Origin of the sequence: Pseudomonas sp. fls2-241-R2A-110 (genome assembly GCF_030209165.1) — a bacterium.
GTDB lineage: Bacteria > Pseudomonadota > Gammaproteobacteria > Pseudomonadales > Pseudomonadaceae > Aquipseudomonas.
Genome location: NZ_JARVSN010000011.1, coordinates 57,672 through 173,014, shown reverse-complemented (window position 1 = coordinate 173,014; position 115,343 = coordinate 57,672). Strand labels below are relative to the sequence as shown.

Genomic DNA, 115,343 nt, shown 5'->3' with positions numbered 1-115,343 from the left:
GTCCACCACGAGGATTTTTACAGCCGATGTAAACTTGTTCACGAGCAACTCCTTGCGGGGTCAGGTCAAGGCTGACCGTTCCTGTACTTGCATCAACAGGCTGTACAACAACTGATTTGAAAGTAGACGCACTTTCCAACTCTGTACATAGACGTACCGGCGCCTGGCGACTAGTGAATCCAGGCGAGCGCGAACAAAAATCCGACCAGCACAAACGGAGCAAACGGCGGCTTTTTTGACGATTCTGGCCCTAGATATCGAAGAATATCCCTAACCCTTTGACTCATATGAAGCCAGACTTTTGGCGCGAGCAGCAGCCAAAGGACGCTGGCCAATCCGGCACCGATGAACACGCCCAGCAGCACCCTACCGTCTGTCGCCAAACCCAAGGCTGTCATTAATTTCACATCGCCGGCCCCCAGGCGTCGCAACGCATAGCCGGGCAAGGTGAAGGCCAGCGCCAGCAAAAAAGCCCAGCCACCCTGCGCCGCCTCGGCGCCCAGCCAAGTGGTGTCAGTCCAAAGCAGATAGGCGAGTGCCAGTAAGCCGCCCCCCAGGGTCAGGCCATTGGCAATGTGTTTTTCTCGAGCATCCTGGGCGGCGCATAACGCCAGCCAGGTCAGTAGGACAAGGCTCTGCATTCGGTAAAAAACATCCGTTATGGCTGAATGATTCTATGCTGATATTACGCAGTGACAGTCAGGGTAGACGCGCGCATGAAAACAGGCCTCCCCCGCAAGCAAAAAGGCGCCGTGGCGATTGAGTTTGCCTTGGTGTTCGTGATCTTTTTCGCCGTGTTTTATGGAATCGTGAGTTACAGCCTGCCGCTGTTACTGATGCAATCGTTCAATCAGTCGACCGCCGAAGCGGTGCGTCGCAGCGTGGCGCTCGACCCGAGCACACCTGGCTACGCCACCGCCGTGCGAACCGTTGCTACCACGGAGTTGAGCCGGCAGCTGGCGTGGATTCCCGCCGCGCTGAACTTCAATGTCGCCACCGATGCCAGTGCCACTTATGTGGGCGGAGTCTTGAAGGTCACCATCAACTACCCCACCAGCAAATTGAACCGGGTGATCCCGTTTCTGGTGCTGCCGGGAATCGGCCCGGTGCCCAACCTGCCGGCCAACCTCACCGCCAGTTCGAGCCTGCAATTTTGAGTTCCGGGGACAAACTCTTCGGGCGTCTGCTTAACCGCCAACCGCCGCTGCCACTGGCGCCGCCCGACACCCCGAACGTGCCAACTGTCGGCCTGCAATTGCACCTGGACGCCGAAGGTCGGGTGCTGCACCTGACCGGTCCGCTACGCCATGCCCTGGCTCAGCAAATACCCGCCGCGCAGGCATCGCCCTTGCTCGATTACCTCATGCCCCACAGCAGCCTCGCCGTCGAAGGCACACCGTCGGACTGGCAAGGACAAATGCTGGACCTGGACTTTTACAGCCTCAGCGGACACCCGCTGCACTTGCGTGGCTGGGTTCAGCCCTTGGCGAACGGCTGGCTATTGCAGCTGCTGGACATCGGCGACTTGTTGCTTGAGCGTCGACAATCACGCAGTCGCGAACACAATCATTTGCTCGCGGCCAAAATCAGCGAACAGCTACGCCTGTGCAGCCTGACGCGACTGGCTGACGTATTGGCGGATCAACTCCAAAGTCTGGCTCAGCGCTTTCATATTCCCTGCTTCGCAGTGGCATTGCTCGATGAGCAGGGACAGGGCTGGCAAATTCATCAGCATTACGTCGCCTGCGACGCCCCTCAGCTCTGGAAAAACAACCAACGACTGGGCACCGGGCTCGACAGTTTGAGCGGCACCGCGGTGCATCACCTGACGTTCGGCGAGCACCCTCGCCTGCACGATATCTTCGGCCATGCCGAAGGGCTGGCGGTGCCGTATTACGATGCGCACGGCGTGGTCGCCTGGTTGCTGTGTGGTTGTTATGCGGCGCAGCGCGGCGCCCCCGACCTGAACGACAGCGACTGGTTGCTACTCACCGCCGCCCTCGCCAGCCCCTTGCTGGAACGGTTGCGCGAGCATCGGCATCACCTGCAACTGGAACGTCTGGACTCGTTGCAAGCGTTACTCGGCACCGGATGGCTCGAGGTTTTCAGCACCAGCGCCGAAGTGCAATTGGCGCCATCGCTCGCCGACACGCTGAGCTTGCCCGCGACCCGGGTGCCGCTGAGCGAATGGCTTGATCGCGTGCACCCTGCCGACCGCGAGGAACTGCGCAGTCGTCTGCAAGACTGGCAGGACGATGTCGCTCCGTTGCTTCTGTGTGTGCGCTTGCATTGCCCTGACGGGACTCAAGCACCGCGTTGGTATCGCTTGCAAGGCCAGGCACTGGGTGCCGGAATCAACCGCCGACTGGTCGGCTTCATGCTCGACATCAGCGACATCAAGATCCAAGAGCAGAACGCTTCGACGGCCCATGCCCGACTGGACAATCTGATCGCCAGTTCGCCGGCGGTGATCTATGTGCAGCGTTACGTCGAAGGTGCGCTGCTACCGACATTTTTCAGCGCCAGCCTGCAACCCTTGCTCGGCCTGGAGCTGGCCGATTGCAATGCCGGCGCACTGACGGAACGGGTTCATCCCGAGGACCGCGACCGCTATTTTGAGCGCACCCGACTGTTGTTGCGCGAAGGCTCGGTGCGCAGTCGCTATCGACTGCGCGACGGCAGCGGCAATTACCACTGGCTGCTCGACGAAGCCAAACTGCTGCGCAACGACCTGGGCCTGCCGGTGGAAGCCGTTGGCTTGTGGCTGGATGTCACTGAAGCGACCCTCGCCACCGAGCAGGTCAAACAGAGCGAAGAGCGCTACCGAATACTGGTGGAGGATTCCCCGGCGATGATCTGTCGGTATCGCCCGGACCTGAGCCTGATCTTTGGTAACCGGCCACTGGCGAGGTATCTGGAATGTCAGCCTGAGCAACTGCCGGGGGTGGATCTGGGCAGCTGGATGTCAGACGAACAACGCGCAGCGTTCCTCCAGCGGCTCAGCCGACTGAGCCCGGACGCACCGGTCAGCACCGCGGAAATCAGTCTGCAATTGCCAGGACGGGAACATGCGTGGTGGGTCTGGTCGGATCGCGGGGTGTTCGATGATCAGGGCCGCCTGCTCGAGATCCAGGCCGTGGGCCGCGACAACACCAAAGTCCGGCGCTCCCAGCAACAACTCATGCAAAGCGCGAAAATGGCCACCCTCGGCGAAATGGCCACCGGGCTGGCCCATGAAATCAATCAGCCGCTGAACGTGATGCGCATGGCCATCGTCAATGTGCTCAAGCGCCTGAACAGCGGTGACGTGCAGCTCGATTATCTGACCGACAAGCTCAACCGCATCGACGCGCAGGTCCAGCGTGCTGCGCGGGTGGTGGATCACATGCGAGTGTTCGGCCGCCGCTCGGAGATCGAGCAGCAGCCCTTCAATCCGGCCGAGGCGATCCAGGGCACGCTGTCACTGCTGGCCGAAGGCATGCGTGGCAAAGGCGTCGAGCTGCGGATCAGTCAGACCGATTTTGAGGTGCAGGTGCGCGGCTATATCGATCAACTGGAACAGGTGCTGATCAACCTGATGGTCAATGCCCGGGACGCATTGCTGAGCAAACGCGAGTCCGATCGTGAATTCAAACCGTGGATTTCGCTGTACGCCGAAACGGATAAGCAATCGGTGCGATTGTGGGTCGAAGACAACGGCGGCGGTATCGATCCACGGTTGCTGGACAAGATTTTCGAACCGTTCTTCACCACCAAACCGGCGGGCATCGGCACCGGGCTGGGGCTGTCGGTGAGCTATGGCATCGTCGAAAATATGGGCGGCCGCTTGAGCGTGAGAAATACGGTCGAGGGCGCCCGGTTCTGCATTGAGCTGCCAATCGCCAACGGCGATCAGATCACCAGTGACGCACGCCCGGATTGACAGCTGAGGTTGGCGCCGACATCGACCTTGTTCAGGTCGATGCCCAGACTGACCAGCAGCGTATTGATCAAGGTATCGAGCAATGGGCTGAGCACTCCGTTGATAGTGTCGACCAGGACACTGGTGACGCCGCTGAGAATTGTCCCCAGACCACTCACCAGACTGCCCGTCGGGCCATACATGTTGACCTTGATATTGGTCAGCGTGTCGGACAGGCTGCTGACGATATTGCTGGTGGAAAAGGAATAGTAAAACGGTGGCTGGTTGATCTCCGGCAGGCTGGTTGCCGGTGGCGCGGAATAGACGTGCGGGATATTGGCGTTCTGCGCCACGGTGGTGTCGACCATGATATCGATCCCGCCGCCGACGCCGGGAACCCGTGGGTCGCAACTGACGGGAAAGATCAGGAAGCGGCGACAGGTTTTCACCCCGATATCGATCACCTTCAACGGCTGCACCACCACGGCTGGCGGCGCGGTGTTGCTGCCGAACGTCGTGTTCGGGTCAATCTTGCCGACTTTCAGATTCACCAAGGACGTGCTGGTATTAGTGGTCAATGTTTTGCTGGTCGGACTAAGGCAGCTGTAGGCGGTGACGTAACTGTTGGCGCTTGCCACGTCCACTGCGACGTCGAGGCCCACGACATTGGAAAGCGGCACGATCGACGGGGTCTGACAGTCAGCCCCCAGCGCGCAGGTCAGTGAATCGATGACACCGACCAGATCAAGATGCAGCAAGGCCTTCAAGGTATTGGTCAGGGGGCCGGCCAGATCGGCCGCGGCTTCGAGCAACGGTTGGATGGCGCTCAGAATGGGCAGGTTGATCGACAGCAGCGTGCGCACCTGAGCCGTTTTCACATAGATCCGATTGGGCCCCAAAGGCGCGAGTGCGGCGTGTTTCGGATTGCCGATGGCGGAGAGTTGGGGCGGCTCCAGGACTTGTACCCGAGCGGTGATTTGCGCCAGCCCCGAAAGGCTGATCGGCAGGGTCGCCACCAGGCCGTTTTTCTTGTTGGCCAGTTGCACGACGGCCTCGATCAGGTCGAACACTTTCAGGTTGGTCGCCAGTGCTGTCACGTTGCTGCCGGTTTCAATGTGCAGCATGTTGCCCAGTACAACGGTGGTCGCGCCGGCCGCGACTTTCAGCGCTTGAAGGCTGCCGATGGTGGCCGTCGCGCCGAGTGTGCCGCTGGGGTCCAGCACGTTGACGGCGGTCTGGATCAACTGGCTGACGGCAATCGTATTGCCCAGCACCTGGTCATACCCGGCGGCACTGAGGTTGAGGTCGACTTTCAGCCGGTCGAGGTAGCCGAGCAGGCTGATGTTGGTGTTCACCAGTCCGTTCCAGCCGACGGCATTGATGTTCAGGTTACCGCCGAGCAACCCACCGAATAACGCATTGAGCATGACCGACTTGCTGGTATCGACACTCAGCGCTGTACTGCGAATGGTCAGCGAAGCCAGGGGTGGCGGTAAGGCGGCGACCGCCGTGGCTGACAGGTTGATCGTCGCCCCGCGTGGCGCGCCACCGAACAGTGCGCCGATGCCGCCGGCGAAACTCTGCGGGACCACATGGCTGGCGATCACTCGAATGGCTTCGCTTTTGCTTGGGTCGCCGGCAAAGACTCGAAGATTATTGGCGTCCAGGGTCAAGACGCCGCAAGCCACCTGCAGGTTGCGGTTGGGGCCGGGAAAGCTGAAGCCATTGCGGTTGGCGCTGGCGTTGGCATATACCGTGGCCGTGGCCCCCGCGGCGCAATCACCGCCTCGGGTCGAGGCTTCAAGTGCGGCCATGTCCGCCACGCGCTGCAGGTCGCGCTTTTCCAGGTACAACCGACCGCTGTCGACCACCACCAGCACAAACACCAGGGCCATGCCCAGCGTCAGCGCCGCCATCATGCCGATAGCCCCGCGTTGTCGGGTCGGGCCGTAGAACTGCTGTCGGGAAGACATCGCGCACTCCTTTGCCGGTGCACAACCGAGGGCTACCTCCTTGGGTCAAAAGCAGTGTAGACAAGGCGCGGCAAGACTGCTGGCAAGACGCCACTTCACACGCAAAAACTAATGTGGGAGCGAGCCTGCTCGCGATAGCGGTGAGTCAGTCGACATTAATGTCGAGTGGACCGACGCCATCGCGAGCAGGCTCGCTCCCACAGGGGGGCATGGTGTTTGGGGTTCGGTGGTTAGCGTGGTGGATAGTTAGCGAGGATGCGTCCAACGGTTTCACGTATCGCATTGCTGCGATCAGAGGGGTTGGTTGTGCGGCTGAGCATTTGCTCATCGCTGCCGCGCCACACCAGTTTTCCGTCCTGGCCATCGAGCAGATCGATCTGGATGGTCGCCACCTTGTAACTGATGTTACGGGTTTCGTTGTACATCGGTGCGCCCCAGTAGCCATTCCAGGGATTACCCCAACCGCCGCCATAGTTGGTGGTCACCTGCTGCTGGCGTTCCTCGATGATCAAGTAGGTCTGGACGTCCAGATTACCCTTGCTGCCGGTAGCCGCAGGACGCAAGCCGCGCTGATCCAACTGGTCGGCAACCGATTCGCGAATGCGCTGTTCGGTCAGGTCGCTCTTGATCCGTGGGTCATCTGGGCGATATTGCAAAGCGGGCTCTTTCCAGCTCCAGCTGCGATAGGCAGCGAAGTCGCGGCTGGCATCGAAGTCACTGTTGACCTGGTTGGCGGCGCAGGCGCTGAGTAACGCGGCCACCGCCAGTAAAGCAAAACGGCGGATCATGATGGTTCTCCGGGTTGAAGACATGAACCTGTGAAACGCTTCCAAACAACAGAAGCTAACTAGGAGGATACGCCGACATCGCCTTTTCTACAGCCTCCCGGATCGCGTCCGCCCGCTCGCCTTGACTGCCCCGATTGCCGGTTTCAGCGCTTGAACTCCACACCGGTTGTCCGGTGCTCGCGTCGAACAAATCCACCCGCACGACCACGACCTGTTCCTGATAAGTGCGCACGATCGGCACCGTGTTGTACAGGCCATAACCGCTGCCGTAATGGTTGTAACCGCCGCCGTAATAACCGTAGTCGTCCTGCACTTGGCGCAAGCGGGTCTCCAGGTGCAGATCGGCGCTGACAAACAGGTCGGCCGGGTGGCCGTTATCGTGCAACGGCCGCAAGCCGCGCTGGTCGAGGGCGTTGCTGACCGCTTCCGCAACCTGGGCCGAGTCCGCCCAGACGCTGCCCGGCGGCAGTTGCCCGTTGAGCCAGGCCCAGCTGCGGTAATGCCCGTAGTCACGCGGCGCTGCCGGGTAGGCGCTGCGGTCGAAGGTGCTGGCTGCTTGAGGCGGTGCCGGCGGCAACGGGTTGGACGTCGCCACGTAAGGGTTGCTGCCCTGACATGCCGACAACCCGAGACAGATCATCAGTAACCCCGCACGACTTTTCATTTCGAGCTCCGATCAGACCGGCCGACAGATCCAGTGCAAATAGCGTCCAAGCCCGGCAAAGCTTGGGTGGCGTCGATGAGCCAGCTCCATTTCGAGCAGGTCCACCAGTTCGGCGCGGGCCTGGAATTCCACCGGCATGTAATCGTGAAAAACCCGCACTCCACTCTGAGTTTCGACCCGCCACAGCCCTTCAAGTTGCTCCGCCAATTCACGCGGATCAAGGGGCTGCTGCGGGGTCAGGCTCTGCTTCTCGCCGGCCATGTCGTTCTTGCGCATTTTGCGAAAGTGACCCTTGAGCAGGTTGCGGTAGATCAATGCATCGCGGTTGTAGAAGGCCAATGACAGCCAACCGTCAGGCTTCGTCAACTGATGCAGCACCGGCAGGATCGCGTGCGGTTCGGCGAGCCATTCCAGAACGGCATGGCACAGCACCAGGTCATAAGGTTCGGTGAGCTGACCGAGCAATTCCTGCCACGGCGCCTGAATGAACGTAGCACTCTGCCCGGCCTCGGCGAAGCGCTGGCGGGCGCCTTCGAGCATCGGTTCGGCGGGTTCGGCCAGCGTGACATCATGCCCGCGCTGGGCCAGCCACAGCGACATGTGCCCCAGGCCGGCGCCGATATCCAGGACGCGCAACGGCCGCTCCGGCAAGGTTTCCGCCAGGTCGGCCTGAAGCACGGCCAGGCGGATCGCCCCTTTGGCTCCCCCATAGATCTTTTCCGCGAAGCGGGTCGCCAACTGGTCGAAATGACGGTCGCTCATGAGCCAAACCTCCTTTCACTGTCCGCGAGTTTGCTGCGCACCACTTCATCCATGTCCAGCCCCAATTCACTGCACAGCAGCAGCAAGTAGAGCACGATGTCGCCGACTTCCTGCCCGGCATGGGCGAGTTTGTCCGCCGGCAACTGGCGCGACTGGTCTTCGGTCAGCCACTGGAAGATTTCCACCAGCTCGGACATTTCCACGCTCGCGGCCATGGCCAGGTTTTTCGGGCTGTGAAATTGCCGCCAGTCATTGCGGTCACGGATGGCGTGCAGGCGTTCGGTCAGTTCAACAAGGTTCATCGGGCTCTCCTGAAGGCGTATAGCTTCGGGGGGATGCTGCATGAAGGCAAGCGGCACGCACCGTAAAACCACTATGCTTGCAGGGAACTCGCCATCGCGATCAATGGCCCAAGCCTCAACCCCTTACATCAGGACGTTCACGACATGCAGGTAGAAAGTTTTTTTGAATGGCTCGGTCAGGCACTCGGTTCGGTCATCCGCTTTATCGTTGATGGCCTCAGTGGCTTGTTCAACCTGCTGAGCCATGCCAGCAGCAATTTTGTCGAAGGCTTATCCCGTGCCTTGGGCATGGAAACGTCGATTATCACTATCATCGCGTTGATTCTGGGGTTGATGCTGTTGTGGTCAGCTATTCGGGCGTTCATGAACGCCTCGATCATCATGGGGATCATCTGGTTGATGCTGGGGCTCTGGTTGCTGAGCTGGATCATCCACTGACACCAAAGATCTCCTGTGGGAGCGAGCTTGCTCGCGATAGCGTCGGGACATCCGGCATTAACGTGACTGACACACCGCTATCGCGAGCAAGCTCGCTCCCACAATAAATCCGATGTATCGCTACAATGCTGGCTCCCCAAGGAGCCTGCATGTCCAACCTGATTGCCGACTGGCGCGACCGCCCTACCCATCGCCGGGTCTGGGCGCTCGCAGCGCCCATGATTCTGTCGAACATTTCCGTACCGCTGGTGGCACTGGTCGACAGCACGGTCATCGGCCACCTGCCCCATGCCCATCAGTTGGGGGCCGTCGCGGTCGGTGCCAGCCTGTACACCTTTCTCGCCTGGGCCATGGGTTTTCTGCGCATGGGCTCCACCGGTTTTGCCGCCCAGGCGGCCGGTCGAGGGGATGGCGCAGCGTTGCGACAGATCCTGTTGCAGGGCTTGTTGCTGGCGATGGGCCTGTCGATTCTCCTCGGGGCACTGGGTGTGCCGTTGAGCGGCGTCGCGCTGCACTTCATGCAACCCTCGGCGGAACTGGATCAACTGACCCGCGAATTCTTCCACACCCGATTGTTCGGCCTGCCGGCGGCGCTGGCCAGTTATGCGCTGGTCGGCTGGTTTCTCGGCACCCAGAACGCCCGGGCACCGCTGGCGATTTTGCTGAGCACCAACCTGGTGAACATCGCGCTGAACCTGTGGTTCGTTCTCGGACTGGAATGGGGCGTGGTCGGTGCGGCCAGGGCCTCGGTCATTGCCGAATGGACTGGCGCCTTGATCGGCCTGTACATGACGCGCCACGCTCTGCGCGGTTATCCCGGCCATATCGCCTGGGCTGCGCTGGCGCTGTGGAAGAGTTGGCGTCCGCTGCTGGCGGTCAATCGCGACATCTTCATCCGTAGCCTGGCGCTGCAATCGGTGTTTTTCCTGATCACCGTGCAAGGCGCGCGGCTGGGTGATGCCACGGTCGCCGCCAACGCGCTGCTGCTCAACGGTTTGCTGCTGACCGCCCACGCGCTCGATGGTTTGGCCCATGCCGTGGAAGCGCTGTGCGGACATGCCATCGGTGCGCGTGATCGAGAGGCGTTGCGCCGCTCATTGGTGGTCGCTTGTGGTTGGTCATTGCTGGCGAGCCTGGGGTTTGCGGTGCTGTTCGCGCTGGCCGGGCATCTGTTCATCGAGATGCAGACCGATATCCAGAGCGTGCGCGACACCGCGTTCGTCTACCTGCCCTACCTCGCCGTGCTGCCGTTGATTGCCGTCTGGAGTTACCTGCTCGATGGCCTGTTCATCGGCGCCACTCGCGCCCGGGAAATGCGCAACGGCATGCTGCTGACGGTGCTCTTGTTGCTGCCCTTTGCCTGGGCGCTCCACCGTTTTGGCAATCATGGGCTGTGGATAACGTTCTTGCTGTTCATGTTGCTGCGCAGCCTGACCCTCGGCGCGTTTGCCTGGTACCTGCGCCGGAACGACGGCTGGTTTGCCGGCAACGTTCACTGAATCGGGCCGGCCTGCCAAACCTCCAGCGCCAGGCCCCAAGCCTCATGGGTCTGACTGCCCGGAGGAATCGTCCTGCCACAGGTTACGCAGGTTATCCAGCCGTTCCTGCTGAGTGCTTCCCGGCAACGGCTGCACAGGCAACGCGTCGGGATACTGCAAACGCAGCCATAGCCAGCCATCCAGTACCGCACGCTCACTGAAACCCAGCGCCAGCCCTTCCTGCACATGCGACCAGAGGCGGTTGTAGTCAGTCCCGGTGGATCGGCTCCAATGCCAGGCATGTTGTTCCAGCATGCAGGTTTGCAAGGTGTCCTGCTGGCGCGGCGTCAGGGTTTCTTCGATAGCCAGCGCACTGACGGCAAGCCCTGGATTGAACAGTTGCTGCCAGCCCTGACTGCCGATTGCGCGGTCCGCCCATGTTCCGCCAAACCAGCGCAACTGGCTGATCGGGCCGAGCCAGCGACTCAGTTCCTGGGCATCGCAGGCATCGAAAAAATAACTGGCGGTGTGCGGGTTGTAATAGCTCAACAAGGCACGGTGATGCAGGCCGAAGGATACCGTCAGCATGCGTCGCAAATGGTCGAGCAACTGCGACGGCGACGCCTCGCTGGTCAGCAACAATCCGCTCCAGACGTGAGGCTCACGGTGGCACAGCCCGGCGAGCAGCGGGCATTGTTCAAGATCGACCAACACCGGGCCGTACTCGCGCAACGGCTGGAACTCGGTGCCATCGAACAGCAGGAACTGTCGAGCCTGCGCAAACTGCTGGCGCAGCGCCGCACCGGCCCGTGGTTCGCCCGGGACATCAAGCAATAACCATTGCGCCGTCAAGTCAGCTACCTGGACGGTGATCATGCCGCACCGCTCTGGCCAGGCTGCGTCGCCAGTCGGCAGGTGCAAAAAGGCTGGGAGCAATGAACAAAACTGCCGCCTGCGGGCAACAGACACAGAAGCGCCAGCGGCTCGCTGGATTGCAACTGTCCCAGCAAACCGCTGAACACCAGGCTCTCATTGGGCGCCGCAGCGGGTGGCACGCTGGATGCTTTGATCGGTACAGGTCCAGGAAGGAATCCAGTGATCAACGGCTGGTCCGGATCGCCCTCGATAAAACTCACGAGCACCTGCACCCCTTCGCGCAATGGCAGGTCCTCTGCGTCTGCCAACTCCGGCGCCATCGGCAACCAGCAATGACTCGGCGCCGCGCCTTCCCCCTGGTAAACCCAGTCAAACTGCACGGCAACCGGCCTGGACGAGTCCGGTTGCGGCTCATCGATCTTAACCACCCACGCCCGCTGCTGACTGTGCATCCGCGGCTTGCCGAGTGTATGAGTCGCCAGGATAGAACGCTCCCCCGCCACCGCATGAATCCGGTTTCGATACCCCGATTCCGAAGCCTGATGCTCGACGCGGGTCAGCAGCCAGCGACGATTGCATTCAATGATCGGATGGCCGGACAGCGACATCCACTGACCGCTGCGCAGTGTTGGCCGGTGGGTATGGCCCTCCAGCCGATGATCGCGCCCCTGCAGCGTGAACGGGAGCACACCCGGTCGTTCGCCTTCGCCATTGAAGACGACTGCTTCACCGCCAACAAACTGGCCCGGATCATCACCGAAAACCAGGCAGTGTCCCCCTGCGCGATGCGCGAACCAGTAATGAAGCCCCTCCTGGGCGCAAAGACGCTGGAGAAACTGCAGGTCCGATTCCCGGTACTGCGTGCAGAAATCTTGCGGCGTGTAGTCGCCACTCACATCGAAACGGCAACCTTTGCCGGTAATGCCATGCTCCTTGAGCACCTGACGAAGGATGTCCGGCACCGAGCGATTGCAGAAGATTCGTTGGCTGACGCGCAGTCCCAGGCATGCCAGTTTTGGCCCCATGCGCACGCGGCAAAGCCTCGAACCGACGCCTTGACCAGGCTGGACGAGCTCAAGCAAATGGCCGTGGATACCGTTTCCTTGCGGTCCGAAGTGCAAGAAGGCCGGGCGGTACAGCAGGCTTGCCAGGTCCAGTGTCGGATCATCGATCAGCAGATCCACCTCGAACACGAAAGGTTCGCTGATCGCTTCACTACCGGTAAAGGCCAAGACCTCAACGGGGTCGGACAGACCCTCTACATCGAGACGACAGGACGGCTCGTTGACTGGATCGAACATCGGCGATTCTCTACAGGAGGGGCGGCCGGGGATTCTCTCCGAGAGAGTTGACCGAGTAGAGAGCCGAAGTACAAATTAGGAAATGGCCTACGCGAAAAGAAGACCACATCGCTTGGATAACCAATGATGTAAGTCATTTCGGTAGAAAACAGGGAAGCGTCCCACCGGGTCATCTGAAATTTCCGTAGCGCACGGAACATTTTCAGACAATCCGATGAGAGCGAGCCTTACCTCAGGAAGACAGGTAAGACGAACGGGTCAGCCCCAGACGCAAAGCGTCGAGGAACTGGGTGCGCTCGGCGGCGGTGATGCGGGCACTGGCGCACTTGTCGCGGTAGTGGGTCATCAGCTCTTCCGGCGACAAGTGCACGTAACGCAGCATGTCTTCGATGGTGTCGTGGGTTTCGATACCGGCGTGGTACACGCTGCCGTCGGCGTTCTGGTAGATGTTCACCGAGTCGGTGTCACCGAACAGGTTGTGCATGTCACCAAGAATTTCCTGGTAAGCGCCGACCAGGAAGATACCCAGCAGGTAATCTTCGCCTTCGTTCAAACCGTGAACCGGCAGGCTGGTCTCGATGCTCTGCTCGTCGACGTATTGCTTGATCTTGCCGTCGGAGTCGCAGGTCAAGTCTTGCAGCACGGCACGGCGCAGCGGCTCTTCGTCGAGACGGTGCAGCGGCAGGATCGGCAAGACCTGGCCGATGGCCCAGGTGTCCGGCAGGCTCTGGAACACCGAGAAGTTGCAGATGTACTTGTCGGCCAGCTTGTCGTTGAGTTCATCGAGCACCTGACGGTGTGAACGCTGACGCGCCTTCAACGAGTTGTGCAGGCGACGGCACACGGCAAAGTAGCATTGCTCGGCCAGGGCTTTTTCAGCCAGGGTCAGCTTGCCATCGGCGTACTGGGTCGCGATGTCGCTCATGTAGTGCGTGGCGCGCCAGTAGGTTTCGGTGACCATTTCGATGTCGGTCGGACCCAGCAGGTCAACCAGCCATTGCACGGTTTCCGGCAGCTCTTCCTTGTTGTCGATCTGCGGCACGTCATCGTTGTGCTTCTCGACGTCGGTCACTTGCACCACCAGCATCGCGTGGTGAGCGGTCAGCGAGCGGCCGCTTTCAGAGAAGATGTTCGGGTGCGGCAGGCTCTGCGCGTCGCAGAACTCCTTGAGCATCCCGACCACGACACCGGCGTAATCGTCCATGTCGTAGTTGATCGAACTGGCGTTACGCGAATGCGTGCCGTCGTAGTCCACGCCCAAGCCGCCACCCACATCGATGTGGTCCACCGGCAGGCCGAGGTTGCGCAGTTCGCCGTAGTAACGAATCGCTTCCTTGAAACCGTGCTGGTAGTCCGCCAGGTTGGCGATCTGCGAGCCCATGTGGAAGTGCAGCAGGCGAATGCCCTGATCCAGGCCAGCGGCGCGGAAACGCTCAACCACCGACAGCAGCTGCGCCGCCGACAGACCGAATTTGGATTTCTCGCCGCCGGTGTCCGCCCATTTGGACGAGGCCAGGGAAGACAGACGTACGCGCAGGCCGACCTGAGGCTTGACCTTCAGCGAAGCCGCTTCTTCGATCACCAGGCCGACTTCGGATTCTTTCTCGATCACGATGAACACGTTGTGGCCCAGCTTCTGGCCCATCAGCGCCAGACGGATGAACTCGCGGTCCTTGTAACCGTTGCAGACGATGGTGCCGCCCTTCGGCGCCAGGGCCAGCACGGCCAACAGCTCAGGCTTGGAGCCGGCTTCCAGGCCGATGGACACGTTCTGGGTGGCGATGATGTTTTCGATCACCGCTTCTTGCTGGTTCACCTTGATCGGGTACAGCGCGGTGTACTTGCTCTGGTATTCCAGACGCTCGATGTTGGCATCGAACGCGCCGGTCAGCTGACGAACGCGGTCTTGCAGGATGTCGGGGAAGCGCACCAGCAACGGCAAGGACAGGCCGCTTTTGCGCAGCTGGTCGACTTGTTCGAAGAGGTCGATAGGCGAACTGGTCGGACCGTTCGGACGAACTTCGACGCGACCGGCGTCATTGATCGCGAAATACCCGGCCCCCCAATGGCGAATCCCGTAAACACTGCGGCTGTCCGCAACTGTCCATTGGCTGCCATCGTCTTTGCGTGTGCGTCGTACGGACATTGAAGTCCCCTATAAAGAAGTCATAGAGCGTCGCCTGGGATCAGGCCGGCGCATTCTAAAGAATGAAAATGACGGTTCGTCAACGAGGGGATAGACCTCGCTGACCGCAGTGAGTTTAGAAACCGGTCAGAACAGGCTCTGTGAAAACCATGTAGGCGACGCCAGACCTGAATCGGATCAGGGCTGGATCAAGCCGAGGGTGGTTTTCACAGAGGCTGCTAGCCGCCGGACTTCTTCGCCTTGAAACCAAGCTTGATCAGTTCGGCCAAGAGTAGCTCGACATGATCGCCCTGGATTTCAATGATCCCGTCTTTCAACGCCCCGCCGGTCCCGCAACGTTTCTTCAACGTAGTCGCCAGGTCCTTGAGCGCGTCTTCGGCCAACGGCACGCCGGTGATGGTGGTCACCGTCTTGCCGCCACGGCCCTTGCTTTCGCGACGCACGCGAGCAATGCCGTCGCCAGCCGGGATAACGGTCTGTTTGCAGATACAGGCGTCCACCGGTTTACTGCAATCCGGGCAATGACGACCTGCGTCGGTGGAAAATACCAGGCCACCAAGGGCGGCGAAGGATGCGGCTTTTTTGGCCACCGGCAATCCTCTTGGGAGGACAAAGACTGGTCGCAGCACTTGGGCAAGGCTATCGACCGCGAAGCCCCACTCAGGCAGGGGCAGCGCTACTGAACCGGAATCCCTATAAAGGAGTGCCGGTTCAGCTTGAAAAGGTCGCGCAGTGTAACGGCAAAAAGCCGACTTGCTAAGAGCCAATCGGCGCCAATTTATAGCTCTTTTGCGACGTCTTTCCCTTGAGCCCGCAGATAGCGCATCAACGCGGCCAAGGAGTCCGGGCAATAGGGCTTTTGCTGGATTTCCAGCATGACCTGATCAATGGGGATGAAGCGCGCTTCAAGCACCTCCTCCGGTTGCAGGATCAACGGGCCATCCCACACCGCCGAAAACGCCGAACACCACAGGCGATTGCCGGTGTCTTCAAAGAAGAAGTGATCATGGGCGCTCAACTCCACGCCGCTCACGCCCAGTTCTTCTTCAAGTTCACGCGCTGCCGACTCGGCGTAGGTTTCACTGGCGAGCACCATGCCCCCCGCCGCCACGTCCCAGTACCCCGGATAAATGGCTTTGCTCAGGGTTCGGCGATGCACACAGAGTTCACCGGCCGAATTGAACAGCATGATGTAGGTGCCGCGCCCGATCAGCCCGCGCTCGCGCAAATCGGAACGGACCAGGGCGCCGAGCAGGTTGTCGTGCTCGTCGACCCAGGCGATCTGTTCGGCATCCGAGGCCGCGCGGTGGGCGGCCTCTTTGGCGTTATCGACCATGACTCAGCCCTGATTGAGCAATTGACGCAAATCGATCACGGCAGCGTTGGCCCGGGAAATGTAATTGGCCATGACCAGCGAGTGGTTGGCCAGCACCCCGAAACCGCTGCCGTTAAGGATCATCGGGCTCCAGACCGGCTCTTGCGAAGCCTCCAGCTCACGAATGATCTGGCGCACGCTGACCGTGGCGTTCTTCTTGGCCAGTACATCGGCGAAGTCGACTTCGATGGCGCGCAGCAAGTGCGACAGCGCCCAGGCCTGACCGCGCGCTTCGTAGAACACGTTGTCGATCTGCATCCACGGGGTCTCGACGATTTCTTCATCGACCTGCGGCACCTGGCCCGGGGCCAGGACTTCGGTTTTCAGCGCGGTGTTGAGCTTGACCCGACCGACGCTGGCCGACAGACGTTGCGACAGCGAACCCAAACGGGTGCCGACATCGCCCAGCCAGTTGTTCAGGTTGTCGGCGCGGGCATAGAACAGCGCGCTTTTCTGGTTCGGATCGGACAGGCGTGCCTGATAACGGCTCAGGGAATTGATGCCTTCCTGGTATTCGGACTCACTGGAAGGCAGCACCCAGCTCTTGTTGTCGAAGTTGAAACGCGGCTCGGCCTTGGCCAGGTCGGCGTCTTCGGTGGACTGCGACTGGGAACGGGCGAAGTCTTTACGCATTGCACGGCTCAGGTCGCGGACCTGGACCAGCACGCCATATTCCCAGCTCGGGGTGTTGTCCATCCACAGGCCTGGCGGGAAACGGTCGTTGGAAATATAGCCGCCCGGTTTATTCAGCAATGTGCCGGCGACGGTCTTGAGGGTTTCCACCGTGGTGTACCCGATGACCATCTGCTTGCCTTCTTTCTCGGCAGCCGCCTGGGCATTTTGTTGAACCGGAAACAGCGCAGGCTCCTCGCTCCAATACCAACCCAGCCCAATCGTCACGAGCAGGTAAAGGCCGATCAGCGTGGCCAGCGCCCGGCTGAACAACAGGCCGCCGACGTAACTGCGGGTGGCCGATTTCGGTTCAGCGGCACGTTCAGGCGCGCTGCCCGCGCGGTTCTTCCAGTCCAGCATGGCGATATCCTTTCAATCACTTGAGTTCATCGGTTCGACCACAACCCTACGCCATCGTGCCTCGTTTGCCGCGCATTAATCCTGCGCGAAACGGCGAGCCACCCAACGAGGCGATCCAGGCGCCACTATAAATGAAGCACAGCGCTGAGCCTATGCGACCAGTCGGTCAGAAACTGAATGATGTCGCTTTGCAGATTATTGACACACAACACTCATGGGATTCAAAAGAGGTGCTAGCATAGAGCCACCAGTCGATCTCAGCATGCACCCTAACTAGTAGTCAGGATATGACCGAGCCAGAAGACCCCAGCCGTGAGCGCCTCAAGCACCACTTTGCCCAGCGGGTAATTCATCAGGCACGTCAGATTCTTGAGATATGGCAGCGCCTGCAACGCAGCGAGTGGTCCACTACCGATTTGTCCGAACTGAGCGAGGCCAACCTGCGCCTGCTGCGGTTCGCCGAGCGTTTCGAACAACCGGAACACTCTCAACTGGCGCGCCACATCGGCCAGTCGCTGGAGGCGGTCGACGCCAATCGCGGACGCCTTAGCAGCGGGCTGATCACCGACCTCAATCGCTTGATGCAACGCCTGTCACGCACCGGCCTGCGTCACGGCGATCAGCTTGAACAAACTTTCCTGCCGCCGCTGCGCAAGCCGATCTACGTGATGTTGCAGGATCACGATCGTGCCGAGCGTCTGGCCAAGCAACTTGAATTTTTCGGACTCAGCGCGCAGTCCCTGGACAGCGTGTCGGCGTTTCGCTCCTCGATGGTCGAGCGCTTGCCCGCGGCGATCGTCATGGACGTTGACTTCAGCGGCGCCGGCATCGGCCTGACGCTGGCCGCCGAAGCCCAGGTCGGCCTGGACGAACCTTTGCCCCTGCTGTTCTTCAGCCTGCACGAAACCGACACCCCGACCCGCCTGGCCGCCGTGCGCGCCGGCGGCCAGGAATTCCTAACCGGCACCCTCGAAGCCTCGAGCCTGCTGGAGAAGATAGAAGTCCTGACCTGCGTCGCCCAGTACGAACCCTATAAAGTGCTGATCATCGACGACTCCCGCGCCCAGGCGTTGCACACCGAACGCCTGCTCAACAGCGCCGGCATCGTCACGCGCACGTTGATCGACCCGATCCAGGCGATGGCCGAGCTGGCGGACTTTCAGCCGGACCTGATCATCCTCGACATGTACATGCCGACCTGCACAGGAACCGAACTGGCCAAGGTGATCCGTCACAACGACCGCTACGTCAGCGTGCCGATCATTTACCTGTCGGCCGAAGATGATCTGGACAAGCAGCTCGACGCCATGAGCGAAGGTGGCGACGACTTCCTGACCAAGCCGATCAAACCACGACACCTGATCACCACCGTGCGCAACCGCGCGGCCCGGGCGCGCAATTTGAAGGCGCGAATGGTCCGCGACAGCCTGACCGGTTTGTATAACCACACGCACATCCTGCAATTGCTCGAAGACTGCAGCTTCCGCGCCCGTCGCGAAAACAAGCCGCTGAGTTTTGCGATGCTCGACATCGACCACTTCAAACGCGTTAACGACAGCCATGGCCACCCCATGGGCGACCGGGTAATCAAGAGCCTGGCGCTGTTCTTGAAGCAGCGCTTGCGCAAGACCGATTTCATCGGCCGTTACGGCGGTGAAGAATTCGCCATCGTCATGCCGGACACCGATCTCGAATCGGCGCACCGGGTGCTCGATGAAATCCGTCAACGCTTTGCCGAGATTCACTACCCGGCCCAACCCCAGGATTTGTGGTGCACGTTCAGCGCCGGGGTGGTTGAGCTCTGTGAATACTCCGACAGCTTGATGATGGCCAGCCAGGCCGACGAGGCGCTGTACCGCGCCAAGGACGGTGGACGCAACCGCGTGCAGGCCGCGCGGACGTCAAAGCAAAGTGCCACTTTTTCATCGGAATGGACCCATTCAGTCATAACCCTGTAACAGAAACGCAATAACTTCAGGCGCTTACCATTCTGCCGTTGGTAGACCCGCGATGCGCCTGAAGCTGCTGACCAATCTCAATACCCTCCTTTTAGTCGCCGTGTGCGTGGCCCTTGGCGCGACGCTCTGGTGGTCGCAAAAAGCCCTGGAACGTCCCTATCAGCTGATGGAACGTTATCTGGGTCTGTCCCAGCAATTCCAGAATGAAGTGGCGCGCAATATCGAGGATTACCTCTCCAGCGGTGATGCCCTGCGCTTGAGCAGCGCCAGCCAGGCCATCGACGACCTGCAAAAGGAACTCGGTGATTTGCCGCCAGCACTGGCCGAAACCCTGCGCCCGAGCCTGTCGACCCTTGAAGAATTCAGCAAAACCGACCTGCTGGCCGCTGGCAAACTGGCGGGCGATCCGCAGGCCTTACTGCTGCAAGCCGAACGGGAACTTGGCGCCAGCCTCGAACAACTCAGCCAGTACGCCAGCGGTAACGCGGCTTATATGGCGCCCTTGCTCGCCGCCTCTCAGCACGTGAGCAAACTGTCTCTGGCCCGAGACAAACTGGTCAGCAGCGGCCGCAGCGAGTTGGCCGCCGATGTCGAGCGCGAAGTCGTCAGCATCCGCACGCAGGCCGAGCTGCTTGGTGCGTTGCCGTTACTCGGTGTCGCCAGCAGCAACGAATCCGGCAGTGATGATTTCACGGCGATGATGGGCCTGGAGAACACTGAAAAAACCGCCGCCGAAGACGCAGGCGTTGGCCTGAAACGGGAACTCAATAGCCTGCTGACGCGTTACCCCGCCGAACTCTCACGCACGCGCGACCAGATTCAGAAACGCGCCGACCTCAGCACCGCGACGCACCTGAAGATTGCCGCCGTGCAACAGGCCATTGCCGGGCTGGAACCGGTGGTCCGCGCTCAGCACGGGCAGATTCAGGGCGAAGTGCGGTTGATGCAGGGCGTGATGATCGGCCTGATTCTACTGATCGCCCTGCTGATCGACACCTTGCAACGCAAACTGGCCAGGACACTGACCAACCTGGCGCCGGCGCTCTCGACCTGGGCCGAAGGCGACTTCAGCCAAGACATTCAACTGGGCAAGACCAACCGCGAACTGCATGACATTGAAGCGTCGCTCAACCGCCTGCGCGCCTATCTGGTGGACCTGGTGGGGACCATTCGCCTGAACGCCGAACAGGTCGCCGGCAGCAGCCGCACCCTGGCCGAATTGAGTAATGACTTGCACAGCGGCGCCGAGCATCAAGCCGGCGACACGGCGCTGATCCGTGATTCCCTCGGAGAACTGGAAGCGACGATTCAACAAGTCGCCGGCGATGCCAGCCAAGCAGCCGACGCCAGCCGTCATGCCGGACTGGCGGTCGAACATGGACAAAAAGTCATCGGCCTGAGCCTCACTGGGCTGCATGCGCTGGTAGGCGAAGTGCAGGGCAACGCACAGATGATTGAACACTTGGCCGAAGAGTCAGCGACCATCGGCGGCGTACTCACAGTGATTCGCTCGATTGCCGACCAGACCAACCTGCTGGCCCTGAACGCCGCCATCGAAGCGGCCCGCGCCGGGGAAATGGGTCGCGGATTTGCGGTAGTTGCGGAAGAGGTTCGCTCACTGGCACAACGCACCGCGGGCGCCACGGCCGAGATCCAGACCTTGATCGCTGGCCTGCAAACCGCCGCACGGCAATCGGTGGAAGGCATGCGCGCCCAGGTCGAACACGCCGAAGCCACGGCCAATCAGGCCCAGGCGGCCGACGGTGCCTTGGATAAAATCGTCGGCGCGATCCAGACCATTTCCGACACCGCCGTGCGCATCGCCGATGTCACCGCCCAGCAGAGCGGCGCCGTCAGTGAGATACGCGATCACAGTGAGCGGATTCACCAATTGGGTGGGGATAACTTGCTGCGCATCGGCGAGGGGCGCGTGCAAGGGGAGAATTTATTGGTGTTGGGTGGACGACTTCACACCGCCGTCCAGGCCTTCCGCGTCTAAAGGATCGCCGCATGATCGTTCCCACGCTCTGCGTGGGAACGATCAAGGTAAAGCTCCCAGCCTGCACGCCCTGCGACTGTCCGCTATCATGCCCTCACTTTCGATACGCGAGATTGTCATGCGCCGTTTGCTCTGCCTGCTGCTTTTAATGATCGCCCTGCCGGCCACCGCCGCCGGGTTGCTGGAGAGTCGGCCCAGTACCACCCTGGGCTCGATCAACAACAGTGCCGACTTCCTGCCGGTGCGCGAGGCGTTTCAGCTGAGCCTGGTAGACAGCACACCGCAATCGATCAAGCTGCGTTTCGTCGCGACAGAGGGCTACTACCTCTACCGCCATCGTTTTCAATTTCGCGCCGACCCGGCCGATGTCCGCCTCGGCGCGGCGCAACTGCCCAAAGGCGAACAGAAACACGATGAGTACTTCGGCGATGTCGAGGTCTACCACGGAATTCTCGACGTAGAGCTGCCGCGCACCGACCAACGAGCCTTCACGCTGGCGGTGACTTATCAGGGCTGCGCCGATAAAGGCCTGTGCTATCCACCCGAAACCGAGCGCCTCAGCATTGATGGCATCGGCGCCCCGACGGTCGCGCACATCTGGAACTGGCGCGAACTCGCCTTGTTCTTTCTCGCAGGCTTGGGGCTGACCTTCACCCCATGTGTGCTGCCCATGCTGCCGATCCTTTCAGGGGTCGTGCTTCGCGGCCAGGTCGGTGGCTTGCGCGGTTTCAACCTGTCTCTGGCTTACGTGTTGCCAATGGCGGCCTGCTTCGCCTTGCTGGGTGCGTTGATGGGAATGTTCGGCGCGCAACTCAACCTTCAGGCGCGCCTGCAATCGGCCTGGGTGCTGGTGCCGTTCGCGATGTTTTTTGCCGTGTTTGCCCTGGCGATGTTCGGCGTGTTCGAACTGAAGTTGCCGCACGCCATCAGCAGTCGGCTGGATCGTATCGCCGGTCGCACCGAAGGCGGCTCGCTGTGGGGCGCGGCGGTGTTGGGTGTGGTGTCGAGCCTGCTGGTCTCGCCTTGCGTGTCGGCGCCGCTGGCCGGCGCGCTGCTGTATATCAGCGCCAGCGGAGATGCTCTCGGCGGCGGTTTGAAACTGTTCATGCTTGGCCTTGGCATGGGCGCGCCCCTGTTGCTCGTGGCCACAGGAGGCGCGGCCTGGCTGCCCAAAAGCGGGCCGTGGCTGATCCAAGTGAAAAATGCGATCGGCGTGTTGCTGCTGGGGCTGGCGATCGGGCTGCTCAGTCGCGTATTGCCGGGGCAGATCACCTTGTTGCTGATCGGCTTGCTGGCCGGTGGCGTCGGGTTGTTCATGGGCGCGCTGGAGTTCGTCTACAAACCGCCGCGAAAACGCCTCGGACAATTACTGGGGATGTTCCTGCTGTTTTACGCGCTGGCCTGTTGGTACGGGGCGTTCAGCGGCCAGACGGACCCGTTCAATCCGATTGGCCAGCCGCACGTCATTGCCGGCAACCCGCAACCGCAAGGCACCGGAGTCTGGCAAACCGTCACGACCCCGGCCGAGCTTGATCGCGTTCTCGCCGATGCCCGATCCACAGCCACCCCGCTGCTGCTGGACTGGTACGCCGACTGGTGCATCAGTTGCAAAGTCATCGAACACGAAGTGCTCAACGACGCCAATGTCGTCGAACGCCTCAAGGGCTATCGACTGATCCGCTTCGACATCACCGCCAGCAACGCCGAGCAACGTACCCTGCTCGATCGCTACAAATTGTTCGGTCCTCCGGCGCTGATGTTTTTCGGCAAGGACGGCGTCGAACGCACCGATGTGCGGGTGATCGGCGAGATCGGCGCAAAGGACTTCGCTGAACGCGTCGCCAAAGCAAATGACCGGATTTAATCACTCGGTCACATATTTCGCGCAAACATCGGCCATCGTGCTGGCTATTGCATAGAACTGGACAGTCACAAAGGCTTTGCGGCATAGTCGCCGGGTTCTGACAACTGCACACAGATAACAAGGATCAGCAGATGGCGACCTTATTGGTTTTGCATGGCCCCAACCTGAACTTGCTCGGCACCCGTGAACCGGGCACCTATGGCGCTACGACACTGGCGCAGATCAACCAGGACCTGGAACGCCGTGCTCGTGAAGCCGGTCACCATTTACTGCACCTGCAAAGCAACGCCGAATATGAATTGATCGACCGCATCCACGCCGCTCGCAGCGAAGGTGTGGATTTCATTCTGATCAATCCAGCAGCTTTTACGCACACAAGTGTCGCATTACGTGACGCGCTGCTGGCGGTGAGCATCCCATTCATCGAAGTGCATTTGTCTAACGTGCACAAACGCGAACCTTTCCGCCATCACTCTTACTTCTCCGACGTAGCGGTGGGAGTGATCTGCGGCCTTGGCGCCAGCGGTTATCGACTGGCCCTGGAGGCTGCCCTAGAACAGCTTGAAAGACCGGCAACAGCTTGAACAACAAGCGTAACGCCCCTGACCGACCCTTGGGAGTTGATGATTCATGGATATCCGTAAAGTTAAGAAACTGATCGAACTGCTGGAAGAGTCCGGCATCGACGAGCTCGAGATCAAGGAAGGCGAAGAGTCTGTACGCATCAGCCGTCATAGCAAAACCCCGGCTCAGCAGTACTACGCACCTGCTCCAATGCACGCTCCGGCTCCAGCGCCTGTCGCTGCTGCCCCGGTTGCCGCAGCCGCTCCTGCTGCTCCAGCCGCCCCCGCGCTGAACGGCGCCGTTGCCCGTTCGCCGATGGTCGGTACGTTCTATCGCAAGTCTTCGCCATCCTCGCCGTCCTTCGTTGAAGTCGGCCAGACCGTGAAGAAAGGCGACACCCTGTGCATCGTCGAAGCCATGAAGATGATGAACCACATCGAAGCTGAAACCAGCGGTGTGATCGAATCCATCCTCGTCGAAGACGGCCAGCCGGTTGAGTACGACCAACCGCTGTTCACCATCGTTTGAACCGCGGAGAAACTTTGATGACTGCGAAGTTGGAAAAAGTTCTGATCGCCAACCGCGGTGAGATTGCCCTGCGGATCCTGCGTGCCTGCAAAGAGATGGGCATCAAGACTGTCGCCGTTTACTCCAAGGCCGACAAAGAGCTGATGCACCTGGGCCTGGCGGACGAGTCCGTCTGCATCGGTCCGGCCTCGGCCGCGCACTCTTACCTGCACATTCCGGCAATCATCGCCGCTGCTGAAGTGACTGGCGCTACCGCCATTCACCCTGGCTACGGTTTCCTTGCGGAAAACGCTGATTTCGCTGAACAGGTCGAGAACTCCGGCTTTGCTTTCATTGGCCCCAAAGCCGACACCATTCGCCTGATGGGCGACAAGGTATCGGCCAAGCACGCCATGATCGCTGCAGGCGTTCCAACCGTTCCGGGTTCCGACGGCCCACTGCCTGAAGACGAAGAAACCGCTCTGCGCATCGGTCGCGAAGTCGGTTACCCGGTGATCATCAAGGCCGCTGGCGGCGGCGGTGGTCGCGGCATGCGCGTTGTGCATAAAGAAGAAGACCTGATCTCCTCGGCGAAACTGACCCGCTCCGAAGCAGGCGCGGCGTTCGGCAACCCGATGGTCTATCTGGAAAAATTCCTGACCAACCCACGTCACGTGGAAGTTCAGGTGCTTTCCGATGGCCAGGGTCACGCCATCCATCTGGGCGACCGCGATTGCTCGCTGCAACGTCGTCACCAGAAGGTACTCGAAGAAGCACCGGCACCGGGCATCGACGAGAAAGCACGCGCTGAAGTCCTCGCTCGCTGCGTCAAGGCGTGCATCGACATCGGCTACCGTGGCGCCGGCACCTTCGAGTTCCTTTACGAAAACGGCCACTTCTACTTCATCGAGATGAACACTCGTGTCCAGGTAGAGCACCCGGTTTCGGAAATGGTCACTGGCATCGACATCGTCAAGGAGATGCTCAGCATCGCCGCTGGCAACAAGTTGTCGTACACCCAGGAAGACGTGGTCATCCGTGGTCATGCGCTGGAATGCCGGATCAACGCCGAAGACCCGAAAACCTTCATGCCAAGCCCAGGCACGGTCAAGCATTTCCACGCCCCAGGCGGCAACGGCGTTCGCGTCGATTCGCACCTGTACAGCGGTTATGCCGTTCCGCCGAACTACGATTCGTTGATCGGCAAGCTGATCACCTACGGCGCAACCCGTGAAGAAGCCATGGCGCGCATGCGCAATGCGCTGGACGAAATCGTTGTCGACGGGATCAAGACCAACATCCCGCTGCACCGCGACCTGGTCCGTGATGAAGGCTTCTGCAAAGGGGGCGTGAACATTCACTACCTCGAGCACAAGCTGGCAGGCGAGAAGCACTAAGCTTCGACCCCATCAACAAAGCCGCCCTCGGGCGGCTTTGTTGTTTCTGGGTATTTCATCCGAGCATCACACCTCCCCTGCGGGAGCGAGCTTGCTCGCGATGACGGCATGTCAGTCGACATAGATACCGGATGTGAGGCCCTCATCGCGAGCAAGCTCGCTCCCACAGGGTATGGCGCTCATCAGAACTGTGCGGTGAGCACAGGCGACTCCCACAAATGCCCCGCGCTCGCGTAAACTTGCGCGCTTCTCGCAGCCCGCTAGGCTGCAATCAATATTTTTCAAAGGTGCCCGCCATGCCTTGGCTGCAAGTCCGTCTCGCCATCAGCCCAGAACAAGCCGAAACCTACGAAGACGCGTTCCTTGAAGTGGGCGCCGTGTCGGTGACCTTCATGGATGCCGAAGATCAGCCGATCTTCGAACCGGAACTCAATACCACGCCGCTGTGGTCGCACACGCACCTGCTGGCACTGTTCGAAGGCGGCACCGAAGCCGCCTCCGTACTGGCCCATCTTGAATTGCTGACCGGCAGCCCGCTGCCCGAGCACCACAGCGAAGTCATCGAAGACCAGGACTGGGAACGCAGCTGGATGGACGGTTTCCAGCCGATGCGTTTCGGCCAGCGCCTGTGGATCGTGCCAAGCTGGCACGCCGCGCCGGAACCGGACGCCGTGAACCTGCTGCTGGACCCGGGCCTGGCATTCGGCACCGGCACCCACCCGACCACCGCCCTGTGCCTGGAATGGCTCGACGGGCAGGACCTCAAGGACTGCAACGTGCTCGACTTCGGCTGCGGCTCGGGGATCCTGGCGATTGCCGCACTGTTGCTGGGCGCCAAGCAAGCCGTCGGCACCGACATCGACGTCCAGGCACTGGAAGCTTCCCGCGACAACGCCGGGCGCAACAACATCGCCGAAGCGCTCTTCCCGCTGTATCTGCCCGAAGATCTGCCCCAGGTTCAGGCTGACGTGCTGGTCGCCAACATCCTGGCCGGCCCACTGGTTTCCCTGGCGCCGCAGCTGTCCAGCCTGGTCAAGCCTGGCGGCCGACTGGCACTGTCGGGCATCCTCGCCGAGCAAGGTGAAGACGTTGCCAAAGCCTATGCCCAGGACTTCGATCTGGACCCGATCGCCAATCGCGATGGCTGGGTGCGCATCACTGGCCGTCGGCGCTAGAATGAGCGCCTGCCTAAACCGGATCGCCGCATGACCGACAGCTTCGTCACTCAGTGCCCGCATTGCCAAACCAGTTTCCGCGTGAGCCACGCTCAATTGAGCGTGGCCCGTGGGGTGGTTCGTTGCGGCTCGTGCCTGCAGGTGTTCAACGCCGCCAAGCAGCTGCTTGACCAGCGGGCTGGCATGGAGGCGGTCAAACCGGTCGCCCCGGCCATCGTCGAACCACCGGCACAGCGCGCCATCAGCCAAAAGCAATGGTCCGCCACCGAGCTGGATCTGGACAGCCTGGACCTGGACGAAGAACTTGCCCGCCTCGAACAGCGGGAAATCCAGCCGACCACCGAATTCGGCCGGCACCGCGAAGACAGCTTGAGCGCTCGCCGGGATAACGCCGAACACGACGTTCCGTGGTCCGACAGTCTGTTCAGCGAATCGGCCGCCGATCGCGCACAGGCGGTCGAAGCCGACCAAAAGGAAACGCGGACCGAACCGGGCAAACCCTCGCGCACTGAACCTTCGTTCTCGCTGGAACCGGTTGATCTGGACGACGAACCCCAGGTGCCACAACTGCGCCTGAATGACCCGCTCGACATGCCCTTGCACCATGATCGCCTGTCGGCAACCGATGCACCTGACGACGACCTGCCCCCGATCGTCCCCCTGCGCAAGCGACACGAGCGCAGTGAGTCGACCGAACGCGCCGAGGCCTTGCAAGACCTGAGCGACGATCCGCTGCAACTGGATTGGCAAAAACGCCGCTCCCCCTGGGGCCGACGGCTGTTCTGGTCGGTCCTGGTCCTGCTCGGCTTAGCCGCGCTGGCGGGCCAATACGTCGCCTACCATTTCGACGAACTGGCACGCCAGGACCAGTACCGCCCATGGTTCCAGCAACTGTGTCCGCAAATCGGCTGCACGGTACCGTCCAAGGTCGACATCGCAAAAATCAAGAGCAGCAATCTGGTTGTACGCAGCCACCCCGAGTTCAATGGTGCATTGGTGGTCGATGCGATCATCTACAACCGTGCGCCCTTCTCTCAGCCATTCCCGCTGCTGGAACTGCGTTTCGCCGACCTTAACGGACACCTGATCGCCAGCCGTCGCTTCAAGCCCGGCGAATACCTCAACGGCGACCTCGAAGGGATGGCGGAGATGCCACCGCAGACGCCGATCCACATCGCACTGGATATTCTCGATCCAGGCTCCAAAGCGGTGAACTACAGCCTGAGCTTCCACTCGCCCGAGTGAAACGGTTCACCGTTACAGGCTTGACGGCATATTTCTGACTTTGACCGCTCATACCAAACCGCTGGCGATAACAGAATTACTGTTCAGATTTTGTTCAATTCAGCCTTTATCCAGTCATCGAGAGCGGGTATCATGCCAACCCTTTTTCGAACTCTCATGATCCGGCCCCACAACAGGGAAGTCCTATGTCGGCGGTACGCATCGGTCCATATACATTGCACAACGGCTTGATTCTCGCCCCGATGGCGGGCGTCACAGACCAGCCCTTTCGTCAGCTGTGCAAGCGACTGGGCGCAGGACTTGTAGTCTCGGAAATGGTCACCAGCGACATGAGTTTGTGGAACACCCGCAAATCGCGGATGCGCATGATTCACGAAGGTGATCCCGAGCCTCGCTCGGTACAGATCGCCGGTGGCGATGCGCAGATGCTTGCGGATGCGGCCCGAGCGAATGTCGAACTGGGCGCACAGATTATTGACATCAATATGGGCTGTCCGGCGAAGAAGGTCTGCAACAAGGCCGCCGGTTCCGCACTGTTGAAGGATGAAGCATTGGTCACCGAGATCCTGCAAGCCGTAGTGGCTGCGGTCGATGTGCCGGTCACTTTGAAGATCCGCACCGGCTGGGACCGGGACAACAAGAATGGTTTGACGGTGGCGAAGATCGCCGAGCAGGCAGGCATCACGGCGTTGGCGGTCCATGGCCGCACCCGTGCCGACCTGTACACCGGTGAAGCCGAGTACGACACCATTGCCGCGATCAAGCAGGCGGTGTCGATTCCGGTCTTCGCCAACGGCGATATCGACTCACCCGAGAAGGCCCGGTACGTACTCGATGCGACCGGTGCCGATGGCCTGTTGGTAGGCCGGGCAGCCCAGGGGCGGCCATGGATTTTTCGTGAGATCGACCACTTCCTGCGTACCGGCGAGAAACTCCCGGCGCTGGAACTGATCGAGGTGGAACGCATTCTGCTAGAGCATCTGGCTGCACTGCACGTCTTCTATGGAGGCGTCATGGGTGTCCGTATCGCTCGAAAGCATGTGGGCTGGTATCTCGCAACCTTGCCGGGCGCCAGGGAGTTTCGCGCCCACTTCAATAGTTTGGAAGATACGGAAGCACAATGCGCCAACGTTCAGGGCTTCTTCGCCGAACGTTATAAGAGCCTGACAGGGGACGGAGAAGGGGTGGCCGCATGACGATGATGACCGAGACTTTAGTGAGTGGAACAACACCCGTGAGCGACAACGTGAATTTGAAACAGCACCTCAATACGCCTAGCGAAGAAGGTCAGACCCTTCGCGGGAGTGTCGAGAAGGCGCTGCACAATTATTTCGCCCACCTTGAGGGCGCTGCCGTCACGGATGTGTACAACCTGGTGCTCTCCGAAGTCGAGGCTCCCCTGCTCGAGTGCGTGATGAACTACGTCAAGGGCAACCAGACCAAGGCCAGCGAGCTGCTCGGACTCAACCGGGGCACGCTGCGCAAGAAACTCAAGCAGTACGATTTGCTGTAAGCATTCAATCAAACCAGAAAGGCGCCCGCGTAAAACCGGTCGCCTTTTTTGCTGACTCCTTTGCTTTTGATGGAAATTGAAATGACCGACCAGACTACCCGCCTGCCGATCCGCCGCGCCTTGATCAGCGTTTCCGACAAGACCGGGATCCTTGAATTCGCCAAGGAGCTTGAAGCCCTGGGCGTCGAGATCCTCTCCACCGGCGGAACGTTCAAGCTGCTGCGCGACAACGGTGTTGCCGCAGTGGAAGTCGCCGATTACACCGGTTTCGCAGAAATGATGGACGGTCGGGTCAAGACCCTGCACCCGAAAATCCATGGCGGGATCCTCGGTCGTCGCGGTATTGACGACGCCATCATGAACGAACACGGCATCAAGCCGATCGATCTGGTAGCGGTCAACCTGTACCCGTTCGAAGCCACCATCAACAAGCCAGGTTGCGACCTGCCGACCGCCATCGAAAACATCGACATCGGCGGCCCGACCATGGTCCGTTCGGCAGCAAAAAACCATAAAGACGTGGCCATCGTGGTCAACGCCAGCGACTACGCCAGCGTCCTCGAAAACCTCAAGGCCGGCGGCCTGACCTACGCTCAGCGTTTCGACCTGATGCTCAAGGCCTTTGAACACACCGCCGCCTATGACGGCATGATCGCCAACTACATGGGCACTGTGAACCAGGCCGCTGAAACCCTCAGCACCCAAGGTCGCAGCGAGTTCCCGCGCACCTTCAACAGCCAGTTCGTCAAGGCCCAGGAAATGCGCTACGGCGAGAACCCGCACCAGAGCGCGGCGTTCTACGTGGAAGCCAAGCCTGCCGAAGTCGGCATCGCCACCGCGACCCAACTGCAAGGCAAAGAGCTGTCGTACAACAACGTGGCCGACACCGACGCCGCGCTGGAATGCGTCAAGAGCTTCGTCAAGCCGGCCTGCGTGATCGTCAAGCACGCCAACCCGTGCGGCGTGGCCGTGAGCCCGGACGCCGAAGGCGGCATCCGCCAGGCCTACGAACTGGCTTATGCCACCGACACCGAATCGGCGTTCGGCGGCATTATCGCGTTCAACCGCGAGCTAGATGCTGAAACGGCCAAGGCCATCGTCGAGCGTCAGTTCGTCGAAGTGATCATCGCGCCGTCCGTCAGCGAAGAAGCCCGCGCCATCGTGGCTGCCAAAGCCAACGTGCGCCTGCTGGCCTGTGGCGAGTGGTCGGCTGACCGCGCCCCTGCGTGGGACTACAAACGTGTCAACGGTGGTCTGCTGGTACAGAGCCGCGACATCGGCATGATCAGCGCCGATGACCTGAAAGTCGTGACCAAGCGTGCACCGACCGAGCAAGAGATCCACGACCTGATCTTCGCCTGGAAAGTGGCCAAGTACGTCAAATCCAATGCCATCGTCTACGCCAAGAACCGTCAGACCATCGGTGTCGGCGCCGGCCAGATGAGCCGCGTGAACTCGGCCCGTATCGCTGCGATCAAGGCTGAACATGCCGGCTTGCAGGTCGCCGGTTCGGTGATGGCATCGGATGCGTTCTTCCCATTCCGCGATGGTCTGGACAACGCGGCCAAGGTCGGTATCACTGCGGTGATCCAGCCAGGCGGCTCGATGCGTGATGCGGAAGTGATTGCTGCCGCTGACGAGGCCGGCATCGCCATGGTATTCACCGGCATGCGTCACTTCCGTCACTAAGCACAACGATCAACTGTGGGAGCTGGCCTGCCAGCGATAGCATCCCCTCGGTTTAGCTGATAAACCGAGTTGCTTGCATCGCCGGCAGGCCAGCTCCCACAGAAAAGCGTCCCTGCGGCGCTCAACAGAATTAGCGTCATCCGAGGTTTTTGAAATGAATGTTTTGATCATTGGCAGCGGTGGCCGTGAACACGCCCTGGCCTGGAAAGTGGCTCAGGATCCGCGCGTGCAGAAAGTGTTTGTTGCCCCGGGCAACGCCGGTACGGCCACTGAAGCCAAGTGCGAGAACGTCGCCATCGACGTGCTGGCCCTTGAGCAACTGGCTGACTTTGCCGAGAAAAACGTTTCCCTGACCATCGTCGGCCCGGAAGTGCCACTGGTCGCAGGCGTGGTCGATCTGTTCCGTTCCCGTGGCCTGGATTGCTTCGGTCCGACCGCTGGCGCCGCTCAGCTGGAAGGTTCGAAAGCGTTCACCAAGGATTTCCTCGCACGCCACAAGATCCCGACCGCCGACTACCAGAACTTCACCGAGATCGAGCCGGCACTGGCTTATCTGCGTGAAAAAGGCGCACCGATCGTGATCAAGGCCGACGGCCTGGCTGCCGGTAAAGGCGTCATCGTTGCGATGACCCTGGCCGAAGCCGAAGACGCCGTACGCGACATGCTCGCGGGCAACGCCTTTGGCGAGGCCGGTTCGCGTGTTGTGATCGAAGAATTTCTGGACGGCGAAGAAGCCAGCTTCATCGTCATGGTCGACGGCAAGAATGTGCTGCCGATGGCCACCAGCCAGGACCACAAACGCGTCGGCGACGGCGACACCGGCCCGAACACTGGCGGCATGGGTGCTTACTCCCCTGCCCCGGTGGTGACTGCCGACGTTCATCAGCGGGTCATGGACCTGGTGATCTGGCCGACGGTGCGCGGCATGGCCGCGGAAGGCAACGTCTACACTGGTTTCCTGTACGCGGGCTTGATGATCGACAAGGCTGGTAACCCAAAAGTTATCGAGTTCAACTGCCGTTTCGGTGATCCTGAGACCCAACCGGTGATGCTGCGCTTGCAGTCGAGCCTGGTGCTATTGGTCGAAGCCGCCCTGGCGCAAGCCCTGGACAAGGTCGAAGCACAATGGGATCCACGTCCGAGCGTCGGGATTGTGCTGGCCGCTGGCGGTTACCCGGGCGACTACACTAAAGGCGTCGCCATCAACGGTCTGGAAGCCGCCGCCGCTCTGGAAGGCAAAGTCTTCCACGCCGGCACTGCGCTCAAGGACGGTCAAGTGGTGACGGCCGGTGGTCGGGTGCTCTGCGCTACCGCCATGGGCGCCAGCGTCGATGCTGCCCAGCAGCAGGCTTACAAGCTGGCGGCCAAGATTGATTGGGAAGGCTGTTTCTATCGCAAGGACATTGGCTATCGTGCCATTGCCCGCGAGCGTGGCGAAAATCAGGAATAATCGATCCATTCAGCCGGGCAAGGGCCTCAGGCCCTTGTCGGACTATTCCGGCGCCGCGCATAGTAATAATCTGGCATCAACCTACGAAGGGATTTCGCCGTGCGCTGGCTCAGGATTGCCATAGGTTTCACTGTCACATTGCTGACCTTGCTCTGCATGCTGCCGGCGCTCGCCGCGCAAGGCAGTGGCTGGGCAGTATTGCTTGATGAACAGGGCGACCTGCAGCTGAGCGACATCCGTTCCGCTCGCTACACCAATCAATTCAGCCCCACCGAACTGGACCGCCTGACCGCGGCCGAGCCCGGAGGGGCGTTGTGGCTGCGCTTCAGGCTGGCGCCCGGCAAACACGAGCAATTGCTGCGAGTGTTCGCCCCCGACCTGTCGCACCTCAACCTGTATGTGCTCGACGGCGACACGCTGATCGATCAATTGAACACCGGCACCTCGCAACCCCAGACTGAGCGTCCCCTGCCCAGCAGCGACTTCATGTTGCCGCTGCCACAAAGCGACAAACCCCTCGAGGTCTACCTGCGACTCGTGTCCGAACACCAGTTGCGGCCCTTCATCACCCTGCAATCGGCGATCATGACCGCCGCCAACCAGAAGCAGACGTTGATTTACGGCCTGCTGTTCGGTTGCATCGGGATGCTGATCCTGCACAACCTCGTGCGCTACGCGTATACGCGATCACGCAGCAGTGTGTGGCTCGCCGGATGCGAGGCGCTGCTGATGCTCAGCCTGCTGTTGCTACTGAATCTGGCCGGCCCCTGGTTACCCGACTGGCATGCCGTGCAAACGCCCGGCGCCTACCTTGCCTTGCTGCTGACGGCGCCCTGCGGCCTGATGTTTGCCTATCGTTTCTTCGCCCCACTCGGCCCGCATCCGCTGAACAAGCTGTTGCTGGGAGATATCCTGTTCATCGTGGTCTGCGGCTTGTTGCTGTTATTCGTTAACACGCTGCCGCTCAATATCATGACCTACGCCCTGGTGGCGCTCGCCGGTCTGAGCATGTTGTTCGTCGGCGCCCATCACTGGCAAAAAGGCTATCGTCCGGCTCGCCTTTTCGTTGCGGCGATGGTGGTGTTCAACATCGGCACGTTGATCATTTTGCCGGCCCTGTTGGGGCTGACACAGGTTGCCCCACAAGGCCTGATCATCACGCTGCTCACGTTCATCTGCGTCAGTGGCCTGCTGATGAGCATTGCCCTGAGTGAACGCCAGCGCAGCATCACTGAGGATCGCTTCAGCATCAGTCGAGACCTGGCGGCCAGCAATGCCGAGATCAACGCCAAGGCCGAATTCCTCGCCAAGATCAGCCATGAAATCCGCACCCCGATGAATGGCGTGCTGGGCATGACCGAGTTACTGCTGGGTACGCCTCTGTCGGTCAAACAGCGCGACTATGTGCAGACCATCCACAGTGCCGGCAACGAACTGCTGACGCTGATCAACGAGATTCTTGACATCTCCAAGCTCGAGTCCGGGCAAATCGAACTGGACGATGTGCAGTTCGACCTCAATGCCCTGATCGAAGACTGCCTGAGCATCTTCCGCGCCAAGGCCGAACAGCAGAACGTCGAGCTGATCAGCTTCATCCAGCCGCAAGTGCCACGCGTCATCAGCGGTGACCCGACGCGCCTGCGCCAGACCTTGCTGAGCCTGCTGGAAAACGCACTCAAGAAAACCGACGAAGGCGAGATTCTGATCGTCGTCGCCCTCGATGATCGCAGCGCCAAACCGCGCCTGCGCATCGCCGTGCAGGACAGCGGCGTGCCGATGGAGCCCGAAGAGCGTGATGCCCTGATGCACGCCGAGCTGCACAGCAAGCACTTCCTCTCGGCGACCAGCCTGGGCGGTAATCTGGGACTGGTGATTGCCCGTCAGTTGATTCGCCTGATGCAGGGTGAGTTCGGCATCAAGAGCGGCGCCAACCAGGGCAGCACCTTGTGGCTGACCCTGCCATTGGACCCTGATCGACTCGAGCATCCGACCTCAGACCTCGATGGTCCGCTGCAAGGTGCACGCGTGCTGGTGGTCGATGACAACGACACCTGCCGCAAGGTGCTGGTGCAGCAATGCAGCGCCTGGGGCCTGAACGTCAGTGCCGTTCCGTCGGGTAAAGAGGCGTTGGCATTACTGCGCACCAAAGCGCACTTGCGCGACTACTTCGATGTGGTTCTGCTCGACCAGAACATGCCCGGCATGACCGGTATGCAACTGGCGGCCAAGATCAAGGAAGACCCGAGCCTGAACCACGATATTCTGCTGATCATGCTCACCGGCATCAGCAATGCACCGAGCAAGATCATCGCGCGTAACTCCGGAGTCAAACGCATTCTGGCCAAACCGGTGGCCGGCTACACCCTCAAGACCACCCTGGCCGACGAGCTGAACCAGCGCAACAAAGGCCAGGCCATGTCGCAGCACTTGCCAACCGGCCCGATGCTTCCGGTCAAGGTCCCAAGCGATTTCCGCATCCTGGTGGCAGAAGACAACAGCATCTCGACCAAAGTGATTCGCGGCATGCTCGGCAAGCTCAACCTGCAACCGGATACCGCCAGCAATGGCGAAGAAGCCTTGCAGGCGATGAAAGCCCAGCGCTATGACCTGGTGTTGATGGACTGTGAAATGCCGATCCTCGACGGGTTCTCCGCGACCCAACAATTGCGTGCCTGGGAGGTCGGCAACCAGCGAGTTCGCACCCCCGTGGTGGCATTGACCGCGCACATTCTCGCCGAGCACAAAGAGCGCGCGCGCCAGGCCGGCATGGACGGGCACATGGCAAAACCGGTCGAGCTGTCGCAGTTGCGCGACTTGATTGAGCACTGGGTGGCGGAACGGGATCAGCAAAACCGGGCGACGGCTCAAACCTCCTGAGCCGACAGACCTCGTAACGCCTGATAGACTCCCCCTCGACTTTCCCAGACTGTGAGCCTGCATCATGCTCCATGTGTTATTCAGCGTTTACCTGAAGATGCTGGTGCTCTATAGCCCGTTCTTCGTGTTGTCCTGCTTCATCAGTCTGACCCGCGGCTATTCGCGCAAGGAACAACGGCGCCTGGCCTGGAAAGTAGCCGTTGCCACACTGGTCTCCAGCGTCTTGCTGTACCTCTTCGGACGCGTGATTTTCAGCGTCTTCGGCATCACCGTCGATGCGTTCCGCATCGGAGCCGGCAGCGTGTTGTTCATCTCCGCATTGGGCATGGCCCAAGGCAAGTCAGCGGTACAGACCGACAATGTGCAGCAGGATGTGACGATCGTCCCGCTGACCATCCCCCTCACGGTCGGTCCCGGCACCATCGGTGCCTTGCTGGTGATGGGCATCAGCCAGCCGCATTGGGACGACAAGCTCACGGCGATTCTCAGTATTGCCTTGGCCAGTTTTACGGTTGGCGTGGTGCTTTACCTGTCGAACCGGATCGAGCGGATTCTCGGTGACCAGGGTCTGCAGATCGTCAGCCGGTTGATGGGTTTGTTTGTCTGTGCGCTCGCGGCGCAGATCATCTTTACCGGGGTCAAGGGTTATCTGGTTCCCTGAACACACACAGGCCGCTGGTTACAACCTTTGGCCTCGGCTTGGGCAAGATGGGTCCGGTCAATTGCCGTTCCTCCGATGGGAGGAAGCGGCCATAAAACGCGAGAAAGCGCTGTTGTCCTCCATCAACAAAAACGCCCCGAAAGGGGCGTTTTTGCGTCTTGGCCGAGAGAAACCGACCTGCGCGCCTTCAAGCCAGCGCTAAACGCTCCGGCATCGACGACGCACGGCTCAACGACAAGAGCTGTTTGAGACCGATACTTTGCGAGTGAGCCTTTTGCGCCACCAGCGCGGCGACCAAGGTCGAAACAGCGCACGACACATACCCTTCCATCGAAAGAAACACATCGCCACGCCCGCTCACGTCGCTGCCATGCACGCCCCGGAATATCAAACTGTGCCCGTTGTCCGCATCGACAATCACCAAGTGCTCATCCACCAGGCTCGCCCATAACTGATCGGCAACCTTGATATCCCAGATCAACTTGCCTGGAATCAAAGGCGGCTGGCCCAGTGCATAGCGGCAATCGACAATCACCGATTCAAGTTTCAACCAGATCGCGTGGGTGAGCCTGCTCGTGACGGCGCCTTGTCCCATCTTGAGGACCAGGATGCTGACATCATCGGCGAGCAATGGCAGCAGGTCCTGACTCCTCGCCGGAGCGTCGATCACCTGCACTTCGGCTGTTCGCTGGACATAGTCGAGCGGCCCGGCATGGACCTTTTGCGGATAGGTGCTCAGGCGCCCTTCTGGCCGTTCATGCAGCAGCACGCTGGTTTGCTTCTGAGTGCCGATCAGCTCGTAGGCGAACCTTATGTCGGCATTCGCGACGCGGATCAATCGCCCGGTTTTAACCACAAACCATTGGTGACTGTCGGGCGCTGCAACGGTTAGAAAAGGTGCGCATCGATGCTCGTTAGCGAGCGCCAGCAAGGCCTCGCTCAAGTCACCGTCATGGCTGGCAACCCAATGACCGTCGACGCCGGTAATCAATGCCGGCTCCCGGTAATCCAACGCCAGCTGGATGCCTTCAGGGGTTGTTGCCCGAAGGCCTGCACCGTCGACCGTGACCTCGGCAAAGCGCCACGAATCCCACTCCCGCTGCGGTGCCGGCACTGCCGTCGCGGACACCTGTCGCGAACCCTCGGCGAACGCCTTATCCAGAACCGCGACGTCGGTGAAGTCCTGCCGATACACGCCGCCCGTTGAAAGATCAAACAACCAGACGGCCTGTCCATCCGGGGAGACATTGAGCAAGCGCACCGGTTTTCCATGGCCAAGGCTCGAGAGCAGGAGCCGATCGCCCACGTACCAGGCGCACAGCTTCGTATCGCCTGGGGTGCTGGTCAAACCCAGCAAGGCAAAGCTTGAGACCGGGTACTGCGTCGCAATGCCGGGCAGTGCCGACCACCACTGCGGCCGATCCCGGAACCAGGCGTCAGCCAGCCCGCCAAATTGCAGATGACCCTGTTCGCTCAGATTGTAAAAAAGCCCGGTATCGGTGAGGGCGACATAACCCGAATCAAGGGCAATCACCTCCTTCAACCCCGTTGGCGCGATGTGCGTGTTGACCCATTGCCCGCGATCGCCGGCCACTGACCATTGCTGGCGCACCAGGGTGCGGTGGGTCTTATCAAAGGTGACCATCACATCGGCATCGGCGCCGGCCGGGGCAATCAGCACCAGGTCGTTCAGCGTCTTGATCGAATCCGGCCACCCTCGTGCGCGGTGCCCACGGGCAGGTGCGCGAATGATCCTGCGATCCCTGTCGCGAACCCACACCAGATCCCGCACATCGGCCTCAATCAGCCAGCAGACAGAGATCAACGCCGCAAACTGCCAATCGACTGTATGGCTGGCCTTGGGCGGCACAAAGTCGCCCAGGATCGGCGTCCAGTCAGCCAGCGTGTCTCCCGCCAATAATGTCGCTAACGCTGGGTCGAGGTTGCGGGTGATGGAGCACAGCAACGCCCTCTGCTCGTGAACCAGGAAGACGAGCTCATCATGAGCGCCGTCCTGGCGCGACACCTTCTGGACGATCTGAATGGCACCGCTGGCCAGGAGAGTAACGCCGGTGATCTGGGTGTCGGCATTGGTCACCCATAAGCGATAGCGCTGGATGAGCGTGCCGGTGGTCGCGTCGACCTGCCAGATTTCATACCCCTGGGGATGATAAAAGTAGGCGCAGCCCTGCACGACGGCTCCCAGCATGACCTCGTCGGCCAGCAACACGTCGTGGTTACGGATGTACAGGAAACGATCCTGAGCCACGTCGTAAAAGGCCACGACGGTCCTGGGCTCGTCCGGCTTTTCGAAGGGAACGACAAACCCGTGGACCGGGGTGTAAGGCATCGCCAGCCTGTGCGCTTGAGCCAGCGTCTTGAAGTGATCGAGCAATGCCTGCTCGCCAAGCGTGACGCCGGCCGCTTCTTCGACCAGCACTAATTGCAGGGTGTTCTGGTCCAGACGCAGGACTTTGTTGCCTGCCAGATTGAACAGCACCTCGCGCCGGGCGGTCCCCGTCAGCTTGACGCCAACCATGCCGGCCGAGAATTGATCGGCGCGTGTTATCTGGATCGCCTCTTCGCTAAGCCAGCGGGCCTCAATCACCCAGCGCATGACGCCATTACCCGGCGCATCGAGCTCCAGGCTGACGCCGGGGTTGAGCAGGACCGAGCACTGGCTGCCGGCACCTTCGATACGGTAGGTAATCAGGTCGTGCCACACCTTGGGCAGCACGGGCACCACCAACGAGCGTTCGATGCGGTCGAGGCGGACGTTGAATACGGTGGGTTTGTAGACAGGGTTCAGCCGACTGATCACGTATTCGCCGGGAAACGAATAAAACGAGAACAGAAACTGCAATCGACCGTCGCTGTCTTTCTGCTCCAGGCGACGCGCCGTATCGAACCCGGCGTCATGGCGGGTCGTGGCAAAGGGCAACAACGTGTAATCGTAGCCGTACCAGGTTTTGGGCGTGCAGGGCAGCACGATCGTCTGGCCGGCCAGTGGCTTGAACGCAGCCGTGTCGGGCAGTCCAAGCCCCTGACGGATATTGACGGCGCGCTCATAATCGACATCGAAATCCGGGACGCCCAGGTGGTCATGTAACGGGAATAATCTCGGGCTGTCGAAGCGCACGATCGATGCGCGCAGGTCCAGCTCGGCGAAACCCGGCAGTGGATGAGCGATCCAGGTATTGGAGGCTTCATCCAGGTGATACCCGCCCTGCCGATAAGCACTTTCGAGGCGGCCAAAAAACTGTCCAACCTGTTTGGCTTCTTCTGCAATGGCGGCAAACCCTTCGGCCAGCGCGGCAACCCCCACGACCAGACCGCCCAGAATGACACTCGCGCCACCCAACACCGCGGCAGCCGTGCCGGCCCCGACCAGGGCGGCACCAATGCCCGCGGCAGCCAGCGCCGCGCTGGCAGAATCGAAAGCCAACTGACTGCCAAACTGCGCCTTTTCAATGTCATTGGCCGCGTGGTTCAACTGATAGATATCGAACCCGACATTCACCAACCCCAGCACGGTCCCCACGCCTTCATTACCGATATGCCCCAGCGCCCCGCGCACCAACGGAGCACTGGTGCGAGCAATCACCTTCTCGTCGTTCAGCGCCTGCCGGACCAGTTGGATGACGCCCACCACATCCACCACATTGCCATGCACCAACTGGGCATGATTCACATAGGCATGCAGGCGAATGGCAGTGGTCAGGGCATTGTTCTCTTCGCTGGCGGCCTTTTCGTGATGACGCAACGCGTTCATCAAGGCTTGTACGGTAAAACCGGCGTTGAGGGTGTGGACGCTGCCGGCCTCCGTGGGGTCGACCTCATTGACGGGCTGGCGGCCGCCCAGGGTTTCGAAGACCCGGGACAGGTATTGCTTGATCCCGATGAATCGATGATCGCCGCTGGTGACAGACATCATGGCCTGTCCGGCTTTGGGATTGACCAGGCTCAGCGTGTACTCGCCGGTCGGCGTGACGTGCAGCGTTTCAAACAACGGTACGGTATCCGGTGACAGTTGATGCTGCGCCTGTAACTGGCGGGTCGCCTGCGCAATCTGCTCTCCCCACCCCTGCGCATCAAGCTCCAGCAACGAACGGCCCAGCGTGGCGTTGTTCACCAGGGATTGGCCGCGACCGCTGGCCAACCGTTGCCGCAGCGGGGGTGTCATCTGCTCCGGCAGCGGCCCGGGCTCAAACAGAGTGGAAAGCGGTAGGCCGGAGCGGAACACCTGCCGGTTCAGTGCGTCGCCATCCAGTGCGATCAGGTCAAACTGCGGGCGCCCCCCGACGAAGGACGCGGCGTAGTTCCTGGCCATTTCGTGCTGGATGAAAAACGCGTTCAGCGCCTTGCTGAACGAGTCCGCTTGATCGAATTCGAAGACGCCAAAATTCGGATCGAAAAAATGCCAGGTGCTCTGCCCGGCGTTGATTGTTTTGGCGACCAACATGGCATGACTGTCAGTGTTGAGCATCAAGGTGCAGGTTGAGGGTTGCGCCGCCAGTCGTGCCACGACACCCGCCAGATCGGCGCGAGGCAACGTCATGCCGATTTCGCTGAGTTGAATGCCGCGAAGCTCCTCGAGCATGCTCAAGAAGGTTTGGGAATCGCTGTCCCTGGCGGCGATGACGCCCAGATAAAACCGCTCACGCAACGTGTTGGCCGCCTGACCGCCCTTGGTGATCGCACCGGCCATGCTCAAGGCCAGAGGCAGGCAACGTCCAGCCACGCGGTCGCCGGTTCCTTCGAGCAACAAGTCCTGCGGCACCAGTTTGAAATAGCCCTCGTCGAAACTGCCCAGCACCTCCTCCGCGCGTTCGACAATCCGGGTCCGGTATTCAAGCTTCGCCACTTGCTGAATCCGGGCAACAGATTGGCCCCATTGATACAGCGTCAGGTCCTGCGCAAGCGCCCGCTGCCTGAGTTGAGTGGCCGTTTCGGCGAAGCTCGGCGAATGCTCGGAACCACTGCTCAATCCGTCTTCGAAAGCGGGGCTGTGGACGTTGAAAAATGCATGCTCTATCGCCGAGTAAGCGAGGGACGGCCCCAGCTCTGCCACCGTGTTGGCGAGGTTTTCCAGCTTTGCACTGACGGCGTCGAAGCTTCGGTTATCCAGCATCGTGGCCCCCGACAATGCCCCCAGCATCAGGCGTTGCAACGGATTCACCTGGCCGATGGGCAGCGATTCCCTGGCGATCCGGTTGAGCAATTCACCCACCGCCAGGTCTCGCGTGTAGGGGTCGGGGAGCGAAGCCGGCGGCCGCACACTGGCCGGCTGCGCGATGATCAGTTGCCGGTCATCGAAGCTCAGGGACACCCACTGATCAAACGTCACGCTGCCGGTATGGCGTTCACGCATGGCTTGAAGGAACGGCTTGCCGAGATGATCAGCCAGGCGTTGCAACACATCGGTGATCAGCACGTGGCGACCTTCGATAACCGGCCAGCCTTCCTCGAAATCAATGCGTTGATAGTCAAGCAGCTGCGTCAGATCACCGGCGTAGCGCGCCTTGAACGCCCCTGCCTTCCAGCGTTTTTTTTCCTCGGCGAGCCATCGGTGAGCATTGCCCTCGGCCTCTTTCCAGGAGTGGTCCAGCTCCTCTTCGGTAAAGCGGTTGACGCTATCGGCGAGTATCGCCTCTGCGTTCCATTGCTCAACAAGTTCAGTGGTGTAAGGCATCTGCAAGGCATCAGCCATTGCGTGGCGTACCGCTGCAGGTCCAGTGAGATAGATGGTGCCGTCACTGCCCGGCAGCAGGCCATCACCAAAATAGCCGACGACGCCCCGCATCAAGAATTCGGCAGCCATTTCTTCAAGCTCGGGCAACCTGTCCAAGGGGCCGAAGGTTTGCTGCGCAACTTCCTTCGCTATCTTGCTCAGCGCCTGAACATCGGACAAAGGGACGCCGTCCTGGACGGCCCGCTGCGTCACTGCGTCGAGAACGTCGTAGTTGATCCTGAAGCGCTTGAGCACGGCACCCAGCATTTGCGACTTCGCGTGCGCCATCAACCATGCATTGCTGAGGCTGTTGGAGTCGATGACAGCGCGCAGACCATCGAGTCGGACACGTTGGTCTTGTGGCAGAAGAAAAACATCGGTCAACGCGGGTGTGTTCTTGGCAAAACGCTCAAGGGTTTCGCGATGTTGCAGAGGAATTCTCTCCAGAAAACTTGCGTACTTGTTTGCCTCACGGCCCGGCATCCACTGCGGGTTGTGATTGAGCAGCAACTGCACAACGCCCAACCGCGCATTGGGATCGAAGTGACTGACATCCACTGTGCCAACGGAGTCGGCCAGTGGCGGCAGATTATCGACATCGGAATAAATACCGCCTTCGGCAAATAACACTTCGACCCGCACCACATCAGAGGCCGCTGCCAGGTTTCCCCGTAGTCGGATTTCACGCTGATAAATATCGTTCACTTGAAACGAAGACTGTTCTGTTTTTACATCCCGTCGTTCCAGCCCCTCGAGGGCGACGCTGCGCAGGTTTTTATCGCGCAACGCCTTGAGCGCCACTTCATCCTGAGCATAAGCGCGCACGAGAAGATCAACTCTCGCGTCGTCGGCGCTTCCGCCTTTTTTTACCACCTCGTTGATATGCTCAAACATCTGCGTCTTGAGCACGATCGCCCGTTCTTCGTAGCGTCGCTCCAGTTCTCCGGGGTTATCGAGCGTGTCTCCTCCTTGGGTCATGGCGTGCGCTTTCGCCGCCTGGATAATGATCCGGTTGGTTTCGTGGGCGAGCAGCGCGTCACTGTCATACCAGAGTTTCAATGTATAACCCCGATGCGCCAGCACCTGCTTCCAGACATTGATGTAGTCGCGCTGAATAGCCCCCAGACCGCCCCCCAGCCAGACAAAGTGCAGAGTCTTCGGTACGTCGACGGGTATCGATTGAAGGAGCATGACGTGGCTGTTCAAGCGGTCCTGAAAGGCTTCAACCCTGTCGTGGATCTCCATCAGGTCCGGTGCCTGTGTCCCTTTCGGCTGAGGTGGGTGTTCCAGCTTAGAGGCTCGACGACGTCGCCCTTGCGGTGTCTGCAAGTACGCCAGGGCTTCCTTGAGCAACGCGACCGGCTCACGTTGTCGCTCGGGGGCCAAGACACGGGTACACGCAAGGTAATACCGCACGATCGCCTCGTATTCGGGCGTTCCCTTGAAGTCTTTGAGTGCCGTTTCAAGTTCAGCACGTTGAAACAAAGCGGCAAACTCCTTGAACCCGTCCGCCACCCGGTTATCGATATTCATAACGCATCACATCCTGTCATCGTTGAGAACGCTGGATAAGAAACAGTGGGCGGCGCAGCGCAATGCCTCGATATGTAATCGGAGCGCGACCCATCGTGAATGATTGAAACAAGTCGAAAAAGAGAACAATGATTAATAAAGCAAGCGACTGTACTTAACCAGCGTAACTTGCAAACCGCTCAATCAGTGCCAACTTCGAAAAACACTAAACGACGACCACAACAACTTCAACCAACTCGCGAACTCATTAATTAATTACACTTAATCCCGATATATAAGTGTAACTTTTGATCTTTACCTGACATGTTTATTAACGACTGGCGCATGGCCGCAAACAGCATGGGCTGTGTCGGTTGTTTCACAACATGACGGTCAAAGTAACGAAGAGTCCTGAACGGATTTGGGCATTTTCCAGCCGCGTTATGGCGATGTACGACGGGTTTGCGAGCGAGTTTCCAGGGAGGCGCGGTGAAAAATCCTACGCACTGAAAGGGAAGTTGCGGCCAGCCGGGCTGGCCGCGATGGCTTAACCAGCTGGCTTGTCGCCGTACCAGCGTGGCGTATACACCCACTGGCCACCCTCGGCACGAGGGAAGGTGCAGGTTGTCGAGGAACCGATCAGCACCATGGTGCGCATGTCCACTTGATCCGGGGTCAGCTGCCCCAACGTGATTACACGCAGGGTCTGCCCCGGACGGCCGATGTCCCGCCCCAATACCACCGGCGTTTCAGCGGTGCGGTGCTGCGCGACAATCTCCAGCGCACGGCCCAATTGCCACGGGCGGGAACGGGATATCGGGTTATAGAACGCCAGCGCCAAATCGGCCTGAGACGCCAGGTCCAGGCGTTTTTCGATGATTGCCCATGGCTTGAGGTTGTCCGACAGCGACATGACGCAGAAGTCATGCCCCAACGGCGCACCGGCCTGGGCCGCCGTCGCCAGCGACGCAGAGACGCCCGGAAGGATTTCCAGATCAACGCTATGCCAGTTCGGCTCACTCGATTCATGCAACGCTTCAAGCACAGCAGCGGCCATCGCAAACACGCCAGGATCACCAGACGATACGACCACCACCGAGCGCCCTTGAGCGGCCAGTTCGAATGCATGGCGAGCGCGCTGCATTTCCTCGCGATTGTCGGTGCAATGCAGCACCTGATCATCACGAAACGGACCGGCCATGCGCACGTAGGTTTCGTAACCGAGCACATCGTTGGCGCGCGCCAGTTCAGCCTTGACCGCCGGCACCATCAGCTCGGCGGCACCCGGGCCCAGACCGATCACCGCGAGACGCCCGCGCGCACGACCGATCTGCGCTACGTCCAGCGGCTGGCTGGCCAGCGCAATCGCCAGGCCGTTGCCCTGCGAAACGATGGCGGCGTCCGGCAGCGCGTGACGGGCCAGTACGTTGGCGTCGCCGCCAACCGAGGCAAAACGCAGCGGCACGCCCAACTCAAGTGCTGCCTCACGCAACGCCGGGTTGGCCATCTGCTGCTCGCTGGCGAGCAGGCACGCCAACGATTGCACGGCGATGTTCGCCTGCCGCAGCGCCGTGCGAATGGCGCTCGGCACCTGCGTGATTTCGCCACTCACAGCCACCAGCACGCTGCGCGGGTAGATCATCAATTCATTGGCCGCTGGGGCGCGCTCGGCACTGCCGATGTGGATCGACAACGCGGCCTCGGGATCTTCCGGCAACTGCGCTTGCGCCAGCCAGGGCGCAGCGCCTTCGATGCGCACGGGTTGGCCCGCCAACAGGTCCGAGACAAAGCGTTTGCCCAGCTCCAGATCGCCCAGCGTGTAACCGCTCGGTGGATTGAGCAGGCACGTACCGAAGCGCAATTCGCCGCTGGTGGTGATGGCCGCAGAGACGTCGAGCCCGGCGGCGATTTCCCGCGCCATGACGTTCACGCCACCCAGACCGCCCAGCAGCGGCACTACCGCGCTACCGTCTTCGGCCACGGCCAGAACCGGCGGCTCGGCGCCTTTTTCCAGCAGCAACGGTGCCAGGGTGCGGATGACGATGCCGGCCGCGCACAAGGCAATGATCGGGATGTCCTGTTGATAGAACTCACGCAAGGTCGCGCCAAACTCGTGATAAACGCGGTCGGCGCCTTCAACCCGCTCGGCCAGGCCATGGATCAATGCGCCGGGGTACACCTGCGCAATCTTGCGCGCAGTGGCAAGGCTGCCATTGCCCAGAATGACAATGGCCGGAACTGGACGGGACATCAGCCTTGCCACCTTTCGCCGGGAACGATGATCAATGAGAAGTACGGCGAGGACATTGGTTCGACCTGATCCAGCGGCACGATTTTCTGATTGGCCATGGTCGCGCGCTCGACGTACAGCGCACGCTGCGCCAGGCCGAGTTCTTCGAGCACCTGGCGGACCTTGGGAAAGTTGCGCCCCAGCTTCATGATCACCGCCGCATCGGCATCCGCCAGACGACGCTTGAGATCATCGTGAGGCAGCACGCCGGACAGCACTGACAGGCTCTGATTGCGATACACCAGCGGCGCGCCCAGGACAGAAGCGCCACCAAGCATCGAGCAGACACCCGGCACCACTTCGGCCTCATAACGCTCGGCCAGACGATCGTGCAGGTACATGTAGGAGCCATAGAAGAACGGATCGCCTTCGCAGATCACCGCCACGTCTCGGCCAGCGTCCAGGTGCGCGGCGAGCTCTTCGCCCGCCGCATCGTAAAAATCGCTGATCACTTGCTCGTACGACAGCGGCGCCGGCAACGCTTCGGTGGTCACCGGATACACCAGTGGCAACAGCGTTTGCGCGTCCTGCAAATGCGCTTCGATGATGCCGAAGGCGTTGCCCTTTTTGCCCTTGGCAACGAAGTACGCCACCACGGGTGATTCGCGTAACAGGCGCAGGGCTTTGACGGTAATCAGTTCCGGGTCACCGGGGCCGACGCCCAGGCCGATCAAGCGTCCAGGCTGCTGCATCATTCGATCTCCGTGGCGAGGGCATTAACGGCGGCGGCGGCCATGGCACTGCCACCCAGCCGGCCCTGCATGATGACAAACGGCACACCGCGACTGTCCGCCGCCAGCGCTGCTTTCGATTCGGCGGCGCCGACGAAGCCCACCGGAAAGCCAAGAATCAGCGCCGGTTTTGGTGCACCGGCGTCGAGCATTTCCAACAGATAAAACAGCGCCGTTGGCGCGTTGCCGATCACCACCACACTGCCTTCCAGGTGCGGACGCCACAGCTCCAGCGCAGCGGCGGAGCGGGTGTTGCCCAGCTCAAGGGCCAGCTGCGGAACACTGTCGTCGCGCAGGGTGCAGATGACTTGATTGTTCGCGGGTAAGCGCGTGCGGGTCACACCTTCAGACACCATCCGCGCATCACACAGAATCGGTGCGCCAGCGGCCAGCGCATCACGCCCGGCCTTGCCCGCGCCGTCAGAAAATTGCAGACCGTCGATCGCATCGACCATGCCGCACGCGTGGATCACCCGCACCGCGAGTTTTTCCAGGTCGGCCGGAATGCGCTCAAGGTTGGCCTCGGCACGAATGATCGCGAAGGAGTTGCGATAGATCTCCTGACCGTCGCGGATGTAATCAAGCATCTAGGGGGCTCCGTGAGCGGTCGTCGAGCAAGGCCGCGACCGCTTCAATAGTAAGGTTGCGTGCGTGCAGCGCGCCGAAACCCGGCTGCGCTGCATCGCGAAAATAGAGGTCGTAGTGACCGGGTGAAACCGCCAGCAAGGTGATCGGCGCACTGTGCGCCGCCGCGCAGGAACGCGGGCAACCGGACACATGCACATCCGGGGTCTTGCCATGGCCTTGCAGCAACGCCGCCAACTGCCGGGCATCGCCCTTGGTGTCGGCCAGGCCTTTGGCGCAGCCGGTCGAGCCGGTGCAGGCAATCAAATGCGTCAGGGCATCATCGGCCGAGCAGCGCAGGCCGAGCTGTTCGAGGCTGTGGATAACGTGCGCCGCCTCATCGACGGGGACACCGGGTAACAACAGACTTTGCCAAGGTGTGAAACGCAGACTGCCGTCGCCGCGCTCTCGCGCCAGTTGCGCTGCGCCCCTGAGCATCGAGGGATTGAGGCGGCCCAACGGCGGCACCGCGCCTATATAGACATGCCCGGCATCACGCTGCGGATGCGCGCCGATGTGCAAGACATTTGAGCTGACTGTGCGCTGCCAGCCCTCGATGGACTTCAATGGCACGCGCTCGGCCAGGCGGGCGAGAAACAGGTCGAGCGAGCATTCGCCGAGCAAGTGCCGCATGCGGGTCTGCTCGGGGCGCGCACACTCCAGAAACAGCTCCAGCACCGCGACCACCAACGCGTGGCCCTGCTCCAGCGACACCGCGCCCGCCGGCAGGTCCGCCGGGCATCCCGCCAAGCCGAAGGCGAAGACGCGCTCGCCGTTGCGCTCGGTGGCGGACAACCACAGATCATGGGGATGTTCGAGCATCGCCAGACCTTCACCGCCGTCGAGTTGCACGGCGAATTTGGCGCTGAGGTCGTGAAAGCGTGCATGGTTTTGCAGCGTGGCAAGGATCTGCCCGGCCAGCGGACGCGTGTCGAACAGCATCTGCTGATCGATGCCGGCGCTCGGGCTGAGCATCAGGTTGCGCACATCGTCGCCGCCAGCGCTGCTTGGGCCCAGTCCGGTGGCCATCAGGCTGTCGATCAATGCACGGTGTTCGCTGCCGATCCCGCGAATCTGCAGGTTGGCGCGGTTGGTTGCCTCGATCACGCCGCCGGCAAAGCGCTCGGCGGCCTCTGCCACCGCGTCGGCCTGCGCCGCACTGATCGAGCCGCCATTCAATTTGATCCGGCAAATGCCGCCATCCAATGCCTGGACGATACGCAGCAACCCCGGGCAGGCCGAGGGGCGTAAGGCTGTGGACATCGGACGTTCGTTCAAGGGGGCGACCGGCTGTGTGGGAAAGGCGCTTCGCGGGCGAAGGCGCGGTATTATGCCTGCTTTGTTCGACGGCATGAAAAGCCTGCCCGTCGGAACAGTCCGTTTGAGGACTTTTTTTGAGGACGGCAGATGTCACCGTGGCTGACAGTAGTGGGAATCGGTGAAGACGGCTTCAAGGGCCTGGGCAGAAACGCCCGGCATGCCCTGCTGCGCGCTTCGCGGATCATTGGCGGGCAGCGGCAGCTGGATTTGCTGCCCGTGTGCATTCGCGGTGCGCGGCAGTTGTGGCCCAGCCCATTCTCCCTTGACCCTGTCCTGGCGCAGCGCGGGGAACCGGTCTGTGTCTTGGCCAGCGGCGATCCGATGTTCTTCGGTGTCGGCGCCAGCCTCGCCCGGCAACTGCCCAGCGACGAAATGCAGGTCCTGCCCGCACCGTCCTCCTGCTCGCTGGCGGCGGCGCGAATGGGCTGGCCATTGCAGGACGTCGTGACGCTTTCGGTGGTGGCTCGCCCGGTCGCCGCACTCAACGCACAGTTGTTCAGCGGCGTACGGTTGCTGGTGCTGAGCAATGACGCACAGAGCCCGGCCACTGTCGCAGCGCTGCTGCGTGAGCGCGGTTTCGGCCCGAGCCGTCTCAGTGTGCTGGAACATCTGGGCGGTGCTGACGAACGACGTATCGATGGCGTCGCCAATGACTGGAACGATCCATCGGTCGCCGATCTGAACCTGATCGCCATCGAGTGCATCGCCGATCCAGAGGCGCCGCGCCTGTCGCGACTGGCCGGCCTGCCCGACTCGGCTTTCCGGCACGACGGTCAATTGACCAAGCGCGACGTGCGCGCCATCACCCTGGCACGCCTCGCACCGGTGCCCGGCGAACTGCTGTGGGATGTCGGCGCCGGCAGCGGCTCGATCGGCATCGAATGGATGCGCGCCCACCCGACCTGCCGGGCACTGGCCATCGAAGCCGATGAAGGCCGGCAATTATTGATCGAACACAACCGCGACGCCCTTGGCGTCCCTGGCCTGCAATTGATTCGCGGCAGTGCGCCGCTGGCGCTGGCAGGGCTCGAACGTCCGGATGCGATCTTCATCGGCGGCGGCGTCACCCGCGAGGGCGTGCTCGACACCTGTTGGGCGCAACTCAAACCCGGTGGCCGGCTGATCGCCAACGCGGTCACGCTGCAAAGCGAAGTGACCCTGATGGCCTGGCGTGAACGCCATGGCGGCGAACTGACCCGCATCCACGTCGCTCAGGCCCAGCCGCTGGGGGACTTCGACACGTGGCGACAGGCGTTGCCGATTACCCTGCTGGATGTGACGAAGCCTTTCGATGCGTGACGAAACCGCCGAGCAACCTGCCCCTCTGCGCAGTGGCCTGACCACCGGCAGCTGCGCCACGGCCACCAGCCTGGCGGCGGCTCGCTTGTTGCTGACCGGGGTGAGCGCTGACGCCGTAGAGATCATTTTGCCCAAGGGCAAGCAGGTGCAGATGCGCCTGGAGTTCTGTCGCCTGATCGATAACGGTGCCGAAGCCGGGACGATCAAGGACGCGGGCGATGACCCCGACGTGACCCACGGCGCGCTGTTGTATTCCCAGGTGCGACTGAGCCCCGAGCCCGGCATTCAATTCAAAGCCGGGCGTGGCGTCGGCACTGTCACCCGACCGGGCCTGGTGCTGGGCGTCGGCGAGCCGGCGATCAACCCAGTGCCGCGCAAGATGATGACCGATCATCTGACGTCTTTGGCTGCAGAACTTGGCTACACCGGCGGCTTCGAGGTCACCGTCAACGTTGAGGACGGCGAAGCGCTGGCCCTGAAAACCATGAACCCGCGACTGGGGATTCTCGGCGGGCTGTCTATTCTTGGCACCAGCGGCATTGTCCGGCCGTTTTCCTGCGCGGCCTACATCGCCTCGATCCATCAAGGCATCGACGTCGCCAAGACCAATGGCTACCTGCACATCGCCGCGTGCACCGGTAACGCCAGCGAAGACACCATGCGCCGGGTCTACGACTTGCCGGAAATCGCCCTGATCGAAATGGGCGACTTTGTCGGCGCCGTCCTCAAGCACCTGCGCAAAGTCCCGGTGGATAAACTCAGCCTGTGTGGCGGCTTCGGCAAGATCAGCAAATTGGCGGCCGGGCATATGGATTTGCACAGCCGACATTCGAGCATCGACCTGCCGCAACTGGCCGAATGGGCCGCCGCGATTGGCGCCGACGAGGCATTGCAGCAAGGGATTCGCGAGGCCAACACCAGCCAGCAAGCCTTGGCGATGGCCAGCGCGGCGGGCATCGCCCTCGGTGACGCGGTGTGCCAGCACGCGCTGGAGTTTGCCCGCAGCGTGGTGCCGGCGCAGGTCCAGGTTGAAGTCTTTGCCATCGATCGCCAGGGCGGGATTGTCGGCCATGCGGGAGCTTTTCAATGAGGCGCATGTTGTTGCTCGGCGGCGTCACCGAAGCCCTGGCCATCGCCCGGACCCTGGGGCCGCAGCACATCTACAGCCTGGCCGGTGTCGGACGGGTGCCAACGGACTTGACCTGCCAGGTGCGCGTCGGCGGTTATGGCGGCGCCGAAGGCCTGACGCAGTTCATTCGCGAGGAAGGAATCGATCTGCTGCTGGACGCCACCCATCCCTACGCCGCACAAATCAGCCAGAACGCCGTGACCGCCGCACAGTTGTCGGGCATTCCTTGCTGGGCGTTACGACGTCCCGCCTGGCAGCCACAGGTCGGCGATGACTGGCGAGACGTCCGCGATTGGCCCGAGCTGATCGAAGCCTTGAAACCCTTCCATCGACCGCTGTTCACCCTCGGCCGCGAACCGTTGCAGCACCTGCACGAAATCCCCCCGGAGCAATTCTGGACCTTGCGCGCCCTGGACGTTTACCCCGGCAACGAACGCTGCGAAGTCATCGGCGCACGCGGCCCGTTTCTGATCGAAGACGAACGGGAGCTGTTTGAACGCCGGCAGATTGATGTGCTGATCAGCAAGAACAGCGGCAGCACCGCGACGGAGCCGAAACTGGAAGTGGCGCGGGAACGCGGGGTGCCGGTGATAGTGTTGCAGCGGCCGGTGTTGCCGGGGGTGGATCGGGAGTTTAGGTCGGTGACTGAAGTGCTGAATGTACTGCACGTGTCAGACGATTCCTGAGACATCCATCTCTTTGCGAATTTGCTGGCAAAACTCTCGGACGTATCCGGCTATCCGCTCCATGGCTTCAATCTTATAGTCCGTGCCTCTGATCCTAATAAGCAGACCCACCTTTGAATCCTAAGGGAAGACTAAATTCGGCCCGAGTAAAGTGTGGCTTGCCAACTTGTATCCCACGGAATACGATCAAACATGATTGACTTCGAGCAATCCCACACCTTTGCCGACTGGCTTGATTTACTGAGAGACACCACTGGTAAAGCTCGGATCATCGCAAGGCTCCGAGCTGCCGAGCATGGAAACTTCGGTGACTGCGAACCGGTAGGCGGGGCTGTTTATGAAATGCGAGTGCACTGCGGTCCAGGCTACAGGATGTACTTTACCCGCCGAGGGGAGGTGGTTTATCTGCTGTTGGTGGGTGGTGACAAGTCCACTCAAAAACGAGACATCAAACGCGCAATTCAAATGGCGCAAAATATCGGAAATGAGGAGTAAATCATGACCGAACAATTCACCCGTTTCGATGCCGCCGAATTTCTCAAAACACCCGAAGAAATGGCCGCCTACCTGGACGCCTGTTTTGAAGAGGATGCTGGCGACGGAGTACTCATACGCGCCGCCCTTAATGACATAGCGAGAGCAAAGGGCATGACCCAGATTGCCCGCGATGCAGGCCTGGGTCGTGAAAGTTTGTACAAAGCATTGGGAAGCACTGGCAATCCAGAATTCGCGACTATCATGAAGGTTATGAAAGCACTGGGCCTGCGCTTGCATGCCACGACGCGGTGATCGCGCTGCGACACCACACCGCACGCTGCTTTTTTACTTATCGGCCCTGATCAGGCTAAATAGCCGCGCCTGATCTCCCACCCAACGGAATGTCTTCCATGTCCCGACAACGGCTTGCAATTGCCTGGATCGCCTGCTTCGCAGTGCTGTTCAACATGCTCGCCATGCCGATGACAGGAGCCATGGCGCAGTCGGCGAAATCGCCTGCCGAGCAGTTGTTGTGGGGCAGTTTCTGCACGTCCAGCGGCACCAAAATGGTGGCGATTTCCCTGGGCGACATCGAACAGAAAGCGCCGCAAAACGACGATCATTCCAATATGCAGCATTGCTGGTGTTGTTCAGGTTCTGCGCCGTTGGTGGCATTGCCGGGGCACACGCCACAGCTGTATTACACGCGTTTCGAGGCCAATCGAAGCCTGCCCGCCGCCTCGCTCGACACCCCCACTCCGCGCCAGCAATGGCCGAGTCTCAACCCCCGCGCTTCCCCTCTGGTGTGATTTCGTCTCGCAATTGACCTGCGTTTTGAATCGCTCTGGAGAACTGCCATGTTGAACAAACTCATCGTTCTGGCCGCATTGCTGCTGCCTGCCTGCTTTGCCAATGCCCATGAATACAAAGCGGGAGAATTGGAGATCGCGCACCCGTGGTCGCAAGAACTGCCACCCAATGCCCCAACCGTTGCGGCGTACTTCGTGATCGACAACAAAGGCAAGGCGGCTGACCGCCTGCTGAGCGTCGATTCGCCGATTGCAGGCGAAGCCCAGTTGCACGAGCACGTCATGCAAAACGACCTGATGAAAATGCAGCAGGTGCCGAGCGTCGACATTCCTGCCGGTGGCACCGTCACGTTTGCGCCGATGGCCTATCACGTGATGCTGGTGAACCTCAAAGATCGCAGCCTGCTGAGCGATGGCAAACGGTTCCCGCTGACGATGCATTTCGAAAAAGCCGGGGACGTGACAGTCGACGTCGCGGTGCAGAAAAAGCCACCAGAAGAGATGCAGATGCACGCTCACGCCCAGTAATCGACTGAGCAGAAAACGCCATGCGCCCGTCTAGCGCCAGGCGATCCACACACCGTCTTCAGTCTCCTGGGCTGACGCGCGGCAGCTGGATCAGCTTGTTCGCCATGTTGATGATCTTTATCGGCCCGCTGATTTCTCAGTCGATGCCGATGGATCAACGCGCGTCCTCGATGACCATGAGCATGTCGATGGACATGAGCATGGACATGTCGGCGATGGAACACGCCGACCACGGCGCGCAACCCGCCGCCGAGCATTGCCCTCCCACCGCCTCACATCACGCGCTCTGGGAAAAATGTGGCTATTGCAGTTTGCTGTTCAATTGCCCTGCGCTGACCGGCGGCCAGTCCTTCGTCGCCTTCGATACGCCAACAGCCACCACCTACACCGCCCCGTCCCCTCGCCTGGGTCATGCCCGGCCAACCTTCTTCCCCGGCGCTCGCACCCGCGCCCCGCCCATCGTCGCGTAAACACCCACCTCTGATTGCACACGGTTTCGAAGACAGCCAAAGCTCAATACCGGTTAGTTAAGTTGAACACCGAGTTCCTGTGGGAGCGAGCTTGCTCGCGATGACGGTTGCGCATTCGACACATGCGTTGCCTGTCAGTCTGCTATCGCGAGCAAGCTCGCTCCCACATGGATCGCCTTGACTCTCCGGAATTGCGCTGGTTGTCGCCGTGTCGTTTACGACTGTTCGATGGAAATTGTCATGTCCAGGTTTTCTGCTGACACACGCTTGAGCCCTGCCCAAGCTTCTTTTGCCCCGAACGAATCGAGCATTCGTTTCAGGCACGCCACCGCCGTCCTTTGCGGTGCCCTGCTGACACCGATGGTGCACGCTGATGAACACGCGAGCCACAGTGAAGAACTGAGCCCGACGGTCATCACTGCCATTGCGCCGAGTTCTCCGCTGACCATCGTCACCAACCCCAAGGACCCGCGCCAACCCGTGCCGGCCAGCGACGGTGCCGACTACCTGAAAACCATCCCCGGCTTTGCCCAGGTGCGCAACGGCGGCACCAACGGCGATCCGGTGCTGCGCGGCATGTTCGGCTCGCGATTGAACATCCTCACCAATGGCGGCCAGTTGCTCGGGGCCTGCCCTGGGCGGATGGACGCGCCAACCTCCTACATCTCGCCGCAAACCTACGACACGCTCACCGTCATCAAGGGACCGCAAACCGTGCTCTGGGGACCTGGCGCATCAGCCGGAACCATCCTCTTCGACCGGGAGCCGGAACACTTCGGCGAACTCGGCACTCGGGTGAACGCCAGCGTATTGGCCGGTTCCAACGGCCGTTTTGACAAACTGGTGGACGCTGCTGCCGGCGGGCCGCTCGGTTACGTGCGGGTGATCGGCAACACCGCGCACGCCGACGACTACCGGGACGGCAACAACGACACCGTGCCGTCACGTTATGAAAAGTGGAACGGTGATGTCGCGCTCGGCTGGACGCCCGACGCCGACACCCTGTTGGAACTGACCGCCGGCAAGGGCCACGGTGAAGCGCGTTACGCCGGGCGTGGCATGGACGGCTCGCAATTCAAGCGCGAGAGCCTCGGACTGCGCTTCGAGAAGTCGAACATTGGTGACGTGCTGGACAAGGTCGAAGCGCAGATCTACTACAACTACGCCGACCATGTGATGGACAACTACACCCTGCGCACGCCGTCCGGCACCGGGATGATGAGCGGCCCGATGGCATCCAACGTCGACCGCCGCACCCTCGGCGCGCGGATCAAGGCCACCTGGCGCTGGGCCGATGTGCAGTTGATCAGCGGCATCGACGCGCAGACCAGCGAGCATCGCCAGCGCAGCGCCATGGGCATCGACGTCTACAAGGACCTGCCGTACACCGAGGATGCCGATTTCCATAACTACGGCGTGTTCAGCGAACTGACCTGGTACGCCGCCGAGCGTGATCGAGTGATCGGCGGCGCACGCCTGGACCGCGCCTCGGCCAAGGATTATCGGCAGACCACGGGCTCGGGAATGATGACCCGCCCCAACCCGACCGCCGACGAAACCCGCGCCGACACCCTGCCGAGCGGTTTCATCCGTTACGAACATGACCTGGCCGACAGCCCGACCACGCTGTACGCAGGCCTGGGCCACACCCAACGTTTCCCGGATTACTGGGAGCTGTTTTCACCCCAGTCCGGCCCCGCAGGTTCGGTGAATGCCTTCGATTCGATCAAACCGGAAAAAACCACCCAGCTCGACTTCGGCCTCCAATACAAGACCGAAGACCTCCAAGCCTGGGCTTCGGGCTACGTCGGGCAAGTGCGCGATTACATCCTGTTCAACTACACCCCGACGCCAATGGGCACCACCTCGCAAGCCGAGAACATCGACGCTCGAATCATGGGCGGTGAGCTCGGCGCGGCATATCAACTGACCTCCAACTGGAAGACTGATGCAACGCTGGCGTACGCCTGGGGCAAGAACAGCAGCGACGGCACCGCACTGCCACAAATGCCGCCACTGGATGCCCGTTTCGGCCTGACCTACAGCGAAGAAAACTGGAGCGCCGGGGCCTTGTGGCGGGTGGTCGCGGCGCAAAACCGCATCGACCAGAACAAGGGCAACGTGGTGGGCAAGGACTTCGGCAAAACCCCGGGGTTTGGCGTGTTCTCGCTCAACGGTGCGTACCGGATCGACAAGCACTGGAGGGTCAGCACAGGCGTCGACAACCTCTTCGGCAAGGCCTACGCCGAGCACTTGAACCTGGCCGGCAATGCCGGTTTTGGCTACCCGGCCAATGACCCGCAGGCCATCAAGGAACCGGGGCGAACGCTCTGGACCAAGGTGGACATGAGTTTCTAAAAGCATCGCGGGCAGGTTCACCACCGTCGAGGTGGGAGCGAGCCTGCTCGCGATCGGTTGCGTAGCAATCGCAAAACAAACAACTAAAAGATCCATGCCAAAGCGGAGCACATGAGATGAAACAGCCCAAAGTGAATTTCTACAACCTGGCCTGGCGCTGGCATTTCTATGCCGGTCTGTTCGTCGCGCCATTCATGGTGATGCTGGCCCTGACCGGTGTCATTTATCTGTTCAAACCACAACTCGATCCATTGATGTACGGCAGCTTGATGAACGTTCCCGCCGGGCATCACAGCGTCTCGGCCGACGAGCTGCTCAAACGGGTCAAAGAGGCTTATCCACAGGCCACGATCAAACAGTACCTGCCGCCGATCAACGCCGAGCGCAGCGCGCAATTTGTCGTCCTCAATGACGGCAGCGAACTCAATGTGTTCGTCGATCCGTACCACGGCGACATCCTCGGCGAGCAAGATGCGAAGAAAAACCTGCAAGCCGTTGCACGAGCGATTCACGGTGAATTGATGATCGGCACGGTCGGTGATCGACTGGTCGAACTGGCCGCTGGCTGGGCCGTGGTGCTGGTGGTGTCCGGCGTATTCCTGTGGTGGCCGCGCGGGCAAGCCGCCGGCATTTTGTGGCCGCGCTTGAGCAGTCGCGGTCGCGTGCTGTGGCGCGATCTGCACGCCGTCACCGGGTTCTGGGGCGCGGCGTTTTTGCTGGTGATGCTGCTCAGCGGTATGACCTGGACCGGGTTCTGGGGCAAGCAATACGCGGGGGTGTGGAACGTGTTCCCGGATGCGATGTGGAATGACATGCCCAAGTCCGATGTCGAGGCTCGCAGCCTGAATACCGCCACGCGCCAGACCGTGCCCTGGGCCATGGAAAACACGCCGATGCCGATGTCCGGCGACCACGCCGAACACATGACCCACGGCGCTGCGCCAGCCGGTCCTGCGGCACCGACCATCAGCCTGCAAGACGTGCAGAACATCGCCGTGCAACGCCAGGTCGAGCCGGGCTATAGCATCACGTTGCCGACCACGGCAACCGGCGTGTTCACCATCGCGGTGTTCGCCGACGACCCACGCAACGACGCCACGCTGCATGTCGATCAGTACACCGGCAATGTCCTCGCCGATGTGCGCTACGAGCAATACGGCACTGTCGCCCGCGCCACGGAAATCGGCGTGATGCTGCACGAAGGCAAGATGTTCGGTGCGTTCAACCAGATCATCGTGCTGCTGATCTGCCTGATGATTTTGCTCAGCGCGGTCAGCGGTGTGGTGATCTGGTGGAAGCGGCGGCCACAGGGCAAATTCGGTGTGCCGCCGCTGCGTCACGACCTGCCGAAATGGAAAACCGCCATGGTGATCATGTTTGCATTGGCGGTGGCATTTCCGTTGGTGGGCGCCTCTTTGGTGGTGGTTTGGGTATTGGATCGCGTGCTGTTGTCGCGCTTCACCCGGCAAACTGAATCGGCCTCACCTTCATCGTGAAACAAGCGAGATGCGCGGATTAGAGAGGCCTGTAGACTTTCCGCGCTTATCTCGCAGTCATGATCGTTCCCACGCTCTGCGTGGGAATGCAGCCCGGGACGCTCTGCGTCCCAAAGCGGACGCGGAGCGTCCATTGAGGCATTCCCACGCGGAGCGTGGGAACGATCCCCAAACAGGCATCAGCCATCACCCAATACCTCAGAGCAAACGCATGACCTCGCTGAACCTCACGAACCTCGCCTGGACACCTCTGGGGCATGGCCATTGTCATCACCAGTTCCAGCTGCGTGACGCCTCGTTGCACGTGGCCGCCGGGGAGTTTGTCGGGTTGATCGGCCCCAACGGCAGCGGCAAGACCAGCCTGCTGCGTTGCGCTTATCGCTTCAGCAAACCCGAGAGCGGCGAGGTCCTGCTCGCTCATCAGAACGTCTGGAAGCAATCCTCACGCTGGTGTGCACAACGCATCGCCGTGGTCTTGCAAGAATTTCCTGACGCCTTCGGCCTGACTGTCGACGAGGTGGTCGCCATGGGCCGCATGCCGCACAAAGGCCTGTTCGACGGCGACACGATAGAAGACCGAAATCTGGTGATCCAGGCATTGGAATCCGTCGGTCTCAGTGGTTTCGAAGGCCACGCCTTCGCCACCCTCTCCGGCGGCGAAAAGCAGCGCGTGATCCTCGCCCGCGCCTTGGCTCAACAACCGCAATTGCTGATTCTCGACGAGCCGACCAACCACCTCGACCCGCGCTATCAACTTGAGCTTCTACAGCTAGTCAAACGCTTGAAGATCGGCACCCTGGCCAGCATCCACGACCTCAATCTTGCCGCCGCTTTCTGTGATCGACTCTACGTCATCAATCACGGTCGCATCGTCGCCAGCGGCACACCAAAAGAAGTCCTGACCGCCCCGCTGTTGCGCAATGTCTTCGGCGTGCAAGCGCTGATCGATGAACACCCCTTGCACGGCTACCCACGAATCACCTGGATAACCCAACCATGACTTTGCGTTCCCTGCTTTGCGTCGCCCTGTTGCTGGGCAGTGCCCAGGCATCGGCCGAGGCCACGAAATACCCGTTGACGATCCAAAGCTGCAACCGCGAAGTGACCTTCAAGCACGCGCCGCAACACGCGCTCAGCCACGACATCAACATGACGCAGATGATGCTAGCCCTCGGCCTCAAACCGAGCATGGCCGGCTACAGCGGTGTGACAGGCTGGAAATCAGTGACGACCGAGATGCAGACCATCCTCGACGGTTTGCCGGAGCTTGCGGCGAAGTACCCGTCGGTGGAAACCCTGCTCGACGCCAACGTCGATTTCTTCTTTGCCGGATGGGATTACGGCATGCGCGTGGGCGGCGACCTCACGCCGCAGACCTTGCAGCCGCTGGGCATCAACGTCTATGAGTTGACCGAGTCCTGCGCCTTCGTGATGAAGCGCCCGGCCGCCACGCTGCAAGACACCTACAACGACCTGCGCAACCTCGGCAAGATCTTCGACGTGCAGGACCGCGCCAACGCCTTGATCGCGCAAATGCAGGCGCAAGTCGCCGAAGTGCGCAAGGACCTGCCGGCGGACAAGCCACGCGTCTTTCTTTATGACAGCGGCGAAGATCGCGCCATGACCTCCGGCCGCCTCGGCATGCCGCAAGCCCTGATCGATGCGGCGGGCGGGCGCAATATTCTGGATGACGTCGAGTCGAGCTGGACCCGGGTCAATTGGGAGACTGTGGTCGAGCGCAATCCGCAGGTGATCGTGATCGTTGACTACGGCGAAGTCACCGCTGAACAGAAGGAGCAATTCCTGCTGAACAACAAGGCGCTGCAATCGGTGGACGCCATCAAGAACCAGCGCTTCATCGTGATTCCCTACGTGCAGGCCACGCCGGGCATCGACAACGTGCTGGCGGTTGAAACCCTGGCCAAGGGATTCCACGGCGAATGAACAATCGTCGCTACGCCTTGTTGTTGATAGCCCTCGGCAGCCTGTTGCTGGTGTCGTGCGTGGTCTCGCTGGGCTTCGGTCCGGCGCGGGTGCCGGTGGATGTGGTGTGGCGGATTCTGCTGCAAAAAGTGTTCGGCGCAGGTGAGGTGAACTGGACCGCCGGACAGGAGCACATCGTGTGGCTGATCCGCGTGCCACGCATGTTGCTCGGTGCGCTGGTGGGCGCCGGGCTGGCATTGATCGGCGCGGTGCTGCAAGCGGTGACGCGCAATCCACTGGCCGATCCGCACCTGCTCGGCGTCACCTCTGGCGCCACCCTCGGCGCGGTGATCGTGGTGCTGCATGTGGGGGAAATTATTGGGTTGCTGACGTTGCCGATAGCCGCATTTATTGGCGCGTTGTTGAGCATGTTGATTGTGCTGATGATTGCCAACCGTAACGGTCGCCTGGACAGTGATCGACTGTTGTTGTGCGGCGTGGCGGTATCGTTCGTGATGATGGCGATCGCCAACCTGCTCTTGTTTCTCGGCGATCACAGGGCGAGTTCGGCGGTGATGTTCTGGATGCTCGGCGGACTCGGATTGGCGCGCTGGGAACTGCTCGCCGTGCCGGCCGCCAGCGTCTTGTCGGGGTTGGTGTTGTTGCTTGGCATGGCCCGACCGCTGAATGCCTTGATGGCCGGTGAACAGACCGCCGTCACTCTCGGGTTGAATGCTCGCACCGTGCGGTTGCGGGTGTTTTTGATTGCTTCGTTGATGACCGGCGTGCTGGTGTCGATCAGCGGGTCCATCGGGTTTGTCGGGCTGATGGTGCCGCACATTGCGCGTCGTCTGGTCGGGGCGGAGCACCGACGATTGCTGCCGGTGTGCGTGTTGATCGGCAGCATTTTCCTCGTCTGGGTCGACGTCGCCGCCCGCACCCTGATCGCCCCGGAAGACCTGCCCATCGGCGTCGCTACTGCGGCCATCGGTGGGCTGTTTTTCATTGGCCTGATGCGGCGGCGCTGATCCCACAGAAAACCACAAGTCCTGTGGGAGCGGGCTTGCTCGCGAAGGCGGCGGCATAGCCAACATCAATGTGACTGACACACCGCTTTCGCGAGCAAGCCCGCTCCCACAGGGGGACTGTGATTCTGGGGTTGTTTAGATGTGTTTATGCGGATGTAAAAAGACCGGACGTTTCCCACGAGTTTTTCAGGTTGTTCGTCGGACGTGGGCTGTCTAGTCTGGGGCTGTCACTGCACATCAGTGATCGGGTGTGAGAACCCGGGAAATATTAGCCATGCAGTACTCGTATCAGCATAATTGCCGTCAGCTTATCCGCTGCCTGCAAATGCGTTATGGCGGCTGTGTGTAGGCGGACTTCGGTCCGGCCGGTTTCTTGTGTTTCCCGGTTTCTCACCCTGCACATAGCTGCCTCCCTCTTCGCCGCGTGAGAAACGGCAATTGGTGGCTCCAACTTGAAACCAAGGCAATCACATGAATAAGAAACTCGTACCCGATCCACCCATCGACACCACCACGCCCGAACCCGAAACATCACGCGACGACGACCTGCTCCGAGACCGCAAAGCCATCAACCGCGCCCTCGACTACTACCTCGATCCCGCGACCCGCTACGCAGAAAAACCCCGCCGCCCCAGCACCATGTTCATGATCGCCCCCGACAACGACACCGAAAGCCTGTTGGTCCATGCCTGTGAGTCCCTGGCCTCCGCCAGTGTCATGGCCAGCGATTTCGCCACCGACCTGATCGGCCCGCAACGCCATAAGGCGCTGGCGATTCAGCAGATCATCATGCTCGCGGAACTGGCCGTGAACCGCGCAGTGGACAACGTCGTCCCCACCTGAATACACCGCAACAAAAATGTGGGAGCGGGCTTGCTCGCGATGACGGCGGCACATCCAGCGTCAATGTGACTGACACACCGCTTTCGCGAGCAAGCCCACTCCCACAGGGGTTTATCGGCGTTCACGGATTCGGTGTCTGCCACAAATCACCCTGTAGGAGTGAGCCTGCTCGCGATAGCGGTAGGTCAGTCACTGCGATGTTGAATGTTCTCGCTCCCACCCGCGCTCAACATTCCCTAAACTGCCTGTCTCACGACCCTCAGGATGAGCCTCATGTTGAAATCTGTTTTCCTGTCGTTGCTAGTATTCGGCTCCAATGCCGCATGGGCAGATACCACCGTCGATGTCTCGAAGATCTACGGCAAGATCAAATTCGTCGACAGCTTCCCCGACTACAAAGTGAAGGTGGTGGATTCATTTCCCGACCTGAAAGTGAAGAAGGTCGACTCCTTCCCGGACTCTATCGGCAAATGGAAAACCGTCGATAGCTTTCCCGATTATAAAATTCAGATTGTCGATTCATTTCCCGACTTCACCATCAAGTACGTCGATTCCTTCCCCGGCGTTGACTGAGCCTTCGCATCACCGCTGCCGCCAAGCGGCAGCACCACAATGACGCACACCCTCGCACCACCGCCCCGACCTCGTCCCTTCATGGTGCGCCGCCACAGCGCGCGCCCCCTCTAAAACGACATTTTCCTGCCTTTTGCCGACCGGGCACAGCCCTTGCAAAACACCCTTCAGTAGTCCGCATCTGCCAACCAAGAAAAATTTCTAATGTTCATGGAGATCGCACAATGAAGCGTCGTAGCTTGATCAAGGCATTCACACTCTCGGCAAGCATTGCCGCGATGGGCTTGACCTGGACTGTCCAGGCAGCCGAGACCATCAAGGTCGGTATTTTGCATTCGTTGTCCGGGACCATGGCGATCTCCGAAACCTCGCTCAAAGACATGGCGTTGATGACCATCGACGAGATCAACGCCAAGGGCGGCGTGAACGGCAAGATGCTCGAACCGGTGGTCGTGGACCCGGCGTCGAACTGGCCGTTGTTCGCGGAAAAGGGCCGTCAGTTGCTGACTCAGGACAAGGTTGCGGTGGTGTTCGGTTGCTGGACATCGGTGTCGCGCAAATCGGTGTTGCCGGTGTTCGAAGAACTCAACGGCTTGCTGTTCTACCCGGTGCAATACGAAGGCGAAGAGATGTCGCCTAACGTTTTCTACACCGGCGCCGCGCCGAACCAGCAGGCGATCCCGGCCGTGGAATACCTGATGAGCGAAGAAGGCGGCAGCGCCAAGCGTTACTTCCTGTTGGGCACCGACTACGTCTACCCACGCACCACCAACAAGATTCTGCGCTCGTTCCTGCACTCCAAAGGTGTAGCGGACAAGGACATCGAAGAGGTCTACACCCCGTTCGGTCACAGCGATTATCAAACCATCGTGGCCAACATCAAAAAATTCTCGGCGGGTGGCAAGACAGCGGTCATCTCCACGGTCAACGGCGACTCCAACGTGCCGTTCTATAAAGAACTGGCCAACCAGGGCTTGAAAGCCACCGACGTTCCGGTCGTGGCCTTCTCGGTCGGGGAAGAAGAACTGCGCGGCATCGACACCAAGCCCCTGGTCGGCAACCTGGCGGCGTGGAACTACTTTGAGTCGGTCGAGAACCCGGCGAACAAGAAATTCGTCGCCGACTGGAAAGCCTACGCCAAGAAACACAACCTGCCGGGCGCCGACAAAGCGGTGACCAACGACCCGATGGAAGCCACCTACGTGGGCATCCACATGTGGGCGCAAGCGGCTGAGAAAGCCAAGTCCACCGATGTCGACAAAGTCCGCGAAGCCCTGGCGGGCCAGACGTTCGCCGCGCCATCGGGTTACACGCTGACCATGGACAAGACCAACCACCACCTGCACAAGCCGGTGATGATCGGCGAGATCCAGGCCGACGGTCAGTTCAACGTGGTCTGGCAGACCGAAGGACCGATCCGCGCCCAGCCGTGGAGCCCGTTCATCTCGGGCAACGACAAGAAGCCGGATTATGCGGTGAAGAGCAACTGACCTACCCCGCTTAGCCTGATCGTTCCCACGCTCCGCGTGGGAATGCAGCCCGGGACGCTCTGCGTCCCAGAAGCGGACGCAGAGCGTCCGTTGAGGCATTCCCACGCAGAGCGTGGGAACGATCAATACAGGACACTTGCTATGCCCACCGCCCTTTACCGTCTATTCCTCGCCGTCGCGTTGCTGTTGCCGATGGCCGCTTTTGCCGGCGACGCCGAAGACTTCGTCGCCGCCAATCCCGTGCAGCAGGCCAAACTGCTCGAAGCCTGGGCAGCGCAGCCCGAGCCGGCCCGTATCGAATTGATCAATGCCCTGCAACAAGGCGAATTGACCGTCGACGGCCAAGCCAAAACCCTGCGCCTGAACAATCGCCTGCGCGGTCTGATTGACACCGCACTGGCCAGCCATCAACTGCTCGCCGCTGACCCAAAAATCCGTCTGGCCGCCGCGCAGCAATTGCAGAAAAGCGCCAAACCGGCGCAACTGACATTCCTCGACCGGCAACTGGCCGGCGAAAAAAATCCAACCGTCCACGCCGCCCTGAGCCTGGCCCTGGCCAACCTGCAACTGGTGGATACCGACCCGGCCGTGCGCCTCGCCGCGGTGCGCTTGCTGGGCGAAACCGGTGACCCACTGGCTCGCACCCGCCTCGAAAGCCTGCTCGAACCGAGTGTCGAAGCTGACGCCAGTGTGCGCACGGCGGCCGAAACCAGCCTCGCGCAAGTCAAACGCAAACTGCTGATCGGCGAGCTGCTCGGACAGGCGTTCAGCGGCATGTCGCTGGGCTCGATTTTGCTGCTCGCTGCATTGGGTCTGGCGATCACCTTCGGCCTGCTCGGCGTGATCAACATGGCCCACGGCGAGATGCTGATGCTCGGCGCGTACTCGACCTATGTCGTGCAGTTGATGTTTCAGCGCTTCGCTCCGCAAGCCATCGAGTTCTATCCACTGATCGCCTTGCCGGTGGCGTTTTTCGTCACTGCCGCCATCGGCATGGCGCTGGAACGCACGGTGATTCGTCACCTCTATGGCCGTCCGCTGGAAACCCTGTTGGCGACCTGGGGCATCAGCCTGATGCTGATTCAGCTCGTCCGATTGGTGTTCGGCGCACAGAACGTCGAGGTCGCGAACCCGGCCTGGCTGTCCGGCGGGATTCAAGTGCTGCCTAACCTTGTGCTGCCGTACAACCGCATCGTAATTATCGCTTTCGCCCTGTTTGTGGTGGTGCTGACCTGGCTGCTGCTGAACAAGACGCGCCTGGGCCTGAACGTGCGCGCCGTCACCCAGAATCGCAACATGGCCGCATGCTGCGGTGTGCCGACCGGGCGCGTGGACATGCTCGCCTTTGGCCTCGGCTCGGGCATTGCCGGCCTGGGTGGCGTGGCGCTGAGCCAGATCGGCAACGTCGGCCCGGACCTCGGCCAGAGCTACATCATCGATTCGTTCCTGGTGGTGGTGCTCGGCGGCGTCGGGCAGTTGGCCGGCAGCGTCCTGGCGGCCTTCGGCCTGGGCATCGCCAACAAGATTCTTGAGCCGCAGATTGGTGCGGTGCTGGGCAAGATCCTGATCCTCGCGCTGATCATTCTGTTTATACAGAAGCGTCCGCAAGGCCTCTTCGCATTGAAAGGACGGGTGATCGACTGATGAACCAGCCCCTGTTGCTCACGGCCACACAAAAGGCCGGCCCGAAAGTCACTGTCGCTGTCGGCGCGGTAATTCTTGTCTTGCTGTTGGCGTTGCCGCTGCTGTCGCTGTTATCGCCCATCAGCGTGTTTCACGTCTCGGCCTACACGTTGACGCTGGTGGGCAAAATCCTTTGCTATGCCATCGTCGCCCTGGCGCTGGATCTGGTCTGGGGTTACGCCGGCCTGTTGTCGCTCGGTCACGGCCTGTTCTTCGCTCTCGGCGGCTACGCGATGGGCATGTACTTGATGCGCCAGGCCTCGGGCGATGACTTGCCGGCGTTCATGACGTTCCTGTCGTGGACCGAATTGCCGTGGTACTGGACCGGCACCAGCAGCTTTCTCTGGTCGATGTGCCTGGTGGTGTTGGCGCCGGGGTTGCTGGCACTGGTGTTCGGCTTCTTCGCGTTCCGCTCGCGGATCAAGGGCGTGTATTTCTCGATCATGACCCAGGCCCTGACCTTCGCCGGAATGCTCCTGTTTTTTCGCAACGAAACCGGCTTCGGCGGCAACAACGGCTTCACCAATTTCCGCACCATCCTCGGTTTCGGCATTACCGAACCTGGCACCCGCGCGGTGTTGTTTTTCGCCACGGTGGCGTTGCTGGTGGCGAGCCTGTTCATCGGCTGGCGACTGGCACAGAGCAAGTTTGGCCGGGTGTTGACGGCGCTGCGCGATGCTGAAAACCGCCTGATGTTCTGCGGCTATGACCCACGCGGGTTCAAGCTGTTTGTCTGGGTGTTGAGCGCGGTGTTGTGCGGCTTGGCCGGCGCGCTGTATGTGCCGCAAGTAGGGATCATCAACCCGAGTGAAATGTCGCCGACCAACTCGATTGAAGCCGCAGTCTGGGTCGCACTGGGCGGCCGCGGCACGCTGATCGGGCCGCTGCTTGGCGCCGGTGTGGTCAACGGGATGAAGAGCTGGTTCACCGTCGCGTTCCCGGAGTACTGGCTGTTTTTCCTCGGGGCGCTGTTCATCATCGTGACCTTGTACCTGCCCAAAGGCGTGATCGGCCTGCTGAAAAAAAGGGGTGAACAATGAGAGTGACTGCGACGGCTGAATTCATGCTCGAACCGGCGTTTTTTCCACCGCTGGAACCCAACCGGGACGCCGGAAGCAGCCGCGACGTCATCGGTCTCGGGCAACGTGTCGGTCCTGGCCTGGATACGCGCCACGGCACGATCCTGACCCTGGAAGACATCAGCGTGAGCTTCGATGGCTTCCGCGCACTGAACAATCTGAACCTGTACATCGGCGTCGGCGAGTTGCGTTGCATCATCGGCCCCAACGGCGCCGGCAAGACCACCCTGATGGACGTGATCACCGGCAAGACCCGCCCCAGTCACGGCAAGGCCTGGTTCGGTGAAACCTTGGACCTGACGCAGATGAGCGAGGTGCAAATCGCCCAGGCCGGCATCGGTCGCAAGTTTCAGAAACCGACGGTGTTCGAAGCGCTGAGCGTTTTTGAGAACCTGGAGCTGGCACAGAAAACCGACAAGTCGGTGTGGGCCAGCCTGCGGGCCCGTTTGAGCGGTGAGCAGAAAGATCGCATCACTGAGGTGCTGGAAACCATTCGCCTGAGCGCCTCGGTCAATCGCCCGGCGGGGTTGTTGTCCCACGGTCAGAAGCAGTTTCTGGAAATCGGCATGCTGCTCATGCAAGACCCGCAATTGTTGCTGCTCGATGAGCCGGTGGCGGGCATGACCGACGCCGAAACCGAGTTCACCGCCGAGCTGTTCAAAAGCCTCGCCGGCAAGCATTCGCTGATGGTGGTGGAACACGACATGGGCTTCGTCGGCTCGATTGCCGACCACGTCACCGTGTTGCACCAGGGCAGCGTGCTGGCCGAAGGTTCGCTGGAGCAAGTGCAGGAAAATGAGCGGGTGATCGAGGTTTACCTAGGTCGCTAGCCCTGCAAACACCTTGATCGTTCCCACGCTCCGCGTGGGAATGCCGCCATGGACGCTCTGCGTCCGCCGTTATGTGACGCGGAGCGTCACGGGATGCATTCCCACGCAGAGCGTGGGAACGATCACTGAGGAGAATTTAAGAATGCTGCACGTCGACAAGCTGCACCAATACTACGGCGGAAGCCACATCCTGCGCGGCCTGTCGTTTGAGGTGAAAGTGGGTGAAGTCACCTGCCTGCTCGGGCGCAACGGGGTGGGTAAAACCACGCTGCTCAAATGCCTGATGGGTTTGCTGCCGGCCAAGGAAGGCGCGGTGAACTGGGAAGGCAAACCGATCACCACATTCAAGCCGCACCAACGGGTTCACGCCGGAATCGCCTATGTGCCTCAGGGCCGGGAAATCTTCGGGCGGCTGACCGTGGAAGAAAACCTGCTGATGGGCCTGTCGCGTTTCCCCGGCAGCGAAGCCAAGGAAGTCCCGGCATTCATTTACGAGCTGTTCCCGGTGTTGCTGCAAATGAAGCAACGCCGTGGCGGTGACTTGTCCGGCGGTCAACAGCAGCAACTGGCGATTGGTCGAGCCTTGGCCAGTCGTCCGCGCTTGCTGATCCTCGACGAGCCCACCGAAGGCATTCAGCCGTCGGTGATCAAAGAGATCGGCGCGGTGATCAAGAAGCTCGCGGCCCGTGGCGACATGGCGATTTTGCTGGTGGAACAGTTTTACGATTTCGCCGCCGAACTGGCCGATCAGTACCTGGTGATGTCCCGGGGCGAGATCGTGCAACAGGGTCGCGGTGAAAATATGGAAGCCGAAGGTGTGCGCGGACTGGTTACGATCTAGTCTGTAGCGTCCTAACGATAATTAGAAATCATGAATTTACCTTTACTGCCCCTGACCACAGCGCCGACCCTGTTTACCCCGAGCTGGCACGCCGAGCTGGAGCTGGGTTATGCCCGCTTTGGTGAGAGCACGCGCCCGGTCCAGCGCCGGCATCAAGGCCCGCTGCGGGTGCAAAAGCACCTGTACGCCGAAGGGCCCCAGGTGTGCCAGCACATCATCGTTCATCCGCCGGGCGGGATTGCCGGGGGCGATCGGCTGGAGATCAGCGCCAGCGTCGGCGCTGACGCCTGGGCACAAATCACCAGCCCCGGCGCCGCCAAGTGGTATCGCGCCGCCGGCCCCGCTTATCAGCAGCTGGATTTGCACGTTGCGGCCGGTGCGACACTGGAATGGTTGCCCCAGGAGACGATCATTTTCAGCGCCGCCCAGGCCGAACTCAGCACCTCGATCAACCTTGAAGGCGATGCCCGGCTGTTCTACTGGGACGTGGTGGCGCTGGGTCGCCCGGCGAGTGGTGAGCGCTTCGACCTGGGGCATTTTCAGGCGCAATTGAATATCCGCCGCGACGGCCAGTTGCTCTGGCACGAACGCCAGCGCATTGTCGGGAATGATGGTTTGCTCGACTCGCCGATTGGCCTGGACGGGCAACCGGTTTTTGCCACCCTGCTGGTGACGGGCGAAGTCGATAGCGAGTTGCTGGAGAAGTGCCGCTCGCTGCCCAATGAAGTGCGCGGGGACCTGACACAGTTGCCGGGGCTATTGGTTGCCAGGTGCCTGGCCAGTGAAGCGCTGTTGGCACGGGGTTGGCTTATTGAATTGTGGCGATTGCTGCGGCCTGCGCTGTTAGGCCGAGAAGCGGTCCCGCCAAGAATATGGAGCACCTGAAATGCAATCCCCTGCAGGGGTTTTGTATTTACAGATCCGAATACTTTTTATCTGCCCAGATGGATTCCAACGATGGACCTGACCCCACGTGAAAAAGACAAGCTGCTGATCTTCACCGCCGGCCTCGTGGCCGAGCGGCGTCTGGCGCGCGGCGTGAAACTCAATTACCCGGAGGCCATGGCCTACATTTCTGCCGCGCTGCTCGAAGGTGCCCGCGATGGCCGGACCGTGGCCGAACTGATGCACTTTGGCACGACCCTGCTGAACCGCGATCAAGTGATGGAAGGCATCCCGGAAATGATCCCGGAGATCCAGGTCGAAGCGACGTTCCCCGACGGCACCAAACTGGTCACCGTCCACCAACCCATCGCCTGAGGCCGAGCCATGACCTACCTCATCCGTGACGCCGTGCATGCCGACCTGCCGGCGATCCGCGACATCTACAACGACGCCGTGCTCAACACCACGGCGATCTGGAACGAACAGGCCGTAGACCTGGGCAACCGTCAGGCCTGGTTCAGTGCGCGCCAATCCCAGGGTTATCCGATTCTTGTGATCGTCGACGGCGATAACAGCGTGCTGGGCTACGCTTCATTTGGTGACTGGCGGCCGTTCGACGGTTTCCGCCACACCGTCGAGCATTCGGTCTACGTGCGCAGCGACCAGCGGGGCAACGGCCTGGGTCCGCGCCTGATGGACGTATTGATCGAGCGCGCCAAAGGCTGCGACAAGCACGTGATGGTGGCCGCCATCGAAAGCGGCAACGCCGCTTCTATTCGTCTACATGAACGGGCCGGATTCGTGATCACCGGTCAGATGCCCCAGGTGGGCACCAAGTTTGGCCGCTGGCTGGACCTGACTTTCATGCAACTGACCCTCAATCCTGGCGCGGAGCCACCGACTGCCAGCAAGGAGTAACGCCCGATGAACCCCGCCCAACTGCGACGCGTCAATGTTGAAAGCTTTGCGCACTATCGTCAGGGATTGATTGACCTGCTGCTCGACGCCGTCGGTTATGGCGCCAGCGTCGGGTTCATGGCCAATCTGGACGCCACCCAGGCACGCGCCTATTTCGATGAGGTTCAGGACAACCTGAACAAAGGCAACGTGCTGTTGTGGGTGGTGGTCAAGGACGAACAGGTCCAGGCCAGCGTGCAACTGACCTTGTGCCAGAAAGCCAATGGCCTGAACCGTGCCGAAGTGCAGAAGCTGCTGGTGCGTGAACACGCGCGTCGCCGGGGTCTGGGCCAACAGTTGATGAATGCACTGGAACAGGCAGCCCTCCAGCACAAGCGCGGCATGCTTTACCTCGACACCGAGGCCGGCTCCCCCGCCGAAGACTTCTACAAAGCCCTGGGCTACACCAAGGCGGGTGAAATCCCCGACTACGCCTGCGACCCGAGCGGCCGGTACAAACCAACCGCCCTCTACTACAAAATCCTCCAAGGAGCCCATTGATGATTCCCGGTGAATACCAGATCCAGCCCGGCGACATCGAGCTTAACGTGGGCCGACGCACTGTCAGTCTGAAAGTGGCCAACAGCGGTGACCGGCCGATCCAGGTCGGTTCGCATTACCACTTTTTCGAAACCAACGACGCCCTGACTTTCGACCGCGCCGCCAGCCGCGGCATGCGCCTGAACATCCCCGCCGGCACCGCCGTGCGCTTCGAACCGGGGCAGAGCCGCGAGGTCGAGCTGGTCGACCTGGCCGGGCATCGCCGGGTGTTCGGGTTTGCCGGCAGGATCATGGGCGATCTCGACTGACTGATCGTTCCCACGGTCCCCGTGGGAATGCATCCCGTGACGCTCCGCGTCACATAACGGCGGACGCAGAGCGTCCATGGCGGCATTCCCACGCAGAGCGTGGGAACGATCAATTTGTGCAAGGAATCCCAATGAAAATTTCCCGTCAGGCCTACGCCGACATGTTCGGCCCCACCGTCGGTGACAAGGTCCGCCTGGCCGATACCGAGCTGTGGATCGAAGTGGAAAAAGACTTCACCACTTACGGCGAAGAAGTGAAATTCGGTGGCGGAAAAGTCATCCGTGATGGCCAGGGTCAAAGCCAGTTACTGGCGGCCGAAGTCGTCGATACGGTGATCACCAACGCCCTGATCGTCGACCATTGGGGCATCGTCAAGGCCGACGTCGGCCTCAAGGACGGGCGCATCGCCGGGATCGGCAAGGCCGGCAATCCAGACGTGCAACCGGACGTGACCATCGCCATCGGCGCCAGCACCGAAGTGATCGCCGGTGAAGGCATGATCCTCACCGCTGGCGGCATCGACACGCACATCCATTTCATCTGCCCGCAGCAGATCGAAGAAGCCCTGATGAGCGGCGTCACCACCATGATCGGCGGCGGCACCGGCCCTGCCACCGGCACCAACGCCACGACGTGCACCTCCGGGCCGTGGCACCTGGCGCGCATGCTTCAGGCCGCCGACGCGTTTCCGATGAACATCGGTTTCACCGGCAAGGGCAACGCGAGCCTGCCGGAACCGCTGATCGAACAGGTCAAGGCCGGCGCCATCGGCCTGAAGTTGCACGAAGACTGGGGCACCACGCCCGCGAGCATCGACAACTGCCTGACAGTGGCCGACCAATACGACGTCCAGGTTGCCATCCACACCGACACCCTCAACGAGTCCGGTTTTGTCGAAACCACCCTCGCCGCTTTCAAGGGCCGCACGATTCACACCTACCACACCGAAGGTGCGGGCGGCGGTCACGCGCCGGACATCATCAAGGCCTGTGGCTTTGCCAACGTGTTGCCGAGTTCGACCAACCCGACCCGGCCGTTCACCCGCAACACCATCGACGAGCATCTCGACATGCTGATGGTCTGTCACCACCTTGACCCGAGCATTGCCGAAGACGTGGCCTTCGCTGAAAGCCGCATCCGCCGCGAAACCATCGCCGCCGAAGACATCCTTCACGACCTCGGCGCGTTCTCGATGATCAGCTCTGACAGCCAGGCCATGGGCCGCGTCGGCGAGGTCATCACCCGCACCTGGCAGACCGCCGACAAGATGAAAAAACAGCGCGGCGCGCTGCCGGGGGATGGCGAAGGCAACGACAACTTCCGCGCCAAACGCTACATCGCCAAGTACACCATCAACCCGGCAATCACCCACGGCATCAGCCACGAAGTGGGCTCGGTCGAAGTGGGTAAATGGGCTGATCTGGTGCTCTGGCGGCCAGCGTTCTTCGGGGTCAAACCGACACTGATCCTCAAGGGCGGTGCCATTGCGGCCAGCCTGATGGGCGATGCCAACGCCTCGATCCCGACGCCGCAACCGGTGCACTACCGCCCGATGTTCGCCAGCTACGGCGGCTCATTGCACGCCACCAGCCTGACCTTTATCAGTCAGGCGGCGTTGGCGGCGGGATTGCCCGAAGCGTTGGGGCTAAAAAAGAAAATCGCGGTGGTCAAAGGCTGTCGCGAGGTGCAGAAAAGCGATCTGATTCACAACGATTACCTGCCGAAGATCGACGTCGACCCGCAGACGTATCAAGTCAAGGCTGACGGTGTCTTGCTCTGGTGCGAGCCGGCGGATGTGTTGCCAATGGCCCAGCGGTATTTTCTGTTTTGATTTCCAGTCAGGCATAAAAAACCCGGCACGAAGGGCGTCAATCTTCGTGCCGGGACGGCTGTATTTTCAGGTCAATCAGTTGCTCGGTTCAACCGTAAAGGGTATCTCCACCCTTTACAGCTTCGCCCGATCCATCGCCTGTTGGGTCAGGGTCTTCAGCAGCGTTTTCATCTCGGTGTCGATCAAGTTCAACTCGGCAGCATAGGCCTCATTGCTCATGACTTGCCCCGGGCCAATCTCGCTGTCCGGTTTGCCCAGCTCTGCGGCGAGCACCCTCAGTTCCTCTTTCAGGCCGGCCTTTGCCTCAAGCGAAAGATCCTGTTCGGTCGCGCGCTTATCAAGCGCCATGAAGAACTCCGTCGTCGCATCGATTCGACGCCTGAACACCTTGAACGCGCGACGATTCGAGCCCTGGATGTAAGACGTCCAGAACGGCTGTTCACTGATTGAATCACGCAGCAAATCGCCGGCCTCCAGATCCAGTACCCGCCGATAGGCATCTTCGATCATCTCAGACGTGACGCCCGTGTACGTGCGGAACTGCAGATCACGGGATTGCCAGGGCAGATCCAGTCGCTCGGCCAGGTCCGTCATGTAGCCCAGATGTACCTGGACCTCATCGATGCTCCCCGAAACAACACCATTGGCATCGACCACCATGAATCGTTCACCGCCCGCCAGTCGTTTGGCGACCACTTGGTGGGCAATCCGGCTCAACTCATCCAGACGGGATTTGCCTCTGGCAAGCTGCACCAGTTCAGCCTCCACGAGGCTTGGACTCCTCAGCTCATAAGCTTCGTGGATCAGCACCTCCACACCCATTGAATTGAACAACTGGGCCCCGGCATCCACACAGTTGGTAGCCTCGTCCCTGCCCATGACAAAAAGGTTGCGCCGCAACTCACTGTCCTTGGACATCGCTTCGAGCATTCGCCAGACCTTGCTCGTCATGTCCACTCTGAATGCGTTGTCGTTTTGGAAATGGCTGGACTCAGTGAGCTTCCTGATCTTATTGAAAAAAGGCACCGAACCGAATTCGTCCTCGACACTGTTCCATATCGCCTGTTTGGCGACCCAATCTCGCCGCGTCAGGCCTTCCTCCCAATCAAGGCTGTCGCGCACACCACGAGGCGGATACGGGCGATCGGGGTCCAGGCCGACGGACCTGATGTAGTTTCTGAGCGTGTTCAGAGTATCGGCCGACATCCACTGCCGTTCCCGGCTCACTACCGTCCGCGCCAACATCTCCGCCCCGACAGAGCCGGGCGTAGCCCGAGGGATGACCGTCAGTTCATTGCGTTGCAGATTCAAGTAAAAATGCCGGAATCGGGGTTGAGAAAACAATCCGTCCGGCCAGGTATCAATGCCGGTATCGCCCAGCATCACCGTATGCAGCAGGCGCATGCCGCCGATATCCGGCACTCGACCCAGCGGGTTCCCCTGAAGATCCAGACTTTGAAGGCGGGTAAGCCATCTCAAATACGTAGCGCCCTGCATATCCAGCACAATCCGGTTATTGGCGAGGTACAACTCGGTCAGCCCAATCATTCGCCCCACGGCACTGGGAAAATGCGTGAGCCGGTTGCCGGTGAGGTTGAGCGAACGGAGTTTGGGGAAATGATCAAGAAAGGCGACGTGAGCGTCGGTCATTTCAGTGCCCAGCAAGTTCAGGCAGGTCACGTGCTGAAAATTGGCGTCCAGAGGAGGCATGGTCCCCAAGTGCCGCCCCAAGGGCATATTCCTGAGGTCAAGCACCGTCCCCTGCAGATTCTCGAAAGAGTCCACATCCCTGGGAGCGGTTTGCTGCCAGCACTGCCGAATGGCCTTGTAAAGTGAGTTTCTGGACTGCCATTCGGCAACGCCGGCAGGGCTGAACCTGTACGCTTCGGTCGGCGAATTCAGCCAGCGCTGGAAGTTGGAATTGAGGCGGTTGAATTCCGCTTCCAGCGCGCTGGCCCGCAGCTCCGGGTCAGCCTCGTCGCCGGCACCGTCCAGATAAGCCTGGGCTTGCTCCTCCGTCCAGCCCGGCCGCACGCTCCTGACGCGTTCCTGCAACGTCAGGCGTCCGGTGAGCCGTCGAATGCCTTTAGGAAGAGGCATTCCACCGAACAGCTTCATCGTCTCGGGATCATAGGCCGGCTTGCGCAGTGGGCTGTCCGCCAGTATCGGACGCAGCTGGTCACGCGCCAACGGCGCATTTTGAACGGTGTGCTTGAGTGTCGAGCCTTGATTGATTTCAAAACCCAGTGCTTTGCGTTCAGCGTCAGGCAGTGCATGCAATACCGAAGAAAACAGGTCATCGGCGCCGTGCAGATGGTTGTCCTCGGCATCCCGCGCTTCATAACCGTTCTCCGTGCTGACCAGGACTTTGCGTACATCCGCTTCTTCTGGGCCAATGCTGTCGCGCAGACGGCCAGTGAAAGAATGCTCGCGAATTTCGATGCGCACCTCTTGCGGCCAGTTCGGCAAGCTTTCCAGGCTATGCAGTGCCAGTTTTTCCGTATCCGGCGCCTGCAGTGAATCAAGGAACAGTCCTTCATAGGCACGCGCCAGACGCACCTCCAGCGAGGCGGCGCGCGCCTGTTGCCTGAGGTGCAAGCCAATACGCTTTTGCTCGGCCAGCACTCGCAAATCAGCCGGATCAGCGGCGCTCAGTAGCTCCTCTGCCATGTTGGCAGGCAATTGCGCAAAGGTGTCCTGAAGCGTCCTGGCGTCGGCAATGTTTGACTGGTCGTTCTCAGGCAGCTTCCCCGTTTCCGCCCACGCCTTGAACCGGTTGAGGGTGTCGACCAGCAATGCGGGCGGCGCTTCGTTTTCCACATGCAGCCGACGCAACACATCTTCTTCGATACCACTGGCGATACGGATGCGTTCAAGCATTGCATCATCGAACGCTTCTGACTTCGTCCCCAGCCCACGCATGAGCTCGGCCGAAGTCCACTCGACAGGGCGGTCGAGTTCGGTGTGCCAGGTACCGGCGCCATCGTGGTCAAGCTTTGGCTGGTAAGCTGTGGGCCGGTCCGGATGCTGCATCCTTGGCTGGCCGGTCAGTGGATCGTCCTGCACCGCGAAGTATTTGCCGTCGCGCGGCAGCAACTGCTTATCGCCGTGCGCGTGAAGGCCTCGCTCGTTGGGCGTCGAGTCGGAACTCAAACTGACTTGATGCTCATACGGGTTCAAGTCCGGGTTCCAGAGGCGGGTCTTGCCGTCAGCGAGCACCACCGGTTTTAGCTGGTCGACAAATGCCGAAGGCTTGATCGCCGCCGCTGCGCCCGTCGGCAACACATGTCCTGCTCCCATGATGGCCAGCTGGGCCGCATTGATCAGGACACCGGTCAACAATGCCGCCGCTTCGTCCTTGTCGCCCTTGCTCCAGTCTTCGATGCCCTCCATGGTTTCGAGGACCATTTGCCCGACCATGACGCCCAGCATCGCCTCTCCCAGACCCGGCACCAGCATCGCGCCGAAGTTGAATACGTTCCAGCCGATGCTCACGTAGCTGCTCAATCGTGCCCAACGGGCGTTGGCATCTTCATCGCCAGTGGGAACGGCAATGTGCCGCGAATCCGCGATGGCCTTATCGCACCGCCATCGGCCGAGCGCAGGCCAGAGCAAACCGTCAATCACGTTGGTGACCGGTTCAGCATCGGGATTTTCCACCGCCGTCTCTCGCCACCACGGCCCCATGCTCAACGGTTCGCGTTGTTGCCAGGTGAAGGTGCTAAAGCGCTCTTTGACGCGAGTAAAAAACTGTCCTTTGTCTTTTTGCGGCACGAAGCGGCTGAAGAACTGTTGGTAGTCCGAGGAGCGCAGCTGGCTTGTCAGCTCCTTCATGAAATCGGTGAAGGAGTCGTACTCTTTCAAAGGGTGATCAGGATCATCGGGCACGTAGGCAATCAGGGTGCCTTCAAGCCGGTTTTGCTTGTAGATATCGTCTCTGCGCAGCATTTCTTCGGCAACGCCGCTGGGGCCGTTGGCAAAAAAAGCCTTGAGCAGCTTGAACTGATCAAACAGCTGGTCGGGCAAAACTGCCAATTGCCGGGACCACTCCATCAGCGCTTGCTGATAGTCAGGAGTCAGACCGTCGTAAAATTTTTTTATCTGCGTGGGATCAGCCACCGCACTGAACAGCACAATACCGCTTAACTTTACGCCCATCAGCGTCAATCGATGGGACTGTAAAGGGCGACGCCCCATCAGGATGTTTGTCTGCTCATCGCGCAGTTGTTTTAGTTTGCCGTAGCCATAAGCGCTGACATCGCCTTTTAAATACGCATTCAGTGCTGACTCATTGAACGCGGCCTTTTCGGTGCCGATGAAGTGTCGTTCGAGAGACGCCTTCGCCTCGGCCCGGGCAGGATTCAACAAGCCAGTGATGTGCCGCTGGTACTGCGCACCGAGGTCCAGCTCCCGGCAAAGGCTCGCAAAACTTTCGATGGTCAACGAATGACGTTGCAGCTCACCTTCGGCATCGGTGATGAAAATACCGGAGCCGTCGCGAAAGGCGCCGGCACGGGTTTCAGCGTCCTCGAAGTTGTGCAGCGCGGCCTCCAGCAGGGTTGACTCCCTGAGTCGGCTGGCATTGGTGTCGATGCCAAACCCCAGCAGGGCTGGCACGTAAAGCCGAATCGTCGTGGTCCGCACATCCAGTTCCAGGCTCAGCTTTTCTTGCAGGGCTTGAATGAGCAACGGTTCTGCGTACTCATTGATGTCCTTTTTCAGGTCACCCAGCGTGTCATCCAGACTGTCTTGCAACCGCCAACGTTCGTTGCCGAGTTCCTTGAGGTACTGACGGTCGATAGCGCTTGCCTTGACATACCACTCAGGGAAATCAGCCGCCCGTGTTGCCTTCGCTACACGTTTTGACAGGGAGGGGCTTTTTATAAGCGCTGGAACACTGGCTGCCAGGTAATTCAAATACCTATTGCCGCCTGCCGGATTATCCGCAGAAATACCCGACACAGATCCTTCTGATAATTCATTCATTACGCATGTATCCCTATGCGTTCAATAGAGCGTCCAGCTTATTCAATGACGGCAAAAACAAAAGTTTAAATAACTGCTTGGAAACAGTCCCAAAACCAATAACAACACCCAACTTCAGGACCTGAAAAATAACTAAATACCACCCAGGGAATGGGCAAACATGATCCGGCTTGCCAGCGGTAGTTTTTACCCGTGGGTAAAGGAGATAAGATGCCAAGACTTTTCAGCCAGGTAACGGTCATGCGCTTATCCGAATTCATCAGGCAGCACGTAGATCGTATCGTTGATGAATGGGAACAGTTCGCTAAAACGATCACTCCGGCCGCCATTAACATGGATCGCATTGCCTTGCGCGACCACGCCAAGGCGATTCTGCTGGCGGCGGCACGGGACATGACCACCGCGCAAACCGCCAGCGAACAACTCGCAAAGGCCAAGGGCGAAGGCCCGGAAAAAACCCCGAGTCTGGATGAAGCAGGTGCAAGTCATGGTGAGTTGCGCCACACCGTAGGGTTCGACCTGGTGCAGATGACCAGCGAATTCCGCCATTTGCGTGCCTGTGTGATTCGGATGTGGGTCAGCAGCCTGGAAGTGCCGGACCTGGCTTACTTGCAGGACATGATCCGTTTCAACGAAGCGATTGATGAGGCACTGGCAGAGTCCACCGCGGCGTATGCCGAACAGGTCAATCACTCGCGCGATCTGTTCCTGGCGATACTCGGTCATGACCTGCGCGCGCCGTTGCAGGCCGTGAGCATGTCCACCGAGTTGCTGCTGCGCAAAGCGACGCTTGAAGGTGATGCGCTGACGTGCGCAATCAATATCAAGCGTGGCGCGCGGCACATGGCAGTGATGGTCAGCGATTTGCTGGAGTTGGTCCGCAGCCGGTTGGGCAAGAGCCTGCCGATCGAGCCCAAGCCCATGGACCTGGCCGATGCCGCGCATGCGGCGATTGCCGAGGCATGCGCCGGTAACCCGGAATGCGATCCAATAGTGAGGGTGGTCGGCGATACCCGTGGTGTCTGGGATGCCGGGCGACTCGATCAGCTGTTACAGAACCTGATCGGCAATGCGTTGCAGCATGGCTTGAACAAACGTGATGTCACCGTCACCGTCACCGGCGAGCCGGACTCGGTGCGCCTGACTGTGCATAACTTTGGCGTGCCGATTCCCGATGATGCTATCCCCACCCTCTTCGATCCATTGGTGCGCAGCGCCAGCGAAGACCTCGGGCAACCGACGACCAGCCTTGGCCTGGGATTGTTTATCGTCAAGGAAGTGGTCGATGCGCACGGCGGGACCATCGACGTTATCTCGAATCAGACAGATGGCACGTTGTTTACCGTGGTGTTGCCACGGAACGTTTAATGCTGACAGACCGCGTTATCGTTCATCGCGAGCAGGCTCGCTCCCACATTCGACCGTATTGCGTCTGAAGGAACCCGGTTAACGGTGGGAGCGAGCCTGCTCGCGATAGCGCCCGAACAGGCAACGCAAAATCATCAGAACACCTACTCAACCACCAACCGCCCCAGCCGCTGCCTGAGCATGCGGTTCTCGGCCCGCAGTTGCTGGACCTCGTCAAGCAGGTCCAGCGCCAGGGCGACGCCTTCCCATTCCAGCTCCAGATCGCGCCGCAGCTTGGCGGCACGCTTGGCCAGCACCAGTTCATAATCGGTGAAACGCCAATCCTTGGGCTGCTTGCCCTGAGGTTCGAGGATGCCGTGTTCGACGATTTCGATCACGTAGACGTCCGACAGCTCGGTCGCCTCACAGAATTCTGCCATGTCCAGTTGAACGATCAGGGGGTTGCTCATGATGGGCTACTCCGTCTCTTGGATCAGAAGTTTTCTCTTGGGTTGAAAGCGGCTTTTTTCGCCAACTCCTCCCACAGCACCTTGACCTCGTCGTTCGAGGTTTTGGGCATGACAGCCTTGAGCTGCACGAACAGATAACCTCGATGACCGGCCTTGTTCAGCAAGCCGTGCCCCTTGGCACGCATGCGCTGACCATTCTGGCTACCGGCCGGGACCTTGAGGTTGATCTTGCCCGTCAGGGTCGGCACGGCCACTTCGGCGCCCAATGCCAATTCCCACGGTGCCAGCGGCAACGTGATAATCAGGTTTTCGCCCTCCACATCGAATTTCGGATGTGGCGCAAAACGAATGATCAGGAACAAGTCGCCATTGGCCCCGCCACCGATGCCCGGCGCGCCCTGGCCCTTGAGGCGGATACGCTCGCCGTCGGCCACGCCTGCCGGGATCTTCACGTTCAGGCTTTTGCTGGTATTGCTGACATGTTGACCTGCGGCATTGTACTGCGGCACCTGGAAAGTGACCTTCTTCGACTCGGTCGAGAGGGATTCTTCCAGGAAAATCGGTAATTCCATTTCCACGTCTTGCCCTCGACGCCCGGCGCTTCGGCCCGGCTGTGCACCACCAAAACCACCACCGCCACGGTTGCCAAAGATCGAACTGAAGAAGTCCGAGAAATCCCCCGTGTCCTGACCACCGCCAAAACCGCCACGCCCCTGCCAGCCTGGCGGGCCCTGGAACGGTTGGCCGTGCTGGCCGTATTTGCGTAAGTCGTCATATTCGGCACGCTTGTCGGCGCTTTTCAGCGCTTCATAAGCCTCCGAGGCGTCCTTGAACTTCGCCTCGGCATCCTTTTCCTTGCTGACGTCCGGGTGGTATTTGCGTGCGAGCTTGCGATAGGCGGCCTTGATCGCCTTATCGTCAGCCGTCGGCTCCACACCGAGAATCTTGTAATAGTCTTTGAAGTCCATCGAGGGAATCACCATCCGTTATCGAAATCGCGCTACCACTGTCAGCATGCGCTCATTACCAGCCGCCAGCTTGACCGATCTCAAGGTTGTGACCGGGCAGCGCATCAGAAGTTTATCGGCAGCAGTCGGGGGTTCTTTTGACCGTCCGGTGGCTGCCAGGGCCAATGCAGACAAGTTTGGGGCAAAGGATAGTCTTTCAAGGCGCTAATAGCCGAGATTTAGCGGATAGTCGGCCTTCGAATATTCGCCGCACTGGCATACACTGCGCGGCCGTTTTTTAACCGGAACTCGAAAGACATGAAAAACGCATCTCCAGCCCGTGCCTGTGGTATCGACTTCGGCACGTCCAACTCCACCGTCGGCTGGCTGCGCCCCGGCATGGAAACGCTGATCGCGCTGGAGGACGACAAGATCACCCTGCCCTCGGTGGTCTTCTTCAATATGGAAGAACGCCGCCCGGTGTACGGCCGGCTGGCGCTGCACGAGTACCTGGAAGGCTACGAAGGCCGGCTGATGCGCTCGCTCAAGAGCCTGCTCGGCTCCAAGCTGATCAAGCACGACACCAGTGTCTTGGGGACGGCGATGCCGTTCAAGGACCTGCTGGGCCTGTTCATCGGCCAGTTGAAGAAGCGCGCCGAGACCGCCGCCGGTCGGGAGTTCGAGGAAGTGGTGCTGGGTCGCCCGGTGTTTTTCGTCGATGACGATGAAATGGCCGACCAGGAAGCCGAGAACACTCTGGTGGATGTGGCCCGCGCCATCGGCTTCAAGGATGTGTCGTTCCAGTACGAACCGATTGCGGCGGCGTTCGACTACGAGTCGACCATCGAAAAAGAAGAGTTGGTGCTGATCGTCGACATCGGCGGTGGTACGTCCGACTTCTCGCTGGTGCGCCTCTCGCCAGAACGCCGCAACCACGACAACCGCCACGACGACATCCTTGCCACCGGCGGCGTGCACATCGGCGGGACCGATTTCGACAAGCAGTTGAGCCTGCAAGGGCTGATGCCGCTGTTTGGCTACGGCAGCCGCATGAAGAGCGGCGCCTACATGCCCACCAGCCACCACATGAACCTGGCGACCTGGCACACCATCAACTCGGTGTACTCGCAGAAGTCGACCCTGGCCCTGGGCAGCATGCGTTACGACATCGAAGACACCGGCGGCATCGACCGCCTGTTCAAGCTGATCGACCAACGCGCCGGTCACTGGCTGGCCATGGAAGTGGAAGAAACCAAGATCCAGCTGACCCACGCCGACAGCCGCCATGTGCCGCTGGACCGCATCGAGCCGGGGTTGAGCGTTGAACTGAGCCGGGCGCTGTTCGAATCGGCCATCGACAACCTGCTGGAGCGCGTGCGCAACAGCGTTACCCAACTGCTGAACGACGCCAATGTGCGTGTCGATCAGGTCGATACGGTGTTCTTCACCGGCGGTTCGAGCGGGATTCCGGCGCTGCGCAACAGCGTGTCGGCGATGTTGCCGAATGCGCGGCATGTGGAAGGGAACATCTTTGGCAGTATCGGCAGTGGCCTGGCGATTGAGGCCATGAAGCGCTACGGCACGATGGACTGATCCAAAACCCTGTAAAGATCGTTCCCACGCTCTGCGTGGGAATGCCGCCATGGACGCTCTGCGTCCGCTGTTGAAACTGTGACGCGGAGCGTCACGGGATGCATTCCCACGCAGAGCGTGGGAACGATCGGTGCTTATCCGCCTGATCAAACCATCCCGATCTGCCTTAATTCGCTCTTCAGATACGCGTAATAAATCGGTCCCGCCACCACCCCCGGCAGACCGAACGCCGCCTCGAACACCAGCATCGCCAGCAGCAACTCCCACGACTTGGCACTGATCTGCCCGCCGACGATGCGCGCGTTGAGGAAGTATTCGAGCTTGTGGATAAAAATCAGATAACCCAATGCCGCCACGGCGACCCAGATCGACAGCGACAAGCCGACGATGGTGATCAGCGTGTTTGACATCAGGTTGCCAATGACCGGCAGCAAGCCTAGCAGGAAGGTCAGCACGATCAGGGTTTTGGTCAGCGGCAACTTGATCCCGAACAGGGGCAAGACCACCACCAGGAAGATCGCGGTAAAAAAGGTGTTGAGCAGGGAAATCTTGATCTGGGCAAACACGATATTACGAAACGCCTGGACCACCAGATGCAAGCGATCGAACAGCGCGGCAGCCAGTGGTTTGCGCTTGGTCACGTCCGGCGCGCGCTGCAAGGCGATGATCGCGCCCAGCACCATGCCGATCAGCAACGTCACAAACATGTGCGCGGCGTCCTTGCCCACCAATTGCAACTCGCTCAGGTGCTTGCTCATCCACTCGCCGATGGCCACGCGGAATTCGGCGGCGCTGGCCGGCAAATAGGCATCGATGAACGGTGGCAGTTGCCCCCGCGCACGGTCGACCACGTGCATGAATTTATCGAGGGAAGCGCCGGGGTTTTCCGCCTCGTGCAGCAGAAAGCTGATGGCACCGGCAAAGATCAGCGCCAGCACACTGACCACTAAAGTCCCCAGCAACGCCACCGCCAGCCAGCGCGCACGCCGACCTTCGATCAGTCGCTGCAGTTGCGGGGTGAGCATGTTGACCAGTTCGAACACCAACAACCCGGCCAGCAGGCTGGGCAGCAATCGCAGCGGGATCACCAGCAACAAGCCACCGAAGATGATGACCCAGCTGATCAGCAGCAAGACGTGACGTTGAGAAAACGTTGGCATACAGCCTCAAAACGAACGGCATAAAAAGGATTGGCAGTCTGCCAGCGTTCCGGTGCCAGCACTAGGGATTGTGTGGATCGACCTTGGTCGGGAGCTCAGCGGATTTTTTTACAAAGCCCATGCCGCCCCCATCGCGAGCAGGCTCGCTCCCACAGTGGATCTGTGTTCACCGAACCAATGTGGGAGCGAGCCTGCTCGCGATGGGGCCCTGACAACCCTGCATCTTCCAGCCAATGATTATTTTTTCTTCAGGCAGTCACTCATGAACGCCTTGCGCGCATCACCCTTCAGCGCTTTGGTGGTGGCATCGGCATTACAGGTTTTCATCTTCTCTTGCTGAGGTGTAAGGGTTTTGGCGTCGTTGGCGGCCGGCGCGGCTTTGAGGCAGGTGCTCATGAAGGCTTTGCGTTCATCGCCCTTGAGGCTTTTCGCGGTGGCGTCGGCGTTGCAGGTGGTCATCTTGTTCTGTTGTTCAGTGGCGGCGAAGCCTTGGGCGCAGAGCAGTAAACCGATCATCAACAAAGGGACACGCAACATCTTCATGGAGTTTTCTCCTTGTTGCCGCACCGAGGGGTGCGGCCTCATTCAGGAGTGTAGACAACCCCTGTTACACCTTCCTGCTTTCAAGGTGGCTGCGTCGATACTGCTCAGGTGTGCAGCCGGCCTGACGCTGAAACATGGCGATAAACGCCGAGCCGGTGCTGTAGCCCATGTCGAAGGCGATCTCCTGAATGCTGCGTTGACTGTCCAGCGCTTCGATGGCCGCCAGAAAACGTAATCGTTGCCGCCACTCGCCAAAACTCATGCCCAGTTCGCGAACACATTGCCGCGCCAGGGTGCGCTCGCTGACATGAATGAGCGCCGCCCAGTCTGCCAAGGGTCGGTTATCGCCAGGCTCGGCCTGCAAGGCTTCGAGTATTCCGAGCAATCCCGAACTGCTGGCGTAGGGCAAATAACACTCGTGGATGGGCGCTTGCTGCAGCTGATCCACCAGCACCTGGGCCAGGCGTTTGTCCGCCTCGCGCTCGGGAACCTTCACGTCGCGGGCGGCGAAGTCCTTGAGGATCGCCTTGAGAATGTCGCTGATCGCCAGGGTGCAGGCCTGTGGCGGCAGATCGTGACACAACAGCGGATCCAGGCAGACGGCGCGATAGTTGATCGGCTGGTTGCTGTAGAAACTGTGCTCGGTCTGTGGCGGCACCCACACCGCGTATTGCGGCGGCGACATGAAACGGCTGCCGCCGATTTCCATGTGCAGCACGCCGTGGGCCGAATACTCCAGCGTGCCCCACGGATGCCGGTGCGCCGAGGCAAAACGGTGCGCATCGAAATCGGCGTAGCGAAAATAGACCGGCGCTGGCAATTCGCTGAAATCCAGCAGGTCGATGTGTTTACTGTTCATGCTGTCCGTCATCAGGGGCAGGTTGTCTGGATCGAAGTATAGGCTTGCATCCAGACAAGGGATAATTGCCCCTCATTAACGTTCTGGTTTTCTCTGATGCAATACGCTTATCCCCTGCTGGCCATTTTCATCTGGGCCGGCAATACCGTAATCACCAAAATGTCGGCCGGGGCGATCTTCCCCGCCGAGATCGGTTTCTATCGCTGGCTGCTGGCCGGGTTGCTGTTCACGCCGTTCATGCTCAAACCGGTGATCGCCCATTGGCCGTTGATTCGGCCGAACCTGGGCAAGATCTTCATCCTTGGCGTGCTTGGCATGGCGGTCTATCAGAGCCTGGCGTACTTCGCCGCGAGCCTGACGTCGGCCACCAACATGGGGATCATCCTGTCGCTGATGCCGTTGATGTCGCTGGCCATGGCAATTGTCAGCCTTGGCCAGCGCTTGACAGCGGGTGCGCTGGCCGGCGCGGTGTTGTCGTTTGCCGGCGTGCTGGTGGTGGTGTCGTCCGGCAGCCTCGGCGTATTGCTCGAACACGGGATAAACCTGGGCGATGCAATGATGCTGATCGCCACCCTGGCCTACGCGATCTACAGCACGCTGCTGAAAAAATGGCAGTTGCGCCTGCCGCCGCTGGTATTGCTGTATTTGCAGGTGCTGGTGGCGGTGGTGGTGTTGTTTCCGCTGTTTATTGTTTCACCGAAGACCGGCCTGACACTGCAGAACATTCCGCTGGTGCTCTATGCCTGCCTGCTGGCCTCGATGATCGCGCCGTTGGCGTGGATGCAGGCCGTGGTGCGCCTGGGGCCAAGCCGGACCACGCTGTTTTTCAATCTGCTGCCGTTGATCACCGCGCTGATTGCGGCGCTGGTGCTGCATGAGCAACTGGCGCTGTATCACTTGGTGGGCGGGGTGTTGACGTTGGGTGGGGTGATACTGTCGGAGCGTTGGACCACCGTGCTGGGCCGCAAGATTTGCGTTGCCTGACCTGACGCTATCGCGAGCAGGCTCACTCCCACAGGGAATGCGCTCAACTGTGGGAGCGAGCCTGCTAGCGATGAACGATGACTCGGTCTAGACCCCTGCCGCTTTCAGCCGGGCCGCGTGCTCGACAAACAACCGCACCGGATCAGCCCCTTTGCCCACCAGTCCCAGCGACTGGTTGACGATGTCGAAGTGATCCAGCGGATATTCATCGCCAATCACAGTCCCCAAGTGCGAGCTGTAACGCCCGACCATCCCGTCGCAATGCCCGGTTTCGCGCACAAAAGTTCTGGCAAACAATCGACAACTGCGATTTGTGCCGTCGAACAGGTTACCGCCGCGATCGGTCTTGCCTGGTTGCAACGTCCCCGACCACGAGTAATAGCGCACGCCGTTGACCTCCTCCGGCCCCTGCCCGCCCCAGTTTTCAGGCAGTCCCTGCGGATAACGCTGGTTGAACAGCGCCACGCCCTTGCTGGTCAGTGCCTGATGCGAAGCCGGGATATCCACAGGCAGTTTCGGCCCGCGATAACCGGTATCCAGCAGGCTCATCAATGCACCGACCCAGCGCAGCAAGACGCTGAGCACGCGCCCCCTGAGGCTGTTTTCCGGGTAGTGTTTTTCCAGGTAATCGGCAAGCTCGGAGCCATGATTCGGCCCGGCCACCGAGGTCACGGAGGCCACGCGATCCGGGCGTTTGGCCGCCGCGTAACGCGCGGTCAGCGAGCCTTGGCTATGACCGATCAGGTTGACCTTTTCAGCCCCGGTCTCGCGCAGGATCTCCTCGATCCGCGCCAGCAACTGCTCGCCACGCACCTCGCTGGAATTGAGCGGCGAGACCTGCACCGCAAACACCGTCGCCCCGCCCCGGCGCAATGCCGAAATGATCCCGTACCAATACGGATAGAACACCAGGCGGATGAATCCGAGCATCCCCGGGACCAACACCAACGGGTAGCGCGTGGCGGAACCTTGCGACATGGGCGAACGTCCTTGTGATCGGAGAGATAAGGCAAGGCGCGATGCAAGACGTCAGCCAAGCATCGTCACCGGAGATGACAACTCGACGACCAGTCTATGACATCCCGCCTCACTTCAGCCCCATCACGCCCGCCACGATCAGCCTCACCGACACCAGCTTGAGCGCCGTGAGGCTTTCGCCCAGCAGCGCACAACCCAGAAACACCGTGCCCAGTGAGCCGATAGCGGTCCAGATCGGATAGGCAATGCTCACTGGCAACTCGCGCATGGCCAGGCTGGCACTGGCGTGATCGTCTCGGTCACGGCTTGCGATTGCCAAACTGCATAAAACTTTTCTCAGCGCCTGTCACTCACACCTACGTAGCGATCACTTCTCTAGACGGTGACGCAAACCTGATTAGCCTCCAGGAGAACGAGATGAGCGACATGCATTTGTCTGATGTAACCACGCTTCGCGAACGTGCCCGCAAGAACGTCGAGAATGGCGCAGTGACCGAAAGCTACAGCGCCGACCGCGAAGAAGTCCTGCGCCTGCTCAATGAATCGCTGGCCACCGAACTGGTCTGCGTGTTGCGCTACAAGCGCCACTACTTCATGGCCAACGGCCTGAAAGCCCACGTTGCCGCCGATGAGTTCCTCGAGCACGCCACGCAGGAAGCCGAGCACGCCGACCGCCTGGCCGAACGCATCGTGCAACTGGGTGGCGAGCCTGAGTTCAACCCTGACCTGTTGTCGAAAAACTCCCACGCGCAATACGTGGCCGGCAATTCACTCAAGGAAATGGTGTACGAGGATTTGGTGGCCGAACGCATCGCCATCGACAGCTACCGCGAGATCATTCAGTACATTGGCGAAAAAGACCCGACCACCCGGCGCATCTTCGAAGACATCCTGGCTCAGGAAGAAGAGCATGCCGATGACATGGCCGACATACTGAAAGATCTGTAGCGCCTGTCAGATCGCCATCGCGAGCAGGCTCGCTCCCACATTGGTTCTGTAAACACAGTTCAATTGTGGGAGCGAGGCTGCTCGCGATGGCGTCATGACAGACACCGAATAGTTACTTGGTCGGCTTAACGGTCACAGGCGCCTTGCCCGCCTTCATCTGCTCCAGCAACGGCGCGCACTGGTTCGGCTCGCCGCCACTGGGCGCCACCAACGCCAACAACCCGGCCGCCGGTGCCGCAATCACGCCCAGCGCCACCATCCCCGCCCCGCGCAACATCAGCGGCACCGCCTTCACACCGGCATCGGGCTTGATGAACTTGCCCCGCACATACAGCGGCGAGCGCAGTGAAATCAATCGCCAGCCCTTGGATTCCGGGGTAATGATCAGGTCCAGTTGCTCTGTGGCCATGTTCGCTGTGCCGTCGATATAGATGATCGCGTTCTCGGTATCGAACACAAACAACCGCGTGGTCGCCAACCCGCTCTTGATGTCGAAGTCGGACGCCGCGCAATTGATCTTCACTTCCTTGTCGCCAAAGATCTTGCCCACCACGTAGTTGCCGACGTTGAGCCCCGCCAGTTCCATCAGTTCACGGCTGATGGCGCCATCGTTGATCAGCATCTTCAGGTTGCCGTTGGCGCTGCCCAGCAGCTTGGCCACCGAATTGCCACGACCGGTGATGTCGGCATCGCCATTGAGTTCGCCGAAGCTGGTTTTCATCGGCTCGAAGGTGGGGAACAGCTGCTTGAGCTTGAACTTGCGCGCGGTGAGTTTGGCCCGGCCTTCCAAGGGATCGGTGCGGCCATTAAGGCGAATCTGCGCGTCGAGGGTGCCTCCCGCCACGCCGAAACGCAGGGGTTCGAGGCTGAGGACACCGTCGGTGAGCACCAAGTGGGTGTAGAGATCGTTGAACGGCAGCTTTTCGCTGTGGACGATGCGCTTGCCGGTGAATTCGACGTCGGCGTCCATGTCGCGCCAGCGCTCGGTCTTGAACTCTTCGACTGGCAACACCTTGTCCGCCGGCTGCTTGCTTTCGCCACCCCGGGCTTTTTGCTTGGCGTTGGAATCGGCGCCGATCAGCGGCGCAAGGTCGGCGAACAGCAGTTGATTGGACAGCAACGAGCCACTGAGCTTGGGTCGCGGCTGGCTGGCGACATAGGCCAGGCTGCCATGAATGTCGCTGCCACCGATCTTGCCGTTGAACTCTTCATAACGGAACACCGCGCCACCCGCGTCATGCAGCTTGGCAATCAAATGCCCGTCGGTCTCGTACGGCGGCGTAGCCGGCAGGGTTACGCCGGTCAGCGGGTAGAGCGTGCCCAGGCTGGCACCGGCCAGTTTGAGGCGCAGGTCCAGGGCACCGAGGTTCAGGGGGTCGGTCAGCGTGCCGGCCAGTTCGATGCTGGTGTCGGCAATTTTCACCTGGGCCTGAAGGGGGAACGGCCTGGCGGCGTCTTGCAACGCCAGCAATCCGCCGATCTTGCCTTCGCCCGCGAGTTTCTGGTCGTGGTACTGGCCTTTGACCTTGAGGGCAAACGCGTAGTCCTGCGGCGCAGCACCCTTTTCCAGCGCGGCTTTCGCGGCTTTGTCGCCGACGATATCGCTGAACGGAATGGGTTTGCCCAGCGGATCAATGATCAAGTCGAGCTGAGTCTTGAGATTTTGGTCGTCGAGGGTGACGTGACCTTTGTCGAAACCGATGGCACCGATGTCCACCACCCAGTTTGAAGGTGCGGCGTTCGGGTCTTTGGGGTCGAATTTGAACGTCCAGTTGGCACGTCCGTCGGCTAGACGCTGCAGGTCCGCGTTGGGTTCGGTCAGGTCAATGCGCGGGATCACCACCCGCTGCGCCAGCAGTGCCAGGGGCGAAATGCGCAGTTCGACGCGTTTGAGCGTGACCATCTGCGGTTTCTTCGACCAGTCGGGGTTACCCAGGCTCAGGTCTTCGGCCACCACATGCGGCCATGGCACCCAGGACCGCCAACCGCTCTCGTCGAGCTCACGACGCCAGACCACCGCCAGGTTGCCGTTGATGGCGAACGGACGATGCAGTTCTTCGGACACCTTGGCATTAAGGGACGGTTTGATCCGGTTCCAATCGAAGAACACGATGATCAGAACCAATACCGCCAGCAACACAACCAGGCTGGCGAAGGTCCAGGCAACTATTTTACGAGTGCGCGTCATTGCACAGGGCTCCTGATACGACTGAGCGCCCTGACTGCGACGCATAGGTGAAACGTTAGGCCACAACCGGCCTGCCATGGAATCTACGACTGAAAAACGGCCCGCAGGTTTAACAGAAAAGACGATTAATCCTCAAATAATCGGCCAGGGAGAGACTGCGCCCGAATCCAGCGTTACCGCCCCGCACTTTCGTGCGGCACGGGTGAGTCGAAAATACCCACCTCAGTGCAAAAACGGTCGTCGGAAACGCCCGTTCTAGAGCCCCCCAGTGGAACAATCAATTCCGTTGATTATTACCATTGCGTTTATGAACTTTTATATCGACTTATCGAGAGTAGCATTGCACTCGTACCCACTTTATCGCCCTCCCAAGGAGCAACCCATCATGAAACGCCAATTACTGCTTAGCCTTTCCCTTTCACTGCTAGCCAGCACCGCTTTTGCCCTGCCAGCGGCTGACCAAGCTACTCCACAAGCCAAAACCAGCTACTCAGTATTCAGCCAAACCGTCGCTGCCGATGGTTCCGAGCGCACTCCACAAGGTCAGACCCTGGCTGAAGGCGGTAACGATCGACTGAAAGAAAAAGGCCTGATCACTCAAGACGGTTCTGATCGCACTCCACAAGGCCAAACCCTGGCTGCTGATGGTTCCGATCGCACGCCACAAGGTCAAACCCTGGCTGCTGACGGCTCCGATCGCACGCCACAAGGTCAAACCCTGGCTGCTGACGGTTCCGATCGCACTCCACAAGGCCAAACCCTGGCTGCCGACGGTTCCGATCGCACTCCACAAGGCCAAACCCTGGCTGCTGACGGTTCCGATCGCACTCCACAAGGCCAAACCCTGGCTGCCGACGGTTCCGATCGCACCCCACAAGGCCAAACCCTCGCCGAAGGTGGTGGTGACCGTGTAATCGAACGCAACAGCGCTTTGAGCTAAGCCCATGGCGGCCCTGAAAAAAAGCCCAATCACCGGATTGGGCTTTTGACTTTTACAGAAGCAGCGTTTCCCCGCCTGATCCTCTGATGGTTGCCCCCGATAGTCGTTCGACGCCACCGAAGCCGATTTGCTAGAGTGCGTCGCTGTCCTGTCCAGAAAACACCTTTGCGATGCTGCCCCGCGCCGAACAGAAACAACAAACCCGCAACGCCTTGATGGACGCTGCCCGTCACCTGATGGAATGTGGCCGCGGATTCGGCAGCCTGAGCCTGCGCGAAGTGGCGAAAACCGCCGGGATCGTGCCCACCGGTTTCTACCGGCATTTCGCCGATATGGACGAACTGGGCCTGGTGCTGGTGAGCGAAGTCGGCCAGACCTTCCGTGAAACCATTCGCCTGGTGCGCCATAACGAATTCGTCATGGGCGGCATCATCGACGCTTCGGTACGAATCTTCCTCGACGTGGTCTCGGCCAATCGATCGCAGTTCCTGTTTCTGGCCCGCGAACAATACGGTGGCTCACTACCGGTGCGTCAGGCCATTGGACGTTTGCGCGAAGACATCAGCTCCGACCTGGCCGCAGACCTGTCCTTGATGCCAAAACTGCAGCACCTGGACATCGCCGGCCTCAGTGTCATGGCGGATCTGATTGTTAAAAGTGTGTTTGCAACCCTGCCGGACATCATCGATCCGCCGGCCGAGGCGTTGCCGGAACACCTGACGCCACAGGCAAAAATCACTCAGCAGTTGCGCTTCATCTTCATCGGCCTCAAACATTGGCAAGGCCTCGGCAGCACCGAGTAGACCTTTGGGAACAGGCTCGCCCCCACAAAAACCCCACAAGGCATCAATTTGGTGCCGCCAAAAAATCCTCGCACCGTTCTGGCTCACAATTCCGCAACATCCTGAAACACCCGCTACGCTCCGACAGGTATTTCCTACGTATCACCCGATTGGCAAGCCCCTTGCTCTAGCCTGAGTATTGTCAATTGCTGGAAGCCTTCCGATGCTGGTGATTCATCGCAGAATCGACCCTCAACCCGTCTGGGCCGCCGAGTTGCACCTGAACTTCGAAGCCCGGAGCAAAAGCCGTTTGCGCTGTTTCAGTGCCGAGGGCGAAGACGTCGGGTTGTTTTTGGAGCGCGGTCAGCCACCGCTGTATGACGGTGAATGCCTGCAAGCCGAAGACGGGCGCGTCGTGCGCGTCTGCGCCCGCCCCGAACAACTGCTGCACGTCACTTGCGCCAATGCCTTCGAATTGACTCGCGCTGCCTATCACCTGGGCAATCGCCACGTGGCCTTGCAAGTCGGCGATGGCTGGTTGCGGCTGCTCGACGATTACGTGCTCAAAGCCATGCTCGAACAACTCGAGGCCAAGGTCGAGAACATCGAAGCCCCGTTCCAGCCGGAACACGGCGCCTATGGCGGCGGCCATCACCATTCCCGCCATGGCGACGAAGACTTCAACTACCCGCCGAAACTGCACCAGTTCGGCGTACGTTCATGAACCCAGCCTGGGCGCTGCTGCGTCTGGCCAGCCCGCAGCTGCCGATTGGCGGCTACAGCTATTCCCAAGGCCTGGAAATGGCGGTGGATAACGGCCGGGTGAACGATGCGGCCAGCGCACGTCGCTGGATCCGCGATCAACTGCTGCTCAACCTCGCCCGTTTCGAAGCGCCGCTGCTGCTTGCCCATTGCACCGCCGCCGCGGAAGAAAACTGGGGCGAGTTGCTGCAACGCTGCGAAGAACATCGCGCCAGCCGGGAAACCCGTGAACTGCATCAGGAAAGTCGGCAAATGGGCTATTCCCTGCAGCAGTTGCTCAACGGGTTGCCGGAACTCGATGGCCCGGCCCGCGCCTTTCTCGATCAACGTCCCGAGCCTCACCTGGCCCTCGGCTGGGCGCTGGCCGCTCGCGCTTGGAACATCAGTCCGCAAGACGCCTTGGCGGCGTGGCTCTGGAGCTGGCTGGAAAACCAACTGGCGGTGTTGATGAAAACCCTGCCGCTGGGCCAGCAAGCCGCGCAACGCCTGACCAGTGAATTGCTGCCATTGCTGCAACAAGCCCAGCAAGACGCTACCCGAATCAACCCCGAACACTACGGCAGCGCTGCTTTCGGCCTGTCCCTGGCGTGCATGGCCCATGAGCGCCAATACAGCCGTCTGTTCCGGTCCTAGGGCCTTTCAATTTGGAGAACCACATGAACACACAACCCCTGCGTGTCGGCATCGGCGGCCCGGTCGGCTCCGGTAAAACAGCCCTGACTCTGGCGCTGTGCCTGGCCCTGCGCGAGCGCTACAACCTCGCCGTCGTCACCAACGACATCTATACCCGCGAAGACGCCGATTTTCTGGTGCGCAACGAAGCCCTGGCGCCAGAACGCATCATCGGCGTGGAAACCGGAGGCTGCCCGCACACCGCAATCCGCGAGGACGCCTCGATCAACCTTGAAGCCGTAGATCAACTGAACCGTCGCTTCCCGGGGCTGGACCTGATTCTGGTCGAGTCCGGTGGCGACAACCTCTCGGCCACCTTCAGCCCTGAACTGTCCGACCTGACCATCTACGTGATCGACGTCTCGGCCGGCGACAAGTTGCCGCGCAAGGGCGGCCCCGGCATCTGCAAATCCGATTTGCTGGTCATCAACAAAGTCGACCTCGCGCCGTTGGTGGGCGCCTCGCTTGAGATGATGGACAGCGACACCAAGCGCATGCGCAACGGCAAGCCGTTTGTCTTCAGCAACCAGAAGACCGGCCTCGGCCTGGAAGAAATCATTGCGTTCATCGAACGCCAGGGTTTGCTGACCGCAGCCTGATCGCAACTTATCAACAAGGAAGCTTATTCATGACACTCAAACGTATTCTGGGCGCCCTCGCCCTGCTGCTGACCCCAGCCATCGCCTTCGCCCATCCTGGCCACGGCGATAACGGTTTGATCGCGGGCATCAGCCACCCGATCGGCGGCCTTGATCACTTGCTGGCAATGGTTGCCGTCGGTCTGTGGGCGGCGCAGCAAAAAGGCGCGGCGCGCTGGGCGCTGCCCTGCACATTCGTCGGCACTATGCTGATGGGCGGCTTGCTCGGGTTTGAAGGGCTCAACCTGCCGGCGCTGGAAAGCGCGATTGCGGCGTCGGTGCTGGCGCTGGGCCTGGCGGTCGCGTTGGCGGTGCGTCCGCCATTGAGTGTGGCGGTGGCGGCGACAGCATTGTTTGCGCTGTTCCACGGTGTGGCCCATGGCCTGGAACTGCCGGAGATGTCGAGCCCTTGGGCCTATGCCGCAGGGTTTGTGGCTGCGACGGCGGCATTGCATGCCGCGGGTTACGCAGTGGTGCGTGTGTTGCCGCAAGCGGCGGCTCCGCTGGTTCGATTGGCGGGCGCGGCTTCGGCGGCGACCGGGGTCTGGTTGCTGGCGGGCTGATTCTCTAGCGCCTGAACAAGCCCCATCGCGGGCAAGCCCGCTCCCACAATTGTCCTGCGTACAGCGGTCCAATATGGGAGCGCGCTTGCCCGCGATGGCGGCCTGACAGACACCGCATCCCTCAGGCCTGCTAACATGTCGCGCAATTAACCCTGCCGTGACGACGCCAGCCAATGCCGCCTGTTTCCCGCTCCGCCTCCGCGCCTGAATTGACCGCTCTGTTTGCTTCTGTGCAACAGCATTTCCAGGAAGTGATCGTGCCGCTCTGGCAAGGCCCCGGCTGGAATGCGGACATGGCGCTGCCCTATGAAGCGCTGGACGCCGGGCATCAACCGCTGCCTCCCCAACGCTATCGGGCCATGGCCTGCGCGCGACAGCTGTACCTTTTTTCCAGCCTGATCGGCGAGGTGCCGGCCGCCGAAGCGCACGCCGCAGCGCTGTTCCGCTCCTTGCAACAGCATTTCCATGACGCCGAACACGGTGGCTGGTTCTACAGCATCGATCCCCAAGGTGCGCCGCTGGATCTGCGCAAAGACCTCTATACCCACGCTTTCATCCTGTTCGCCTGCGCCCACTACTGGGCCAAGGTGCGCGAGCCACTGGTGGAGTCGGTGCTCAACGCGGCACTGGAAGTCATCGGCCAGCGCTTCGCGACAGGCGACGGCCTGTACGAAGCCACCCTCGACCGTGACTGGTCGTCGCTTGCGTCCGGCCCTCTGCAAAATCCACTGATGCACTTGGCTGAAGCCTTCCTCGCGACCCTGTCGGTGCGTGAGGACATCGCCGCGCAGCGGGCACTCGTCGAGTTATGCACAGCCATGCAAAAGCGCTTCATCGACCCGCAACAGGGTGTGTTGATGGAGAAACCGCTGGGCGCTGTGGATAACTGGTTTGAACCGGGGCATCAGTTCGAATGGTATTTCCTGCTGGAGTCTTCGCCGTTGCTGCGCGGCTCCAGACTGCACACCTCGCTGGACCGTGCGTTTGCGCTCACCGAACAACAGGGCGTTGATCCACAGACGGGTGCGGTAGTGGCCATGCTTGATCTGGACGGCTACGCGAAGGATGCGACCCAACGCATCTGGGCCCAGGCTGAATACCTGCGCGCGCTGACCTTGCGCCCGAACAGCGAAGCCTCGGTGCTGCGCCAGTTAAAGGCGTTGCAGCAGCGCTTTTTGCATTCGGCCGGCTGGCATGAGTGTCGGGATGAGAATGGCGAGGTGAGTCGCAAGGACATGCCATCGACCACGCCTTATCACTTGGCGACCTGCTATCAAGGGCTGGTTGACTATCTCGGTTGACTGACCGATCGCCATCGCGAGCAAGCTCGCTCCCACAGGGATTGCGCTGAACCTGTGGGAGCGGGCTTGCCCGCGAAGGCCGTTACGCGGTCTTAAGACTTGGCATTACGCTCAATCGAAAAACCAGCCCACGTCTGGCTTACCGGCATCAATTCCAGGCTATTGATGTTGATGTGCGCCGGTGCATTGAGCACCCAGAAAATGGTCTCGGCGATGTCCTGCGGCTGGATCGGCTCGGCACCGGCGTAGGTCGCGTTGTAACGCTCCTGGTCACCGGCAAAACGCACCAGCGAGAACTCGCTTTCGCACAGGCCCGGCTCAATATTGCTGACCCGCACGCCAGTGCCCTGCAAGTCGCAGCGCAGGTTCAAAGAGAACTGTTTTACGAACGCCTTGCTCGCGCCATACACGTGGCTGCCCGGGTACGGGTAGTTACCGGCGATGGAACCAAGGTTGACGATACCTGCGCCGCGACCGTGGGCGATCAGGCGCGGCAACAGCAGACGAGTGCTGTACATCAGGCCTTTGATGTTGGTGTCGACCATGGTGTCCCAATCGTCGAGGTCGCACTTGGGCGCCGGATCAACACCCAGCGCCAGGCCGGCGTTGTTGATCAGCCCGCGCAGCTTGGCAAAGGATGGCGGCAGGTTGGCAATCGCCTCCTCCATCGCCTTGCGATCACGCACGTCGAGCACCAGGCCATGCACTTCTGTCTGCTTCGACAATTCGGCGCACAGGGCATTGAGGCGCTCTTCACGACGACCTGTCAGCACCAGCTTCCAACCCGCCTCGGCAAAACGACGGGCACAGGCTTCACCAAAACCGGAGGTCGCGCCGGTAATAAACAGGGTGTTGGACATCGTGTTCTCCTTGCTTCGGCTGATCGGCAGCCATTGGAATAGAAAATCAGCTGGCAGCATGCCCGGCCCGGCTTCTACGGGCAACCTTCGTATTGTTGTATGAAAAATAACCAATCATGGCTACGCCGTGTCCGCCGTGGCTTGCAGCCATGTACGCGCACGTTATCCACAGGCCGGTCCACAGTTTCCGGGGGCAAGTCGAAAAGCTGGAAGCCGCTATCCACAAGGCTTTGCGGGCAATTTGGAAATTTTTTTGCTTGACCCTGAACGGTCTGCTGTGTACCCCCAAGGCAATTTGCACGATTGGCGGTAAAAGCGGCGATGGCGCCAAGCCAGCAACTACGGCCCTCAGCCGAGTCTTTCCAGAGTTTAACCACAGACTTATCCACAGGCATCTCGCGCTGTTTCCGAGCCATTTACGAGGCCAATAAAAAGGTTGACAAAGCCGAGTCAGACTCCAGTAAAAACGCCTGATCAAAAAACAACCACATCGCTGCAAGCCACGGATTCAAAGGCTTCCAGACAGCTACTCCCACGTTATTCACAGCCAGCTCCACAGCAAACGGGGACAAGTCAAAACCCTGACAAAACAACTATTTGCAGCGGCTTTATGTCGCGCTTTGAGAGCTTGTGAATATTGTTTTCCACAATTTCCGGAAAGCTCACGCCCACAGGTATTCGTGTTGTTTGCCAGAGATAAAAAAAGCCCCGGCGATTGCTCGTCGGGGCTGTGGATATTTCAGCGCAGAATCAATGACCGCCGAGATAAGCGTTACGCACCTCCTCATTCACCAGCAGCTCCTTACCGGTGCCCGTGATGCGGATCTCGCCGTTGACCATCACGTACGCGCGGTCCGACAGCTTGAGCGCGTGGTTGGCGTTCTGCTCGACCAAGAAGATGGTCATGCCGGTTTTGGCCAGCTCCCGCAATGTCGCGAAGATCTGTTTCACCACAATCGGCGCCAGCCCCAGGCTCGGCTCGTCGAGCAACAGCAGTTTCGGCCGGCTCATCAACGCACGAGCGATGGCGAGCATTTGCTGCTCGCCGCCAGACATGGTCATTGCACGTTGGTTGCGCCGCTCTTCGAGTCGCGGAAACAACATGAACATGCGTTGCATGTCTTCCTTGGCGTACTTGTCGCCAATCGGGATGGTGCCCATCAGCAGGTTTTCCTCGACCGTCATGTCGGGGAAAACACGTCGGCCTTCAGGCGATTGTGCAATGCCGTTGGACGCGATGTAGTGGGACGACTTGTGCGTGATATCCACACCCTGATAGATGATCTGCCCGTCAGCCGCCCGGGGCTGGCCGAAGATCGACATCAGCAGGGTCGATTTACCGGCACCGTTGGAGCCGATCAGGCTGACGGTTTCACCTTCATTGATGTGCAGCGAGACATTCTTCAGGGCCTGGATCGGCCCGTAGAACACGTCCAGGTCCTTGAGTTCGAGGATCGGCTGACTCATAACACCACTTCCTCTTCATCCGCGCCCAGGTAGGCCGCAATCACTTTCGGATCATTACGGATCGCATCAGGCCCGCCCTCGGCGATGACGATGCCGTGGTCCAGCACCACGATGTGGTCGGAAATGCTCATTACCATGCCCATGTCGTGTTCGATCAGCACCACGGTCAGATCGTGCTCGTCGCGCAGCAGACGGATCATCGCGCTCAGCGCTTCGGTTTCCTGAGGGTTGAGACCGGCAGCCGGTTCGTCGAGGCAGATGATCTGCGGCCGGGTGCACATGGCCCGGGCGATTTCCAGACGGCGTTGTTGCCCGTAGGACAGTTCACCGGCCAGACGGTTGGCGCAATCCACCAGGTCGACCACTTCCAGCCAGTAGAAGGCATGGTCCAGCGCATCGCTTTCGGCCTTGCGATAGGCCTTGGTGTTGAGGATGCCGGACAGCATGTTGCGGTTGACCCACATGTGTTGGGCCACCAGCAGGTTTTCCAGCACCGACATTTCCTTGAACAGGCGAATGTTCTGGAAAGTCCGCGCCAGGCCGGCGCGGTTGACCAGGTGGGTGCCGCCGAACATTTTGTAAAACAGGCGGGTGGCGAAGGATTTCGGCGAAACGAAATCGATCGGCTTGAACGACTCGCCCAGCAACTGGATGACGTTGGTCCGTTCACCACGCACATTGAGTTCGATCTTGCCGCCGGAGGCCTTGTAGAACCCCGTCAGGCAGTTGAACACCGTGGTTTTGCCGGCACCGTTGGGGCCGATCAGGGCAAAGATCGAGTTGCGGTGGACTTTCAGGCTGACATCACTCAACGCCTTGATGCCGCCGAAGTGCATCATCAGCTTCTCGACCGAGAGTACGACTTCGCTCATGGCGCTACTCCTTTACGCGGGGTCACACCGGTACGGCTGATCCGAATCAGGCCGCGCGGTCGCCAGATCATCATCAACACCATCAGCACGCCGAACAGCAACACGCGATATTCCGCGAAGCCACGCAGCAGTTCCGGGGCAACGGTCAGCACGAATGCCGCAATCACCACGCCAATGGTCGAACCCATGCCGCCAAGTACCACGATGGCGAGGATCAGGGCGGATTCGAAGAAGGTGAACGAGGTCGGGTTGACGAAGCCTTGATAGGTGGCGAAGAACACACCGGCCAAACCGGCGGTCGATGCCCCGATGGTGAACGCCGAGAGCTTGACCAGTACGTGGTTCAGGCCCATCGAGCGGCAAGCGATTTCGTCTTCACGCAAGGCTTCCCAGGCGCGACCGACTGGCATGCGGGTCAAGCGATGCTTGATGTACAGCACAGCCAGCACGACCAGGAACAACACCGCATAGATGAAGTAGTACTTCACATCAGGGTTGTAGGCGATGCCGAAGAACTCATGAAACGGTATGCCACCATCCTTCGCTCGTTTGCCGAACTCAAGGCCGAAGAACGTCGGCAGCGGTGCCGGCATGCCGTTCGGACCGCCCGTCAGGGAGAGCCAGTTGTTGAGGATCAGCCGGATGATTTCACCGAAGCCCAGGGTCACGATCGCCAGGTAGTCACCGTGCAGTCGCAGCACCGGGAAGCCAAGGATGCAGCCAGCCAGCCCCGCCGTGATGGCCGCCAGTGGCAGCACCGTCCAGAAGCCCAGGCCGAGGTATTGGTAACCGAGCGCCAGTCCATAGGCACCGATGGCATAGAACGCCACGTAACCGAGGTCGAGCAGGCCGGCCAGGCCGACCACGATGTTCAGGCCCAGGCCCAACAGCACATAGATCAGCCCGAGGATGACCACGCCCAGCAAGTAGGAGTTGGAGAAAAACGGGAACACCACGGCGATCAAAATCACCAGCGGCACGACCCAGCGCAAACGGGATTTGTAATCAGGTGGCAGTACATGAACCCCGGAGCCTGTGGTTTCAAAGCCTTCAAGGATTCTCAGGCCCTTGGGCGTTTGCAGGAACAGGCTCAGGGCAAAGCGGCCCGCCATGACTATGGCGACAATCCACGCCACTCGCTTCGGTTCCAGGTTGAAGCCGTAGCCGTCGAGGACCACGCCGACAATCGGACCGAACACAATGAGCGCTACAAGGCCGGCAAGAATCGCGTCAACCAGGCTTCTTTTGATATCAATGGTTTTTTTAGTGGTTGAAGACATCGCTTACACCTTCGACACAAGAGGACGGCCGAGCAGGCCTTGAGGCCGAAAGACCAGAACGAGAACGAGCAGCGAGAAGCTGAACACGTCTTTGTAGTCCGAGTTCACCAGGCCCGAGAACAGCGACTCGGAAATCCCGAGGATGATCCCGCCGAGCATCGCGCCAGGCAGCGAGCCGATCCCGCCGAGTACCGCCGCGGTGAACGCCTTGATCCCGATGACGAAGCCTGCGTAGAAGTCGAACGTGCCGTAGTTCATGGTGATCAGTACGCCGGCCAGGGCCGCCATCGCTGCACCGATGATGAACACGTAGGAAATCACGCGATCGGTGTTGATCCCCAGGATCGAGGCCATCTTGCGGTCTTGTTGGGTCGCGCGGCACATGCGGCCGAGCTTGGTGTACTTGATGACATAGGTCAGCAGGCCCATACCGACGAACGCAGCGACCAGGATGAAGATCTTGGTGTAGGTGAGCTGGACGAAGCCGGTCCCGACTTCAACTCGCCATGCACCGGTCAACAGTGTTGGCACGCCTTGTTGGCGGGCGCCCTGGGCGATCTGTGCATAGTTTTGCAGAATCAGGGAAATACCGATGGCGCTGATCAGCGGTGCCAGTCGTGTGGAGTTACGCAGCGGTTTGTAGGCGACACGCTCGATGACCCAGCCATACACCGCCGTGACGACGATGGTGAAGACCAGTGTGCCGAGCATCAGCAGAGGGAAGGATTCAATACCGAAGTATGCCAGCAGAGCCAGACTGATCGCCGCGAGGTACGCAGAGATCATGTAAACCTCGCCATGGGCGAAGTTGATCATGCCGATGATGCCATAGACCATTGTGTAGCCGATGGCGATCAGGCCATAGACCGACCCGAGGGTCAGGCCGTTGACCAGTTGCTGCAGGAAAATACCATCCATAACGCAATCTCACGCATTTGAGAGACTGCACAGAAGCGGGTTGCTACGGACCGGGGTTCAGCCGCCGACGCAACACGGTTGTGTGCAGCTCTACGAGAAAAGACAGGTACTGCACGGACATGTTCTTTGATTGCCCGGCGCACAAGGCGCCGGGCATCAGCTCATATCACTTCTGTTTTTCCAGCTGGTGGTATTTGCCGTCCTTGTCCCACTGGTAAACCACGTAGTCGGAGACTTTCAGGTCGCCCTTGCTGTCCCAGGTCTTCTCGCCCATGACGGTTTTGACCGGGTGTGCTTTCAGCCATTTGGCAGCGTCTTCACCCTTGTTGGATTTAGCACCATTGAAAGCTGCGGCCAGGGTCTGGACAGAAGCGTAGGCATACAGGGTGTAGCCTTCAGGCTCGGTGCCTTTTTTGCGGAAGTCGTCCACCACCGTCTTGCTGTCTGGCAGCAGGCGCGGGTCGGCGCCGAAGGTCATCAGCACGCCGTCAACGTATTGCGGGCCGCCAGCGGTGGTCACCAGTTCGTCGGTCACGATGCCGTCATCGGACATGAATTTCACGTCTTTGAGGCCTTCGGTACGCAGTTGTTTAACCAGTGGACCGGCTTCTGGGTGCAAGCCGCCGAAGTAGACCACGTCGGCACCGGCCGCACGGATCTTGGTGACCACGGCGCTGAAGTCTTTCTCGCCACGGGTCAGGCCTTCATACAGCACCGGCGTTACGCCGCGCTTGATCAACTGAGCCTTGGTGGCGTCTGCCAGGCCTTGGCCGTAGGTGTCCTTGTCGTGCAGTACGGCGACTTTCTTGCCCTTGAGCACGTCGACGATGTAGTCGCCAGCGACGATGCCTTGCTGGTCGTCACGCCCGCACATACGGAACATGGCGCTCAGGCCGCGTTCGGTCACTTGTGGGTTGGTAGAACCTGGGGTGATTGCGATGATGCCCGCTTCGTCGTAGATCTCGGAGGCCGGGATGGTCGACGAGGAGCAGAAGTGACCGACTACGCCGGCGACTTTCTGGTTGGTCAGGTCCTTGGCGACCGTCACAGCCTGTTTCGGTTCGCAGGCGTCATCGCCCTTCACCAGTACGATTTTTTCCCCGTTGACGCCGCCCGCCGCGTTCACTGCGTCGGCTGCAGCCTGTGCACCCTTCATGTACTGCTCGCCAAATGCCGCGTTGGCACCTGTCATCGGACCCGCCACACCGATTTTCACATCAGCCTGTGCAAACGCAGAAACACCCAAAGCAGTTGCCACTGCGAGGGCCAGAAAGCCTTTCTTGTAAAACGTCTGGGACATGAGGTGGTGCTCCAAGGTTTTTTTTTAGTTGGCACTGCGACTTCACTGAATGCTCAGAGCAAGGGCCGTGCCATCGGTTTTTTATTCTGAGAAAAGTCGCTGCTTTATTGTTATTTCGACTGTTTCGATCCCATTTTCATTGGGCGTGCAACCGTCTAAACCGCGGAAGGTGAAACCATTTATTTTTAACGGCGCAACCCGTGCGCGCCATCATTGCAACCGCGGCGTCAAACGACGTGCAACCAGCCTGTAACAACGTGCGTCACCGAAGTGCACACTGCTGGTGCGGGACTGCTACAACCCGCACCTTTTACAGGCTAGTCGCTGCGCGAAAAAGCGCCGCTTTCAGCAACAAATTTCAACAATCAAATAACGATCCGCAAGCACTGGCCTGCGTGATACAGCGAGAACCCGGCTTCGTACAAACAGCTGCGCAAACCCACCCCTGCCAACGGCTGCATGGGGGCGAAAGGAATCGGCAGCGCCTGAGGATTTCCGTTACACAGATAGTCGGCAAATGCCTTGCCGACCACCGTCCCCGTCGTCACACCCCGACCGTTATAGCCAGTGACTGCCACTAAACCGGGCGCCGGTTCGAACAAACGCATCAAGTGATCAGGGGTAAATGCAATGCAACCGGTCCACGTGCACTCCCACTCCACAGGTTTGAGGTACGGAAAGTAGTGCTGCTGAACCCGGTCGGCCCAGGCCTTGAGGAACCAGGTCGGTTTCTGATTGCCATTACCCAGGCTACCCAACAGCAATCGACCGTCCTTATCACGACGGATACTGCTGAGGACCTGCCGAGTGTCCCAGGAACCCTGGCCGCCGGGCAGAATCTGCTGCGCAGCCTCTTCGGTCAGCGGGACCGAGGCCACTTGGTAGTAATAACCGGGGAAGAAATTACGTCGAAGCTCGGTCCAGTCGCCCTCGGTGTAGGCGTTGGAGGCGATGACCACTTGCTCGGCGAGCACCGAACCCTGCGCAGTTTGCACCGACCAGCGCTGACCCTGACGTTCGAGCCGGGTGACTGCAGAATGATCGAACAGCTGGCCGCCGAGGCCGATGGCCGCTTTGGCCAGTCCGGTCGTATATGCCATCGGGTTGATCGTGCCCGCACGCCGATCAAGCAGTGCCGCAGCAATTTTTTTGGTTCCCGTCGCTTGCTCACAGGCTTGCCCGGTCAGCAGTTCGACCGGGGCACCACGACGTTTCCATTGTTGTTCACGACTGCGCAGATCGGCTTCGCCACGGGCGTTATGCGCCATGTGCAGCGTGCCTTCTCGGCGTAACTGGCAATCGATGTTGTATTTGTCGACCAGGCTGAACACCAGGGAGGGTGCAGCCCCCAGCATGCGGTTGAGCTGACTGCCGACCGCTTCGCCGAACCCGGCTTCGATCTCGTCCGGTGGAATCCACATACCGGCGTTGACCAGCCCGACATTGCGACCCGAACCGCCATGACCGGCGCGATGGGCTTCCAGCACACACACTGTCTTGCCTTGTTCCAGCAAATGCACCGCCGCCGACAGACCGGTGAAACCGGCGCCGATGACGCAGACATCGACCTTAACTTCGCCCTTGAGCGCCGCATTGTCAGGCCTTTGCGGCGTCAGTTTTTCCCACAGACACTCTTCGCGTAACGGCATTGCCAGACTCCAACAGAAACCTAACCAACACACCATTCAAGTGTGGGAGCGAGCCTGCTCGCGATAGCGTCGTCACATCCAACATCCATGTGACTGACAAACCGCTATCGCGAGCAGGCTCGCTCCCACAGGAATCACCGTTTGACTCAATACTTAGTCGAACGTAATGCCCTGAGCCAACGGCAACTCCAGCGAGTAGTTCACGGTGTTAGTCTGGCGGCGCATGTAGCCGCGCCATGCATCGGAGCCCGATTCACGACCACCGCCTGTTTCTTTCTCTCCACCAAATGCGCCACCGATTTCCGCGCCGCTCGGGCCGATGTTGACGTTGGCGATGCCGCAGTCGCTGCCCACCGCCGACATGAACTGCTCGGCTTCACGCACGTCAGTGGTGAAGATGCACGAGGACAGGCCTTGCGGTACGGCGTTGTTCAGGCGCAGCGCTTCGTCGAAATCCTTGTAGCCGATCACGTACAGAATCGGCGCGAACGTTTCGTGGCAGACCACATCGCTCTGTTCCGGCATTTCAACGATGGCCGGCGAGACGTAGTAAGCGTTCGGGAATTTATCTTCCAGTTGGCGTTTACCGCCGAACACCCGGCCGCCTTCGCTCAAGGCCTGCTCCAGCGCGTCCTGCATGTTTTCGAAACTGTTTTTGTCGATCAGCGGCCCGATCAGATTGCCTTCCAGCGGATGGCCGATGCGCACTTTGGAGTACGCGGCTTTCAGGCGGGTGACGATTTCTTCTTTCACCGATTCGTGAGCAATCAGGCGACGCAGCGTGGTGCAGCGTTGACCGGCGGTGCCGACGGCGCTGAACAGGATGGCGCGAACGGCCATGTCCAGGTCGGCGCTTGGGCCGAGGATCATCGCGTTGTTGCCACCCAGTTCGAGGATGCTGCGGGCGAAACGTGCGGCGATTTTCGGCGCCACTTCACGGCCCATGCGGGTGCTGCCGGTGGCGCTGATCAGCGCGACACGCGGGTCATCGACCAAGGCTTCGCCGGCATCGCGACCGCCGATGATCACTTGGCTCAAGTGTGGCGGAGCGTCGCTGAAGTTCTTCAGTACGCGGTCGAACAGTGCCTGGCAGGCCAGCGCGGTCAGCGGGGTTTTCTCCGACGGTTTCCAGATCACCGGGTTGCCGCACACCAGCGCCAGCGTGGTGTTCCAGGCCCAGACGGCGACCGGGAAGTTGAAGGCGCTGATCACGCCGACGACGCCCAGCGGGTGCCAGGTTTCGCGCATGTGGTGGCCAGGACGCTCGGAGGCGATGGTCAAGCCGTACAACTGACGGGACAGACCGACCGCGAAGTCGCAGATGTCGATCATTTCCTGAACTTCGCCCAGGCCTTCCTGAGTGATCTTGCCCGCTTCCCAGGACACCAGCTCGCCAAGGTCAGCCTTGTATTCACGCAGGATATCGCCCAGTTGACGCACCAGTTCGCCACGGCGCGGGGCCGGGACCTTGCGCCACAATTCGAACGCATGATCTGCACGACTGATGTGCTGCTCCACTTCGGCAGCACCTTCCCAGTTCACGGCGGCGATCTGGCTGCCATCGATCGGCGAATGCACCGGCACTTTGCCGTTCTGGTACAGGGCCGGGTTCACACCAAGACGATCAAGCAATGCGGCAACCATGGGTCACTCCTCAAGCAAAAAACAGAAAACGTGCAGCCGTAATTTCACGACTGATCAGACCTGTAGTTTTAGCTCGCCCGAGGTTACCCAACAAACGACCTTTAAGAGAGATATCATTCCGTTTATTCATGCTTTGAATTTGCTGGTAGTAAAAGAAACAAGAAAAAGGACCGTCCATGCTGAATAAACGCTACCTGCCGTCGATCACTGCCCTCCAGTGTTTCGAGGCCGTCACCCGGCATTTGAGCTTCACCCGGGCCGCCGAAGAGCTGAACCTGACCCAAAGCGCTGTCAGCAAACAGGTGGCGCAACTTGAAGAGCTGCTGCAGCACTTGCTGTTCCGTCGGGTGCGCCGACGCCTGCAAATGACGCCCGCTGGTGATTTGTACCTGGTGGAGGTGCGAAAAATCCTCACTCAGGTCGAGATGTCGACCCATTACCTGCGTTCCTACGGCGGCGAAACCGAAGTCTTGCGCGTTTCAACACCCCCGACCTTCGGCGCGCGCTGGCTGGTGCCACGCTTGAAAGGCTGGCGCCTGCGTCATCCCTCGATCCATCTGGACCTGTGCAGCGAACAGGAGGCCGACGACTTGCTGCAAGGTCGCAGCGACCTTGCGTTCTACTTCGGCCAGGGCTCACGCCCCGGCACCGAATGCCTGAAGCTCTTCGGCGAAGAGCTGGTGCCGGTCTGCGCGCCGGGCAGCATGCCAGATACGCCGTTCACCGATCCCACGCAGCTCACCGACCTGGTCCTGCTGCAAAACGCCTCCCGGCCCCAGGCCTGGCACGACTGGTTCGACAGTCAGGGCTACCACACCGAACACAGCTACCACGGCCCACGCTTCGAAACCTTCTACATGTGCATCCGCGCCGCGCAAGTCGGCTGCGGCGTCGCGCTGTTGCCGAGGTTTCTGGTGGAAGAGGAATTGGCCGATGGCAAACTGGTCATACCCTGGCAGCACGCAATGCCCAGCACCGATGCCTATTACCTGGCGTACCCGGAGCATTCGGCGGAAGTGCCCAAGGTTCGGGACTTCGTGAAGTGGATGCTGGAGCAGATTGATAGCCCGGACGCATCGCAGCACTGAGCCCATCCGCGCCCCCCCTTTAACCGGGGGGCTGCATTAAGATTTATCAGAATCATCCCAGCTTCACGAAATAACAAAGAGGCCGTCGACAACGCTGGTTTGGGCAAGGCGTGCGCGCAGATCATCATCAATGAAGGGATCATCCAGGCTATATAACCTGACTTTTCGATACGCATCAGTCCGAATCTCCTGTCCGAGATACTCCCAAACAACTCGCGAACACGCGGGTGTCCGATGGTCCGCAGCGGAAACGCCGATTTTCAAGCCATTAAGCCGGGTAATACAGCTTTTAAAGCTTGGAATAAGGATGGTTTGGCTGATTTCGTTGGACGTCAGCGACTCGTAATCGATGAGAAACAATCGATCCTGCAAATAGTAGGCAAGCCCTACATACCGATACTGCTCAAACTCTTCTTGCGCGCCGACAATTTGTAAACGCTCATTGCGCTCATAGACGAAGTGCTCGCCATCCTCATGGATATGCACCAGCGCACAAATAATAAAACCCGGCTCCGTCATCGCATGGTAATACTCATAGTAGTAGCCCGTGTACGCTTTTATTTGCAATGAAGACTGTTGCCGAAGGTGATCAAGAATTCGTTCCGGCGCCGACACCTCGCGAGAAGCGGTTGCTCGTGCGGTCTTGCCACCAATGAGATTGATGAATTGATCTGTCGGCAGCCCTATCTCAAATTCTTCCACACCGAAAAAATCACAAATACGCTTTAGGTTAAAAGCGGTAGGGACACTACTCCCACAGAGATATTTATTAAATTGCCCACGATTAATCCGAAGTTTCCTACAGACTTCCGCGACAGATCGGTAGTGACTACACAGCAGTTTTAAGTTAGCGGGTAGAAAATCACGCATATTAACCCATCACAACAGCATCAGAAGGCGCAACCATAGCAGCTACTCGCATCACATTTAAGCAACTAGCGAAATTGCGGAAAGTTATAGATGACCTGATATTACTGAACCTGAATAATTTCAGGTTTCTGTACACCGTCGATTCGCTGGCAGTCTTAAAATAGCAAGGAGCTTTGAATGCTTGACGTCATCAATGACTTTCTCTCTGGAAGGGTTTTGATACCTTTAGTTCTCGGACTAGGAACCTACTTCACCATCCGCTCGCGATTCGTACAGCTTCGCTACTTTGCACACATGATTTCTGTATTACGTGACTGCTCGCCTACTGGTAACCGCCACTTAAGCTCGTTACAGGCATTGACGCTCAGCCTCGCCGGACGGGTCGGAACCGGCAATATCGTAGGCGTCGGAATTGCCGTGAGCATGGGCGGACCCGGTGCAGTGTTCTGGATGTGGATGACAGCTCTACTAGGAATGTCGAGCAGCTTTTTCGAATGCACACTGGGCCAACTTTACAAGCGCTGCGATGAGAATGGTCAGTATCGCGGGGGACCGTCCTGGTATATCCAACATGGTCTGGGCAAACGTTGGCTCGGAATAATTGCTGCGTTCCTGCTTTTGGTAACCTTCGGGTTTGCTATCAATGGCCTTGAATCGCATGCCGTATCGCATTCTCTCAACGATGCATTTGGATTATCGACGTCATGGTCCGGACTCGCGCTGTCGTTGTTGCTGGGCACAGTGTTCATGGGAGGCATAAAGCGAATCGCGGCAGTTGCCGATCTATTGGTTCCCCTTAAAGTCATCGCCTACGTCGGCGTAACGCTTTACGTCATCGTGTTACAAATTGATCAGGTCCCCGGTGCGCTGATCAGCATCGTCAAAAGTGCATTTGGACTGGATCAGGCATTTGGCGGGCTCGTCGGCAGTGCGATCATTATGGGAGTAAGGCGCGGAGTTTTTTCCAATGAAGCAGGATTGGGCAGTGCACCTAACGTTGCCTGCGCGGCGAAAGTCGCCCACCCAATAGCTCAAGGTGTGGTGCAGGCATTTAGTGTCTTCATCGATACCATCGTTATTTGCACCTGCACTGCGTTGATCATTTTGCTTTCAGGTTTTTACACTCCCGGCTTTGAAGGCGACGGCATTACGCTGGCTCAAAACTCGCTGGCTGAGGTGGTCGGTGATTGGGGCCGGATGTTTATCAGCGTGGTACTAGCGCTGTTTGTGTTCACGGCAATGCTCTACAACTACTACCTGGGTGAAAACAGCTTGCGATTCATCATTGCTGCCCCTCGCAAATCATTAATCGCGTACCGCCTCTTGGTATTGATGCTGGTTTTTTGGGGCGCGATTGAAGACCTTTCCACGGTGCTCGCGTTTGCCGACATCACCATGACACTTTTGGCCTTAGTCAACCTGATAGCGATGGCATTACTATTCAAAGTTTGCATGCGAGTTCTGGACGACTACGATGAACAACGTCGCGCCGGCACCCGAACGCCCGTTTTTAACTCCAGCAAGTTTCGCGATCTGGATATCGATTTGATGGCCTGGCCTGCGGTTCCAACTCCCCTCCCGCCGACGAGTCCCGTATGTGCGGTTCGGGCCCCGGCTAAAGCCAAGCTCACATAGATTTCGAATAAACGCTGATCCATTGCATTGTTGCGGTGGTTCAGCAGTCAAGCAATGCCAGGCAACGTCCCCCCCCTTAAATAACGACTGAGCGCGCCCTAACAACCCAAGCGTGCTCAAGGAGCTCGTCCGTGAATCGCTTTCATCCTCTTAAAGCCAACGCATCAAACAGCCCAACTTTTTATATAGACTCGCATGCCGCACCTCATTTGTTATTTGAAGACGCCTGTTTCAGAATTCGTGCAGCCACCAGCCTCTTAGAGGCGCTGACTTCGGTAACCGTTAAACATATCAATGATGCTGATTTTTTCCGTTTGATACTTCCAGCCTATTTATTGCTCCAGGACGGTGTCGATGCACTGGATCAAATAACATTCAAAGGACTCTAGATCATGGCAAGATCAGCGACTCATGAAATGATCAAAGCCGCAATGATTAAGGCCATTGAAACAGGTCTTGTTCCTCGTCACCGCCACTTGGATGGCTATTTAAAAAGTTGGGAGAGCCTGGCGCTCGTCATCCAGGCAGCCCTTGAGGCAACACATGAAAATTGATTAAACACTGGCGTTGCTTTGGCAGCAGCTGGCAACAATTGATTAATCCATCATGAACACAAAAAAAACTGGCAATCTCCACCCCTGTTATGCGCCACTAGCCCCATTCATTGAAGCCGCTGAAAATTCGTGGCCACGAGCCTCGGCCCGCCTGGAGAACCCCCGTTATGAGCGAGAGCGTGTTTGGCGATCGCATCGTGCAGAACCTGCTCGACACCGACTTCTACAAACTGACGATGATGCAGGCGGTGCTGCACAACTACCCGAACGTAGACGTCGAATGGGAGTTCCGTTGCCGCAACAGTGAGGATTTGCGTCCCTACCTGGCGGAAATCCGGGTCCAGATCGAACGTCTGGCCGAGTTGAGCCTGAGCGCCGATCAATTGAGCTTCATGGAGCGCATCAGCTTCATGAAGCCGGATTTTCTGCGCTTTCTCGGGCTGTTTCGCTTCAATCTGCGCTACGTCCACACCGGCATTGAAAACGGCGAGCTGTTTATCCGTCTACGCGGACCGTGGCTGCATGTGATCCTGTTCGAAGTACCGCTGCTGGCGATCGTCAGCGAAGTGCGCAACCGCTATCGCTACCCGCAAGTGGCGATGGAACAGGTGCGCGAGCAGCTTTATCGCAAATTCGACTGGCTGACCGCCAACGCCAGCAGTGACGAATTATCCGAACTTCAGGTCGCCGATTTCGGCACACGCCGGCGCTTTTCGTTCCGTGTGCAGGAAGAAGTGGTGAACGTGCTCAAGCACGATTTCCCCGGGCGCTTCGTCGGCACCAGCAACGTGCACCTGGCGCGAGAGCTGGACATGAAGCCGCTGGGCACGATGGCCCACGAGTGGATCATGGCCCACCAGCAACTTGGGCCACGGCTGATCGACAGCCAGATCGCCGCCCTCGATTGCTGGGTACGCGAGTATCGGGGTCTGCTGGGGATCGCCCTGACCGACTGCATCACCATGGATGCCTTCCTCAACGACTTCGACCTGTTCTTTGCCAAGCTCTTCGACGGCCTGCGCCATGACTCTGGGGATCCGGTGATCTGGGCAGAAAAAGCGATCGCCCACTATCAAAAGCTGGGCATCGACCCGATGAGCAAGACCCTGACGTTCTCCGACAGTCTGACGCTGCAAAAGTCGCTGGAAATATTTCGAGCGCTGCGTGGTCGGATCAATGTCAGTTTTGGTATCGGGACTAACCTGACGTGCGACATTCCGGGTGTTGAACCGATGAGCATCGTGCTTAAAATGGCCGCCTGCAACGATCAGCCCGTGGCCAAGATTTCCGATGAGCCGGGCAAGACTCACTGCAAAGACCCGAATTTCGTCGCCTACTTGCGACATGTTTTCCAAGTACCTGCCGCCCTTTCCAGCACATCCAGTCCATCTAGCAAGGAGTGAATTCATGCAAGCCGTACAGCGTGAGATTGCTGAGCAGCTCAAGGTTCAACCACCGTTCGCCGACCATGCCGCCCTCGAGGCGGAAATCGCCCGGCGCATTCGCTTCATCCAGGATTGCCTGGTCAATTCCGGGCTCAAGACGCTGGTGCTGGGCATCAGTGGTGGTGTCGATTCGCTGACCGCCGGCCTGCTGGCCCAGCGCGCCATGCGCGAATTACGCGAAAAAACCGGTGATAAAAGTTACAAATTCATCGCCGTACGCTTGCCGTACGAGACTCAGTTCGATGAACACGACGCTCAGGCTTCGGTGGACTTCATCGCCCCGGACGAACGTCACACGGTGAACATTGGCCCGGCAGTCAAATCCCTGGCCAGTGAAGTCGCGGCGTTTGAAGGCAAACACGCCGTCTCCGTGGACTTCGTGCTGGGCAACACCAAGGCGCGGATGCGCATGGTCGCTCAATACACCATCGCCGGCGCGGCCCACGGGCTGGTCATTGGCACCGACCACGCGGCGGAAGCCGTGATGGGGTTCTTCACCAAATTCGGTGACGGCGCCTGCGACCTCGCACCGCTCAGTGGCCTGGTGAAAAACCAGGTCCGTGCCATCGCCCGCCACTTCGGCGCCCCCGAGTCGCTGGTGGAAAAAGTCCCGACGGCCGATCTTGAAGATTTGTCGCCAGGCAAGCCGGATGAAGCCTCCCATGGCGTCACCTACGCCGAGATCGATGCGTTCCTGCACGGCAAGCCGGTGCGTGAGGAAGCGTTCAAGATCATTTGCGATACGTACAACAAAACCCATCACAAGCGCATGATGCCGTTCGCGCCTTGATGGGTGACGCCTGACCCGCGATGAACGATGAGCCGGTCAAATGCCAGGCACAAAAAAAGCGTCCCAAGCGGACGCTTTTTTTATTCGTTCAATTCAATTACTTCAGGGTAACAGTGCCTTTCATCATCGAGATGTGGCCTGGGAAGGAGCAGAAGAAACCATAGGTTTCGCCAGCAGCCAGTTTCGATACGTCGAAGGTCACTGAATCCGTCTCGCCGGCACCAATGACTTTTGTGTGAGCGATGATGCGCGCATCACCTTCTTTCAAGTAGTTTTTGTCGATACCGGCTGACAATCCGTCGGTAGCAATCGGTTGCATATCAGCTGTTTTGCTCAGCACCCAGTTATGGCCCATGACGTTTTTCGGCAGGCTGCCCGAGTGCTTCAGGTCCACGGTGAAGGTCTTGCAACTCTTGTCGATGCTGATTTCCTTGGTGTCATAGGACATCTGATCAGTCGAGTCGACAGTGACCTTGCATTCAGCAGCCATCAATTGACTGCTGGCCAGTGTCAGCAGGGATACCGCAACAAGTTTGGCAAACATGGTGAATCTCCAAGGCAGGGTTAACAGAAGTGCGAATGGACAGAAGACTGCCTGAAAACTTCGCAAGTTCCTATGACCTGAATCAAAAATTGTATACAACTTTCGGGCTATGACACCTATCGAAACAATCTACCAGCCAGACGTCTAGGTCGGCCCTATCATCAGGTCGTCATCATTCACCCGGAGCGTCTGTCATGTCCATCAACAGCTTTTTGTGCAGTTTGCTCGCCGTCTATGCCTGTGGCGCAAGCGGCACCTTTGAAACACCTGAACGCGAAGTTTAGCCCTTGGAACGCGGCTTGCCTGCCTTTACTCTGTGGCCATCCTGACCATGGAGTAAGGCATGTCTTTAGCGTCCGTTTGTGTATTTTGCGGTGCCAGCACCGGCACCCACCCAGCTTATCGTGAAGCGGCTGTCGCCCTCGGGCAGGCATTGGCCGCGCGCAAGCTGACCCTGGTCTATGGCGGCGGCGCCGTCGGGCTGATGGGGATCGTCGCCGATGCTGCGCTGGCAGCCGGCGGTGAAGTCATCGGCATCATTCCGCAAAGTCTCAAGGACAAGGAAATCGGCCACAGCGGCCTGACCCGTCTTGAAGTGGTCGACGGCATGCATGCGCGCAAGGCGCGGATGGCCGAGCTCAGCGACGCGTTTATCGCCCTGCCCGGAGGCCTTGGCACCCTGGAAGAACTGTTCGAAGTCTGGACATGGGGCCAACTCGGTTACCACGGCAAACCGCTCGGCCTGCTGGAAGTGAACGGTTTCTACAGCAAGTTGACGGGTTTTCTTGATCATATCGTCGGTGAAGGCTTCGTTCGCGAACCACACCGTGACATGCTGCAAGTGAGCGAATCACCGCAAACCCTGCTCGACGCACTGGATGCCTGGCAACCCTCGATCCCGCCAAAATGGGCCGAGCAAAAACCCAGCTAACGGCTCGGTGCCGATACAGGGCAGAATATGCGCCGCTCAACCTCACCTTCGACCCCAGAGGATCGCCCATGGCTAAACCTAATTATTCCTTCGCCAAACGTCAGAGAGACTTGGCCAAGGAGCAGAAGAAAGAGGAAAAGCTTCAGCGCAAGAAAGCTACAGCTGAAGAAGAAGCAGCAGCACTGAACCCGGATGCCGAAGGCGAAGTGGCTACAGACGAAACTGAAGCACCGAAAGATCAGGCGCCCGACGCCTGAGACCCTCAGGGCCCGATGATCTGATCAGGCCCACCGGATCTGTGTCCAGGGTCAGCAGCCACTTTGCTGACCCTCACAGTCCCCTCTGAAATACCCCATCCAAAGAACGCACACAGCCCCCTGTAGGAGTGAGCCTGCTCGCGATAGCGGTGGCACATTCAACATTTATTTTTCTGACACACCGCTATCGCGAGCAGGCTCACTCCTACAGGGGAGCTGCGTTAATCCAGTGGCATCACGGTGACGCGCACTTCCGGATCATGATTCCCGCCGCCCAGAATCACCCCACGTAGTGGCGAAACATCGGAAAAATCCCGTCCCCAAGCCAGGGTGATGTGTTCCAGTGCCGGCTGCACGTTGTTGGTCGGATCGAAATCGACCCAGCCCAGCACCGGGCAAAACACCGACACCCAGGCATGCGACGCGTCAGCGCCGATCAGTCGCGGCTGGCCCGGCGGTGGCTGGGTCAGCAGGTAGCCGCTGATGTAACGCGCCGCCAACCCACGGGAGCGCACACACGCGAGCATCAGGTGAGCAAAGTCCTGGCAAACCCCGCGCCGTCGCTCCAGCACTTCCACAAGCGGTGTCGCCACTTGAGTGGCTTCGGCGTCGAAGGTGAATTCGCTGAAGATTTTTTCCATCAATGCCTGGACGCCCAACAACAAAGGCTGACCCGCCGGGAAGCAACTGTGCGAAAAGTCGACAAAGTTGCTTTTCAAATGCACGTAGGGCGATTCGAACCGGTAACGGCACGCTTCCAGCAACTCAGGCGACAGTGGCTGGCCGCTATAGCTCAGTGCGTTGCGGGTTTCTTCCCACGCTGGGGATTGATTGAAGTCCAGCGTCGGCCGGGCCAATACCTCGACCGTGAGACTCGCGTTGACCAGCAATTCATCGTGCGGCCTCTCGAATGCCAACCGGGTCAGCGGATTGCCGAACACATCCAGCTCATCGCGGCGCGAGGTCGGGTCGGGACTGATCTGCAACTGCCGCTCGGAGCAGCGTTGCCAGGCACAGGCCCGCGGCCACAGGTGCGCCAGTTGCTGGGCCAGGGATACCGGGCTGTCGTAGTGATAATGGGTGTCGTGGAAAATCTGGTAATGGGCGCTCATCAGACGGACACCGTGCGCTGGCTGACATCATCGACGTGGGCGAAATGGCGCAACGCCAAGCGATCCGACACTTGCCCGCTGGCATCGGCGATCTGTTGCAGCAAATCCGCCAGCCCCTCAATGGCGGCGCGAACGCTGGCTTCGCCGAACAACGAGTTCTCCAGGCAGCCCAGGTCGAACTGCGCCAGCCGTTCGACCAATTGCGGCAGCCCGGCTTCGCGCGGCGCGCCAAAGTCATCGTTCAAACGCTTGAGCGTGCGGGTCACCAGTTTCAACTGGAACAGCACCGCGTGAGGGTTTTGCTCATCGAGCAGCAACAGGTCGAGCACCGGAATCAACTGGGCCACGGCCAGATACCGCGAGCGGTAAGTGATGCTGCTGTTGCCCAGTTCCAACAGCCATTCCAGCCCGGCTTGATCAAACGCGCCGGCACCGCGCAGAAACGCCGCCAGGCTGCCACTGAGAAACTGCAGTCGCTCGATCCGCCGGCCAGTCATCAAAAAGCGCCAGCCTTCGTCTCGCGTCATGTCATCCAGGGCGAAACCGGACAACGCCGCGAGGGACATCACCAGGCGGTTGAGGAAATCCAGCAACTCGCCGAAATCCGGCTCTTCGGTTTCCAGCTCCATGGCTTCGCGCTGCAACTCCACCAGCGCCTGCCAGTTTTCCCGTGAGAGTTTGCCTCGCACCTGCGATGCCGCCCACTGCAAACGTTGCAGGTTGGAGCGCAGGCTGAACGGCCAGTCGTCGCCGAGCAACGCGGCCAACAACCGCTCGGGCAACGCGCCCTCTTCCGGCAACAGATTCAGGCGCTCGCCGAGATCGACTGCCGCCTCCAGCGCCTGCGGGTCGTCCCCATCGACATAGCGCGCAAGCATGATCCGCAGCAGTCGGGCGCTGTCATCACAACGTTCGCAATAGCGGCCGAACCAGAAAAGGTTTTCCACCACCCGCGACGGCAGATAGGGATCACGCCGCACCAGATCATGCACGCCGATCGTGCGCTGGGTTTTCCATTGTTCGCCGCTCGGCGGACGATCCCCCAGCACCCACGTATCCTTGCTCGCGCCGCCGCGTTGCATCGACACCACTTCGGCGTCTGCGTCTGCGGCAACCCGAGTCAAACCACCCGGCAATATCCGGTAGCCGTCGCGGCTGGCCACGGCATACATGCGCATGCCGATGGCGCGTGGTTGCAGCTGACCATCCTCGGCCTGCCAGATAGGCGCCTGAGATAACTGCGCCAATTCTTGCGCAACATAGGCATAAGGCCGCGCCTGCATGCGCTCTGCCAACGC

101 protein-coding genes and 1 pseudogene (2 of these 102 cut by a window edge) are annotated in these 115,343 nt (G+C 60.0%); 63 read left to right on the top strand and 39 right to left on the bottom strand.

The window, feature by feature from the left end:
* Nucleotides 1-42: the beginning of a response regulator transcription factor gene (locus QRN31_RS10715; RefSeq protein WP_285431914.1), read on the bottom strand. The gene continues 735 nt to the left of window position 1, outside the view; only the first 42 of its 777 coding nucleotides appear in the window; the start codon lies at nucleotides 40-42; its stop codon lies beyond the left edge, outside the window.
* A 128-nt stretch (nucleotides 43-170) separates the two neighbouring features.
* Nucleotides 171-641: a prepilin peptidase gene (locus QRN31_RS10710; protein WP_285431913.1), complete on the bottom strand. Its 471-nt coding sequence runs from the start codon at nucleotides 639-641 to the stop codon at nucleotides 171-173.
* A 75-nt stretch (nucleotides 642-716) separates the two neighbouring features.
* On the opposite strand from QRN31_RS10710, the gene QRN31_RS10705 reads away from it, so the two are divergent.
* Nucleotides 717-1,157 carry a TadE/TadG family type IV pilus assembly protein gene (locus tag QRN31_RS10705; RefSeq protein ID WP_285431912.1) on the top strand — a complete coding sequence of 147 codons (441 nt, stop codon included), beginning with the start codon at nucleotides 717-719 and terminating at the stop codon, nucleotides 1,155-1,157.
* A complete protein-coding gene (locus QRN31_RS10700; protein ID WP_285431911.1) occupies nucleotides 1,154-3,922 on the top strand; it encodes an ATP-binding protein in 2,769 nt (922 codons plus the stop codon). The genes QRN31_RS10705 and QRN31_RS10700 overlap by 4 nt, the downstream gene beginning before the upstream one ends.
* On the opposite strand, the gene QRN31_RS10695 is transcribed toward QRN31_RS10700, so the two are convergent.
* From QRN31_RS10695 to QRN31_RS10675, 5 genes are all read right to left on the bottom strand, one after another.
* Nucleotides 3,892-5,874 carry a TadG family pilus assembly protein gene (locus QRN31_RS10695; RefSeq protein ID WP_285431910.1) on the bottom strand — a complete coding sequence of 661 codons (1,983 nt, stop codon included), beginning with the start codon at nucleotides 5,872-5,874 and terminating at the stop codon, nucleotides 3,892-3,894. The two genes, QRN31_RS10700 and QRN31_RS10695, sit on opposite strands and share 31 nt — an antisense overlap.
* A 230-nt stretch (nucleotides 5,875-6,104) precedes the next feature.
* Nucleotides 6,105-6,662 carry a DUF4136 domain-containing protein gene (locus tag QRN31_RS10690; RefSeq protein WP_285431908.1) on the bottom strand — a complete coding sequence of 186 codons (558 nt, stop codon included), beginning with the start codon at nucleotides 6,660-6,662 and terminating at the stop codon, nucleotides 6,105-6,107.
* A gap of 55 nt (nucleotides 6,663-6,717) precedes the next feature.
* Nucleotides 6,718-7,326 (bottom strand): DUF4136 domain-containing protein, encoded by a 609-nt coding sequence (locus QRN31_RS10685; protein ID WP_285431907.1) that lies wholly within the window; start codon nucleotides 7,324-7,326, stop codon nucleotides 6,718-6,720.
* A gap of 12 nt (nucleotides 7,327-7,338) precedes the next feature.
* A complete protein-coding gene (locus QRN31_RS10680) occupies nucleotides 7,339-8,088 on the bottom strand; it encodes a methyltransferase domain-containing protein (RefSeq protein ID WP_090176010.1) in 750 nt (249 codons plus the stop codon).
* Nucleotides 8,085-8,390, bottom strand: coding sequence for a MazG-like family protein (locus QRN31_RS10675; RefSeq protein ID WP_259155535.1), 306 nt, complete (start codon nucleotides 8,388-8,390; stop codon nucleotides 8,085-8,087). Before QRN31_RS10675 ends, QRN31_RS10680 begins: the two co-directional genes overlap by 4 nt.
* 144 nt (nucleotides 8,391-8,534) lie before the next feature.
* On the opposite strand from QRN31_RS10675, the gene QRN31_RS10670 reads away from it, so the two are divergent.
* Both QRN31_RS10670 and QRN31_RS10665 read left to right on the top strand, forming a co-directional pair.
* A complete protein-coding gene (locus QRN31_RS10670; RefSeq protein WP_285431905.1) occupies nucleotides 8,535-8,828 on the top strand; it encodes a hypothetical protein in 294 nt (97 codons plus the stop codon).
* Nucleotides 8,829-8,977: 149 nt separating this feature from the next.
* Nucleotides 8,978-10,327: an MATE family efflux transporter gene (locus QRN31_RS10665; RefSeq protein WP_285431903.1), complete on the top strand. Its 1,350-nt coding sequence runs from the start codon at nucleotides 8,978-8,980 to the stop codon at nucleotides 10,325-10,327.
* A 42-nt stretch (nucleotides 10,328-10,369) separates the two neighbouring features.
* On the opposite strand, the gene QRN31_RS10660 is transcribed toward QRN31_RS10665, so the two are convergent.
* The 6 genes from QRN31_RS10660 to QRN31_RS10635 all read right to left on the bottom strand — a co-directional run bounded on the left by QRN31_RS10660 (nucleotide 10,370) and on the right by QRN31_RS10635 (nucleotide 17,036).
* On the bottom strand, nucleotides 10,370-11,182 hold the full coding sequence (locus QRN31_RS10660) for a DUF4123 domain-containing protein (RefSeq protein ID WP_285431902.1): 813 nt from the start codon (nucleotides 11,180-11,182) through the stop codon (nucleotides 10,370-10,372).
* The gene (locus tag QRN31_RS10655; RefSeq protein ID WP_285431900.1) at nucleotides 11,179-12,483 is read right to left on the bottom strand and encodes a type VI secretion system Vgr family protein; all 1,305 of its coding nucleotides are present in this window, start codon (nucleotides 12,481-12,483) and stop codon (nucleotides 11,179-11,181) included. The genes QRN31_RS10660 and QRN31_RS10655 overlap by 4 nt, the downstream gene beginning before the upstream one ends.
* Before the next feature lie 232 nt (nucleotides 12,484-12,715).
* Nucleotides 12,716-14,629, bottom strand: coding sequence for an arginine decarboxylase (gene speA, locus QRN31_RS10650; RefSeq protein WP_285431898.1), 1,914 nt, complete (start codon nucleotides 14,627-14,629; stop codon nucleotides 12,716-12,718).
* 218 nt (nucleotides 14,630-14,847) lie between these two features.
* A complete protein-coding gene (locus tag QRN31_RS10645) occupies nucleotides 14,848-15,219 on the bottom strand; it encodes a translation initiation factor Sui1 (protein ID WP_090176030.1) in 372 nt (123 codons plus the stop codon).
* A 188-nt stretch (nucleotides 15,220-15,407) separates the two neighbouring features.
* Nucleotides 15,408-15,965, bottom strand: coding sequence for an NUDIX hydrolase (locus QRN31_RS10640; RefSeq protein WP_259155543.1), 558 nt, complete (start codon nucleotides 15,963-15,965; stop codon nucleotides 15,408-15,410).
* 3 nt (nucleotides 15,966-15,968) lie between these two features.
* Nucleotides 15,969-17,036, bottom strand: a complete 1,068-nt coding sequence (locus tag QRN31_RS10635; RefSeq protein ID WP_285431896.1) for a DUF2333 family protein — start codon at nucleotides 17,034-17,036, stop codon at nucleotides 15,969-15,971.
* 287 nt (nucleotides 17,037-17,323) lie between these two features.
* On the opposite strand from QRN31_RS10635, the gene gcbA reads away from it, so the two are divergent.
* The 14 genes from gcbA (at nucleotide 17,324) to tspR (ending at nucleotide 35,935) form a co-directional block, all read left to right on the top strand.
* Nucleotides 17,324-18,994 (top strand): diguanylate cyclase GcbA, encoded by a 1,671-nt coding sequence (gene gcbA, locus QRN31_RS10630; RefSeq protein ID WP_285431894.1) that lies wholly within the window; start codon nucleotides 17,324-17,326, stop codon nucleotides 18,992-18,994.
* Nucleotides 18,995-19,046: 52 nt separating this feature from the next.
* Complete coding sequence (locus QRN31_RS10625; protein WP_285431892.1) at nucleotides 19,047-20,993, top strand: methyl-accepting chemotaxis protein; 1,947 nt, start codon at nucleotides 19,047-19,049, stop codon at nucleotides 20,991-20,993.
* Between the two features lie 118 nt (nucleotides 20,994-21,111).
* The gene (locus QRN31_RS10620; RefSeq protein WP_285431891.1) at nucleotides 21,112-22,857 is read left to right on the top strand and encodes a protein-disulfide reductase DsbD; all 1,746 of its coding nucleotides are present in this window, start codon (nucleotides 21,112-21,114) and stop codon (nucleotides 22,855-22,857) included.
* Nucleotides 22,858-22,988: 131 nt separating this feature from the next.
* Entirely contained in the window at nucleotides 22,989-23,441 is a 453-nt protein-coding gene (aroQ, locus tag QRN31_RS10615; protein ID WP_020797556.1) for a type II 3-dehydroquinate dehydratase, read from the top strand.
* Nucleotides 23,442-23,487: 46 nt separating this feature from the next.
* Complete coding sequence (gene accB / locus QRN31_RS10610) at nucleotides 23,488-23,949, top strand: acetyl-CoA carboxylase biotin carboxyl carrier protein (protein WP_090176048.1); 462 nt, start codon at nucleotides 23,488-23,490, stop codon at nucleotides 23,947-23,949.
* Between the two features lie 17 nt (nucleotides 23,950-23,966).
* Nucleotides 23,967-25,325 (top strand): acetyl-CoA carboxylase biotin carboxylase subunit, encoded by a 1,359-nt coding sequence (gene accC, locus QRN31_RS10605; RefSeq protein ID WP_090176051.1) that lies wholly within the window; start codon nucleotides 23,967-23,969, stop codon nucleotides 25,323-25,325.
* A 296-nt stretch (nucleotides 25,326-25,621) separates the two neighbouring features.
* Nucleotides 25,622-26,500 (top strand): 50S ribosomal protein L11 methyltransferase, encoded by an 879-nt coding sequence (gene prmA / locus QRN31_RS10600; RefSeq protein ID WP_285431890.1) that lies wholly within the window; start codon nucleotides 25,622-25,624, stop codon nucleotides 26,498-26,500.
* A gap of 30 nt (nucleotides 26,501-26,530) precedes the next feature.
* Entirely contained in the window at nucleotides 26,531-27,745 is a 1,215-nt protein-coding gene (locus QRN31_RS10595; protein ID WP_285431888.1) for a DUF3426 domain-containing protein, read from the top strand.
* 185 nt (nucleotides 27,746-27,930) lie between these two features.
* The gene (gene dusB, locus QRN31_RS10590; RefSeq protein ID WP_285431887.1) at nucleotides 27,931-28,941 is read left to right on the top strand and encodes a tRNA dihydrouridine synthase DusB; all 1,011 of its coding nucleotides are present in this window, start codon (nucleotides 27,931-27,933) and stop codon (nucleotides 28,939-28,941) included.
* Nucleotides 28,938-29,258 (top strand): DNA-binding transcriptional regulator Fis, encoded by a 321-nt coding sequence (fis, locus tag QRN31_RS10585; protein WP_007907419.1) that lies wholly within the window; start codon nucleotides 28,938-28,940, stop codon nucleotides 29,256-29,258. The genes dusB and fis overlap by 4 nt, the downstream gene beginning before the upstream one ends.
* Nucleotides 29,259-29,339: 81 nt before the next feature.
* On the top strand, nucleotides 29,340-30,947 hold the full coding sequence (gene purH / locus QRN31_RS10580; protein ID WP_285431886.1) for a bifunctional phosphoribosylaminoimidazolecarboxamide formyltransferase/IMP cyclohydrolase: 1,608 nt from the start codon (nucleotides 29,340-29,342) through the stop codon (nucleotides 30,945-30,947).
* A 154-nt stretch (nucleotides 30,948-31,101) separates the two neighbouring features.
* On the top strand, nucleotides 31,102-32,397 hold the full coding sequence (gene purD / locus QRN31_RS10575; RefSeq protein WP_285431884.1) for a phosphoribosylamine--glycine ligase: 1,296 nt from the start codon (nucleotides 31,102-31,104) through the stop codon (nucleotides 32,395-32,397).
* Nucleotides 32,398-32,496: 99 nt separating this feature from the next.
* The gene (locus tag QRN31_RS10570; protein WP_285431883.1) at nucleotides 32,497-35,274 is read left to right on the top strand and encodes a hybrid sensor histidine kinase/response regulator; all 2,778 of its coding nucleotides are present in this window, start codon (nucleotides 32,497-32,499) and stop codon (nucleotides 35,272-35,274) included.
* A gap of 64 nt (nucleotides 35,275-35,338) precedes the next feature.
* The gene (gene tspR, locus QRN31_RS10565; RefSeq protein WP_285431882.1) at nucleotides 35,339-35,935 is read left to right on the top strand and encodes a type III secretion system genes modulator TspR; all 597 of its coding nucleotides are present in this window, start codon (nucleotides 35,339-35,341) and stop codon (nucleotides 35,933-35,935) included.
* A gap of 187 nt (nucleotides 35,936-36,122) precedes the next feature.
* Here tspR and QRN31_RS10560 read toward each other — a convergent pair whose 3' ends face one another.
* The 5 genes from QRN31_RS10560 to cobG all read right to left on the bottom strand — a co-directional run bounded on the left by QRN31_RS10560 (nucleotide 36,123) and on the right by cobG (nucleotide 48,086).
* On the bottom strand, nucleotides 36,123-43,199 hold the full coding sequence (locus QRN31_RS10560; RefSeq protein WP_285431881.1) for a TcdA/TcdB pore-forming domain-containing protein: 7,077 nt from the start codon (nucleotides 43,197-43,199) through the stop codon (nucleotides 36,123-36,125).
* Nucleotides 43,200-43,725: 526 nt separating this feature from the next.
* Nucleotides 43,726-45,429: a precorrin-3B C(17)-methyltransferase gene (gene cobJ, locus QRN31_RS10555; RefSeq protein ID WP_285431879.1), complete on the bottom strand. Its 1,704-nt coding sequence runs from the start codon at nucleotides 45,427-45,429 to the stop codon at nucleotides 43,726-43,728.
* Nucleotides 45,429-46,160 (bottom strand): precorrin-2 C(20)-methyltransferase, encoded by a 732-nt coding sequence (locus QRN31_RS10550; RefSeq protein ID WP_033063954.1) that lies wholly within the window; start codon nucleotides 46,158-46,160, stop codon nucleotides 45,429-45,431. The genes cobJ and QRN31_RS10550 overlap by 1 nt, the downstream gene beginning before the upstream one ends.
* Nucleotides 46,160-46,786 carry a precorrin-8X methylmutase gene (locus tag QRN31_RS10545; protein WP_285431877.1) on the bottom strand — a complete coding sequence of 209 codons (627 nt, stop codon included), beginning with the start codon at nucleotides 46,784-46,786 and terminating at the stop codon, nucleotides 46,160-46,162. Before QRN31_RS10545 ends, QRN31_RS10550 begins: the two co-directional genes overlap by 1 nt.
* Entirely contained in the window at nucleotides 46,779-48,086 is a 1,308-nt protein-coding gene (gene cobG / locus QRN31_RS10540) for a precorrin-3B synthase (protein WP_285431876.1), read from the bottom strand. The genes QRN31_RS10545 and cobG overlap by 8 nt, the downstream gene beginning before the upstream one ends.
* Nucleotides 48,087-48,230: 144 nt before the next feature.
* On the opposite strand from cobG, the gene cbiE reads away from it, so the two are divergent.
* The 26 genes from cbiE (at nucleotide 48,231) to ureC (ending at nucleotide 72,168) form a co-directional block, all read left to right on the top strand.
* The gene (gene cbiE, locus QRN31_RS10535; protein WP_285431875.1) at nucleotides 48,231-49,442 is read left to right on the top strand and encodes a precorrin-6y C5,15-methyltransferase (decarboxylating) subunit CbiE; all 1,212 of its coding nucleotides are present in this window, start codon (nucleotides 48,231-48,233) and stop codon (nucleotides 49,440-49,442) included.
* Nucleotides 49,435-50,532 (top strand): cobalt-precorrin-5B (C(1))-methyltransferase, encoded by a 1,098-nt coding sequence (locus QRN31_RS10530; RefSeq protein ID WP_285431874.1) that lies wholly within the window; start codon nucleotides 49,435-49,437, stop codon nucleotides 50,530-50,532. Before cbiE ends, QRN31_RS10530 begins: the two co-directional genes overlap by 8 nt.
* The gene (locus QRN31_RS10525; protein ID WP_285431872.1) at nucleotides 50,529-51,257 is read left to right on the top strand and encodes a cobalt-precorrin-6A reductase; all 729 of its coding nucleotides are present in this window, start codon (nucleotides 50,529-50,531) and stop codon (nucleotides 51,255-51,257) included. Before QRN31_RS10530 ends, QRN31_RS10525 begins: the two co-directional genes overlap by 4 nt.
* Before the next feature lie 192 nt (nucleotides 51,258-51,449).
* Complete coding sequence (locus QRN31_RS10520) at nucleotides 51,450-51,752, top strand: type II toxin-antitoxin system RelE/ParE family toxin (RefSeq protein ID WP_285431871.1); 303 nt, start codon at nucleotides 51,450-51,452, stop codon at nucleotides 51,750-51,752.
* 3 nt (nucleotides 51,753-51,755) lie between these two features.
* Nucleotides 51,756-52,046, top strand: coding sequence for an addiction module antidote protein (locus QRN31_RS10515; protein WP_285431869.1), 291 nt, complete (start codon nucleotides 51,756-51,758; stop codon nucleotides 52,044-52,046).
* Nucleotides 52,047-52,144: 98 nt separating this feature from the next.
* Entirely contained in the window at nucleotides 52,145-52,543 is a 399-nt protein-coding gene (locus tag QRN31_RS10510) for a DUF2946 domain-containing protein (RefSeq protein WP_222589591.1), read from the top strand.
* A gap of 48 nt (nucleotides 52,544-52,591) precedes the next feature.
* On the top strand, nucleotides 52,592-53,071 hold the full coding sequence (locus QRN31_RS10505) for a copper chaperone PCu(A)C (RefSeq protein ID WP_285431867.1): 480 nt from the start codon (nucleotides 52,592-52,594) through the stop codon (nucleotides 53,069-53,071).
* 20 nt (nucleotides 53,072-53,091) lie between these two features.
* Nucleotides 53,092-53,541 carry a DUF2946 domain-containing protein gene (locus tag QRN31_RS10500; RefSeq protein WP_285431866.1) on the top strand — a complete coding sequence of 150 codons (450 nt, stop codon included), beginning with the start codon at nucleotides 53,092-53,094 and terminating at the stop codon, nucleotides 53,539-53,541.
* A gap of 240 nt (nucleotides 53,542-53,781) precedes the next feature.
* On the top strand, nucleotides 53,782-55,899 hold the full coding sequence (locus QRN31_RS10495; protein ID WP_285431865.1) for a TonB-dependent copper receptor: 2,118 nt from the start codon (nucleotides 53,782-53,784) through the stop codon (nucleotides 55,897-55,899).
* 116 nt (nucleotides 55,900-56,015) lie between these two features.
* On the top strand, nucleotides 56,016-57,395 hold the full coding sequence (locus QRN31_RS10490; protein WP_285431863.1) for a PepSY-associated TM helix domain-containing protein: 1,380 nt from the start codon (nucleotides 56,016-56,018) through the stop codon (nucleotides 57,393-57,395).
* A 211-nt stretch (nucleotides 57,396-57,606) separates the two neighbouring features.
* A complete protein-coding gene (locus QRN31_RS10485; protein ID WP_285431861.1) occupies nucleotides 57,607-58,395 on the top strand; it encodes an ABC transporter ATP-binding protein in 789 nt (262 codons plus the stop codon).
* The gene (locus QRN31_RS10480; RefSeq protein WP_285431860.1) at nucleotides 58,392-59,339 is read left to right on the top strand and encodes an ABC transporter substrate-binding protein; all 948 of its coding nucleotides are present in this window, start codon (nucleotides 58,392-58,394) and stop codon (nucleotides 59,337-59,339) included. Before QRN31_RS10485 ends, QRN31_RS10480 begins: the two co-directional genes overlap by 4 nt.
* On the top strand, nucleotides 59,336-60,346 hold the full coding sequence (locus tag QRN31_RS10475; protein WP_285431858.1) for a FecCD family ABC transporter permease: 1,011 nt from the start codon (nucleotides 59,336-59,338) through the stop codon (nucleotides 60,344-60,346). Before QRN31_RS10480 ends, QRN31_RS10475 begins: the two co-directional genes overlap by 4 nt.
* Nucleotides 60,347-60,817: 471 nt before the next feature.
* Nucleotides 60,818-61,189 carry a DUF6124 family protein gene (locus tag QRN31_RS10470; RefSeq protein WP_285431857.1) on the top strand — a complete coding sequence of 124 codons (372 nt, stop codon included), beginning with the start codon at nucleotides 60,818-60,820 and terminating at the stop codon, nucleotides 61,187-61,189.
* A gap of 273 nt (nucleotides 61,190-61,462) precedes the next feature.
* Nucleotides 61,463-61,762: a 7(1) septoil knot domain-containing protein gene (locus tag QRN31_RS10465; RefSeq protein ID WP_285431856.1), complete on the top strand. Its 300-nt coding sequence runs from the start codon at nucleotides 61,463-61,465 to the stop codon at nucleotides 61,760-61,762.
* A 224-nt stretch (nucleotides 61,763-61,986) separates the two neighbouring features.
* Nucleotides 61,987-63,252, top strand: coding sequence for an urea ABC transporter substrate-binding protein (urtA, locus tag QRN31_RS10460; RefSeq protein WP_259155572.1), 1,266 nt, complete (start codon nucleotides 61,987-61,989; stop codon nucleotides 63,250-63,252).
* A 141-nt stretch (nucleotides 63,253-63,393) separates the two neighbouring features.
* Nucleotides 63,394-64,896 carry an urea ABC transporter permease subunit UrtB gene (gene urtB / locus QRN31_RS10455; protein ID WP_285431853.1) on the top strand — a complete coding sequence of 501 codons (1,503 nt, stop codon included), beginning with the start codon at nucleotides 63,394-63,396 and terminating at the stop codon, nucleotides 64,894-64,896.
* A complete protein-coding gene (urtC, locus tag QRN31_RS10450) occupies nucleotides 64,896-65,975 on the top strand; it encodes an urea ABC transporter permease subunit UrtC (RefSeq protein ID WP_285431851.1) in 1,080 nt (359 codons plus the stop codon). Before urtB ends, urtC begins: the two co-directional genes overlap by 1 nt.
* Nucleotides 65,972-66,844, top strand: coding sequence for an urea ABC transporter ATP-binding protein UrtD (urtD, locus tag QRN31_RS10445; RefSeq protein WP_285431850.1), 873 nt, complete (start codon nucleotides 65,972-65,974; stop codon nucleotides 66,842-66,844). The genes urtC and urtD overlap by 4 nt, the downstream gene beginning before the upstream one ends.
* Before the next feature lie 142 nt (nucleotides 66,845-66,986).
* Entirely contained in the window at nucleotides 66,987-67,685 is a 699-nt protein-coding gene (gene urtE / locus QRN31_RS10440) for an urea ABC transporter ATP-binding subunit UrtE (RefSeq protein WP_285431849.1), read from the top strand.
* 30 nt (nucleotides 67,686-67,715) lie between these two features.
* Nucleotides 67,716-68,570: an urease accessory protein UreD gene (locus QRN31_RS10435; RefSeq protein WP_285431848.1), complete on the top strand. Its 855-nt coding sequence runs from the start codon at nucleotides 67,716-67,718 to the stop codon at nucleotides 68,568-68,570.
* A gap of 72 nt (nucleotides 68,571-68,642) precedes the next feature.
* Nucleotides 68,643-68,945, top strand: coding sequence for an urease subunit gamma (gene ureA, locus QRN31_RS10430; protein WP_090176138.1), 303 nt, complete (start codon nucleotides 68,643-68,645; stop codon nucleotides 68,943-68,945).
* 9 nt (nucleotides 68,946-68,954) lie between these two features.
* Nucleotides 68,955-69,488, top strand: coding sequence for a GNAT family N-acetyltransferase (locus tag QRN31_RS10425; RefSeq protein ID WP_285431845.1), 534 nt, complete (start codon nucleotides 68,955-68,957; stop codon nucleotides 69,486-69,488).
* A gap of 6 nt (nucleotides 69,489-69,494) precedes the next feature.
* Complete coding sequence (locus tag QRN31_RS10420; RefSeq protein WP_285431844.1) at nucleotides 69,495-70,028, top strand: GNAT family N-acetyltransferase; 534 nt, start codon at nucleotides 69,495-69,497, stop codon at nucleotides 70,026-70,028.
* The gene (locus tag QRN31_RS10415) at nucleotides 70,028-70,336 is read left to right on the top strand and encodes an urease subunit beta (RefSeq protein ID WP_109627750.1); all 309 of its coding nucleotides are present in this window, start codon (nucleotides 70,028-70,030) and stop codon (nucleotides 70,334-70,336) included. Before QRN31_RS10420 ends, QRN31_RS10415 begins: the two co-directional genes overlap by 1 nt.
* 131 nt (nucleotides 70,337-70,467) lie before the next feature.
* Nucleotides 70,468-72,168, top strand: a complete 1,701-nt coding sequence (ureC, locus tag QRN31_RS10410) for an urease subunit alpha (protein ID WP_285431842.1) — start codon at nucleotides 70,468-70,470, stop codon at nucleotides 72,166-72,168.
* 114 nt (nucleotides 72,169-72,282) lie between these two features.
* On the opposite strand, the gene QRN31_RS10405 is transcribed toward ureC, so the two are convergent.
* Nucleotides 72,283-77,154 carry a dermonecrotic toxin domain-containing protein gene (locus tag QRN31_RS10405; RefSeq protein WP_285431841.1) on the bottom strand — a complete coding sequence of 1,624 codons (4,872 nt, stop codon included), beginning with the start codon at nucleotides 77,152-77,154 and terminating at the stop codon, nucleotides 72,283-72,285.
* Nucleotides 77,155-77,394: 240 nt separating this feature from the next.
* Between QRN31_RS10405 and QRN31_RS10400 the strand changes: the two genes are divergently transcribed.
* Nucleotides 77,395-78,522, top strand: coding sequence for a sensor histidine kinase (locus QRN31_RS10400; protein ID WP_285431839.1), 1,128 nt, complete (start codon nucleotides 77,395-77,397; stop codon nucleotides 78,520-78,522).
* A gap of 143 nt (nucleotides 78,523-78,665) precedes the next feature.
* Here QRN31_RS10400 and QRN31_RS10395 read toward each other — a convergent pair whose 3' ends face one another.
* Both QRN31_RS10395 and QRN31_RS10390 read right to left on the bottom strand, forming a co-directional pair.
* Complete coding sequence (locus tag QRN31_RS10395) at nucleotides 78,666-78,971, bottom strand: chaperone modulator CbpM (protein WP_285431837.1); 306 nt, start codon at nucleotides 78,969-78,971, stop codon at nucleotides 78,666-78,668.
* A 23-nt stretch (nucleotides 78,972-78,994) separates the two neighbouring features.
* A complete protein-coding gene (locus QRN31_RS10390; protein ID WP_285431835.1) occupies nucleotides 78,995-79,939 on the bottom strand; it encodes a DnaJ C-terminal domain-containing protein in 945 nt (314 codons plus the stop codon).
* A 297-nt stretch (nucleotides 79,940-80,236) separates the two neighbouring features.
* Between QRN31_RS10390 and QRN31_RS10385 the strand changes: the two genes are divergently transcribed.
* Nucleotides 80,237-81,511 (top strand): Hsp70 family protein, encoded by a 1,275-nt coding sequence (locus QRN31_RS10385; RefSeq protein ID WP_208670294.1) that lies wholly within the window; start codon nucleotides 80,237-80,239, stop codon nucleotides 81,509-81,511.
* A 146-nt stretch (nucleotides 81,512-81,657) separates the two neighbouring features.
* On the opposite strand, the gene QRN31_RS10380 is transcribed toward QRN31_RS10385, so the two are convergent.
* The 3 genes from QRN31_RS10380 to QRN31_RS10370 form a co-directional block, all read right to left on the bottom strand.
* Nucleotides 81,658-82,671, bottom strand: coding sequence for an AI-2E family transporter (locus tag QRN31_RS10380; RefSeq protein WP_285431834.1), 1,014 nt, complete (start codon nucleotides 82,669-82,671; stop codon nucleotides 81,658-81,660).
* A gap of 237 nt (nucleotides 82,672-82,908) precedes the next feature.
* On the bottom strand, nucleotides 82,909-83,214 hold the full coding sequence (locus QRN31_RS10375) for a PsiF family protein (RefSeq protein ID WP_222589569.1): 306 nt from the start codon (nucleotides 83,212-83,214) through the stop codon (nucleotides 82,909-82,911).
* A gap of 64 nt (nucleotides 83,215-83,278) precedes the next feature.
* On the bottom strand, nucleotides 83,279-84,073 hold the full coding sequence (locus tag QRN31_RS10370; RefSeq protein WP_285431833.1) for an AraC family transcriptional regulator: 795 nt from the start codon (nucleotides 84,071-84,073) through the stop codon (nucleotides 83,279-83,281).
* 96 nt (nucleotides 84,074-84,169) lie between these two features.
* Between QRN31_RS10370 and QRN31_RS10365 the strand changes: the two genes are divergently transcribed.
* A complete protein-coding gene (locus tag QRN31_RS10365) occupies nucleotides 84,170-85,057 on the top strand; it encodes a DMT family transporter (protein WP_285431832.1) in 888 nt (295 codons plus the stop codon).
* An 87-nt stretch (nucleotides 85,058-85,144) separates the two neighbouring features.
* Here the strand turns inward: QRN31_RS10365 and QRN31_RS10360 are convergent, their stop codons facing one another.
* Complete coding sequence (locus QRN31_RS10360; protein WP_285431831.1) at nucleotides 85,145-86,035, bottom strand: esterase/lipase family protein; 891 nt, start codon at nucleotides 86,033-86,035, stop codon at nucleotides 85,145-85,147.
* A gap of 109 nt (nucleotides 86,036-86,144) precedes the next feature.
* Nucleotides 86,145-86,312, bottom strand: a pseudogene (locus QRN31_RS10355) (DMT family transporter); the annotation flags it as partial.
* Nucleotides 86,313-86,452: 140 nt separating this feature from the next.
* On the opposite strand from QRN31_RS10355, the gene QRN31_RS10350 reads away from it, so the two are divergent.
* Nucleotides 86,453-86,983, top strand: a complete 531-nt coding sequence (locus QRN31_RS10350) for a ferritin-like domain-containing protein (RefSeq protein WP_285431830.1) — start codon at nucleotides 86,453-86,455, stop codon at nucleotides 86,981-86,983.
* Nucleotides 86,984-87,095: 112 nt separating this feature from the next.
* Here the strand turns inward: QRN31_RS10350 and QRN31_RS10345 are convergent, their stop codons facing one another.
* Nucleotides 87,096-89,171 (bottom strand): AsmA family protein, encoded by a 2,076-nt coding sequence (locus QRN31_RS10345; RefSeq protein ID WP_285431829.1) that lies wholly within the window; start codon nucleotides 89,169-89,171, stop codon nucleotides 87,096-87,098.
* 385 nt (nucleotides 89,172-89,556) lie between these two features.
* Between QRN31_RS10345 and QRN31_RS10340 the strand changes: the two genes are divergently transcribed.
* The 7 genes from QRN31_RS10340 to QRN31_RS10310 all read left to right on the top strand — a co-directional run bounded on the left by QRN31_RS10340 (nucleotide 89,557) and on the right by QRN31_RS10310 (nucleotide 94,829).
* Entirely contained in the window at nucleotides 89,557-90,111 is a 555-nt protein-coding gene (locus tag QRN31_RS10340; RefSeq protein ID WP_285431828.1) for a hypothetical protein, read from the top strand.
* Between the two features lie 170 nt (nucleotides 90,112-90,281).
* On the top strand, nucleotides 90,282-90,914 hold the full coding sequence (locus QRN31_RS10335; RefSeq protein ID WP_010464134.1) for a TetR family transcriptional regulator: 633 nt from the start codon (nucleotides 90,282-90,284) through the stop codon (nucleotides 90,912-90,914).
* Nucleotides 90,915-91,116: 202 nt separating this feature from the next.
* Nucleotides 91,117-91,617, top strand: coding sequence for an urease accessory protein UreE (ureE, locus tag QRN31_RS10330; protein WP_222589559.1), 501 nt, complete (start codon nucleotides 91,117-91,119; stop codon nucleotides 91,615-91,617).
* Complete coding sequence (locus tag QRN31_RS10325) at nucleotides 91,614-92,288, top strand: urease accessory protein UreF (RefSeq protein WP_285431827.1); 675 nt, start codon at nucleotides 91,614-91,616, stop codon at nucleotides 92,286-92,288. The genes ureE and QRN31_RS10325 overlap by 4 nt, the downstream gene beginning before the upstream one ends.
* 23 nt (nucleotides 92,289-92,311) lie before the next feature.
* Complete coding sequence (ureG, locus tag QRN31_RS10320; protein ID WP_007947546.1) at nucleotides 92,312-92,926, top strand: urease accessory protein UreG; 615 nt, start codon at nucleotides 92,312-92,314, stop codon at nucleotides 92,924-92,926.
* Nucleotides 92,927-92,955: 29 nt separating this feature from the next.
* Nucleotides 92,956-93,528, top strand: coding sequence for a HupE/UreJ family protein (locus QRN31_RS10315; RefSeq protein ID WP_285431826.1), 573 nt, complete (start codon nucleotides 92,956-92,958; stop codon nucleotides 93,526-93,528).
* A gap of 173 nt (nucleotides 93,529-93,701) precedes the next feature.
* Nucleotides 93,702-94,829, top strand: a complete 1,128-nt coding sequence (locus QRN31_RS10310; protein WP_285431825.1) for an AGE family epimerase/isomerase — start codon at nucleotides 93,702-93,704, stop codon at nucleotides 94,827-94,829.
* A 92-nt stretch (nucleotides 94,830-94,921) separates the two neighbouring features.
* On the opposite strand, the gene QRN31_RS10305 is transcribed toward QRN31_RS10310, so the two are convergent.
* The 8 genes from QRN31_RS10305 to amaB form a co-directional block, all read right to left on the bottom strand.
* Nucleotides 94,922-95,689 carry an SDR family oxidoreductase gene (locus tag QRN31_RS10305; RefSeq protein ID WP_222589555.1) on the bottom strand — a complete coding sequence of 256 codons (768 nt, stop codon included), beginning with the start codon at nucleotides 95,687-95,689 and terminating at the stop codon, nucleotides 94,922-94,924.
* Nucleotides 95,690-96,439: 750 nt separating this feature from the next.
* Nucleotides 96,440-97,156, bottom strand: a complete 717-nt coding sequence (locus QRN31_RS10300) for an ABC transporter ATP-binding protein (protein ID WP_285431824.1) — start codon at nucleotides 97,154-97,156, stop codon at nucleotides 96,440-96,442.
* Complete coding sequence (locus QRN31_RS10295; protein WP_222589553.1) at nucleotides 97,153-98,028, bottom strand: ABC transporter ATP-binding protein; 876 nt, start codon at nucleotides 98,026-98,028, stop codon at nucleotides 97,153-97,155. Before QRN31_RS10295 ends, QRN31_RS10300 begins: the two co-directional genes overlap by 4 nt.
* On the bottom strand, nucleotides 98,025-99,308 hold the full coding sequence (livM, locus tag QRN31_RS10290; protein ID WP_285431823.1) for a high-affinity branched-chain amino acid ABC transporter permease LivM: 1,284 nt from the start codon (nucleotides 99,306-99,308) through the stop codon (nucleotides 98,025-98,027). The genes QRN31_RS10295 and livM overlap by 4 nt, the downstream gene beginning before the upstream one ends.
* A 3-nt stretch (nucleotides 99,309-99,311) precedes the next feature.
* Entirely contained in the window at nucleotides 99,312-100,226 is a 915-nt protein-coding gene (locus tag QRN31_RS10285; RefSeq protein ID WP_027921961.1) for an ABC transporter permease subunit, read from the bottom strand.
* Nucleotides 100,227-100,392: 166 nt separating this feature from the next.
* On the bottom strand, nucleotides 100,393-101,526 hold the full coding sequence (locus QRN31_RS10280) for an ABC transporter substrate-binding protein (RefSeq protein WP_285431821.1): 1,134 nt from the start codon (nucleotides 101,524-101,526) through the stop codon (nucleotides 100,393-100,395).
* 365 nt (nucleotides 101,527-101,891) lie between these two features.
* Entirely contained in the window at nucleotides 101,892-103,175 is a 1,284-nt protein-coding gene (amaA, locus tag QRN31_RS10275) for an L-pipecolate oxidase (RefSeq protein WP_259155593.1), read from the bottom strand.
* 153 nt (nucleotides 103,176-103,328) lie between these two features.
* Nucleotides 103,329-104,819, bottom strand: coding sequence for an L-piperidine-6-carboxylate dehydrogenase (gene amaB, locus QRN31_RS10270; protein WP_285431818.1), 1,491 nt, complete (start codon nucleotides 104,817-104,819; stop codon nucleotides 103,329-103,331).
* A gap of 176 nt (nucleotides 104,820-104,995) precedes the next feature.
* On the opposite strand from amaB, the gene QRN31_RS10265 reads away from it, so the two are divergent.
* Nucleotides 104,996-105,907, top strand: a complete 912-nt coding sequence (locus QRN31_RS10265; protein ID WP_285431816.1) for a LysR family transcriptional regulator — start codon at nucleotides 104,996-104,998, stop codon at nucleotides 105,905-105,907.
* A gap of 63 nt (nucleotides 105,908-105,970) precedes the next feature.
* On the opposite strand, the gene QRN31_RS10260 is transcribed toward QRN31_RS10265, so the two are convergent.
* Nucleotides 105,971-106,777: a helix-turn-helix domain-containing protein gene (locus QRN31_RS10260; RefSeq protein WP_285431814.1), complete on the bottom strand. Its 807-nt coding sequence runs from the start codon at nucleotides 106,775-106,777 to the stop codon at nucleotides 105,971-105,973.
* Nucleotides 106,778-106,954: 177 nt separating this feature from the next.
* On the opposite strand from QRN31_RS10260, the gene QRN31_RS10255 reads away from it, so the two are divergent.
* The 5 genes from QRN31_RS10255 to nadE all read left to right on the top strand — a co-directional run bounded on the left by QRN31_RS10255 (nucleotide 106,955) and on the right by nadE (nucleotide 111,201).
* On the top strand, nucleotides 106,955-108,412 hold the full coding sequence (locus QRN31_RS10255; RefSeq protein WP_285431812.1) for an alanine/glycine:cation symporter family protein: 1,458 nt from the start codon (nucleotides 106,955-106,957) through the stop codon (nucleotides 108,410-108,412).
* A 131-nt stretch (nucleotides 108,413-108,543) separates the two neighbouring features.
* Nucleotides 108,544-108,801 carry a hypothetical protein gene (locus QRN31_RS10250; protein WP_285431810.1) on the top strand — a complete coding sequence of 86 codons (258 nt, stop codon included), beginning with the start codon at nucleotides 108,544-108,546 and terminating at the stop codon, nucleotides 108,799-108,801.
* A gap of 3 nt (nucleotides 108,802-108,804) precedes the next feature.
* Complete coding sequence (locus tag QRN31_RS10245; RefSeq protein WP_285431809.1) at nucleotides 108,805-108,966, top strand: hypothetical protein; 162 nt, start codon at nucleotides 108,805-108,807, stop codon at nucleotides 108,964-108,966.
* A 167-nt stretch (nucleotides 108,967-109,133) separates the two neighbouring features.
* The gene (pncB, locus tag QRN31_RS10240) at nucleotides 109,134-110,369 is read left to right on the top strand and encodes a nicotinate phosphoribosyltransferase (protein ID WP_285431807.1); all 1,236 of its coding nucleotides are present in this window, start codon (nucleotides 109,134-109,136) and stop codon (nucleotides 110,367-110,369) included.
* A gap of 4 nt (nucleotides 110,370-110,373) precedes the next feature.
* Complete coding sequence (gene nadE, locus QRN31_RS10235; RefSeq protein WP_285431805.1) at nucleotides 110,374-111,201, top strand: NAD(+) synthase; 828 nt, start codon at nucleotides 110,374-110,376, stop codon at nucleotides 111,199-111,201.
* Nucleotides 111,202-111,298: 97 nt separating this feature from the next.
* Here nadE and azu read toward each other — a convergent pair whose 3' ends face one another.
* The gene (gene azu / locus QRN31_RS10230; protein WP_222589547.1) at nucleotides 111,299-111,745 is read right to left on the bottom strand and encodes an azurin; all 447 of its coding nucleotides are present in this window, start codon (nucleotides 111,743-111,745) and stop codon (nucleotides 111,299-111,301) included.
* Nucleotides 111,746-112,088: 343 nt separating this feature from the next.
* Between azu and QRN31_RS10225 the strand changes: the two genes are divergently transcribed.
* A complete protein-coding gene (locus QRN31_RS10225) occupies nucleotides 112,089-112,676 on the top strand; it encodes a cytokinin riboside 5'-monophosphate phosphoribohydrolase (protein WP_259155598.1) in 588 nt (195 codons plus the stop codon).
* Between the two features lie 68 nt (nucleotides 112,677-112,744).
* The gene (locus QRN31_RS10220) at nucleotides 112,745-112,933 is read left to right on the top strand and encodes a hypothetical protein (RefSeq protein WP_007947526.1); all 189 of its coding nucleotides are present in this window, start codon (nucleotides 112,745-112,747) and stop codon (nucleotides 112,931-112,933) included.
* Between the two features lie 221 nt (nucleotides 112,934-113,154).
* On the opposite strand, the gene QRN31_RS10215 is transcribed toward QRN31_RS10220, so the two are convergent.
* Both QRN31_RS10215 and QRN31_RS10210 read right to left on the bottom strand, forming a co-directional pair.
* Nucleotides 113,155-114,045 carry a transglutaminase family protein gene (locus tag QRN31_RS10215; protein WP_285431804.1) on the bottom strand — a complete coding sequence of 297 codons (891 nt, stop codon included), beginning with the start codon at nucleotides 114,043-114,045 and terminating at the stop codon, nucleotides 113,155-113,157.
* A protein-coding gene (locus QRN31_RS10210) for a circularly permuted type 2 ATP-grasp protein (RefSeq protein ID WP_285431803.1) crosses the window boundary here: on the bottom strand, nucleotides 114,045-115,343 show its 3' portion. The gene runs 1,188 nt beyond the window's last position; only the last 1,299 of its 2,487 coding nucleotides appear in the window; the start codon falls outside the window, past its right edge; the stop codon is at nucleotides 114,045-114,047. The genes QRN31_RS10215 and QRN31_RS10210 overlap by 1 nt, the downstream gene beginning before the upstream one ends.

Coding starts and splice junctions, on each gene's coding strand:
- QRN31_RS10675 (WP_259155535.1), bottom strand. CDS start 8,390: ATGAACCTTGTTGAACTGACCGAACGCCTGCACGCCATCCGTGACCGC.
- dusB (WP_285431887.1), top strand. CDS start 27,931: ATGTCGGCGGTACGCATCGGTCCATATACATTGCACAACGGCTTGATT.
- accC (WP_090176051.1), top strand. CDS start 23,967: ATGACTGCGAAGTTGGAAAAAGTTCTGATCGCCAACCGCGGTGAGATT.
- QRN31_RS10395 (WP_285431837.1), bottom strand. CDS start 78,971: ATGAGCAACCCCCTGATCGTTCAACTGGACATGGCAGAATTCTGTGAG.
- urtD (WP_285431850.1), top strand. CDS start 65,972: ATGAGAGTGACTGCGACGGCTGAATTCATGCTCGAACCGGCGTTTTTT.
- QRN31_RS10550 (WP_033063954.1), bottom strand. CDS start 46,160: ATGCAGCAGCCTGGACGCTTGATCGGCCTGGGCGTCGGCCCCGGTGAC.
- gcbA (WP_285431894.1), top strand. CDS start 17,324: ATGACCGAGCCAGAAGACCCCAGCCGTGAGCGCCTCAAGCACCACTTT.
- speA (WP_285431898.1), bottom strand. CDS start 14,629: ATGTCCGTACGACGCACACGCAAAGACGATGGCAGCCAATGGACAGTT.
- ureE (WP_222589559.1), top strand. CDS start 91,117: ATGCTGGTGATTCATCGCAGAATCGACCCTCAACCCGTCTGGGCCGCC.
- urtE (WP_285431849.1), top strand. CDS start 66,987: ATGCTGCACGTCGACAAGCTGCACCAATACTACGGCGGAAGCCACATC.
- livM (WP_285431823.1), bottom strand. CDS start 99,308: ATGTCTTCAACCACTAAAAAAACCATTGATATCAAAAGAAGCCTGGTT.
- QRN31_RS10500 (WP_285431866.1), top strand. CDS start 53,092: ATGCGCCCGTCTAGCGCCAGGCGATCCACACACCGTCTTCAGTCTCCT.
- QRN31_RS10285 (WP_027921961.1), bottom strand. CDS start 100,226: ATGGATGGTATTTTCCTGCAGCAACTGGTCAACGGCCTGACCCTCGGG.
- cbiE (WP_285431875.1), top strand. CDS start 48,231: ATGTCACCGTGGCTGACAGTAGTGGGAATCGGTGAAGACGGCTTCAAG.
- QRN31_RS10310 (WP_285431825.1), top strand. CDS start 93,702: ATGCCGCCTGTTTCCCGCTCCGCCTCCGCGCCTGAATTGACCGCTCTG.
- accB (WP_090176048.1), top strand. CDS start 23,488: ATGGATATCCGTAAAGTTAAGAAACTGATCGAACTGCTGGAAGAGTCC.
- QRN31_RS10640 (WP_259155543.1), bottom strand. CDS start 15,965: ATGGTCGATAACGCCAAAGAGGCCGCCCACCGCGCGGCCTCGGATGCC.
- QRN31_RS10470 (WP_285431857.1), top strand. CDS start 60,818: ATGAATAAGAAACTCGTACCCGATCCACCCATCGACACCACCACGCCC.
- QRN31_RS10425 (WP_285431845.1), top strand. CDS start 68,955: ATGACCTACCTCATCCGTGACGCCGTGCATGCCGACCTGCCGGCGATC.
- QRN31_RS10635 (WP_285431896.1), bottom strand. CDS start 17,036: ATGCTGGACTGGAAGAACCGCGCGGGCAGCGCGCCTGAACGTGCCGCT.
- QRN31_RS10515 (WP_285431869.1), top strand. CDS start 51,756: ATGACCGAACAATTCACCCGTTTCGATGCCGCCGAATTTCTCAAAACA.
- pncB (WP_285431807.1), top strand. CDS start 109,134: ATGAGCGAGAGCGTGTTTGGCGATCGCATCGTGCAGAACCTGCTCGAC.
- QRN31_RS10690 (WP_285431908.1), bottom strand. CDS start 6,662: ATGATCCGCCGTTTTGCTTTACTGGCGGTGGCCGCGTTACTCAGCGCC.
- QRN31_RS10625 (WP_285431892.1), top strand. CDS start 19,047: ATGCGCCTGAAGCTGCTGACCAATCTCAATACCCTCCTTTTAGTCGCC.
- QRN31_RS10280 (WP_285431821.1), bottom strand. CDS start 101,526: ATGTCCCAGACGTTTTACAAGAAAGGCTTTCTGGCCCTCGCAGTGGCA.
- QRN31_RS10490 (WP_285431863.1), top strand. CDS start 56,016: ATGAAACAGCCCAAAGTGAATTTCTACAACCTGGCCTGGCGCTGGCAT.
- QRN31_RS10710 (WP_285431913.1), bottom strand. CDS start 641: ATGCAGAGCCTTGTCCTACTGACCTGGCTGGCGTTATGCGCCGCCCAG.
- QRN31_RS10475 (WP_285431858.1), top strand. CDS start 59,336: ATGAACAATCGTCGCTACGCCTTGTTGTTGATAGCCCTCGGCAGCCTG.
- QRN31_RS10420 (WP_285431844.1), top strand. CDS start 69,495: ATGAACCCCGCCCAACTGCGACGCGTCAATGTTGAAAGCTTTGCGCAC.
- QRN31_RS10485 (WP_285431861.1), top strand. CDS start 57,607: ATGACCTCGCTGAACCTCACGAACCTCGCCTGGACACCTCTGGGGCAT.
- cobJ (WP_285431879.1), bottom strand. CDS start 45,429: ATGTCCCGTCCAGTTCCGGCCATTGTCATTCTGGGCAATGGCAGCCTT.
- urtB (WP_285431853.1), top strand. CDS start 63,394: ATGCCCACCGCCCTTTACCGTCTATTCCTCGCCGTCGCGTTGCTGTTG.
- QRN31_RS10695 (WP_285431910.1), bottom strand. CDS start 5,874: ATGTCTTCCCGACAGCAGTTCTACGGCCCGACCCGACAACGCGGGGCT.
- QRN31_RS10530 (WP_285431874.1), top strand. CDS start 49,435: ATGCGTGACGAAACCGCCGAGCAACCTGCCCCTCTGCGCAGTGGCCTG.
- QRN31_RS10255 (WP_285431812.1), top strand. CDS start 106,955: ATGCTTGACGTCATCAATGACTTTCTCTCTGGAAGGGTTTTGATACCT.
- urtA (WP_259155572.1), top strand. CDS start 61,987: ATGAAGCGTCGTAGCTTGATCAAGGCATTCACACTCTCGGCAAGCATT.
- QRN31_RS10380 (WP_285431834.1), bottom strand. CDS start 82,671: ATGCCAACGTTTTCTCAACGTCACGTCTTGCTGCTGATCAGCTGGGTC.
- nadE (WP_285431805.1), top strand. CDS start 110,374: ATGCAAGCCGTACAGCGTGAGATTGCTGAGCAGCTCAAGGTTCAACCA.
- QRN31_RS10480 (WP_285431860.1), top strand. CDS start 58,392: ATGACTTTGCGTTCCCTGCTTTGCGTCGCCCTGTTGCTGGGCAGTGCC.
- QRN31_RS10405 (WP_285431841.1), bottom strand. CDS start 77,154: ATGAATGAATTATCAGAAGGATCTGTGTCGGGTATTTCTGCGGATAAT.
- QRN31_RS10525 (WP_285431872.1), top strand. CDS start 50,529: ATGAGGCGCATGTTGTTGCTCGGCGGCGTCACCGAAGCCCTGGCCATC.
- QRN31_RS10560 (WP_285431881.1), bottom strand. CDS start 43,199: ATGAATATCGATAACCGGGTGGCGGACGGGTTCAAGGAGTTTGCCGCT.
- QRN31_RS10220 (WP_007947526.1), top strand. CDS start 112,745: ATGGCTAAACCTAATTATTCCTTCGCCAAACGTCAGAGAGACTTGGCC.
- QRN31_RS10510 (WP_222589591.1), top strand. CDS start 52,145: ATGTCCCGACAACGGCTTGCAATTGCCTGGATCGCCTGCTTCGCAGTG.
- QRN31_RS10435 (WP_285431848.1), top strand. CDS start 67,716: ATGAATTTACCTTTACTGCCCCTGACCACAGCGCCGACCCTGTTTACC.
- purH (WP_285431886.1), top strand. CDS start 29,340: ATGACCGACCAGACTACCCGCCTGCCGATCCGCCGCGCCTTGATCAGC.
- QRN31_RS10345 (WP_285431829.1), bottom strand. CDS start 89,171: ATGACGCGCACTCGTAAAATAGTTGCCTGGACCTTCGCCAGCCTGGTT.
- prmA (WP_285431890.1), top strand. CDS start 25,622: ATGCCTTGGCTGCAAGTCCGTCTCGCCATCAGCCCAGAACAAGCCGAA.
- ureG (WP_007947546.1), top strand. CDS start 92,312: ATGAACACACAACCCCTGCGTGTCGGCATCGGCGGCCCGGTCGGCTCC.
- QRN31_RS10680 (WP_090176010.1), bottom strand. CDS start 8,088: ATGAGCGACCGTCATTTCGACCAGTTGGCGACCCGCTTCGCGGAAAAG.
- fis (WP_007907419.1), top strand. CDS start 28,938: ATGACGATGATGACCGAGACTTTAGTGAGTGGAACAACACCCGTGAGC.
- aroQ (WP_020797556.1), top strand. CDS start 22,989: ATGGCGACCTTATTGGTTTTGCATGGCCCCAACCTGAACTTGCTCGGC.
- QRN31_RS10350 (WP_285431830.1), top strand. CDS start 86,453: ATGAGCGACATGCATTTGTCTGATGTAACCACGCTTCGCGAACGTGCC.
- QRN31_RS10620 (WP_285431891.1), top strand. CDS start 21,112: ATGCGCCGTTTGCTCTGCCTGCTGCTTTTAATGATCGCCCTGCCGGCC.
- ureA (WP_090176138.1), top strand. CDS start 68,643: ATGGACCTGACCCCACGTGAAAAAGACAAGCTGCTGATCTTCACCGCC.
- QRN31_RS10265 (WP_285431816.1), top strand. CDS start 104,996: ATGCTGAATAAACGCTACCTGCCGTCGATCACTGCCCTCCAGTGTTTC.
- QRN31_RS10375 (WP_222589569.1), bottom strand. CDS start 83,214: ATGAAGATGTTGCGTGTCCCTTTGTTGATGATCGGTTTACTGCTCTGC.
- QRN31_RS10385 (WP_208670294.1), top strand. CDS start 80,237: ATGAAAAACGCATCTCCAGCCCGTGCCTGTGGTATCGACTTCGGCACG.
- QRN31_RS10685 (WP_285431907.1), bottom strand. CDS start 7,326: ATGAAAAGTCGTGCGGGGTTACTGATGATCTGTCTCGGGTTGTCGGCA.
- QRN31_RS10260 (WP_285431814.1), bottom strand. CDS start 106,777: ATGCGTGATTTTCTACCCGCTAACTTAAAACTGCTGTGTAGTCACTAC.
- QRN31_RS10245 (WP_285431809.1), top strand. CDS start 108,805: ATGGCAAGATCAGCGACTCATGAAATGATCAAAGCCGCAATGATTAAG.
- QRN31_RS10705 (WP_285431912.1), top strand. CDS start 717: ATGAAAACAGGCCTCCCCCGCAAGCAAAAAGGCGCCGTGGCGATTGAG.
- QRN31_RS10315 (WP_285431826.1), top strand. CDS start 92,956: ATGACACTCAAACGTATTCTGGGCGCCCTCGCCCTGCTGCTGACCCCA.
- QRN31_RS10340 (WP_285431828.1), top strand. CDS start 89,557: ATGAAACGCCAATTACTGCTTAGCCTTTCCCTTTCACTGCTAGCCAGC.
- azu (WP_222589547.1), bottom strand. CDS start 111,745: ATGTTTGCCAAACTTGTTGCGGTATCCCTGCTGACACTGGCCAGCAGT.
- QRN31_RS10505 (WP_285431867.1), top strand. CDS start 52,592: ATGTTGAACAAACTCATCGTTCTGGCCGCATTGCTGCTGCCTGCCTGC.
- ureC (WP_285431842.1), top strand. CDS start 70,468: ATGAAAATTTCCCGTCAGGCCTACGCCGACATGTTCGGCCCCACCGTC.
- QRN31_RS10655 (WP_285431900.1), bottom strand. CDS start 12,483: ATGTTCGATCCAGTCAACGAGCCGTCCTGTCGTCTCGATGTAGAGGGT.
- QRN31_RS10300 (WP_285431824.1), bottom strand. CDS start 97,156: ATGAGTCAGCCGATCCTCGAACTCAAGGACCTGGACGTGTTCTACGGG.
- QRN31_RS10215 (WP_285431804.1), bottom strand. CDS start 114,045: ATGAGCGCCCATTACCAGATTTTCCACGACACCCATTATCACTACGAC.
- QRN31_RS10295 (WP_222589553.1), bottom strand. CDS start 98,028: ATGAGCGAAGTCGTACTCTCGGTCGAGAAGCTGATGATGCACTTCGGC.
- QRN31_RS10390 (WP_285431835.1), bottom strand. CDS start 79,939: ATGGACTTCAAAGACTATTACAAGATTCTCGGTGTGGAGCCGACGGCT.
- QRN31_RS10670 (WP_285431905.1), top strand. CDS start 8,535: ATGCAGGTAGAAAGTTTTTTTGAATGGCTCGGTCAGGCACTCGGTTCG.
- QRN31_RS10225 (WP_259155598.1), top strand. CDS start 112,089: ATGTCTTTAGCGTCCGTTTGTGTATTTTGCGGTGCCAGCACCGGCACC.
- QRN31_RS10415 (WP_109627750.1), top strand. CDS start 70,028: ATGATTCCCGGTGAATACCAGATCCAGCCCGGCGACATCGAGCTTAAC.
- amaB (WP_285431818.1), bottom strand. CDS start 104,819: ATGGTTGCCGCATTGCTTGATCGTCTTGGTGTGAACCCGGCCCTGTAC.
- tspR (WP_285431882.1), top strand. CDS start 35,339: ATGCTCCATGTGTTATTCAGCGTTTACCTGAAGATGCTGGTGCTCTAT.
- QRN31_RS10400 (WP_285431839.1), top strand. CDS start 77,395: ATGCGCTTATCCGAATTCATCAGGCAGCACGTAGATCGTATCGTTGAT.
- QRN31_RS10305 (WP_222589555.1), bottom strand. CDS start 95,689: ATGTCCAACACCCTGTTTATTACCGGCGCGACCTCCGGTTTTGGTGAA.
- QRN31_RS10370 (WP_285431833.1), bottom strand. CDS start 84,073: ATGAACAGTAAACACATCGACCTGCTGGATTTCAGCGAATTGCCAGCG.
- QRN31_RS10520 (WP_285431871.1), top strand. CDS start 51,450: ATGATTGACTTCGAGCAATCCCACACCTTTGCCGACTGGCTTGATTTA.
- amaA (WP_259155593.1), bottom strand. CDS start 103,175: ATGCCGTTACGCGAAGAGTGTCTGTGGGAAAAACTGACGCCGCAAAGG.
- QRN31_RS10660 (WP_285431902.1), bottom strand. CDS start 11,182: ATGATCACCGTCCAGGTAGCTGACTTGACGGCGCAATGGTTATTGCTT.
- QRN31_RS10360 (WP_285431831.1), bottom strand. CDS start 86,035: ATGTCGCAAGGTTCCGCCACGCGCTACCCGTTGGTGTTGGTCCCGGGG.
- QRN31_RS10495 (WP_285431865.1), top strand. CDS start 53,782: ATGTCCAGGTTTTCTGCTGACACACGCTTGAGCCCTGCCCAAGCTTCT.
- QRN31_RS10335 (WP_010464134.1), top strand. CDS start 90,282: ATGCTGCCCCGCGCCGAACAGAAACAACAAACCCGCAACGCCTTGATG.
- QRN31_RS10365 (WP_285431832.1), top strand. CDS start 84,170: ATGCAATACGCTTATCCCCTGCTGGCCATTTTCATCTGGGCCGGCAAT.
- cobG (WP_285431876.1), bottom strand. CDS start 48,086: ATGTCCACAGCCTTACGCCCCTCGGCCTGCCCGGGGTTGCTGCGTATC.
- QRN31_RS10325 (WP_285431827.1), top strand. CDS start 91,614: ATGAACCCAGCCTGGGCGCTGCTGCGTCTGGCCAGCCCGCAGCTGCCG.
- QRN31_RS10465 (WP_285431856.1), top strand. CDS start 61,463: ATGTTGAAATCTGTTTTCCTGTCGTTGCTAGTATTCGGCTCCAATGCC.
- urtC (WP_285431851.1), top strand. CDS start 64,896: ATGAACCAGCCCCTGTTGCTCACGGCCACACAAAAGGCCGGCCCGAAA.
- QRN31_RS10545 (WP_285431877.1), bottom strand. CDS start 46,786: ATGCTTGATTACATCCGCGACGGTCAGGAGATCTATCGCAACTCCTTC.
- QRN31_RS10665 (WP_285431903.1), top strand. CDS start 8,978: ATGTCCAACCTGATTGCCGACTGGCGCGACCGCCCTACCCATCGCCGG.
- purD (WP_285431884.1), top strand. CDS start 31,102: ATGAATGTTTTGATCATTGGCAGCGGTGGCCGTGAACACGCCCTGGCC.
- QRN31_RS10595 (WP_285431888.1), top strand. CDS start 26,531: ATGACCGACAGCTTCGTCACTCAGTGCCCGCATTGCCAAACCAGTTTC.